The sequence below is a fragment of the Lysinibacillus sp. NPDC097195 genome, assembly GCF_044762075.1.
Classification (GTDB): domain Bacteria; phylum Bacillota; class Bacilli; order Bacillales_A; family Planococcaceae; genus Lysinibacillus.
This window is the reverse complement of record NZ_JBIWDP010000001.1, coordinates 461,373-576,715: the sequence shown is the minus strand read 5'-3', so window position 1 is coordinate 576,715 and position 115,343 is coordinate 461,373. Positions and strand designations below refer to the sequence as shown.

Annotated in this window: 117 protein-coding genes and 2 pseudogenes (2 of these 119 cut by a window edge); 25 read left to right on the top strand and 94 right to left on the bottom strand. The window is 37.7% G+C overall.

What is annotated here, in order from left to right; translation table 11 throughout:
* On the top strand, nt 1-326 hold the 3' portion of the coding sequence (locus ACIQXI_RS02875) for a hypothetical protein (protein ID WP_402921482.1). It extends 13 nt beyond the left edge of the window; 326 of the gene's 339 nt are visible here — the last part of the coding sequence; its start codon lies off the left edge, out of view; its stop codon occupies nt 324-326.
* A gap of 87 nt (nt 327-413) precedes the next feature.
* Here ACIQXI_RS02875 and ACIQXI_RS02870 read toward each other — a convergent pair whose 3' ends face one another.
* From ACIQXI_RS02870 to ACIQXI_RS02860, 3 genes are read right to left on the bottom strand one after another with little or no spacing between them, the layout of a single operon-like run.
* Complete coding sequence (locus ACIQXI_RS02870) at nt 414-830, bottom strand: Fur family transcriptional regulator (protein WP_402921480.1); 417 nt, start codon at nt 828-830, stop codon at nt 414-416.
* Nucleotides 827-1,690 carry a metal ABC transporter permease gene (locus ACIQXI_RS02865; protein WP_402921478.1) on the bottom strand — a complete coding sequence of 288 codons (864 nt, stop codon included), beginning with the start codon at nt 1,688-1,690 and terminating at the stop codon, nt 827-829. The genes ACIQXI_RS02870 and ACIQXI_RS02865 overlap by 4 nt, the downstream gene beginning before the upstream one ends.
* A 14-nt stretch (nt 1,691-1,704) precedes the next feature.
* Nucleotides 1,705-2,451 (bottom strand): metal ABC transporter ATP-binding protein, encoded by a 747-nt coding sequence (locus tag ACIQXI_RS02860; protein WP_402921477.1) that lies wholly within the window; start codon nt 2,449-2,451, stop codon nt 1,705-1,707.
* 108 nt (nt 2,452-2,559) lie between these two features.
* Between ACIQXI_RS02860 and ACIQXI_RS02855 the strand changes: the two genes are divergently transcribed.
* The 7 genes from ACIQXI_RS02855 (at nt 2,560) to ACIQXI_RS02825 (ending at nt 7,064) form a co-directional block, all read left to right on the top strand.
* Nucleotides 2,560-2,796 carry an endonuclease IV gene (locus ACIQXI_RS02855; protein ID WP_402921475.1) on the top strand — a complete coding sequence of 79 codons (237 nt, stop codon included), beginning with the start codon at nt 2,560-2,562 and terminating at the stop codon, nt 2,794-2,796.
* Nucleotides 2,797-3,079: 283 nt separating this feature from the next.
* Complete coding sequence (locus ACIQXI_RS02850; protein ID WP_402921473.1) at nt 3,080-3,472, top strand: hypothetical protein; 393 nt, start codon at nt 3,080-3,082, stop codon at nt 3,470-3,472.
* Nucleotides 3,473-3,602: 130 nt separating this feature from the next.
* On the top strand, nt 3,603-3,995 hold the full coding sequence (locus ACIQXI_RS02845) for a hypothetical protein (protein WP_402921471.1): 393 nt from the start codon (nt 3,603-3,605) through the stop codon (nt 3,993-3,995).
* Nucleotides 3,996-4,106: 111 nt separating this feature from the next.
* Nucleotides 4,107-5,000 carry an NADH dehydrogenase FAD-containing subunit gene (locus tag ACIQXI_RS02840; protein ID WP_402921469.1) on the top strand — a complete coding sequence of 298 codons (894 nt, stop codon included), beginning with the start codon at nt 4,107-4,109 and terminating at the stop codon, nt 4,998-5,000.
* The gene (locus tag ACIQXI_RS02835) at nt 4,984-5,721 is read left to right on the top strand and encodes a hypothetical protein (protein ID WP_402921467.1); all 738 of its coding nucleotides are present in this window, start codon (nt 4,984-4,986) and stop codon (nt 5,719-5,721) included. Before ACIQXI_RS02840 ends, ACIQXI_RS02835 begins: the two co-directional genes overlap by 17 nt.
* The gene (locus ACIQXI_RS02830; RefSeq protein ID WP_402921465.1) at nt 5,718-6,416 is read left to right on the top strand and encodes a hypothetical protein; all 699 of its coding nucleotides are present in this window, start codon (nt 5,718-5,720) and stop codon (nt 6,414-6,416) included. Before ACIQXI_RS02835 ends, ACIQXI_RS02830 begins: the two co-directional genes overlap by 4 nt.
* Nucleotides 6,417-6,428: 12 nt before the next feature.
* A complete protein-coding gene (locus tag ACIQXI_RS02825; protein ID WP_402921463.1) occupies nt 6,429-7,064 on the top strand; it encodes an ABC transporter ATP-binding protein in 636 nt (211 codons plus the stop codon).
* Nucleotides 7,065-7,129: 65 nt separating this feature from the next.
* Here ACIQXI_RS02825 and ACIQXI_RS02820 read toward each other — a convergent pair whose 3' ends face one another.
* From ACIQXI_RS02820 to ACIQXI_RS02795, 6 genes are all read right to left on the bottom strand, one after another.
* Nucleotides 7,130-7,324, bottom strand: coding sequence for a helix-turn-helix transcriptional regulator (locus ACIQXI_RS02820; protein ID WP_402921461.1), 195 nt, complete (start codon nt 7,322-7,324; stop codon nt 7,130-7,132).
* A gap of 15 nt (nt 7,325-7,339) precedes the next feature.
* Nucleotides 7,340-7,843: a DUF6773 family protein gene (locus ACIQXI_RS02815; RefSeq protein ID WP_402921459.1), complete on the bottom strand. Its 504-nt coding sequence runs from the start codon at nt 7,841-7,843 to the stop codon at nt 7,340-7,342.
* A 352-nt stretch (nt 7,844-8,195) separates the two neighbouring features.
* Nucleotides 8,196-8,546: a VOC family protein gene (locus tag ACIQXI_RS02810; protein ID WP_402921457.1), complete on the bottom strand. Its 351-nt coding sequence runs from the start codon at nt 8,544-8,546 to the stop codon at nt 8,196-8,198.
* A gap of 67 nt (nt 8,547-8,613) precedes the next feature.
* Nucleotides 8,614-9,402 carry a lipid II flippase Amj family protein gene (locus ACIQXI_RS02805; RefSeq protein WP_402925633.1) on the bottom strand — a complete coding sequence of 263 codons (789 nt, stop codon included), beginning with the start codon at nt 9,400-9,402 and terminating at the stop codon, nt 8,614-8,616.
* A 190-nt stretch (nt 9,403-9,592) separates the two neighbouring features.
* Nucleotides 9,593-10,489, bottom strand: coding sequence for a deoxyribonuclease IV (locus ACIQXI_RS02800; protein WP_402921455.1), 897 nt, complete (start codon nt 10,487-10,489; stop codon nt 9,593-9,595).
* A 12-nt stretch (nt 10,490-10,501) separates the two neighbouring features.
* Nucleotides 10,502-11,803, bottom strand: a complete 1,302-nt coding sequence (locus tag ACIQXI_RS02795; protein ID WP_402921453.1) for a DEAD/DEAH box helicase — start codon at nt 11,801-11,803, stop codon at nt 10,502-10,504.
* 411 nt (nt 11,804-12,214) lie between these two features.
* Between ACIQXI_RS02795 and vrrA the strand changes: the two genes are divergently transcribed.
* Both vrrA and ACIQXI_RS02785 read left to right on the top strand, forming a co-directional pair.
* Entirely contained in the window at nt 12,215-12,763 is a 549-nt protein-coding gene (gene vrrA / locus ACIQXI_RS02790) for a VrrA/YqfQ family protein (RefSeq protein WP_402921451.1), read from the top strand.
* Between the two features lie 69 nt (nt 12,764-12,832).
* Nucleotides 12,833-13,801: a 4-hydroxy-3-methylbut-2-enyl diphosphate reductase gene (locus ACIQXI_RS02785; RefSeq protein WP_402921449.1), complete on the top strand. Its 969-nt coding sequence runs from the start codon at nt 12,833-12,835 to the stop codon at nt 13,799-13,801.
* Between the two features lie 136 nt (nt 13,802-13,937).
* On the opposite strand, the gene ACIQXI_RS02780 is transcribed toward ACIQXI_RS02785, so the two are convergent.
* Complete coding sequence (locus ACIQXI_RS02780; protein ID WP_402921447.1) at nt 13,938-14,639, bottom strand: response regulator; 702 nt, start codon at nt 14,637-14,639, stop codon at nt 13,938-13,940.
* Nucleotides 14,640-14,678: 39 nt separating this feature from the next.
* Nucleotides 14,679-16,286, bottom strand: a complete 1,608-nt coding sequence (locus ACIQXI_RS02775) for an ATP-binding protein (RefSeq protein ID WP_483869710.1) — start codon at nt 16,284-16,286, stop codon at nt 14,679-14,681.
* A gap of 85 nt (nt 16,287-16,371) precedes the next feature.
* Between ACIQXI_RS02775 and ACIQXI_RS02770 the strand changes: the two genes are divergently transcribed.
* The 4 genes from ACIQXI_RS02770 to ACIQXI_RS02755 all read left to right on the top strand — a co-directional run bounded on the left by ACIQXI_RS02770 (nt 16,372) and on the right by ACIQXI_RS02755 (nt 20,249).
* Nucleotides 16,372-17,418, top strand: a complete 1,047-nt coding sequence (locus tag ACIQXI_RS02770) for a TRAP transporter substrate-binding protein (protein ID WP_402921445.1) — start codon at nt 16,372-16,374, stop codon at nt 17,416-17,418.
* Nucleotides 17,419-17,677: 259 nt separating this feature from the next.
* Nucleotides 17,678-18,940 (top strand): dicarboxylate/amino acid:cation symporter, encoded by a 1,263-nt coding sequence (locus ACIQXI_RS02765; protein ID WP_402921443.1) that lies wholly within the window; start codon nt 17,678-17,680, stop codon nt 18,938-18,940.
* A 524-nt stretch (nt 18,941-19,464) separates the two neighbouring features.
* The gene (locus tag ACIQXI_RS02760; protein ID WP_402921442.1) at nt 19,465-20,001 is read left to right on the top strand and encodes a tubby C-terminal domain-like protein; all 537 of its coding nucleotides are present in this window, start codon (nt 19,465-19,467) and stop codon (nt 19,999-20,001) included.
* Between the two features lie 50 nt (nt 20,002-20,051).
* A complete protein-coding gene (locus ACIQXI_RS02755) occupies nt 20,052-20,249 on the top strand; it encodes a YwbE family protein (protein ID WP_402921440.1) in 198 nt (65 codons plus the stop codon).
* Nucleotides 20,250-20,381: 132 nt separating this feature from the next.
* Here ACIQXI_RS02755 and ACIQXI_RS02750 read toward each other — a convergent pair whose 3' ends face one another.
* The 6 genes from ACIQXI_RS02750 to ACIQXI_RS02725 form a co-directional block, all read right to left on the bottom strand.
* Nucleotides 20,382-21,272, bottom strand: coding sequence for a PhzF family phenazine biosynthesis isomerase (locus ACIQXI_RS02750; RefSeq protein WP_402921438.1), 891 nt, complete (start codon nt 21,270-21,272; stop codon nt 20,382-20,384).
* Nucleotides 21,273-21,486: 214 nt separating this feature from the next.
* On the bottom strand, nt 21,487-22,023 hold the full coding sequence (locus ACIQXI_RS02745; RefSeq protein ID WP_402921437.1) for an NADPH-dependent FMN reductase: 537 nt from the start codon (nt 22,021-22,023) through the stop codon (nt 21,487-21,489).
* A 303-nt stretch (nt 22,024-22,326) separates the two neighbouring features.
* Nucleotides 22,327-22,575, bottom strand: a complete 249-nt coding sequence (locus ACIQXI_RS02740) for a DUF2164 domain-containing protein (RefSeq protein ID WP_402921435.1) — start codon at nt 22,573-22,575, stop codon at nt 22,327-22,329.
* A gap of 106 nt (nt 22,576-22,681) precedes the next feature.
* Nucleotides 22,682-23,326, bottom strand: a complete 645-nt coding sequence (locus ACIQXI_RS02735; RefSeq protein WP_402921434.1) for an ABC transporter ATP-binding protein — start codon at nt 23,324-23,326, stop codon at nt 22,682-22,684.
* Between the two features lie 21 nt (nt 23,327-23,347).
* The gene (locus tag ACIQXI_RS02730) at nt 23,348-25,360 is read right to left on the bottom strand and encodes a hypothetical protein (protein ID WP_402921432.1); all 2,013 of its coding nucleotides are present in this window, start codon (nt 25,358-25,360) and stop codon (nt 23,348-23,350) included.
* Between the two features lie 82 nt (nt 25,361-25,442).
* Complete coding sequence (locus tag ACIQXI_RS02725; RefSeq protein ID WP_402921430.1) at nt 25,443-25,865, bottom strand: lactococcin 972 family bacteriocin; 423 nt, start codon at nt 25,863-25,865, stop codon at nt 25,443-25,445.
* A 270-nt stretch (nt 25,866-26,135) separates the two neighbouring features.
* Between ACIQXI_RS02725 and ACIQXI_RS02720 the strand changes: the two genes are divergently transcribed.
* Nucleotides 26,136-26,651: a DUF4871 domain-containing protein gene (locus ACIQXI_RS02720; protein ID WP_402921428.1), complete on the top strand. Its 516-nt coding sequence runs from the start codon at nt 26,136-26,138 to the stop codon at nt 26,649-26,651.
* Nucleotides 26,652-26,749: 98 nt separating this feature from the next.
* Here ACIQXI_RS02720 and ACIQXI_RS02715 read toward each other — a convergent pair whose 3' ends face one another.
* The 9 genes from ACIQXI_RS02715 to ccpN form a co-directional block, all read right to left on the bottom strand.
* Nucleotides 26,750-26,980, bottom strand: coding sequence for a hypothetical protein (locus ACIQXI_RS02715; RefSeq protein WP_402921427.1), 231 nt, complete (start codon nt 26,978-26,980; stop codon nt 26,750-26,752).
* A gap of 9 nt (nt 26,981-26,989) precedes the next feature.
* Nucleotides 26,990-28,111, bottom strand: a complete 1,122-nt coding sequence (locus tag ACIQXI_RS02710) for a Nif3-like dinuclear metal center hexameric protein (protein ID WP_402921425.1) — start codon at nt 28,109-28,111, stop codon at nt 26,990-26,992.
* Nucleotide 28,112: 1 nt separating this feature from the next.
* The gene (locus ACIQXI_RS02705) at nt 28,113-28,805 is read right to left on the bottom strand and encodes a tRNA (adenine(22)-N(1))-methyltransferase (RefSeq protein ID WP_402921424.1); all 693 of its coding nucleotides are present in this window, start codon (nt 28,803-28,805) and stop codon (nt 28,113-28,115) included.
* Nucleotides 28,806-28,960: 155 nt separating this feature from the next.
* On the bottom strand, nt 28,961-29,311 hold the full coding sequence (cccA, locus tag ACIQXI_RS02700) for a cytochrome c550 (RefSeq protein WP_402921422.1): 351 nt from the start codon (nt 29,309-29,311) through the stop codon (nt 28,961-28,963).
* 488 nt (nt 29,312-29,799) lie between these two features.
* The gene (locus ACIQXI_RS02695; protein ID WP_402921420.1) at nt 29,800-30,363 is read right to left on the bottom strand and encodes a hypothetical protein; all 564 of its coding nucleotides are present in this window, start codon (nt 30,361-30,363) and stop codon (nt 29,800-29,802) included.
* A gap of 244 nt (nt 30,364-30,607) precedes the next feature.
* Nucleotides 30,608-31,735: an RNA polymerase sigma factor RpoD gene (gene rpoD / locus ACIQXI_RS02690; RefSeq protein WP_172772072.1), complete on the bottom strand. Its 1,128-nt coding sequence runs from the start codon at nt 31,733-31,735 to the stop codon at nt 30,608-30,610.
* A gap of 32 nt (nt 31,736-31,767) precedes the next feature.
* Nucleotides 31,768-33,603, bottom strand: coding sequence for a DNA primase (dnaG, locus tag ACIQXI_RS02685; RefSeq protein WP_402921419.1), 1,836 nt, complete (start codon nt 33,601-33,603; stop codon nt 31,768-31,770).
* A gap of 212 nt (nt 33,604-33,815) precedes the next feature.
* On the bottom strand, nt 33,816-34,622 hold the full coding sequence (locus ACIQXI_RS02680) for a pyruvate, water dikinase regulatory protein (protein ID WP_402921417.1): 807 nt from the start codon (nt 34,620-34,622) through the stop codon (nt 33,816-33,818).
* An 18-nt stretch (nt 34,623-34,640) separates the two neighbouring features.
* Nucleotides 34,641-35,273 carry a transcriptional regulator CcpN gene (gene ccpN / locus ACIQXI_RS02675; RefSeq protein WP_024363022.1) on the bottom strand — a complete coding sequence of 211 codons (633 nt, stop codon included), beginning with the start codon at nt 35,271-35,273 and terminating at the stop codon, nt 34,641-34,643.
* 472 nt (nt 35,274-35,745) lie between these two features.
* On the opposite strand from ccpN, the gene ACIQXI_RS02670 reads away from it, so the two are divergent.
* Nucleotides 35,746-37,131, top strand: coding sequence for a glycine--tRNA ligase (locus ACIQXI_RS02670; protein ID WP_402921416.1), 1,386 nt, complete (start codon nt 35,746-35,748; stop codon nt 37,129-37,131).
* Nucleotides 37,132-37,287: 156 nt separating this feature from the next.
* On the opposite strand, the gene ACIQXI_RS02665 is transcribed toward ACIQXI_RS02670, so the two are convergent.
* Nucleotides 37,288-38,076, bottom strand: a complete 789-nt coding sequence (locus ACIQXI_RS02665) for a GNAT family N-acetyltransferase (RefSeq protein WP_402921414.1) — start codon at nt 38,074-38,076, stop codon at nt 37,288-37,290.
* A 110-nt stretch (nt 38,077-38,186) separates the two neighbouring features.
* On the bottom strand, nt 38,187-39,905 hold the full coding sequence (locus ACIQXI_RS02660; RefSeq protein WP_402921413.1) for an HD-GYP domain-containing protein: 1,719 nt from the start codon (nt 39,903-39,905) through the stop codon (nt 38,187-38,189).
* Between the two features lie 750 nt (nt 39,906-40,655).
* Between ACIQXI_RS02660 and ACIQXI_RS02655 the strand changes: the two genes are divergently transcribed.
* Nucleotides 40,656-42,083, top strand: a complete 1,428-nt coding sequence (locus ACIQXI_RS02655; RefSeq protein ID WP_402921411.1) for an S-layer homology domain-containing protein — start codon at nt 40,656-40,658, stop codon at nt 42,081-42,083.
* A gap of 30 nt (nt 42,084-42,113) precedes the next feature.
* Here the strand turns inward: ACIQXI_RS02655 and recO are convergent, their stop codons facing one another.
* The 25 genes from recO to hemW form a co-directional block, all read right to left on the bottom strand.
* Complete coding sequence (recO, locus tag ACIQXI_RS02650; protein ID WP_402921409.1) at nt 42,114-42,908, bottom strand: DNA repair protein RecO; 795 nt, start codon at nt 42,906-42,908, stop codon at nt 42,114-42,116.
* Between the two features lie 227 nt (nt 42,909-43,135).
* A complete protein-coding gene (gene era / locus ACIQXI_RS02645) occupies nt 43,136-44,053 on the bottom strand; it encodes a GTPase Era (protein ID WP_402921407.1) in 918 nt (305 codons plus the stop codon).
* Complete coding sequence (locus tag ACIQXI_RS02640) at nt 44,040-44,453, bottom strand: cytidine deaminase (protein WP_402921405.1); 414 nt, start codon at nt 44,451-44,453, stop codon at nt 44,040-44,042. The genes era and ACIQXI_RS02640 overlap by 14 nt, the downstream gene beginning before the upstream one ends.
* Before the next feature lie 250 nt (nt 44,454-44,703).
* Nucleotides 44,704-45,054, bottom strand: coding sequence for a diacylglycerol kinase family protein (locus ACIQXI_RS02635; protein WP_402921403.1), 351 nt, complete (start codon nt 45,052-45,054; stop codon nt 44,704-44,706).
* On the bottom strand, nt 45,055-45,528 hold the full coding sequence (gene ybeY, locus ACIQXI_RS02630) for an rRNA maturation RNase YbeY (RefSeq protein ID WP_402921401.1): 474 nt from the start codon (nt 45,526-45,528) through the stop codon (nt 45,055-45,057).
* Between the two features lie 9 nt (nt 45,529-45,537).
* Nucleotides 45,538-47,658, bottom strand: coding sequence for an HD family phosphohydrolase (locus ACIQXI_RS02625; protein ID WP_402921398.1), 2,121 nt, complete (start codon nt 47,656-47,658; stop codon nt 45,538-45,540).
* 293 nt (nt 47,659-47,951) lie between these two features.
* Nucleotides 47,952-48,908: a PhoH family protein gene (locus tag ACIQXI_RS02620; RefSeq protein WP_402921395.1), complete on the bottom strand. Its 957-nt coding sequence runs from the start codon at nt 48,906-48,908 to the stop codon at nt 47,952-47,954.
* A gap of 2 nt (nt 48,909-48,910) precedes the next feature.
* Nucleotides 48,911-50,023, bottom strand: coding sequence for a sporulation protein YqfD (locus ACIQXI_RS02615; RefSeq protein ID WP_402921392.1), 1,113 nt, complete (start codon nt 50,021-50,023; stop codon nt 48,911-48,913).
* On the bottom strand, nt 50,023-50,274 hold the full coding sequence (locus ACIQXI_RS02610) for a hypothetical protein (protein WP_402921387.1): 252 nt from the start codon (nt 50,272-50,274) through the stop codon (nt 50,023-50,025). The genes ACIQXI_RS02615 and ACIQXI_RS02610 overlap by 1 nt, the downstream gene beginning before the upstream one ends.
* A 55-nt stretch (nt 50,275-50,329) precedes the next feature.
* The gene (locus tag ACIQXI_RS02605; protein ID WP_402921385.1) at nt 50,330-50,812 is read right to left on the bottom strand and encodes a hypothetical protein; all 483 of its coding nucleotides are present in this window, start codon (nt 50,810-50,812) and stop codon (nt 50,330-50,332) included.
* Nucleotides 50,813-50,839: 27 nt separating this feature from the next.
* Nucleotides 50,840-51,823 (bottom strand): flotillin-like protein FloA, encoded by a 984-nt coding sequence (gene floA, locus ACIQXI_RS02600; RefSeq protein ID WP_402925628.1) that lies wholly within the window; start codon nt 51,821-51,823, stop codon nt 50,840-50,842.
* A 25-nt stretch (nt 51,824-51,848) separates the two neighbouring features.
* Nucleotides 51,849-53,177 (bottom strand): NfeD family protein, encoded by a 1,329-nt coding sequence (locus ACIQXI_RS02595; RefSeq protein ID WP_402921382.1) that lies wholly within the window; start codon nt 53,175-53,177, stop codon nt 51,849-51,851.
* A gap of 350 nt (nt 53,178-53,527) precedes the next feature.
* A complete protein-coding gene (gene rpsU, locus ACIQXI_RS02590; RefSeq protein WP_004227078.1) occupies nt 53,528-53,701 on the bottom strand; it encodes a 30S ribosomal protein S21 in 174 nt (57 codons plus the stop codon).
* A 351-nt stretch (nt 53,702-54,052) separates the two neighbouring features.
* Entirely contained in the window at nt 54,053-54,622 is a 570-nt protein-coding gene (locus ACIQXI_RS02585) for a manganese catalase family protein (RefSeq protein WP_402921379.1), read from the bottom strand.
* 40 nt (nt 54,623-54,662) lie between these two features.
* Nucleotides 54,663-54,926: a spore coat protein CotJB gene (locus ACIQXI_RS02580; RefSeq protein WP_402921376.1), complete on the bottom strand. Its 264-nt coding sequence runs from the start codon at nt 54,924-54,926 to the stop codon at nt 54,663-54,665.
* Complete coding sequence (locus ACIQXI_RS02575; protein WP_402921374.1) at nt 54,919-55,146, bottom strand: spore coat associated protein CotJA; 228 nt, start codon at nt 55,144-55,146, stop codon at nt 54,919-54,921. Before ACIQXI_RS02575 ends, ACIQXI_RS02580 begins: the two co-directional genes overlap by 8 nt.
* 193 nt (nt 55,147-55,339) lie before the next feature.
* Nucleotides 55,340-56,011, bottom strand: a complete 672-nt coding sequence (deoC, locus tag ACIQXI_RS02570; protein ID WP_402921371.1) for a deoxyribose-phosphate aldolase — start codon at nt 56,009-56,011, stop codon at nt 55,340-55,342.
* Nucleotides 56,012-56,205: 194 nt separating this feature from the next.
* Nucleotides 56,206-57,540 (bottom strand): tRNA (N(6)-L-threonylcarbamoyladenosine(37)-C(2))-methylthiotransferase MtaB, encoded by a 1,335-nt coding sequence (gene mtaB / locus ACIQXI_RS02565; protein WP_402921368.1) that lies wholly within the window; start codon nt 57,538-57,540, stop codon nt 56,206-56,208.
* Nucleotides 57,541-57,555: 15 nt separating this feature from the next.
* Nucleotides 57,556-58,293, bottom strand: coding sequence for a 16S rRNA (uracil(1498)-N(3))-methyltransferase (locus ACIQXI_RS02560; protein ID WP_402921365.1), 738 nt, complete (start codon nt 58,291-58,293; stop codon nt 57,556-57,558).
* Nucleotides 58,294-58,369: 76 nt separating this feature from the next.
* Nucleotides 58,370-59,311, bottom strand: a complete 942-nt coding sequence (gene prmA, locus ACIQXI_RS02555; protein WP_402921363.1) for a 50S ribosomal protein L11 methyltransferase — start codon at nt 59,309-59,311, stop codon at nt 58,370-58,372.
* Nucleotides 59,312-59,332: 21 nt separating this feature from the next.
* Nucleotides 59,333-60,454 (bottom strand): molecular chaperone DnaJ, encoded by a 1,122-nt coding sequence (gene dnaJ / locus ACIQXI_RS02550; RefSeq protein ID WP_402921360.1) that lies wholly within the window; start codon nt 60,452-60,454, stop codon nt 59,333-59,335.
* 244 nt (nt 60,455-60,698) lie between these two features.
* On the bottom strand, nt 60,699-62,540 hold the full coding sequence (gene dnaK / locus ACIQXI_RS02545) for a molecular chaperone DnaK (protein ID WP_402921358.1): 1,842 nt from the start codon (nt 62,538-62,540) through the stop codon (nt 60,699-60,701).
* A gap of 72 nt (nt 62,541-62,612) precedes the next feature.
* The gene (gene grpE, locus ACIQXI_RS02540; protein ID WP_402921355.1) at nt 62,613-63,167 is read right to left on the bottom strand and encodes a nucleotide exchange factor GrpE; all 555 of its coding nucleotides are present in this window, start codon (nt 63,165-63,167) and stop codon (nt 62,613-62,615) included.
* Nucleotides 63,168-63,184: 17 nt separating this feature from the next.
* Entirely contained in the window at nt 63,185-64,213 is a 1,029-nt protein-coding gene (gene hrcA / locus ACIQXI_RS02535; RefSeq protein ID WP_402921352.1) for a heat-inducible transcriptional repressor HrcA, read from the bottom strand.
* Nucleotides 64,214-64,302: 89 nt separating this feature from the next.
* Nucleotides 64,303-65,448: a radical SAM family heme chaperone HemW gene (gene hemW / locus ACIQXI_RS02530; protein ID WP_402921349.1), complete on the bottom strand. Its 1,146-nt coding sequence runs from the start codon at nt 65,446-65,448 to the stop codon at nt 64,303-64,305.
* Nucleotides 65,449-66,072: 624 nt separating this feature from the next.
* Between hemW and ACIQXI_RS02525 the strand changes: the two genes are divergently transcribed.
* Both ACIQXI_RS02525 and rpoN read left to right on the top strand, forming a co-directional pair.
* Nucleotides 66,073-66,723, top strand: a complete 651-nt coding sequence (locus tag ACIQXI_RS02525; protein ID WP_402921346.1) for a hypothetical protein — start codon at nt 66,073-66,075, stop codon at nt 66,721-66,723.
* A 150-nt stretch (nt 66,724-66,873) separates the two neighbouring features.
* A complete protein-coding gene (gene rpoN, locus ACIQXI_RS02520) occupies nt 66,874-68,133 on the top strand; it encodes an RNA polymerase factor sigma-54 (RefSeq protein WP_402921343.1) in 1,260 nt (419 codons plus the stop codon).
* Between the two features lie 126 nt (nt 68,134-68,259).
* On the opposite strand, the gene hutH is transcribed toward rpoN, so the two are convergent.
* The 8 genes and pseudogenes from hutH to hutU form a co-directional block, all read right to left on the bottom strand.
* Nucleotides 68,260-69,765, bottom strand: a complete 1,506-nt coding sequence (gene hutH / locus ACIQXI_RS02515) for a histidine ammonia-lyase (RefSeq protein ID WP_402921340.1) — start codon at nt 69,763-69,765, stop codon at nt 68,260-68,262.
* 35 nt (nt 69,766-69,800) lie between these two features.
* A pseudogene (locus ACIQXI_RS02510) lies at nt 69,801-71,117 on the bottom strand (Na+/H+ antiporter family protein).
* A 20-nt stretch (nt 71,118-71,137) separates the two neighbouring features.
* Nucleotides 71,138-72,307 carry a hypothetical protein gene (locus tag ACIQXI_RS02505; RefSeq protein ID WP_402921337.1) on the bottom strand — a complete coding sequence of 390 codons (1,170 nt, stop codon included), beginning with the start codon at nt 72,305-72,307 and terminating at the stop codon, nt 71,138-71,140.
* A gap of 12 nt (nt 72,308-72,319) precedes the next feature.
* Nucleotides 72,320-73,498: a M20 metallopeptidase family protein gene (locus ACIQXI_RS02500; protein WP_402921334.1), complete on the bottom strand. Its 1,179-nt coding sequence runs from the start codon at nt 73,496-73,498 to the stop codon at nt 72,320-72,322.
* A gap of 16 nt (nt 73,499-73,514) precedes the next feature.
* Complete coding sequence (locus ACIQXI_RS02495; RefSeq protein WP_402921332.1) at nt 73,515-74,678, bottom strand: M20/M25/M40 family metallo-hydrolase; 1,164 nt, start codon at nt 74,676-74,678, stop codon at nt 73,515-73,517.
* 15 nt (nt 74,679-74,693) lie between these two features.
* On the bottom strand, nt 74,694-75,959 hold the full coding sequence (gene hutI / locus ACIQXI_RS02490; protein WP_402921329.1) for an imidazolonepropionase: 1,266 nt from the start codon (nt 75,957-75,959) through the stop codon (nt 74,694-74,696).
* 12 nt (nt 75,960-75,971) lie between these two features.
* Nucleotides 75,972-77,324, bottom strand: a complete 1,353-nt coding sequence (locus ACIQXI_RS02485) for a YjiH family protein (protein ID WP_402921326.1) — start codon at nt 77,322-77,324, stop codon at nt 75,972-75,974.
* A gap of 77 nt (nt 77,325-77,401) precedes the next feature.
* On the bottom strand, nt 77,402-79,117 hold the full coding sequence (gene hutU, locus ACIQXI_RS02480; protein WP_402921324.1) for a urocanate hydratase: 1,716 nt from the start codon (nt 79,115-79,117) through the stop codon (nt 77,402-77,404).
* A 289-nt stretch (nt 79,118-79,406) separates the two neighbouring features.
* Between hutU and ACIQXI_RS02475 the strand changes: the two genes are divergently transcribed.
* The gene (locus ACIQXI_RS02475) at nt 79,407-81,089 is read left to right on the top strand and encodes a sigma-54 interaction domain-containing protein (protein WP_402921321.1); all 1,683 of its coding nucleotides are present in this window, start codon (nt 79,407-79,409) and stop codon (nt 81,087-81,089) included.
* A gap of 169 nt (nt 81,090-81,258) precedes the next feature.
* Here ACIQXI_RS02475 and chrA read toward each other — a convergent pair whose 3' ends face one another.
* Together chrA and ACIQXI_RS02465 are read right to left on the bottom strand one after the other, a co-directional pair.
* Nucleotides 81,259-82,419: a chromate efflux transporter gene (chrA, locus tag ACIQXI_RS02470; RefSeq protein WP_402921319.1), complete on the bottom strand. Its 1,161-nt coding sequence runs from the start codon at nt 82,417-82,419 to the stop codon at nt 81,259-81,261.
* A gap of 90 nt (nt 82,420-82,509) precedes the next feature.
* Nucleotides 82,510-83,355 (bottom strand): DUF5643 domain-containing protein, encoded by an 846-nt coding sequence (locus tag ACIQXI_RS02465; protein WP_402921316.1) that lies wholly within the window; start codon nt 83,353-83,355, stop codon nt 82,510-82,512.
* A gap of 500 nt (nt 83,356-83,855) precedes the next feature.
* On the opposite strand from ACIQXI_RS02465, the gene ACIQXI_RS02460 reads away from it, so the two are divergent.
* On the top strand, nt 83,856-85,499 hold the full coding sequence (locus ACIQXI_RS02460) for a pyridoxal phosphate-dependent decarboxylase family protein (RefSeq protein ID WP_402921314.1): 1,644 nt from the start codon (nt 83,856-83,858) through the stop codon (nt 85,497-85,499).
* Entirely contained in the window at nt 85,483-87,180 is a 1,698-nt protein-coding gene (locus ACIQXI_RS02455; protein WP_402921312.1) for a methyl-accepting chemotaxis protein, read from the top strand. The genes ACIQXI_RS02460 and ACIQXI_RS02455 overlap by 17 nt, the downstream gene beginning before the upstream one ends.
* A 114-nt stretch (nt 87,181-87,294) precedes the next feature.
* Here the strand turns inward: ACIQXI_RS02455 and ACIQXI_RS02450 are convergent, their stop codons facing one another.
* From ACIQXI_RS02450 to ACIQXI_RS02385, 14 genes are all read right to left on the bottom strand, one after another.
* Nucleotides 87,295-87,720 (bottom strand): GatB/YqeY domain-containing protein, encoded by a 426-nt coding sequence (locus ACIQXI_RS02450; RefSeq protein ID WP_402921309.1) that lies wholly within the window; start codon nt 87,718-87,720, stop codon nt 87,295-87,297.
* A 69-nt stretch (nt 87,721-87,789) separates the two neighbouring features.
* Entirely contained in the window at nt 87,790-88,134 is a 345-nt protein-coding gene (locus ACIQXI_RS02445) for a hypothetical protein (protein ID WP_402921306.1), read from the bottom strand.
* Nucleotides 88,135-88,264: 130 nt separating this feature from the next.
* Entirely contained in the window at nt 88,265-89,290 is a 1,026-nt protein-coding gene (locus tag ACIQXI_RS02440) for a DUF1835 domain-containing protein (protein WP_402921303.1), read from the bottom strand.
* Nucleotides 89,291-89,292: 2 nt separating this feature from the next.
* Entirely contained in the window at nt 89,293-90,063 is a 771-nt protein-coding gene (locus ACIQXI_RS02435; RefSeq protein WP_402921301.1) for a formate/nitrite transporter family protein, read from the bottom strand.
* 228 nt (nt 90,064-90,291) lie between these two features.
* Entirely contained in the window at nt 90,292-90,705 is a 414-nt protein-coding gene (locus tag ACIQXI_RS02430; RefSeq protein ID WP_402921298.1) for a GNAT family N-acetyltransferase, read from the bottom strand.
* Between the two features lie 82 nt (nt 90,706-90,787).
* A complete protein-coding gene (locus tag ACIQXI_RS02425; RefSeq protein WP_402921295.1) occupies nt 90,788-91,471 on the bottom strand; it encodes a VOC family protein in 684 nt (227 codons plus the stop codon).
* 106 nt (nt 91,472-91,577) lie between these two features.
* Entirely contained in the window at nt 91,578-91,916 is a 339-nt protein-coding gene (locus ACIQXI_RS02420; protein ID WP_402921292.1) for a cupin domain-containing protein, read from the bottom strand.
* A gap of 37 nt (nt 91,917-91,953) precedes the next feature.
* Complete coding sequence (locus ACIQXI_RS02415; protein ID WP_402921289.1) at nt 91,954-92,163, bottom strand: hypothetical protein; 210 nt, start codon at nt 92,161-92,163, stop codon at nt 91,954-91,956.
* Nucleotides 92,164-92,173: 10 nt separating this feature from the next.
* Nucleotides 92,174-92,662, bottom strand: a complete 489-nt coding sequence (locus ACIQXI_RS02410; RefSeq protein WP_402921286.1) for a tetratricopeptide repeat protein — start codon at nt 92,660-92,662, stop codon at nt 92,174-92,176.
* A 29-nt stretch (nt 92,663-92,691) separates the two neighbouring features.
* Nucleotides 92,692-93,345, bottom strand: coding sequence for an SMI1/KNR4 family protein (locus ACIQXI_RS02405; protein ID WP_402921284.1), 654 nt, complete (start codon nt 93,343-93,345; stop codon nt 92,692-92,694).
* A 136-nt stretch (nt 93,346-93,481) separates the two neighbouring features.
* A complete protein-coding gene (locus ACIQXI_RS02400; protein ID WP_402921281.1) occupies nt 93,482-93,667 on the bottom strand; it encodes a hypothetical protein in 186 nt (61 codons plus the stop codon).
* 306 nt (nt 93,668-93,973) lie between these two features.
* On the bottom strand, nt 93,974-94,207 hold the full coding sequence (locus ACIQXI_RS02395; protein ID WP_483869715.1) for a S8 family serine peptidase: 234 nt from the start codon (nt 94,205-94,207) through the stop codon (nt 93,974-93,976).
* Between the two features lie 321 nt (nt 94,208-94,528).
* Nucleotides 94,529-95,167, bottom strand: a complete 639-nt coding sequence (locus ACIQXI_RS02390) for a DUF2306 domain-containing protein (protein ID WP_402921278.1) — start codon at nt 95,165-95,167, stop codon at nt 94,529-94,531.
* Nucleotides 95,168-95,323: 156 nt separating this feature from the next.
* Entirely contained in the window at nt 95,324-95,716 is a 393-nt protein-coding gene (locus ACIQXI_RS02385) for a VOC family protein (protein ID WP_402921275.1), read from the bottom strand.
* Between the two features lie 254 nt (nt 95,717-95,970).
* Between ACIQXI_RS02385 and ACIQXI_RS02380 the strand changes: the two genes are divergently transcribed.
* Entirely contained in the window at nt 95,971-96,135 is a 165-nt protein-coding gene (locus ACIQXI_RS02380) for a hypothetical protein (protein ID WP_402921272.1), read from the top strand.
* Nucleotides 96,136-97,333: 1,198 nt separating this feature from the next.
* On the opposite strand, the gene lepA is transcribed toward ACIQXI_RS02380, so the two are convergent.
* From lepA to gpr, 5 genes and pseudogenes are all read right to left on the bottom strand, one after another.
* Entirely contained in the window at nt 97,334-99,160 is a 1,827-nt protein-coding gene (gene lepA, locus ACIQXI_RS02375; RefSeq protein WP_402921269.1) for a translation elongation factor 4, read from the bottom strand.
* A 247-nt stretch (nt 99,161-99,407) separates the two neighbouring features.
* Nucleotides 99,408-99,524, bottom strand: a pseudogene (locus ACIQXI_RS02370) (excalibur calcium-binding domain-containing protein); the annotation flags it as partial.
* Nucleotides 99,525-100,500: 976 nt separating this feature from the next.
* The gene (locus ACIQXI_RS02365) at nt 100,501-102,366 is read right to left on the bottom strand and encodes an acyltransferase family protein (RefSeq protein WP_402921266.1); all 1,866 of its coding nucleotides are present in this window, start codon (nt 102,364-102,366) and stop codon (nt 100,501-100,503) included.
* 592 nt (nt 102,367-102,958) lie between these two features.
* Nucleotides 102,959-103,822, bottom strand: coding sequence for a stage II sporulation protein P (gene spoIIP, locus ACIQXI_RS02360; protein ID WP_402921263.1), 864 nt, complete (start codon nt 103,820-103,822; stop codon nt 102,959-102,961).
* A 51-nt stretch (nt 103,823-103,873) separates the two neighbouring features.
* A complete protein-coding gene (gpr, locus tag ACIQXI_RS02355; RefSeq protein WP_402921260.1) occupies nt 103,874-104,890 on the bottom strand; it encodes a GPR endopeptidase in 1,017 nt (338 codons plus the stop codon).
* 163 nt (nt 104,891-105,053) lie between these two features.
* On the opposite strand from gpr, the gene rpsT reads away from it, so the two are divergent.
* The gene (gene rpsT / locus ACIQXI_RS02350; protein WP_402921258.1) at nt 105,054-105,302 is read left to right on the top strand and encodes a 30S ribosomal protein S20; all 249 of its coding nucleotides are present in this window, start codon (nt 105,054-105,056) and stop codon (nt 105,300-105,302) included.
* A gap of 287 nt (nt 105,303-105,589) precedes the next feature.
* Here rpsT and ACIQXI_RS02345 read toward each other — a convergent pair whose 3' ends face one another.
* Nucleotides 105,590-106,624, bottom strand: a complete 1,035-nt coding sequence (locus ACIQXI_RS02345; protein WP_402921255.1) for an acyltransferase — start codon at nt 106,622-106,624, stop codon at nt 105,590-105,592.
* Nucleotides 106,625-106,681: 57 nt separating this feature from the next.
* Nucleotides 106,682-107,692, bottom strand: coding sequence for a DNA polymerase III subunit delta (gene holA / locus ACIQXI_RS02340; protein ID WP_402921253.1), 1,011 nt, complete (start codon nt 107,690-107,692; stop codon nt 106,682-106,684).
* Nucleotides 107,693-107,860: 168 nt separating this feature from the next.
* On the opposite strand from holA, the gene ACIQXI_RS02335 reads away from it, so the two are divergent.
* Nucleotides 107,861-107,998, top strand: a complete 138-nt coding sequence (locus tag ACIQXI_RS02335) for a YqzM family protein (protein ID WP_402921250.1) — start codon at nt 107,861-107,863, stop codon at nt 107,996-107,998.
* 32 nt (nt 107,999-108,030) lie between these two features.
* Here the strand turns inward: ACIQXI_RS02335 and ACIQXI_RS02330 are convergent, their stop codons facing one another.
* From ACIQXI_RS02330 to aroE, 10 genes are all read right to left on the bottom strand, one after another.
* Nucleotides 108,031-110,310, bottom strand: a complete 2,280-nt coding sequence (locus ACIQXI_RS02330) for a DNA internalization-related competence protein ComEC/Rec2 (protein WP_402921247.1) — start codon at nt 110,308-110,310, stop codon at nt 108,031-108,033.
* Between the two features lie 8 nt (nt 110,311-110,318).
* A complete protein-coding gene (locus tag ACIQXI_RS02325; RefSeq protein WP_402921245.1) occupies nt 110,319-110,888 on the bottom strand; it encodes a ComE operon protein 2 in 570 nt (189 codons plus the stop codon).
* 116 nt (nt 110,889-111,004) lie between these two features.
* Nucleotides 111,005-111,646, bottom strand: a complete 642-nt coding sequence (locus tag ACIQXI_RS02320; RefSeq protein ID WP_402921242.1) for a helix-hairpin-helix domain-containing protein — start codon at nt 111,644-111,646, stop codon at nt 111,005-111,007.
* A 120-nt stretch (nt 111,647-111,766) separates the two neighbouring features.
* Nucleotides 111,767-112,291 carry a GNAT family N-acetyltransferase gene (locus ACIQXI_RS02315; protein ID WP_402921239.1) on the bottom strand — a complete coding sequence of 175 codons (525 nt, stop codon included), beginning with the start codon at nt 112,289-112,291 and terminating at the stop codon, nt 111,767-111,769.
* A 184-nt stretch (nt 112,292-112,475) separates the two neighbouring features.
* Nucleotides 112,476-113,216, bottom strand: coding sequence for a class I SAM-dependent DNA methyltransferase (locus tag ACIQXI_RS02310; RefSeq protein WP_402921236.1), 741 nt, complete (start codon nt 113,214-113,216; stop codon nt 112,476-112,478).
* 1 nt (nt 113,217) lies between these two features.
* Complete coding sequence (gene rsfS, locus ACIQXI_RS02305) at nt 113,218-113,562, bottom strand: ribosome silencing factor (protein WP_340823538.1); 345 nt, start codon at nt 113,560-113,562, stop codon at nt 113,218-113,220.
* Complete coding sequence (yqeK, locus tag ACIQXI_RS02300) at nt 113,559-114,131, bottom strand: bis(5'-nucleosyl)-tetraphosphatase (symmetrical) YqeK (protein WP_402921233.1); 573 nt, start codon at nt 114,129-114,131, stop codon at nt 113,559-113,561. The genes rsfS and yqeK overlap by 4 nt, the downstream gene beginning before the upstream one ends.
* Nucleotides 114,100-114,690: a nicotinate-nucleotide adenylyltransferase gene (locus ACIQXI_RS02295; RefSeq protein ID WP_402921230.1), complete on the bottom strand. Its 591-nt coding sequence runs from the start codon at nt 114,688-114,690 to the stop codon at nt 114,100-114,102. Before ACIQXI_RS02295 ends, yqeK begins: the two co-directional genes overlap by 32 nt.
* 9 nt (nt 114,691-114,699) lie before the next feature.
* Nucleotides 114,700-115,002 carry a ribosome assembly RNA-binding protein YhbY gene (yhbY, locus tag ACIQXI_RS02290; protein ID WP_402921227.1) on the bottom strand — a complete coding sequence of 101 codons (303 nt, stop codon included), beginning with the start codon at nt 115,000-115,002 and terminating at the stop codon, nt 114,700-114,702.
* 5 nt (nt 115,003-115,007) lie between these two features.
* Nucleotides 115,008-115,343, bottom strand: partial view of a shikimate dehydrogenase gene (aroE, locus tag ACIQXI_RS02285; RefSeq protein WP_402921224.1) — the final stretch only. The gene runs 495 nt beyond the window's last position; only the last 336 of its 831 coding nucleotides appear in the window; the start codon falls outside the window, past its right edge; the stop codon is at nt 115,008-115,010.

Sequence of the window (115,343 nt, the reverse complement as noted above, 5' to 3'; positions counted from 1 at the left end):
GATATGTTACACACATGAATTGGGCTCCTTGTAAATGCCAAAAACCTTGCAGCTGTCAGCAAAAGAAACAACATGAGTGTAAAGAAGAAAAAGCTCATAAAGCAGTGAATAACTGCCGAAGCTGTATCTGTGAGCAATTAAGATGTTTAGAAATTGGCACTGTAGTTGATGTTTTCTTAACTGGCGGTCTTAGTTTCCTTGGTTTAACATTTGTGAGCTTTAATGCTCGGAATTGCTGTGCTTATTTCTTAGAAGCTGGTTCAACATCACCACTAATTATCGACTGTAAAAAGATAGATGCTATCCGAATTGTAAGAAGAGTTTAGTAGTCTTCTTATGCCCTTTCCTTCTAACATTACTCCTTCATATATAAGGAAAACCCTGTCAAATATTAATTTGACAGGGTTTCGTGTTTACATTTGTTTACATTCAGGACATTTACCGTATATTTCAAATTTATGATTTTCGATTTCGTAATCAGGAAGCTTTTCGCCAAGCATTTCCATCGGACAAAGATTCAACTCTTTCACATTACCACAATCCATACAAATGAAATGATGGTGATGATGCTCAGACTCACAATGCATGCGAAAATTCCGTTCACTAGATAGCTCCGTTTCTTCTAATATACCAAGTTTAACGAACGTTGAAAGATTACGATAAATCGTATCGAAGCTCATACCGGGAAAATCTTTTTTCAGCACATCTAATAAATCTCGAGCGGTTAAATATTTATCCGTTTCCGCAAACATATTTAAAATTAACTCACGTTTATCTGTTTTTTTATAGCCGTTTTCTTTTAAAATTTCCCACGCTCTTGAAATATTCACTGTGCTGCCTCCCCTTGTTTTGCTGATAGTTTTAACATCGTTTTCTTGCCTATGATGACCAGTAATAGGATAAGTATGGATGTCACGACAATGGTTCCACCTGGTGCTAGATCTAAATAAAATGCACTGACTAAGCCAATTAATACAGCGACTTCTCCAAAAACAATCGCATAGATGATCGTTTGCTTAAAGCCTTTTGCCAGACGCATTGCTGCTGCAACCGGCAATGTCATTAATGATGAAACAAGTAAAATACCTACGATACGCATACTTGCTGCAATCACAAGCGCTGTTACAATCATAAATAACAGATGAACCCAACGTGCTGGTAATCCACTTGCTTTCGCATATTCTTCGTCAAAAGATAACACAAATAATTCCTTAAAGAAGAAAAACAAAAAGACAATCACGACGATTGCGATACCAACAACCACCCATAAATCTTGTCTCGAAACAGCCGATACTGAGCCAAATAAATAACTCATTAAATCCGTGCTAAAGCCACTTGCTAGTGAAATAAAAATCGCGCTAATGCCAATTCCCCCGGACATAATAATCGGGATGGCAAGCTCTTCATAGTGCTTATAAAGCCGACGTAAACGTTCAATAAGAATAGAGCCACTAACAGATGCCAAAATACCAAGGTATATTGGGTTAAGCATTGCCAATGCAGCAAAAGATTGACTTACATATAAACTACCAGCAATACCTGCAAGTGTCACATGCGATAATGCATCTGCTATTAATGAAAGCCTGCGAACGACGATAAAAACACCTAGTAATGGTGCGATGATGCCAATTAATAAGCCAGAGAAAAAGGCATTTTGTAAAAACTCATAGTGAAAAATTGCTTCAATCATTGTGCCTTCTCCTTCTAGTGAATCTTTCTCACGGAATGGCCGTACCAAGCGTCCAGCGCATCCTGAGAAATAGAGTCAAATTCGTCTTTGTAGCCATGGAAATGAATCGTTTGGTTGAGGCAAGCAACGTGGCTAATGCGGTTTGATACCGTATCAACATCATGTGTAACAAGAATCATCGTAATTCCCTGTTCCCTATTCAAATTCGCCAGCATATCATAAAAGGACTGCACATTCTCGTGATCGATGCCGACTGTTGGTTCATCTAGAATTAGCAATTTCGGCTCGCTAACTAAAGCACGTGCAATAAACACTCGCTGTTGTTGTCCACCAGACAGCTCGCCAATATTTCGATTCATAAAGGCGTCCATTCCTACTGCCTTTAATGCATCATATACTTTGCTTTTAGCATCCTTCGTAGGTCGATGAAAAAGGCCTAATTTTTTGGTTAATCCACTGATGACTACTTCTTGTACAGTTGCAGGAAAACCGGAATTAAAGGCATTGGATTTTTGAGAAACGTAGCCTATCCATTCACGATGCTTAAACGTTGCACTTGGCTCTCCAAACAGCTTAATGTCACCAGACATCGGTTTTAATAACCCTAAAATAATTTTCAGTAACGTTGATTTCCCTGAGCCGTTAGGACCTAGGAGCGCTAAAAAATCTCCTTCTTCCACACGAAAGGAAATATTTTTCAATACTTGTGTATAGTCATATTGAAATGACACATTCTCAATGTCAATTAATGCTTGTTTCATGCATGATCGCTTCTTTCTAATTCAAAATCATTACGATTTACAAGTTGTAAGTATAAATGAAAGTTTACTATTTGTAAAGAAAACAAAACTTAAAAGGAGGGATTGGTTGTGAGTATTCAATTTTTACAGCAATTATCTCAAAGTAGTGATAAAGAAGTTGTTGCCATTGCCCGTGCCGAAGGCTTTGAAATTAGCACTTCTGAGGTAAAAAAACTTCGCCCTTACCTCGAGCAATTTTCTTTTTCTTGGCTCTTTTTAGGTATTCCAAAAGATGTTTTAAGTGAAGTCGAAGCTGTACTCGGACGAAAACGCTCTCGCCAGCTTATTACACTTTTTACTAAATAATATAGGAAGCCCTAAAGTCAGTAGTTGACTTTAGGGCTTTTTTATATATTAGATAAAATTGTTACCTTTTATCCTTACATTGACAAGTATCCCCCAAAATCTACCTATATATTTAATTTTTTTTGAACTTTTAAAATAAATTATTGAAATTTAAAATTTTGGAATTTTATAATAATTGATAATTAGAGATCGAAACTCTTCTTTCTCTATGTTTTTTGTTGCTTAGTTGTTTTGTTGCTTTTGGTTTATTCTCATCAAAATACAAAGAAGGAGTTGGATTGACATGAAGAAAAGACTAGCAACAACAGTTTGTGCTTTAGGATTATTGGTTAGTGCCGGGGTGGCAAGTGCAGGGACTGATGCTATCACCTATGCGAAGGAACTGCCTGGGTTTAAAAGGAACATATATTTAGCGACGGGAACAAAAGACAATAACAGTGACTCAAAAGTTGAAAACTCTATAGTTGGTCAAAATTACGAGGCAACTATGTGGATTGTGGATGCTAAGAGAAAAAAGGTTTCTAATACTGCTAAAGATGTGACTGATAACGATACACGTTTCTTTACAGTAGATGATAGTGCAGTCGGCGGCAATGTAACTCTTGTAGCAGAAAATGATAAAATAACACGTGTAAGTGTGGAAATTTCCGGGAGATTTTATCCAGATACAAAATAAAATAAATGAATTTAAGTATATATAGACGGTTGTCATATCGAATTTCCGTAAAGATAATCTTTTTGTTGCAATGTTGTTGTGTTGCTTTCAGTTTATTTTAAGCAAAATACAATGAAGGAGTTGGATTTTCATGAAGAAAATACTAGCAACATCAGCTTGTGCTTTAGGTTTATTGGTTAGTTCAGGTATAGCAAGTGCAGGGACGAATGCTATCACCTATGCGAAGGAACTGCCGAGATTTTCAGGTGATATTAGTTTAGCAACCGGAACAAAAGACAATAATAGTCAATCAAAAGTAGAAAACGCTATAGTTGATAAAAATTACACTGCAAATATGTGGATTGTGGATGCTAAAGGAGCAAAAGTATCTCCAACAACTACAAGAGTAACGGATAATGATACACGGCTCTTCACAGTAGATCAAAGTGCTGTTGGCGGCAATGTAACTCTTGTAGCAGAAAATTCAAGATTTGCCCTTATTGAAGTAAGTATTTCAGGAAGTTTTTATCCAGACACACGATAATATAACATGCAAAATTTATAATATAACAACATTGATAGTGATTCTTTTATCAGCATTATTGATAGGGTTGTCTATCCTGGACGGCCCTTTTCTTTGAATAGGAGGATTTCAATGCTACTTGAATATAAAAAGCTATTTAATAATAAAAACTTCTATCTTAGTATTTGTGCCTTAGTATTGCTTGTTGTCATTGCTGTATGGCTAGGCGTTAAAGAACATAATGAAGAATATTTATTAACAGAGAGACTTTTTAATCAACGATATGAAAAACCTATTGTTGATGATGTGCTCAATTTCGTATCTCCGCATAAACAATGGCTTGGTTTCACCAATAATTTTCCATCTGATTTGTATTATTTTCTTTTTCCATTGTTGATTTCAATTGCACTCGTGGATTCAATTTATCGTGAAAGAAAAAGCGGCTATCAACATTTTATTTTTATGCGCATGGATAGACAAAAATATTACACTGCAAAGTTTGCTACTACTTTTCTAACTGCCTTTTTTATGTTCGTACTGCCTCTATATCTAGGTGTAGTGCTTGTTAATCTATTTACGAATCATTGGGACTATACAGCCTATGCCAATATTTATAAAGGGTTTGTAGAAGGGACTTTGGCAATACCAGATAATGCTATAAGTGTTTTTAAAGGCGATATTCAACCTCTTTTTTCGGATTTACTAAGCATTTCTCCATATGCATATGTTGCTGTATTTTATATTATCGGAGGATTGTTTGCTAGTGCGTATGTTTGTATGGGACTAGCACTATCTATGTTTATTAAAAATTATTACTTATTAATTTTTATGCCGCAAATTATTTATACTAGCCTTTGGTTTTTAGCAGCCAATAACCCAAAATGGGCTCCATTTTACTTTTTAGCTCCGGAAGGTATACATGGAGACAACTCCATTTCCATTATGGTTATCGAATATGTTTTACAAATTTCTCTTACATTTATCATTTACGTCATTGGGATGAGGAAATATGAAGATGTTTTATAAATACTTGACCTATTGCCTGCAGGATATTCGCTTTAAAAAAATACTGTTTTGGGTTGTCGCATGTTTTATGGTAACACTACAGTTGCTTGCAGTACTCCCAATTATGTCAGCGGCAACAAGATGGCATACGGTAAAAGACTTTATAGTAGCCTCTCAGTATGAATATTTTTATATACCAATTTTTTTAATACTTTTAGCTCCCTTTTCATCTAAAGACAATGAATGGCAATTGCTAAGAAGGTATCGACACCGACAACAAATTGCCACGTATAAAGTTTGCTTCGTTTTGATGGTGACTGCCTTTTTTACAGTGATTGTTTTCGGAAGTAGTATGTTTAGCACATCGCTAGCGAAGTGGCTTTTTTCACCTTATATCACAAATTACAGTGCCCTATTATTATATGTACCTGAGCCTAAAGAACACGGTTCATTGCTTTACTTTATCTATATGTTTTATTGTGTCACGGCTATTTTCGGGTTGCTTTATATCGTGTTCCAACAACTTTTCAAAAATAACTTCATTAGTGCGATTATAGTTATGATTCTTGGCATGCTGGATCGATATATAAAGCACTTTGTGTATATCGCCTTTAATATAAGTGAATTTACGTCACCTATTAGTACATTCTTGATATTAATTGCCGTTATGGTATTGCTAATCAACGCCATTTATTATTTAGTCAATAAACTAGACTTTTACGTGCGAGATGATGATTCATGACAACATTTTCGTTAGAGTGGAAACTACTGCGAGAAGATGTCCTAAAAATTAGTTGTATTTGTATTGCCTATCCATTGTTAACTACTTTATTGCTACTCCATATGACATCACTTTTTGATGGCATGACATTGCGCCAAGCATTTACTGCCCTTTTGGGACAAGTGGAGGAACTTACTTGGATGTACTGGACTTTGCTATGGTTTGGTTATGTGCTTTTAATTCAAATTATTTGGAAGCCTCGCTCCACTTCTTTTTCATACAACATGCTATTACGCTATCCGACAAAAAGCTGGTTTTGGCTTAATCGGCTGCTAATCCTACTTATATTCACTGCATGCTATGTCGCAATCACTTATATCATGAGCTTTTTGCTTTTTTTAAAAGCTCAAGTGACGCTACAATTTGATATTTTGATTGTGCTACAGGCATTAATGCTATGTATCAATATGTACTGTCATGCATTGCTATGGAAAATAATCGAATTATTGCTGTCAGGTAAAATTGCGTCTGTGCTACTGATTGTTCTATTTTTTGCAGGTATAAAGCAATCAGCCCCTTATATTCCCTTCTATTATGGGCTAATGGGAAATTTTGAGGCAAACATGTCCGCTGTCATTTTAATGATGGAAGGGCTGTTTATTTGTGTTATGAGTTTAATTATTGTTCGAATCGGCTTAAAAAATGATTACTTATAGGGAGGTCGTGCTATGTCCATTGAAGTATTAAACGTTTCCAAAGTAATAAAAAAACGCACGGTGCTACAAAATATTAATTTCCAGCTAGAGCGTGGGAAAATTTATGGCTTTGTCGGTCATAACGGGTCGGGGAAATCGATGCTATTTCGCGTGATTTGTGGTTTAGTCAAACCGACTGTCGGAACTGTAAAATTATTCGGGGATGTGTTACATCAAGATATTTCGTTTCCTAAAAGTGCAAGTGTTATCCTTGAAAAACCTGGATTTTTAGAGCATTATTCAGGGTTTTCCAACTTAAGTTTTTTAGCATCGATACGTAAGCAAATTACAGACCAGGATATAAAAGCTGCGCTATCAAAAGTAGGTTTAGATCCCGAAGATAAACGGCCTGTTAAAGCATACTCTCTTGGCATGAAGCAAAAATTAGCAATCGCTCAAAGTATTATGGAAAGTCCAGAATTAATTTTACTAGATGAGCCAATGAATGCTTTGGACGAAGATTCTGTCCAAAATGTTTATAACATTATTAACGCTGAAAAACAGCGAGGTGCCACTATTTTATTAACATCTCATAATAAAATTGATATTGAATCATTATGTGATCAAGTGTATAGGTTACGTGAAGGTGTGTTAATAGATTCCCCTTGAGCCATCTTTAACACACGTACAAAACCTCCACGTTGACAATGTTCAAAATGGAGGTTTTCATTCAATTACTCTTCCCAAAACAAGTCATCTAATGTTTTATTTAGCGTTTTACAAATCGCAATACATAAATTTAACGTCGGATTATATTTCCCCACTTCAATTAAACCAATTGTTTGTCGAGTAACCCCTACTTTTTGCGCTAAATCTTCTTGTGACAGATCATGTTCTATGCGAGCCATTTTTAATCGGATGTTTTTCATGCTTTTCACCACTTGTTAATCTTCTAAATTTTTTTGTACGACTTGGTCACTTTTCTTTTTGGCAGCCTTATAAGTTAAGGCCATAACCCCTACAAAAAGAGGCACATAGATCATGAGCGATACTAAAAATACAACGAAGAAATATTCGATTGCTTGTTGTGTGCTGTCAGCATAGTTGAATGCACTGTTAAGACCGAAAATAATTGCAAATAATAAGCCAATCACTATGCCATAAATAATATTTTTCGTACTTAATTTTACTTTACTGTTACTATCATGAACCTCTATTTCATCTGTCAATATGCCAAGATAAGCCGTTCTCACATAATAATAAGCTGATGATACAAAGATAATCAACCATTCTGTTAATACGTTGTCCAAGGACACCCCTAATTGAAAGAATTTTATAAGGATAGATAGCGAACAGACAATCATAATCAATACATAAACTTCTTTGTATATTTTATTTTGTAAATTTTTCACACGTTCATCCACTTGCTTCTTCTGTCTCGCAGCCATAATTTGCCTCCATTCGTTTTATTACTTTTATTATATGTAGTGACATTTCTTTTTGCAACATATAAATTGCATTATGTTATTTATAATTTACAAAATGCAAATTGAGATGCTGTAAAGATATGAAAAGGCACATTTTCTCGTGGAAAATGTGCCTTTTTCATTGTGGTTTTTCAAAGTTATTCTCCTTTAACAAACCAACTTTTAATCTTTCATAGTAATGACTGATTGGTTCCGAATCAAATCTATTTATTTTAAACATTGAGCTCACTTCACATAAAAAAATCATGCTAGTTATTGGTCTTGAGTAGAGCAGAGAACCCAAATAAATGTTTCTCTGTTTTTTTATTTTCGATTACTTCTCCCAAAGCTCTATTCTTCTGCCCTCTGGATCTTCAATCCAAATAAATTTGCCAAAGTCACTCACTTCTTTTTCCTTGACAAGTGGAACACCCATTTTTTCTAAATGCTTCATACTGTCCTCAATATTTTCTACTTGAAAGTTTAGCATCACTTGTTGTTCTTGTGGAAAATAGCCGTCTTCTTGAGAAAAGAGTGAAAAAATCGTTTCACTGCCTTGTTGTGGCGTAATAATGGTACCATTCCATTCGTTAATATCCATATTGAGCACTTCACTGTACCATTTTTTTATGTCCTCTATACTTTTAGTTCTCCAAAAAATTCCGCCAAAGCCCTTTATATTCATAAAAGCCACCTTTCTATCATTCTTTATTGATTTAAATGCTCGTTATAATGCGATTTCCTTCTAGCAATTAATTAATAAGCTTTGCAAACCAAGCAACATAATGTGCTCCAGGTATAAATAACACTTGCGCCAAAATGGTTCCTAAAAATCTTGATGTTATCATCATAACAGATGCTTTTTTTAAATCTATATAGCTTCCTCGCTTATTGATGACATCATCCGCAAGTATTGATATTTTAGGGTCAATAAAAATAATTAACAGAATGGTCGCCATACCATTGATTAATCCAGAGGCCATAGCAGCAGTAGAACTTAAATCAGGTACTAGTAAAGCTGCATATAAGGCTGATAAAACACCAATCGTATAAATCGCAGTAATTAAAATATTTATGACAAATAATTTGACTGGAATATCTCGTAATCCCATGCCCTTTAAATAAGTAAAGCTGGGTTTATGAATATGTTTAATCCCACGTCTTACATAGTCAAACGTCAAACCTTTTTTCAATAAAGCTGGAATTGAACCTCTTTCCTCAGCCAAATGGATTATGCCTCGCGAAAAGATGGCTACGAACGTCGGCAATAATAATATGCCCAATAGTGTCCCTACGGATGCCGCTCCAATAATAACGCGATACTGATTTTCTACAAACGCTAACGCATTATCAGCAGGTGCTGCATCCACTAAACTCCCTGTAAACGGTTGTTGCATCATATTCGCTAGCCTTGAAACCATGACCATTATATTAAAAAGTGATAAAGCCGAAGCTAGTAACCTCACCCTTGCGCCTGATAAACGCACAGCATACGCAAGCGTTTCAATAGAATGAATGATGAGAATAAATAAAGCTATCATCATTAATTTTCCTGTTATAATTTCCACTCTCAATACCTACTCTTACTTTCCATTTATTTCACATTTAGACGTTTGAATACTAAATTAGTTCCGAAAAAACTTCAAATACGCGTGAATTATAGCCATTAAACCACAATATCAAAAAAAACGTAGCCAAACACAAATTTCTTTGCATTTGACTACGCTTCTTTTACTCACCTCGAAGGGCATCGATAAGTTCAGGCTTAAATTCACCACTACGTAGCATGTCAATTTCATATTTATATGGTGCTGTTTTTGATTTCGCATCACTATTTAACGCAACAAATGGTGTTTCCAAAATCTTCGGCACATCCATTAATTGAGGATGATGAACGACATATTTTAACGCATCAAATCCGATATGACCAAAACCGATATTTTCATGGCGGTCTTTCCCTGCGCCACGAACGTTTTTAGAATCATTAATATGAAGGACTTTAATGCGATCCACACCGATTAGCTTATCGAACTCGTTTAACACACCATCGAAATCTTCGACAATATTGTAGCCTGCATCATGCGTATGGCATGTATCAAAGCATACTGAAAGTCGTTCATTATGTGTTACACCGTCAATAATTTTTGCAAGTTCCTCAAAAGAACGGCCACATTCCGTCCCCTTCCCGGCCATTGTTTCTAATGCAATTTGCACGGGATAGTCTTGTGAAAGCACTTCATTTAAACCTTCAATAATTTTCGCAATACCAGCATCTGCTCCTGCGCCTACATGGGCACCCGGATGCAAAACAATTTGGGTTGCTTCTAATGCTGCCGTGCGTTCAATTTCTGATTGTAAGAAATCTACACCGAGACGGAAAGTTTCCGGTTTTTCAGTGTTTGCAATATTAATAATGTAAGGGGCATGGACAACAATATTTGTCATGCCATGCTCTTTCATGTGGAGTAACCCATTCATAATATTAAGATCTGCAATAGGTTTTCGACGCGTATTTTGTGGAGCACCCGTATAGATCATAAAGGTATTCGCACCATAAGAAAGAGCTTCTTTACTAGAGCCGAGCAGCATTTCTTTGCCGCTCATTGAAACGTGTGAGCCAAGTAACATCGTTACGCCTCCTTATTTTTTGCCGCGTGCTTTTATGCGACGTTCGCGTTTTTTAATTTTTTCCATTTCCCATTTCATATTACGTTTGTAGCCTGGTTTTACTTTTTTCGGCTTACGCACTAACGATTTTGCTTTCGCATCAATCTCATTTTCATGCTTTACGCGGTTTTTACGTGCATGACGTTCTTTTAGTTCAGACCACTCACCATCTTTAACATCCTTTTGGACAAATGGAATACCCATCTTCTCAACGCGTGCTAATGCGTCCTCATCTGAAGGTTCAAATAATGTTATAGCCGTTCCTTTATTGCCAGCACGTGCTGTTCGTCCAACACGGTGAATAAAGAATTCTAGGTCTTCTGGAATTTCATAGTTAATAACATGTGAAATTCCTTGAATATCGATACCGCGCGCAGCAAGGTCTGTTGCCACAATGTATTGATATTCTAAATCTCGTATTTGCTTCATCATTTTTTTACGATCACGCGGCGTTAAATCACCATGAATTTGACCACAGCGAATCCCTTGCTCGTTTAAATAGCCAGCAACTTGCTCTGCTGTTTTACGTGTATTCGTAAAAATAACTGCTAAAAACGGATTAATGCCTTCAATAACATCTAGTAAACGTCTGTTTCGTGATTTCGAACGAACTGGTACAAGGACAAAGTCAATTCCTTCCGCCACTGGACGTTTATCGTTCATATGCACGTGTACAGGTGCTTCCATATATTTTTTTAAGAAAGGCTGTAGACGTTCTGGAATTGTGGCAGAGAACACGAACATTTCAAGCTTTTCTGGCATTTGAGAAGCAAAGCCATCAATCTCTTCAATAAAGCCCATATCGAACGCTAAGTCCGCTTCGTCGACAACTAACATTGGTGCGGTATGCACAAATAACGCTTGAGCTGAAACTAGATCACGAATACGTCCTGGTGTCCCAACAACGATTTGTGGTTGCGTTTTTAACTTATCAATGGAGCGTTGTTTGTCCGTACCCCCAATAAATAATTTCGCTTGAATGTCTGTTCCTTCTATTAATTGATTTAACGCATCAAAAATTTGTTGCGCAAGCTCTCGTGTTGGCGAAGTAATAACAGCTTGTACCTCTTGCTTGTCAACTTGAATACGTTGCACGATTGGAATAAGGAAACTATGTGTTTTGCCTGTCCCTGTATGTGCTTGACCAATCGCACTTTTCCCTTTTAGGATGAGCGGAATGATTTCCTTTTGTATTGGTGTTGGTTCTGTGAAGCCTAATTTTGCAATTGCGTCCTGCAAAAATGGCTGAAAATTATAATCAGTATATTTTGACATAATTCGTTCCTCCTTACATCTTTCCCATTGTACCATGATTCGGCTTTTTAGGTATGTTTCCTTACTATTAACATAAGCATTTACAATATTCTCTTGTTTTTATCATCGTTGCAACGCTAACCCTTAACAAACTTACTTTAATTATGCGTTTTATGCAATGAAAAATGTAAAGTGTGAATAATGCAAAAAGATTTAATAGCCTTTTCGTATGTTATATGTATTTTTTTAACTTATTTTATCCAAAGATAGTGCACATATAAAATCAGAATAGCTGACATGCCTCCTAATCTAATACATGACTTTCCGTGACTTAAAACGATGTCTTTGTCGAACGCTAACCAAAGCGTCTGCATATCATATCTATAATCAGGTATGTCATCAATGAAAAGCATACAATGAAAGGAGATCATTATGGTATTTAGACCACCTTATCAATTCCCTATGTATCCCGGTGGCATGCAAATGCCTGCGCAAATGCCCATGCAAATGCGGATGCCAACACCTCAACAAATGCCACCGCAATCCTTTTATCCGCCTGGAGGCTTTCCTCAACCACGAATTCCAGGTAATTTTCAAATGCCCGGTGGAATGAGGGGGGCACTGGGAGGGCAAATGCCAACACCACCTGTACAGGAACCTTCAAAGATTGGTTCATTTTTACAGCAGGCAAATAGTTTATTTAATTCTGCCAAAACGTATACCCCTTATATACAACAAGCAATGCCGATGGTAAAAAATATTCCTTCACTTTTAAAACTGTATAAAGGGTTTTCTGGACTCCCTGCAGCCGGTGCGGCAGCTGGTGCTGCGGCTGGTACTGCCGCTGCTGCAAGTGAGGCTGCTGCAAATAAAGTAGCAGGCTCAACTAAAGGTAGACGAGGATCACAACAAAGTGCATCGACTACCCCAAAACAACCTATTCCATCCAAGCCCCGTATTTTCCAGCCACCGATGGAGTGAAGGTTTCTTTGTATTCGGGGGGGCTGTCCGTTATAATGTAGGTAGGTAAGCTTGAAAGGAGTCACAACCATGCAAGTATTAAAAATTAATCCACGTGGCTATTGCTACGGTGTTGTTGATGCGATGGTCATTGCACGTAACGCCGCACTCGATAAAACATTACCAAGACCTATCTACATTTTAGGGATGATTGTGCACAATAAACATGTTACAGATGCCTTTGAAGAGGATGGTATCATTACACTAGACGGTGATAATCGCTTAGAAATTATTGAACAGGTTGAAACTGGCACTGTTATTTTCACGGCGCATGGTGTTTCACCTGAAATTCGTGAAATTGCGAAACGCAAAGGCCTAGTATCCATTGATGCTACATGTCCTGACGTAACAGTTACTCACGATTTAATTCGTGAAAAATCAGCTGAAGGTTATGATATTATTTATATCGGTAAGAAGGGGCATCCAGAGCCGGAAGGAGCGATTGGTGTTGCTCCCGACCATGTGCATTTAGTACAATCTTCATCGGATATCGATGCGTTAAACTTAACGAATGATAAATTGCTTGTAACGAACCAAACAACGATGAGTCAATGGGACGTTGCACATTTAATGGATAGTTTAAAAGAAAAGTTTCCACATATTGAAGTTCATAAAGAAATATGTTTAGCGACACAAGTGCGTCAAGAAGCTGTTGCGAAGCAAGCTGGAGAAGCAGATTTATTAATTGTTGTGGGCGATCCAAAATCGAATAACTCCAACCGTCTAACACAAGTTTCTGTAGAAATTGCAGGTACACCATCATATCGTATTGCAGACGTTTCGGAGCTGAAAGTTGAGTGGTTAAAGGGCATTAAGACCGTCGCAGTCACTGCAGGTGCCTCAACGCCAACTCCTATTGTCAAAGAGGTTATTACTTTCCTTGAACAATTTGATGAAAATGACGAAACAACACATACAATCCAGCGCACAGTTACACTTGATAAAATTTTACCTAAAATTAAAACGCCTAAGCCTGTCGAAAAAATTATGCCCTACTAACGACTGATGTCGTTTGACAAAAGACAAAAAGTGTTAGATTGACTACTCATCAATCTAACACTTTTTTTTGCTGTGATCGTATATTCAGCTGACGTACAATATCTGTAACTCTCGCTAGCTTGCTGTTCGTTGTGTATTATTTACTAAAATAATAATTAATAGGTCGACCAATGCCACCGTAATGGACATCCATCGTAATTTCATGTTGCTTTTCCAAATAATCTAAATATCTCCTTGCAGTGACGCGTGCTATTCCCACGCCACTGGCGACATCTTCTGCTGATGCCCCATCTACCGATTGTAAGTAGTGCACTACTTTCTCTAGTGTCGCTCGATTAAAGCCTTTCGGTAAACTTTTTTCAGACTTTCCTTCACTCACTTGCTCCGTCTTCGCATCGTCATTATGATAATGGAATAACTGATCGAGCTCACCTTGTGTTAATCCCCGATCCGTTTGCATTTGTTGCTTAAAACGTTTGTAATTTTCAAGTGTTCCTTGCACTCGCTCAAATGAAAAGGGCTTCATAATATAATCAAAAACACCAAGATGTAATACTTGTTTTACAGTATCCATATCATTGGCTGCAGTTACGGTAATCACATCGACAGCTATGTTCAGTTCACGAATTTTCCGCAAACTTGTAATCCCATCTTGTTCGGGCATAAAAATATCCATAAATACTAAATCTGGTTGAAGCGTGCGAATTTTGTTTAGCCCATCCACGCCATTTGAGGCTTGACCAATTACCGCAAAGCCAGTAACTTTTTCGATAAATTGGCGGTTAACCTCTCGCACCATCGGATCATCCTCTATTAATAACACATTTATTTGCGTCACTGTCACGCCCTCCATACACTCAAATACTCCAACTGCACACTAAGAATGATAAAATGTTAATAAAAAGCTTGTCCCTTTATTCGGTTCACTATTTACTTCCATTTCACCCTGTCCTTTATGTACTATTTCCTTAATTAAATATAGTCCAATACCTCGACCTTTTTTTTCTTTTGTTGAAAAGCCATTATCAAAAATATGCGCCTGTACAGCTTCGGACATGCCAATGCCGTTATCTGTTACTAATATCGCTAAGACATCTTCATCTTCATCTACAGAAATATGCACAATCTTTTCGTCAGCAAGGCTATCTTTTAATGCATCGAAAGCATTTTCGATTAAATTGCCAAATAAAATCACAAAATCATGATGGTCTAAATTTTTTGGGAATGTCGTCAGCCGACTTGCTCGATCTATTTCTAATGTAATACCAAGTTCTTTTGCATGCGCAATTTTACTAAGCAATAAACCAGAAATATTTTCATTTTTAATGCGCTCATTTAAAAAATTCGTAATTTCATCATGCTCTTCTTTTACTTGCGTTAAGTAGGACAGTGCTTGGTCATGATGCCCAAGTTGTAAAAGACCCGCGATGGTATGCAACTTATTCTTATGCTCATGTGTCTGCACGCGTAATGCTTGGACAAATGCCTTTACGCCGGTTAATTCCTCCGCTAGTTTTTTCACTTCTGTTCGATCTTTAAACATTGCTACCGCACCAACCGTCTCGCCATTGACCTGTATTGGAATACGATTGCTCATAATACTATGGTCATTAATATACAGTTCACGATTATAAATAGGTCGATCAAGTGCTAAAATCTCGGGTAAACGTGTATCTGGTAACACCTCGTAAATTTTCTTGCCGATTAAAGCCGACGGTCGTTCTGTTACGCCTAGTATGTCACAAGCCTTTTCATTAAAAATCGTAATCGTTAAGTCATTATCAATGGCAATGATTCCTTCATGCATGGCGTTAAACGTTTCTGTACGCTCCACATACATTTTCGCAATTTCGTGTGGTTCTAACCCAAACATTTGCTTTTTCATATGACGCCCTAATGTGTGAGCACCCCATGCACTAAATAACAATGACAAGACGACCGTAATGATAAGTTCTTTTTGTATAGACATAAGCAGCTCGCTAACCGTTAAAACACTATAGCCTACGATAACAACACCAATTTGACTGCCACCATCACTCATAATGGGTACGAAAGCACGCACCATATCTCCATGTTCACCATGGGCAATCGACGTATAATAATGCTCAGAAAATGCAGCGTTAAGGTCACCTGATTGTGAAATAGTGCCGATTTCTTGTGCATTGGGGTGAGAATACTTACGCCGCTTCATATCGAGGACAACAATATATTGTGCTCCATTTATATCACGAATTTCTTCAACAACCGGATTAATATGTTGGGTTGCTTCGGCAAAATCACGATTGACAATCGCAGATTTTAATTCGGGTAATTGTGACACTGTTTTTGCAACAAGTGACGCCTGTTCTGCCAGCTTTGCTTTTTGCTCATTCATAACAAATCCAAGCAAAAATGTTCCACCAATACTAAATGACAGCATAAGGATAAAAAAAGTAAGAGACATGATTTTGCCCTTCATCGATAATTTATGAAATTTCAAGATCATTGCCTCCCTCTTACTATATTTTAGCTTACTTCTTATGTTAGAATAACAAAAACATATGTAAATACGAATTAATTGGGTGTATTATATGAAAAAATTTATTATCGGTACGGCCGCAACCGTTTTGATTTTAACCATTATATTTAGTATACAGCAAGGAATATTATTTTCGAAAACACTCCCCTATGACGATGAGCAATCAGGACTCGACACACAAATCACCATTCATTTGAGCCACGTTGTAGCGGAGAATACGCCGAAAGGGCAAGCTGCGATTAAATTTGCCGAACTTGTCGAGGAAAAAACAAAGGGCAAAGTCAAAGTGCATGTCTATCCAAATGCATCGCTATATAACGATGAAAATGAATTTAAAGCTTTACAAGATGGCAAAGTGGAGATGATTATCCCAACTTTTTCTAAAATGACTGCCTATGTACCAGATTGGCAAGTACTTGACCTCCCCTATCTTTTTCATACAGATGATGAAGTTCATGAGGTGTTAACAGGACCAATCGGTGAACAGTTACTTGATGAGCTTAAGCCTTTTAATGTACGGGGCCTTGGCTTTTGGCACAACGGTTTTAAGCAATTAACTGCTGAGCATCCCATTTATACATTTGAAGATTTGCAAGGATTGCGCATACGGACAATGCCAAGTAAAACGCTTGAAAGGCAGTTCAGCATAGTCGGTGCCACACCAGTACCGATATCCTTTAGCGAAGTATTTACAGACTTAGAATCACATGCAATCGATGCACAAGAAAATACAGCCTCAAATATTTATTCAAAAGGTTTTTATAAAGTACAAAAAAACATGACCGTAACCAACCATGGCATTTTAGGTTATTCGGTTTTAATGAATGAAAAGTTTTGGCAACAGCTACCACCAAAAGTTCAACAGCAACTGATGGAGGCGATGCAAGAAACAACTGAATGGCAATTTAAACAAGCTGTGCTAATAAACGCAGAGGATTTACGGAAACTGCAACAACAAAGTGATTTTGACATATATACAATGACTGATAACGAACGTCAACGCTGGCAAGAACAATTTGCTCCTGTTTATGACTACTACCGTACTAACGTTAAACAGCCACACATATTAGCTGAAATCCAGAAGATTATCTCTCCTTAACACTTTTGGTCATTTAAACTAAGTCCTCACTTTTTGTGAGGATTTTTTTCTTTGTATTATAATAGTTTGACGTTTTTCAAATCTACTATAAAACAGCCTTAAAGCATTGGTATCACTAACTTCTTAGCACCCCTAAAGGAAAATGAACAAAATGAACAATAGAAACTTTACGGTCATAAAAACGATTGTCGGAAAATTTCCGCTATGATGTTCACATGAAAGCGTTCACATAGTTCACATTTTTTTAGGGGGAAGTATTATGCGTATAAATTTTAAAAACTTAACGGTGCAAGTGCTCATTGCCATTTTACTTGGGATTATTGTCGGTGCTGCATTTCCAGAGTTCGGGGCTAGCTTAAAAATATTAGCAGATATTTTTATTAAATTAATTAAAATGTTAATTGCACCTATTATTTTCTTAACTGTCGTGATTGGCATTGGTAGCATGGGTGATGTCAAGAAGGTTGGCAAAATTGGTGGGAAGGCATTAATTTATTTTGAAATTGTTTCTACGTTTGCACTTGCGATTGGTTTATTAATTGTTAATATTATTCAGCCTGGTAAAGGTTTTAATACAGACGCTGCTAATGCGGCGGATGTCACACAATATACAGAGCAAGCTGCAGCTGCTGAGCACGGGATTGGCGCATTCATTATGCAAATTATCCCAGATAATGTTGTCGGTGCTCTTGCCAATGGCGAATTATTACCTGTTTTATTTTCTGCTGTATTATTTGGTTTAGCGGCAGCTTCAATCGGTGAACCCGCTAAACCTGTTATCAAATTTTTTGAGCAAGTAGCAGATATTTTCTTTAAAATTGTTAATATGGTGATGAAAATTTCCCCGATTGGTGCGTTTGGTGCCATGAGTTACACAATTGGGAACTTCGGTATTAAGTCACTCGGGAACTTAGGTTTCTTAATGTTGTCTGTATATATTACAATGTTTATCTTTATCGTTGTTATTATTGGTTTAATTACACGTTACTTTGGCTTTAGTATTTTTAAGTTTATTAAGTATATAAAAGATGAAATTTTTATTGTTATCGGTACATCTTCTTCTGAATCTGCGCTCCCTTCAATGATGCGTAAATTAGAAAATTACGGCTGTTCGAAACAAGTTGTCGGTCTTGTCATTCCGACAGGTTATTCCTTTAACTTAGACGGCACTTCCATCTACCTGTCAATGGCGGCTATTTTTATCGCACAAGCGTATGGGGTCGATTTAGATATTTGGCATCAACTTACATTACTTGCTATTTTAATGTTAACTTCGAAAGGAGCTGCTGGTGTAACAGGTTCTGGCTTTATTACACTTGCTGCCACACTAGCTGCATTCCCGATGATTCCTGTAGAAGGGATTGCCCTGTTAATTGGTGTCGATCGCTTCATGTCAGAAGCTCGTGCAGTTACGAACTTAATTGGTAATGGTGTAGCGACAGTAGTCGTATCAAAAATGGAAAAAGAATTTGATCCTGAACAAGAAAAACGTGCACTAGCAGGTAAAATGATGCACAACTAAAAATAACGAAACCTCCAAACTATTAGCTTGGAGGTTTCGCTATTGCAATAGAACTGTGCTATTTTCTAGTTTAATCGCTTAAAACGTACCAGCCTCAGTTTCTTCAACAAAAGGATTATGAAACCACTTACGATTGCAATTCCTAAAAAAGAGGTGCCCAAAATAATAACGGGTGAACCAATAAAAATAAACATCACATCGGTATGACTTTCCGCTATATATTCCCCTCCTCGTTTAATTTTTTCGAATCCCATTTTCATATTAGGCCATCCATAAATACTAAATACATAGACTATATGGATGCATAGCGAGCATAAAAAAGCCTGCTTGACCGTTCTCACAATAAACTCCTCTCTGTTAACTGATTGTCAGGAGGGATTGTACTCTCCAGTATGTATCAAATAACTATATTAACATGTATTGTTCATTCTTGTATGCACAAAAAACGTGCACTATTTACAACAAAAAATAGTGAAACCTCCTGTCGAACTTACTCGTATAGTAAGTAGATTGGAGGTTATTATATGGCAATATTTACACTTACATATCCAAAAGCAACTGAAAGACTTTCTACATACCCTATTGTCAATAGTGACAATGAAACTGTCTGTGTTCTTCAACAAGTTCAGCGTTCAAACATCGGAAAAATACTTAACGCAGCCGCTCTAGTAGCCGTCCAACAATCACTACCATACCGCTATGAAACAAGGACACCACAAGGGAAACTACTTTTTCAAGTGCATTCGACGCTACTGACAAAAGGTGTCAGTCATCAGATTATCATGCCTGATGGTAGTACGATCCCTATTCAACGAAAAACTGTGCAATTAATAGAGTCTTCTTATTCCTTTACGATGGATGGTCTTATTTTTCGCTTTGAGCAAGACTTTACTTCAACCGCTTATTTATATTGTCATGATGAAAAAATTGCGAGTGCCCATTTTGTAGATAATGGGATTATTCGAGAAGGAATCGTCTATAAGCTATTCCAGTCAGATGACCCTTTATTCGTTGCTTTACTTGCATCACTTTTTCAAACATTATTTCCACTACGTAACTAACAATGCTTATGCTATAATTTGAATCATTCTATATAAATGTGAGGTTGCTTATGAACGGTCAAAATCGAAAAGATATACGTGCTGGTTTAGAGGTTAACATTATTCTAAAAAAAGATCAGCGGACAGGTGTTAAAACGAGAGGCGTTGTAAAAGATATTTTAACTAATTCTTCACACCATCCACATGGGATAAAAGTTCGGCTTACGGATGGTCAAGTCGGCAGAGTGTGTGATATTTTACAAAAATAATGGTATAGCGTTTCGGTTGCTGACAAAGAACCTGGGCTAAAAGACAAAAAGTGTAAGATTCACTAGTGAATCTTACACTTTTTTCTATGCCACGTTTTAAATTGTGCGAGAATTGTTTGAGTGCCTGGCACTTTATATTTGGACGTATAAGTCTTTGACGTAGACAGCGGTTCCAGTAATGGAGATGTCCAGGTTATGGTCGATTTTCTTCACATGAACATGTACTCGGCCATCTTTTCCAAGCTCTTGTCCTTGTTCCACTAATAGTGTTTTAGGGTATGTCCCTTCACTGTCAATATATTTTGCATAATATGCCCCCATGACCCCTGAAGCTGTTCCTGTTACGATATCTTGAATCGTGCCAGAGTATGGTGAAGAAAAATGTCTTGCATGCATATCTGCTGTATTATCCAACGCTTGTAAACAAAATGGATGCAGTGACGCAGTTGGCATTTCTTTTAAGATAGACGGAAATATAGCCGTTTGAGGACTCATTTTTTCAAAAGAGGCTAAATGTTGGACTGGAATTAATAATGTCCATAGCCCTGTGCTACCATAGACAATAGGTAATTCTGAATGCAATTCTTCCTCGTTTAAGCCAATGGACTGCGCAAGTTCCGCTCTTGAGCCATTGAAATCTTCAAATTGTGGTGCAGCATGCTGCATTGTTATGTATAGCTTATCCTCTTTTTCTTCTAAACGAATGGGTAATATCCCCGCTTTCGTTTCAATCGTTATGCTTGTTTTATTGCCTAATAGTCCTTGGCTATGTAATGCATAAATCGTAGCCATTGTGGCATGTCCACATAAATCGACTTCGTGCCCCGGGGTAAAATAACGAATACGTATATCTGCTTTATCAGAGTCAATAGCAAAAGCAGTTTCATTGAAGCCGACCTTTTTGGCAATCTGTTGCATTTCATTTTCGCTATATTGATTACCTGATACTACAACGCCTGCAGGATTCCCCATATTTGGTACAGTACTAAACGCATCATAATGTTGAATCGTTATTGTTTTCATAACCTTCCCCGCTTTGTAATTTAATTGGAATCATTGATTTCACCGATGAATTAAACGATGTTACACTGCTATATTAGCATAACGTATTGACATAACCAACGGTAAATTTTCTTTTTTTCAAAATTGTTCGGGTGCCTGGCACTAAAAAACCAATAAGAAAAGCATACTGGCATGACGCCAGTATACTTTTAACATTCTATTATGAAGTTATTTTTTAGCGAAGTGTTTTTAATGCTGTTGCCCACGGGATAACTTGATCTAACATTTGATTTACTGAATCTGCTTGCACATCTTTTGGTTTAAAGACGTTGCCATTTTCAAAATCAGTAAATAACGATAGGGCAGGATGTACACGAACGTCAGCCACTAATAGTTCACCAAGAATCCCTCGTAAATGTTCAGCCGCACGTGCACCACCTACAGAACCGTATGACACAATACCAGCTGCTTTATGATTCCATTCCTTCTGTAAGTAATCTAAGGCGTTTTTTAAGGCTCCTGTAATGGAATGGTTGTATTCTGGCACTATGAAGACAAAACCATCACATGCAGCAATTCGTTGTGCCCACGCGGCAGCACCTGAAGCATCGCCACCTGGCTCTCCTAAAAGTGGTAGTTTAAATTCAGCAATATCAATAATTTCATATTCTGCATCACGGCGTTTTTCTGCTAATTCCTTCACCCATTGACCAACTTGTGGACTTACACGTCCTTCACGTGTACTACCTAAAATAATCCCGATTTTCAACATCACTATTCCTCCTTATGCTTCCCTAAAAATTAATTGCTGATTGCATCTTTCTTTGGAGATTATCATAAAACTACACTCTTACCCATGGTGTTCAAATAATCAGTACTCTATTCATCAAGCTGCTTTTTCATATTGAACTCAAGATAAAAAATCATGAATGATATGCGTGCATTTACTTTGGGATTATTTATCTTCAATTCGAGATAAAATTACCATAAATTACTTTTAATTGTCAAATAATTCAGCTTTATTTTTTAAATAAAAAGAGAAACAATTTTTTAGCAATTGTTTCTCACTTCGTTATTATTTATGTTTAATTGGACGCTCTAAAGCAACTAGCTCATCATCTATAGCGGAAAGTTGACTTTCCACAACATATTTCGCATCAGAAATCGCGGCATTATAAATATATGGTGCGATATTTTCTTTAATAAAATCAAACACTCTTTCCGCTTCAAATTCAGTAATATCTTCATCACGCTGATTATAGAAAAAGCGTTGAATATCAGCGATAATTAGCTCTTGTTGCTCTGTTGTTAATCGGATAAACATGTAGCCACTCCCTTTTTGCATTCCATTACATCAAGTATAGACTATGGTAGACTTTTGTATAGTGCTCATAGTAAATTTTTCATCTAAATAGTTACTTCTCCGATTACTAGCCATTTTCCCTCAATCGAGTATAATCAAGCAAATTGATACTTCTATCACAAACATTGACGAGCCGTTCATCGTGGGTCGCAATAATGACACTCGCACCGTTTTGACTACATGTTTTTAATAAATTAATAATCATTTCTCTGTTTGATTTATCTAGCGAGGCTGTTGGTTCATCCGCAAAGATAATCGTGGCTTTCTTATAAATTGCACGCGCTACGCCTAGTCGCTGTTTTTCTCCTCCCGATAAAACAGCTGCCATATCTTGCCCTCTTCCACCGAGTCCAACTGTATGTAGGATTTCGTCAACAACCTTTGTTTTTGCTTGTCGCTTATTTAATGTCACATTATAACTGACATTTTCATCTTCAATGATGCCATAGTCTTGATAAATAAATGCCGCTTTTTCTTTCCGAAAACTTGTTTTTTCTTTCTCCTTCCATTTACTAGCATTTTGATTTTCTATGAGGATATCCCCGCTATTGACTGTTTGAATAAGCCCTAGACAATTTAAAAGTGTTGTTTTGCCACTACCAGAAGGGCCAGTAATGGCAATCATTTCATTCGGATTAATCTCTAAGGAAATATTAGAAAAAATCGTTTTCCCACTAATTTCGATGCCAATATCCTTCGTTTGAATAATCATATCCATTACTCCTTTATTCATTTAATTGTACCGATGACTAGTTCGATAAAATGCTTGTTTTGCGGAATTTTTAAAGGAAATGTAACTACCTAACCAATATAAAATGCCGACAAACAAAGCAGATGAAAGTAATACGCTAAGTTGTACGTGGTGTACTAAATAACCAATGATAGAACCGACAATTGTTGTTAGAATGATTGTAAATAGTTGTGACTTTAAAGCAGGTCCAATAATCGATGTGTAAGTGTAGCCAAAGGAGTGCAAAGTGAAAATACGTTTGCCATTCGTGCCAGCCCATAGTCTGCCATTTAATACCGCAGTCAAAACCATTGTGACGAAAATAAGTATTCCCGCTACAATATAGTAAACGTATTGTTGTTTAAACCGTTGAGCCGTTTCCAAAGCAACGTCTGCTATCCCATTAATCGACGTGATAGAAGGTTTCATAACGGAGTTCGCTAAAGCGGCTTGTAAATGAACTTTATCAAAAAAAACGATATTACCACTAGAAGCTAAAGATATTAAGAACCCTTTCGTTTTTACAATGTCTGTTAGCTGACCATCTATCAGTATAACTAACGGATTTTCTGCTTGCACTGTTTCCCCTGCCAGACCAACATTTGGTGGTAATGCAAGAAATTTTGTTCCCACATATTCGTAAAAAGTTAAACCTTGCGCTGGATAGACTTCATTATGTTTCGTCCATAGCCGAATTTGACCTTCTAAAAACGAAGCCAATTCAACTGGTAAATCTTTAACATTTTTTGCAATGAGCTTCCCGCCCTTGCCTTCTGTTTCCACACCTATTTCTAGCAAATCAATCCAAGCACGATCTGTCATAATAATATGATCATAGCCACCCATTCGATGTGGCTCTAAAAAAATCGCTTTATCAATAACGTAAGAAAGACTTAAATTATTTGCCGCTTGCATTTTAGAAAAAAAAGCCTCTACCTCGGGAAGAGTCGACTCTTGTTCTAATGAATCCAAGTCAAACATTGATAGTCGAACGACATTGTGCATTTTGTCCCAAAGTGCATAGTCTTTTGACAATTGATTGGTTATTAGTAAAGATGTGATGATGGTCGGGATAACAATTAGTGATAAAATCATAACAAGCACTTGACTTTGCTTTCCCATGACGGAAAACCGCTTCAACGGTATTTGTCTATTGGCAATATGGGCAGCTTTTGGACTAGCAATAAGCGATAGCAAGGCTGTAATGATACCAACAACAATCAAAAATAGCACTAGACAAAGTAGTAGACGATTCAATACCAATGGAATTTGTCGAATGTCCTTTACGACACCTACATAGCCTAATGACATAAACAAACCTAACAAAAATCCGACAATGATAAAAGATACTATTGTCATTGTATCCTCCATATGTATTTTCCCTGCTTTCACACCGCCCAATAAGCGAATAGACCTTGCTTTTGCATGTTGAAATATCCAAGTAATAATGGTCGTTATTAATAACAGCAAGGAAGCAAGCACTGCATTTCCTATACCATTTTGAAATAAGTATGCATATAAAATTGTTAAATTAGATGGTTCTGGAACCCATAAAAGCCCAATTTGATGCTGTTGCGTCCAATGTTCAAGTGCTTCTCGGAAATCTTCCCCGGCGTTAAAAGCATAGGTGCCTGCTATCGAACGGGTGCCTATATCTGCAGTGGAAAGCAATTCACCTGTTAAAGAAGATTCGAACCACTTAATCGCATTGTGCTCTATAAGCAAGCCATGAAATGCTGGTTTAGCAGTCCCAAAATAAATAATATCTTTTTTGTTGTCATAGTTTTCAGGGTCAACAGAAGTTTTTACTACGATTGCATTATAATGATCTGTTAGTTGATTAAGGTCCGAAACCAATTGATCTTTTGCAATCGTAGTTTCAGCAAGATTTAAATCAAATTGATTGGTAGTGCCTAATGGCAGCCGCTGTTGGTCAAGTGACGTATATTGAAAAATAAGCAGAGACAGTATCATTACACAAATCATAGATGTCAGTTGCACTGCTCTTTTAAGCATGACCTCTCCTCCTTAATTGAGAAGCTTGGAATGCCTACTGCGAAAGACATTCCAAGCCTCTAAAGTATTGAAGTTCTAGTACTTAATTGCATACCCGATAGTAATAACGATCAACGTGGGTAGGGTACTGCACCGCCCAAAGTTCAGCAATGGAAGTTTTTCCGGCTACAGTATCAACAGATCTAGATTGATTACTATTTAACTCTACCGTGCTTCCATGACAGCGATCCACTGTGTAGTATGAACGAACTTTCGCATTCCAAAATCCATACTGCCAAGTGCCACCCTCATTTGGATATTGTTTGATTGGTCCTGGTGCTAGCCATTTACGGGAAACGTCCCCTCGGCTGAATTGATCACTTTGTGTTGCAACGGTTGATGTTGCAGCAATTAAAGGATCTTGAATAGTATCATGTGACACTGCCAAAGCCCCAGACGGCCATAACAATAATGCCACCACCGCTAACACGACTATTTTCACCCTCACAGTATTTTTGGCTAACATATCGATCACCTTCTTTCATTTAACTTCATCAATTAATTTATTTCAATTCCCATTATCAATGGATTCTCATTCATTTATTTTTTTATATAGCACAATAAAATGTAAAAATCAATATATTTTCAATAATCAGTTTTGTTATTTTCTCATAACAGTGACTCTCAATTAATTGAATAAAAGGTATATTTACAAAAATGTCTAATTAATATAATTAAGTAATTATTTAACTCATATTTACTAATAAGGAATAGCAATTTGATAAGGAGGTGACGTATGAGGAGTAAAACGATTCTATTAATATCTATGCTATTATTAATAACGCTTGTCGGTTGTACCAATATTGATAACAAAGAGACACGTGAGGTAAATTCTACTTTTTCATTGCCTATTACGTTGGGTGATGGGACAGAAGGCGAGTATTTGTTAATTGGCGAAGAAGAGAAAGTTGGTTTTTTAGTCGGTTCGGGAAAAAAAGGTGAGGTAGTAGAAGAAAAGATTATTGCTAATAAAGCAAATAAGTATATGTGGCATTTTTGGGGAGATCAAAATCGTATAAGTGGCGATTTTAAAGTAGTTGGGATAGACAAAAAAGGAAAAGCACATCCCGTGTTACTATCTGGCGATGCTACAGTATGGCAATATCCCAATACATCCATTAGCCCTAATAACGGTGCCGATTCCCACCTGCCTTCGAGTATGGTGTTCCCTACAAGTGGCTTATGGACTTTAGAAATATATTTTAATGAAAAATTATTTGGGGATATAGTTTTACATGTTGAGGACAGTTAAAACATCTAACAGCGTATTTATTCTTTTTGCTACAATAAAAAACGCAACCTTTTAAGAAACATCCTCAAAAGGTTGCGTTCATTCATACGCGTATTGTGTTATTTTTTACATTCAAATGCGTAGTTTGTTGATAAAAACTTCTTATCTTTCGAGACGATGGCTTTGCCTCCCTCGTCTTCACATTGCTTGGTCAGGGCATCTATCTTGTTCTCATTCATCGTATTCGTCATGAAGGTCATACCCAATCCGAACACAGCAATGAGTAAACCAATCATCATCCATAACTTGCCGGCATTATTGCCAGCCGGTCTTCCGTTTGCCACATCCATACCCCTTTCTTAAACAAATAAAAACGGCTCTGTATGTATCGCAGATTGAACAAATTCTACCTCATATTTTTTTGTCTCACACATTGCCGCCATTTTTTTTGCGACGCCAGCAATCATCACTTTTTCAACATGATGACCTGGATCTACAATTTGCAGACCAATTGCTTGTGCATCTTGGGCAGTATGGAAATACATATCGCCTGTTAAAAATACATCTGCTCCCGCACGTTTGGCCGTGTAAATATACTTATTGCCATCTCCACCAACTAGTGCAACCTTTCTTACTGTCGATTGTAAATCTCCCACCACTCGAACAGCTGGCACATCTAGTTGTTTCTTAACAAACGCTGCAAAGTCTTGTAACGTCATATCTTCTGGTAAATAACCAACACGGCCTAATCCCATACGATTCGTTTGCTGATCTAAACGAATAACATCATATGCCGGCTCCTCATATGGATGAACATTTAACATTGCCTTTAATACCCGATCTTTAATAGAAGCTGGGAATACAACTTCTACTTTCATTTCTTCCTCGACATGTAATTGTCCAACCGATCCAACGAAGGGATTAGCCCCTTCTAATGCGCGGAAACGACCTTCTCCAACTGTTGTATAGCTGCAGGCTTCATAAGAACCTATATGTCCAGCTCCCGCCTTTGCTAATGCTTCACGCAGCGCATCTGCATTGGCCGTTGGTACGAATACAGCTAGCTTAAGTACATCTTCAGCATATGTTTCTTCTAATATAGACCGCTCTTCTAACAGCAAAGCATCCGCCAATAAATCATTAACACCGCCTTCTGCCACATCTAAATTTGTATGTGCGGCATAGACAGCAATATCATGTTTAATAAGCTTTTCATATAATTGCCCTGCAGGATTGTCAGTTCGAATATTCGCTAAACGTCGGAAAATGGGTGGATGATGGGCTATAATTAGCTCGCAGCCCTGTGCAATCGCTTCATCTGCTACGGCATCATTGACATCCAATGTTACGAGAACTTTGTGAACTGGTTTATTTAATGTACCAATGGCAAGTCCAATTGGATCATTTTCCATACATGCTAGTTTTTTTGGTGACCATGTTTCAAATAATTGAATAATTTCCTGACCATTGACAGCTTTCATGCTATAAAACTCCTTCCACTAAAAGAATTAGCGCTTGTAATTCAGCACGTTTCTCCTCAATTTCAAGTGTTGGCTCCGCATCTTCAATAGATTGTAGTACGCGCTGCCAATTTTCTTTTTCGCGTTGCCACTTTTTCAAAAATGCTGGCGATTGACGTAGCAATAATTTAGGGCCAAATAAAATATCCGAAGTTGTAAGCTCCATTGGTCCTCTTTGTAAAACAAGAATTTCGTAAATCTTATCGTCCTCCTCTAAAATATCTTCATCAAGAATTGCCCAATTATTAGCTAATGCCCATTCGCGAATTACTTTTGCATGAATATTTGGCTGTAAAATCAGACGTGTGACACCTTGTAAGCTTTGCGGATGCTTCTCTAAAATTGACACAATAAGTGGACCACCCATACCGGCAATTGTTACTGTATCTACATGATCTGATGCTTCCACAGCAGCTAAACCGTCTGCCAGTCTCACTATAATTTTTTCTGTTAAGCCTTCTTTTTTCACTTGTCCTACTGCTGATTCAAAAGGACCTTTGACAACTTCTCCTGCTACTGCGCTAGTAGCAATCCCTTTGTGAATTAAATAGCATGGTAAATAGGCATGATCACTGCCAATATCCGCTACAACCGCACCTGTTGGAACAAATTTTGCTACTGTTTCTAATCTTTTTGATAATTTTTGTGCGTTCATGTTAAACCGCCTACCTTATATAGAGTCCATTCTAGTATGGATGAAGTTGCTCAAAAAAACAAATGGAGTTGTCTCAAATAGTGAGCAACTCCATTATCATAACAGAAGCTGTACTAAAAGCGTAAATACACTTTAAGTACAGCCACTTTTCAAAACTATTCTAAAGAAGAAATGTACTCAGCGATTGCTTTAGCTTCCGCTTCATTTTTCATTCCTGGTGTCATTGGTGTGCCTGGAATACCGTTTGTTAACACATCCACGATATGCGCTTCATCTAAACCGTGTAAGTTTGGACCAACGCCACCTGTTAAGTCACCACCGTGACAACCGATACAAGTTTGTACTAATGCAGAACCATCATCATTAGCTTCTGTAGTTTCGCCGCCACCCTCGTGTTCAGCAGCAATTTCTTTCTTGTTATCTGCGCCTTGTAAAGACATGAAGAAAATAAGACCAATACCAAATGCCAGAATCAAGATGTAAGGAACGACTGGATTGTTTTTCATAAGTTTCCCCTCCTCATTAATAAATCTACTTCTATTATAATATAGAATCAGTCAACATCTAATATTGTACTGCATTAAACAGGAAACGAAAAGCCCCATTCGCTAAGTTTTCCTTTGTTTGTAACAATTTCGACATTTCTGCAGAAATTGGATAAATCAAGTCTTGTTAAAACCAATATTTAGACTTAAAGAAAACCTTTTCCATAGATAAATTATTATACTTCATGCAACTATTTTGCCACCCCAAGACCATTCATATACGTAGAACGCTAAAAATAATTTCTTCTTGTTAAATGTGTAAACTTTATGTTCACTTGAGATGATAACAATTGTCTAAATAAGTTATACTGTTATTTAAATATAGTATCATTCTATGTTTTTTCAACAGATTCCTACAAAATATACTTTTCTAAAAAAGTCATACTGCTATATTAAAAAAATAAAATAGCCCCATATGAACAAGAATAATCATAGGTGGCTATTTTAATTTACATAAAATTATACAAATAATAACTAATTAATGCCAGCAATCCTAGCACACCGGATATAGTGAAATAAAGTAGTTTCATTTTTATACCTGATATTAGCCATACACAACAATTTGCTGCTATAAAGGCGAATAACGCCATATTATTGCCATTAAAATATGTAGTATACATGCGAATTGATAAACTAAATAACAAAATAGCAGCGATAATATGCAATATGGGTGCCAATAAGTTATTTTTGTTTGCAACTCGGAAAGCCATTATGAATAATATAATTGCAGTGATGGCCACAATGCCTGTTAAAAAAAGCAGTAAGGTCGTTACTGTAAAATAAAAATACAATAGCACCATTATACCCAAGCATAATCCCAATAAGAAAAGCATCATCTTTCTTTTTTCTAAAGGCAATACTGCCTGCTTATGAGTTGCTGACTCTAGTTCCTCTATATCATTTCCCTCTGCATAAAGAGTCGCTAAAAAGTCACAATAGTGCTCTGGTAAAAGCTTATTTTGCTTCCAAAACAATATCTCATTTAAAATAATTTTTTTCCGTGGATTTGTCATCGTATATTCTCCAAACATTGTTTAATAATGGTTGTAGTACAATTTTATCTCACTACGAATGAAAGAGCATCTGTAAAAAGTCGCAAAAACATAACTTTTAAACCTTTCAAATTATACATTTTTACTACAAGATTGAGTAAATGCCTTCAATTATTAATAGCAAATTATTATTTCAACTATAATTAAAAACCCCGCCAAATGATTTGACGGGGTTTTCTAGCGTAAGTGTATTCAGTTTATATTATTATTCTAAGAAATCTTTTAAACGCTTACTACGTGAAGGGTGGCGTAATTTACGAAGTGCTTTTGCTTCAATTTGGCGAATACGTTCACGTGTTACACCAAATACTTTACCCACTTCTTCTAATGTACGTGTACGACCATCATCTAAACCGAAACGTAAGCGAAGTACATTTTCTTCACGATCTGTTAATGTATCTAATACGTCTTCAAGCTGTTCTTTTAACAATTCATAGGCTGCATGATCAGAAGGAGATTGAGCCTCTGAGTCCTCAATGAAGTCCCCTAAGTGTGAATCGTCTTCTTCACCGATTGGCGTTTCAAGAGATACAGGTTCTTGCGCAATTTTTAAAATTTCACGGACTTTTTCAGGTGTTAAATCCATTTCCTCGCCAATTTCTTCTGGAGAAGGCTCACGACCTAAATCTTGTAGCAATTGACGTTGCACACGAATTAATTTATTAATGGTTTCTACCATGTGCACCGGGATACGAATTGTACGTGCTTGGTCGGCAATGGCACGTGTGATAGCTTGACGAATCCACCATGTAGCATAAGTTGAGAATTTAAAGCCTTTGCGGTAGTCGAATTTCTCAACTGCCTTAATCAGACCCATATTCCCCTCTTGAATTAAATCAAGGAATAGCATACCACGACCAACATAGCGTTTGGCAATCGATACTACAAGACGTAAATTCGCTTCTGCTAAACGTTTACGCGCTTCTTCATCACCTTGCTCGATGCGCTCCGCTAAAGCAATCTCTTGCTCCGCAGAAAGTAAGTCTACACGGCCAATTTCTTTTAAATACATGCGTACAGGGTCATTAATTTTCACGCCTGGTGGAACGCTTAAATCATTTAAATCGAACGTTTCTTCATTAGCTTCTTCTTTCATTAAGCTTTCTTCTTCAAACTCTTCTTTGCCGATAATTTGAATGTCTTTATTTTTTTCAAGATCTTCAGCGAAGTGGAAAACTTCTTCATTTTCCAATTCATAAGGCAATAATTTCTCTGAAATTTCTTTCATCGAAATTTCACCTTCTGTTTTCGCCTTTTCTTGTAGTAATTTTTTTGCTTCATCTAATGTAATTTCTACTTCTACCTCTTTTGAACGTTCAGACTTGTCCGCCATAAACCTTCCTCCTTCTAAACAACCGAATCGGGTTAAATCGCCGATAACGATTTTCTTAAATGAATAATCTGTTGGGCGATTTCAAGAGCACGTGCATACTCGTGCATCTTCTCCGCTTCCTTTGACTCATGCATCTTTTGATGAATTTCTTGTTCAATTCTATATTTTTGAAGCTGTCGGATAGAATCGGTAACTTCTGACTCAGCTTGGTCAGGGTCACGCTCCACTAAAGCAGCTTCCATCACAATTTTGCGTAATTCAGCATCATCTAGAATTTCTACAAAACGCTGATAATCTGGATGTCCATATTCTTCATAAAATCCTACCAATCGTACAAAAACAGCCATATAGGCATCTCGTACAAAAGGCTCTTTTTGTTCACTACGTAATACCCTGTCCACTACATCTATATTATGAAGCATATGAGCCAGTAATAAACGTTCGGCACGTTCGGCTGCGTCCATAGGCTTTTGTTGCTGTGTGACTGGCATCGAAATCGAAGGTGGTGTTGGCATGTCCACTTTCGCAGAACGTACTTGATTTGCTTCTAGTTTTCGGAATTGGGCATAGATTGCTTCTTCCGAGACCGCTGTTTCATTCGATAGCTGTCGGATATACAAATCTCGTTCAATCGGTGAGGAGCTACCCACTAATTGTTCAAGCACTTCTTGAATATATTGAAGCGTATCATTTTCAAACTGAAAATTCTTATTTCGTCTAGCATGCATCATCATAAAAGCAATATACGCATGTGGTTTTTCCAAAATTTGTTCCTTAAAAGCCTGTCCACCTAGACTTTGAATATACTCATCAGGATCTTGTTTATCTGGTATAACCGCAATATTTACTTTCATGCGCTCTGTTTGTAGTAACTGCGCCGCTCTTTTCGCTGCATCAAATCCAGCATTATCACCGTCATAGCAAATCGTAACTTGCTCTACTAAGCGTTTTAGCTTTGTGATATGCTGATTCGTCAGCGAGGTTCCCATTGTTGCAACGGCATTTGTTACGCCAACTGAAGTTGCAGCCAAAACATCCATAAAACCTTCCATCAACACTACTTGACGATTTTTTCTAATAGAGGTTCGTGCTTTGTCTAGGTTATAAAGTACTTCACTCTTTTGAAAAATTGGTGATTCTGGACTATTTAAATATTTTGCCTCTTCGCCGGTCGATGACAAGATTCGTCCTGAGAAAGCAATAATTTTACCGTTCTCATCACGAATAGGAAACATAATACGCCCTCGAAAACGATCAAAATAGCGTTCTTCCCCTTCACGTTTGATCACAAGACCACTATCAGCGATTTCTTGTAAGTTATAACCTTTTCTTTCAAGCAATATCGTTAGTGCATCAAAGCTTGGGAGAGACCATCCAATGCTATTAGATTCGATAAGTTCCCTTGTAAATCCTCTTTCTAGCAAATAATTTAAAGGCTCTTCCCCATCTTCCGTATTTAGCAGTAAATGATGAAAGAAATCTGCTGCAAAAGCATGCGCTTCTTTCATCCTTTCTTCCGCTTTTGAAATCTTGGTTGTTGCCTCTGGTAAACTCGGGCCTACATCTAGGTGCATACCAACACGTTCACCAAGTTTTATAACGGCATCCGGGAAAGAAATCCCTTCGATATCCATGACGAAAGTAATAGCATTACCACCTGCTCCACAACCAAAGCAGTGAAATATCTGTTTATCTGTAGACACAGAAAAAGATGGCGTTTGTTCTCCATGAAATGGACAGAGACCAAACCAATTGCGCCCACGCTTTGTCAGCTGCATATATTCGCTGATGACATCCACAATATCTGATTGTGTACGAATCTGCTCAATCACTTCTTCTGGTATTTTCCCTGCCAAATTCATCACCATCTTTAATTTTCGTTCTAGAACACAATTCGCTATCCGTTTTAAAAATCCTTTATTTCTCGACAAAAAAATAGGATTTTTCTCTTTATAAATATTTTTACCACAATTTTATTATTATAAAACAAATTTTAGTATTTATCTATACTATTTTCAAAAGCGACTCAAAAAAACCGCCTCTAATAACCCGAGGTGGTTTACTAAATTTGGTTACTTATTTACCTAGCAAGATATTCAACAATAACATTTGCTGTTTCTTCAACCGCTTTATTCGTCACATCAATAACTTTGCAACCGATTTTTTCAACAACTTTTTCAAAATGTTGTATTTCATCTAAAATGCGTGCATGTTGTGCATAAATGGCATCGTCATTTAATCCTAAAGTCATTAATCTTTCTTTTCGTATCGAGTTTAATTTATCAGGTGAAATGACCAAGCCAAAACATTTTTTGGGATCAATTTTTAATAATTCTTCCGGCGGCTCTACCTCTGGAACTAATGGGACATTTGCCACCTTATAACGTTTATGTGCTAAATACTGTGAAAGAGGCGTTTTAGATGTACGTGAAACACCAACAAGAACAATATCCGCTTGCAATAAGCCTCGTGGATCTCTACCATCATCGTATTTTACTGCGAATTCTATCGCCTCTATTTTTTTAAAGTAATCATCATCTAGTTGGTGCACAATGCCTGGTGTCTCTAATGGTATTTCTTCCATAAAAGTTGCCATCGTCTTCAACGCTGGTCCTAATATATCTACAGCATGAACTTTTTCTTTTTCGCATAGGTCATGCACCAATGCTCGCATATCTTGGCGAACAAGTGTATACACAATAAATGCCTTTTGTTTGGCAGCGAGGCTGATAATTTTTTGAACAAGTTCCTCTGTTTGAATATGTGGAAAACGCCGAATAATTGTATTTTCCAAGCCCGGTCGGAACTGGCTTATAACCGCTTTGGCTACTTGATCACCAGTTTCGCCGACTGAATCAGATACAACAAAAACACGTAGTCTTTTCATGCTGTTCTCCTTCTACGTTTAGACATTTTGCGCAAGCGATAAGAAGGCGCGTGTAATGGTCGTTTTCGTTAAACGGCCTACAATCGTCAAGCCACCCTCTTGAGGTTCAATTACCGGCAAGGAATCTACTTCTCGTTCTATTAGCTTATTGGCCGCTACAACTAAAGAATCTGATCTTTCACAGTACGAAATATTTGGCATGCGTGTCATAATAATATGTACAGGAATTTTATTTAAATCCTGGGTGCCAATACTTGTACGCAGTAAATCTTTTCGAGATAGAACCCCTGTCAAAAATTCGTTCTTATCGACAACAAATAAGGTTCCAACATCCTCTGAAAACATGAAACAAATGGCATCATATACCGTCATTGTTTCTGGAACCACAACTGGTCCTGAGTGAAAATCTTTTACTTTTAAATTATTAATGCTATCCGTTAATGTTACGGAAGTTTTTTTCCCAGAATAAAAATAGCCAACTCGTGGTCTAGCATCTAAAAAGCCAGCCATTGTCAAAATTGCTAAATCTGGTCTTAAAGTCGCTCTTGTCAGATTGAGACGTTCTGCAATATGCTCCCCTGTTATTGGGCCGTTCTCTTTCACAATTTGTAAAATGTCTTCCTGACGTTTGTTGAGTTCGATTGGACTCACCGCCTCAAATCTAATAGTGTTATACTTATGCTCAATTATTATATACTATTTTAATGGTTATTGCGAAGAAAAGAATGACATGCTACAATATTGACACATACGCTTGCTCTAAATGTATTTTCGAGCAATCTTGCGTTATACAGGCGATGATAGGAAAAAAGTATCTGTTCAACATTTAGCGAGTAGAAGATGGTGAAAGTCTACGCAGTAGCAGAGAAAAGGCACTCCTTGAGCTAACTTTTTGAAAAGAGGTTTTAAACATCCGTTTAAAACAATCAGGGTGGAACCGCGGGTATTAGCACTCGTCCCTGGGCATTATTTGTGCCCGGAGACGGGTGCTATTTTTTATTTAGCTCATGCTAAATGAAAAAACTGCAACAACGCATATGACGCTCTTGCTAATGCAATTCGTCATATCAACACTTTTACTTTTCATTACTATGCAAGGAAAATTACAAAGGAGGCTATTTTTATGGCTAACAAATCAATGGAAACAATTGTATCTTTAGCGAAGCATCGAGGCTTTGTCTTCCCAGGTTCTGAAATCTACGGAGGCTTAGCAAACACTTGGGATTATGGTCCACTTGGTGTTGAGTTAAAAAATAATGTGAAAAAAGCTTGGTGGCAAAAGTTTGTCCAAGAATCAGAACATAACGTTGGGATTGATGCGGCAATTCTTATGAACCCAAAAGCATGGGTAGCATCTGGTCACGTTGGTAACTTCAACGACCCAATGGTAGACTGTAAAGCTTGTAAAGCTCGTCATCGTGCAGATAAAATCATCGAAGATGCGGCATTAGCCAAAGGTGATGAAATCATCGTCGATGGTATGACATTTGAGCAAATGAAAGAAACAATGGTGAAATACGATGTCGTTTGTCCTGATTGTGGCAAAGCGGATTTCACTGATATTCGTCAATTCAATTTAATGTTTAAAACGTTCCAAGGTGTAACAGAATCTTCTACAAACGAAATTTACCTTCGTCCAGAAACAGCACAAGGTATTTTCGTTAACTTTAAAAACGTACAACGCTCTATGCGTAAACGTACACCGTTTGGTATTGCCCAAATCGGTAAGTCTTTCCGTAACGAAATTACACCAGGTAACTTCACATTCCGTACACGTGAATTTGAACAAATGGAGCTTGAATTCTTCTGTAAGCCAGGTGAAGATCTTGAATGGCATGCATATTGGAAAGAATTTTGTAAAAACTGGTTACTAAACTTAGGCATGAAAGAAGATTCTATGCGTCTACGCGACCACGAGGACGATGAATTATCACATTACTCTAACGCTACAACAGATATCGAATTTAAATTCCCATTCGGTTGGGGCGAACTATGGGGTGTAGCTGACCGTACAGACTACGACTTAAAACAACATATGGAACATTCAGGTGAAGATTTCACTTATATTGATCCTGTGACTAACGAACGCTATGTACCATATTGTATCGAGCCATCTTTAGGTGCTGACCGTGTAACATTAGCATTTTTATGTGATGCCTATGATGAAGAAGCGTTAGAGGGCGATGACAAACGTACAGTATTACGTTTCCACCCTGCTTTAGCACCATTTAAAGCAGCCGTTCTTCCACTTTCTAAAAAGTTATCAGATGAAGCGGCAGATGTATGGTCAGAACTACGCAAATCATTCCCGGTTGATTTTGACGAATCCCAATCAATTGGTAAACGCTACCGCCGTCAAGATGAAATCGGTACACCATTCTGTATCACATACGATTTTGATTCAAAAGAAGATGGTCAAGTAACTGTCCGTCACCGTGATTCAATGGAACAAGTTCGTATGCCAATCGCTGATGTAAAAGCGTATATCGAAAAGCATCTTCAATTTTAATTAAATATTTTTGTCAAAAGCTAAGCGGCAAGAGAAAAAGTGTTAGATTGAACGCAATCAATCTAACACTTTTTTCAATGTCGTTAATGACTGCTACTGGGTTGCTTTCAGCTACATATGTCAGCCGTAACATTTGGCTAGCACGTTTGTTACGGCTCACCGCTCGCTATTATTACAACAATTAATTGTATGTAACGCTTTTAAACGCTTTATCGCCGAATGGACTGTTAATCTATGGAAGGATAGTAATGTGCCTTTATAGACGACTCCATAAATTCCATAAGGAGTAGGAGAATATGTTAAAACTTCTTCTCTATTTTGCAAATCTATTATATTAGCTTGAATGCCCAGTTTATTTGCACCTTCTACAACATTGTCCGTTGCAATATCTACAAATGGGCATTGCGGTGTACGAAATATCGTTAACGCTTGAAATGAAGACAGACGCTCCTGCCAATCATTCGGAAAATAGGGATCTGGTGCATTTCCAAATTTATTGACAAGCAATTCAAATCCGTAAGGTGCGTGCGCTATCTCTTTAAAATGATGCTTTAAAAAAATCTCCTTATTTGGGACCCATGATGTATCTGGGTTTGTAATAACAATGACCCCTACCTTCTCTTGTTCCTTTGCATCTTGTAGACACCTATTGATTAATTTAGAGGCATAGCCCTTGTTCGTCATACTGACCCATAAACAATGTATTACCATATAGTTTTCCCCAAAAACAACTCGTGAAGAATATTCAATTGGTATATATTCAATAAACCCTGCTTCCTTATGACCTTCCATTATTTTCACATATTTTAAACCTTCTTGAAATCTTTGATGGAGCCAGTTATGTTTATTGATGTATCCTGGCGCATTGACATTACTACGGAGACAAAAACATCCACTTTGAGAAATATTATCGTCGCTTAATTCAACAATTGTTTCAGTTAGCATTCTTACTCCCCCCTTTAAAGACTAGCTTTTCATCCATTACCATATTTTTTAAATAATTCCTTATATAATAGCATAAAAACCAAATCAAATTTTGATTTGGTTTTATGGCTCTAGGCTTTTAATGATACAAATAAACGCTCCTGCATTTTTTCTTCAAATAAAAACTTTTTCATATTCATGCCAACTAAGCTTACTAATAATTCTTCGATGTCACTTAAGGAGTAATAGAGAAATGTGCCTTCACGCATTGGGCGAACTCGTTTTTCTGTCATTAATTCTTCCTCAATAAAATAAGCCGTATTGACCCCGCAATGGCCCATCAATTGTGTAATATGATGCTCATTGCCTGGATTGATAAAGCACGGCACAATCTTATCGATATACAAAATACTCTGAACAAGTTTAATAAAAAAATTCTCGCGCAAAGAGGTTTCGACTACTAAAATTGTTGTTTGCTCATGCTGATAATCCATATACAGAACATTTAATTGCTCTTCTAAAAGCTTCTTTAAAATATGAATGGAATTTTTATATTTCTTCATATCGGTTTGAATTTCTCGTGTTAGTAGCCGTAAAATACGATAGGCTGGTAGGAAGATTTTTAAAACAATTTCTTTTGGATGTAAATGGTCAATTAATCGATTAAAATAGATTTTTAATGTCTTTTCATCATTACGTATTAACTGTTCGATAAATAAATTAAAGATTTCCTCAAAGCTATTGGCGCGATAATCGATCATTTTGACAATTTTTACACTATAATTTAGAGGTAAATTCATGGACGTTTGTTCATCTAATAACTTTACTTTCGGTAATGTTGGAAATAAATCATAAACAAGCTCTACTTGTGCACTACGAAGATCAGATAATAATACAATTGAGTTAACAGGATAGATTCCAAGGCATTCAACAAATTTATGCATAAACTGTTCATTATATAAATGCCGATCGCGATATAATACTGCTAAAGCATCTGTTGCATTATACCCAGAATGATAAACCCTCTTTGAAGTCATTGCCGAATAAACATCAATAATTTGTAGAAGCTGGACACCATCACTCATATCATCTGCGCAAAGTTTGTTCGGATATCCTTTTCCTGCAAAACGTTCATGATGATCACGCGCTAAATAAGCAATATCCGCTTCACCATTTTCCACGAGGAGCTCATAGCCTTTTGTTGTATGGGTTTTAACAAGTTCAAATTCTTCTTCGGACAGCTTTCTTTTTAAGGTTAATATTTCTTGCGGAATATATAATTTGCCGATATCGTGAAATAAATAACCGCGTGCCAGCAACTCAATATTTGTTAAACCTAAATGACGTGCAAAAATTGTGCCAAGTACAAACACATCAAACGAATGAACAAAAGAATACTCATCCCAATCTCTTAAACGGATGAGCAAATCGTAGCGATGTTTCTCTTCTAAAATTCGTTGAAAAACCCCTTTGACAAATGCCGTGTCCTGCATGCTTTTTAAAATTTGACCATACCGTAATTCATGTACAACATTTTCTAATGTTGTCATAAACAAATGATTGATTGCTTCTTTATATTCATCTACTTGTTCTTGTTGCTCCAAGAGAGGCGCAAATACATCTTCAAATTCCTGTGCGCGTTGAACACTTAAATCATGAACAATCCTTACTGAATCTGTTGATATATAAACTGATAATTCCTCTACTTTTCTCAATTTCAGTAATGCTATAATTCTTTCAGTTAAAACTAAGTCTTTTTTAGCTAATAAGCGATACTCGAAAAAAATATCTTCTGCTACTATATCATTGGCTTCTATTTCTTCAATACTTAATGTCACTTTTTTTAGCATTTTTTCAGCCACACACGCCTGATTACTGCATCATGTGACCTCCCTCCCTTTTCATAGGACTGCATTAATCTCATAACGTACTATGTTTACGTTTAGCTGAATAGAGGCTTGGCTATTATAAATATGGTTTAAATTATTAATAAAAATTGTATTTTCTCTACCTTCATTTTGTATATTTATACAAACATAGCAATTTATATTTTTTCTGTATCTTTACAATATCATAGGTTAAAATGCCTTTTCAACTAGTATATGGGATTGGAATGATTAGTTAATACTATGAATATATTATAAACTATTTTAATAATGAGCCCTTTGAATCATTAACTTATTTATAAACATATTGATCGTACATAACGAATTAATTCTTTTATACTATTTCTGTAAATTTCAAACTCTATTTTTACAAAAAAATAGTTATAATTCCGCCGTTATACCTTATGGTGAAAAAAATAAAAAAATTCTTACTTATTCCTTCATTAGTCATTATTCTACTCATTTTTTCCTAGTTAAAATACTTTTTCCAAATTATAGTGGTTAAAATTCCCTCTATTCTCAGCTACAACAATTTGATATAAATAAATTATTATAGTTAATCTTTTATGTTAAATTGCATTTTTTTAACATTACATAGTAATACCAACCCATTCGCAATCAATCGTCCGGAAGCTTGAAACTGTACATAGGAAGGATTCTTTACTAAAAAAAGCAAGCTATAAAAATGTATATCTATTCTTTGGAGGAAACAACTTGAAATCACATCGTTTTTATCAAATGGTTCTGGCTGCAACACTTGCAACGAGTGCTATTGTCATCGCACCACCAGCCCATGCAGCAACTTCATTCCCCGATGTTAATCCATCTACAGAGGAAGGAAAAGCAATTATTAACCTAGCAGAGCGTGGGATTATTTCTGGCTACCCAGATGGCACGTTCAAGCCCGCTAATTTTATTACCCGTACACAGGCAGCAAAAATTTTAGCAGGCATTTTGCATCTTGATACGGTTCATGTAAAAAACCCACACTTCAAAGATATTACGCCGAATAGTGAAAACTATGGTGCAATTGCTGCACTAGCTGAAGCAGGTATTATCCGAGGATCAAATGGTTATTTCAATCCAACAAAACAAATTACACGTGGACAACTATCTAAAATGATTGTTAAAGGATTTGATTTAACAATTACTGATGATGTAGAGATTCCTTTTACTGATGTAGTAGCAGGTAGTGAATATGAGCCCTATATTCAAACATTGTTTGCTAATAACATTACAAAAGGTACAACACCTACTACCTTTGGACCACAAAGCTATGTGAAACGTTCACAACTTGCCTCTTTTGTAGTGCGTGCTGAAAACACTCAAAATAACGTAACTATCTCTGCTAATCGTTATAACCAAGACTATATTTTTGCTTCATATGGTGGAATAGAACCAGCAGAGGATATTTTCACTTGGGATGACGAAATGGACTTGACTGATTCAGTTACCATTAAGCCTTTAAAAGAAGGTACAGGTAAATTAGTCATTACTGGTTTTAGCGAAGAGACGGAAGAGTTTACGGATATCTTTTTCTTAGTTCATGTAAAATCTGTAGATGGCAAATTACAAACAACACTTGAAGAAGTGAATGAAGCAGATTATGTAGAAAACCTTCCGCTTAACTTAAGCGAAACGGATTTAACATTTACACCAACTGAAGTAAGTATTCAAACTGAAGATGGTTCAGCATTATCTTCTAACGACTATGCATTTGAATCAACTGATAATGCGGCTACATTATCGATTTTTAAAGAAGGACAATACTTATTAACATTTACGAATGGTACACAACAACAAGTAATGGCAGCTGATGTCTATACGTATGACTTTGTACGTAGTATCGACCTTTACGAAATTACTGATCAACTAACATTTACAAGTGATTATTTATCATTTGAACCAGTTCAAGTTGCATTAGAAAACTTAGACGATAGCTCTGATCCTACACACAAAGTACCGGTCAAAGCAGTAATCGAAGGTAATAAATTAAACGTAACACCTTTAGCTGAAGGCAATGCCGTATTACACGTAACTGGCAAAAATGGACAAACAACTTATTTATATGTTGAATTTATGAAAATTGCCGGTAAGTGGGCTACTTATTACGATTTATATGATGATATGGATGCAAATTAATTACTAATAGAAAATGCCAGCGGACTAACATTAGTTGTCCTCTGGCATTTCTGTTTTGTCTGGATTAGCTCTTAATTGTAACTCTGGTGTTCTTTCTAATTGCTCTATAAATTTTTTTGTTTTAAAACGAATACCCGTTTGTTCTTCATAAATGGTTGTAATAATTTTTTTGATAAAATATTTTGTTTCTTTTTTCAATTCTAGTTTACCAATTTGATCGATTGGTACAGTATAAAACATGCGAATTAACTTTAGCTGTGTTGGTGTTAAGCGAATAATATATGGGTCGTGCTGATAGCAACGGTGGCATAAGAAACCTCCTTGTGCAAAGGAAAAGGCAAATTCACCATCTACCGCTCCACATACAGCACATGCATGCAGTATCGGTTGTACACCTGTATAGGGAAGCATTTTCCACTCTACAAAAAGTGTTATCGCTTCCGGATCATAGCCATCTTCTATCGCCTGTAGTGCTTGTAGTAGAACTTCGAATGCAAAAGGCTCTGCTTTGCCCTCTTCCACTACACGTTCGATTAGTTCCATAATATAGCTTGCATAGGCTGTCGCGTTAATATCCTCGCGTATATGACGCATGGAGTTTAGATGCTCTCCTTGTTGCAAAGTACCCATACCAGTATGATGCTGTACCATAAACATGCCATATGTAAAGGGCTGTGTCACCGCAGATAATCTACTCGAAGGCTTTTTCGCCCCTCGTGCCATTGTTGCTACCTTACCAGCCTCTCTTGTTAGCAATGTGACAATTTTATTCGATTCTCCGTACGCACGAACTTTTAATACTATGCCTTCCCACTTATAAAGCATTCATTCCCCCTCCTTTTCTGCACGTTTTCCAAGAAAATAGAGCTCCCCAAATAGCATTTGGACAGCTCCTTTTTGACTATTTCACATTGAATGATAATCATAATGAATGACTGCTCGTCGTCGCCCTTGCATCCAACTTTCCGATGCTACATAAAAAATGTATGACAGACGACGGGTCATTCTTTGATTCTGCTAATGTTTACATGTTTTTTGAATAGAAGTGTCTATTAATATTCATCATCGCGGAAACCGAAATCACGAAGATGTGTCGATTTATTACGCCAATCTTTTTGCACTTTTACCCATAGTTCTAAATAAACTTTAGAACCAAGTAGCATTTCGATATCTTTACGTGCACGAATGCCTACTTCTTTCAGTAGTGCTCCTCGTTTGCCTATGACGATACCTTTTTGCGAATCACGTTCCACAATAATTGTTGCCGCTACACGGATTTTACCTTCATTTTCTTCATCACGACGAATTTTATCAATCACTACAGCGATCGAATGCGGTATTTCCTCACGCGTTAAATGTAACACTTTTTCACGAATTAACTCTGAAATAATAAAACGTTCGGGGTGGTCTGTTACTTGATCGGCAGGATAATATTGTGGACCTTCAGGTAAATATTTAGATAATGTTGCCAGTAAGTTTTCAACATTATTCCCTTGAAGTGCTGAAATCGGCACAATTTCTGCAAAGTCATAACGTTCCTTATAACTCTCAATAATACCCATCAATTCATCTGGATGCACTTGGTCGATTTTATTAATGACTAAAAATACAGGTGTCGTGTTGCCTTCGAGCAATTCCAAAATAAACTCGTCGCCTTTTCCAAGCTTTTGCTCAGCGTTCACCATAAACATAATAACGTCCACTTCACGTAATGTATTTTTCGATACTTTTAACATGAAATCGCCTAGTTTATGTTTTGGTTTATGGATACCTGGTGTATCAATAAAAATCATTTGGCTATCATCTGTTGTTAGTACGCCTTGTACTTTGTTTCGTGTTGTTTGTGGCTTATCGCTCATTATGGCTATTTTTTGACCAATGACCCTGTTTAAAAATGTCGACTTCCCGACATTTGGTCGTCCAATAATTGAGATAAAGCCTGACTTATAGCCAGTATTATTTTCCAGCATTCTCTAAATCCTCCGTCGTAAATGCAAACGGTAGTAACTCGCCAACTGACGTTACCGTGACATCACCTTTTAAATTTGTTAAATAGACCGGCATAGATGGTGCACAAAATTCTACCATCACTTGACGACAAGCACCACAAGGCGCACAAGGACCGTCCGTATCGGCTACAATGGCAATTGCCTCAAAATCATAGACACCTTCTGATACTGCTTTAAAAAACGCCGTACGCTCTGCACAATTAGTCATACTATAGCCCGCATTTTCAATATTACAGCCGTGGATAACTTCTCCACCTTTTGTTAAAAGTGCCGCCCCCACTTTAAATTTTGAATAAGGAACATATGCCTTTTCACGTGCTTTTTTTGACTCTTCTAGTAATGCTTGCATATCTATTTTCATCTATGCCAATTCTCCTCTTCATATAATTCAGTCATACCCGATTTATAGGGTACTAAATCAATTACGCCTTGGCCTCATTGTGCCCAGACTTTTTCGAGCTTGCTATAAAAATGTTGCTCTTTAAAAATCTATGACATCCGCTGGTGGCATTTCTTGATTTAGCCAATGTTTGAAGCCTTACTGCATGTTAAGTGCATAGTTGGCTGTCAACCACACATAATGTAGTAAAGAATTTCTGCTAAAAATCAAGTTAAAACCATTTTGGTATAAAGATTAGTAAACCGATTATAGCACTGAATACCGCAAATACAAGCACCGCGCCCGCTGCTATATCTTTTGCTTGCTTTGCGAGCGGATGAAGTTCTGTTGACGCTAAGTCAACAACTCGTTCGATTGCGGTATTCACCATTTCAAGCGCAAACATCAGTGCTATTAATAATAGCACAATAAACCATTCAACTCGCGATAAACCTGTGAAAAAACCAGCAATTAAAACGATAATCGCACTAATTAAGTGGGATCGAAAGTTTTGTTCTTTCCATGCTGTTAATATCCCTTCAAAAGCATATCCAAACGAACGTAAATATTTGCGTAAATCCATTTAGTCACGTCCTAAGCCGTAAGATTGTAAAATCTCCTCTTGCTTGCCGAACATCACCTTTTCATCTTCTGGTACCATATGGTCATAACCTAGTAAATGCAAGAAGCCATGGACAGCTAAAAAGCCTAATTCACGCTCAAAAGAATGTCCATATTCCTCAGCTTGTTCCTTTGTACGATCCGTTGAAATAATAATATCTCCTAAAATACGTGGCATTCCTTCAAACGTAACTTCCATTTCTCCTTCGCCTAATTCCTCTAAAGCAAATGAAATCACATCTGTTGGTTGGTCTTTTCCGCGATAGTCTCGGTTAATTTCTCGGATAGCTTCGTTGGTCACAAAGGTTACGGATACTTCCGTTTCCGGTTCAATGTTCTCCACTTTAGCAGCATGTTGTAAAAGCTTTTCTACAAGCTCCGTATGCTGTGCTGTTACTTCATTTGTTTCATCTGTAAAATCAATCGTTAAAATCATTAGTGCCTCCTACTTATCTGCCTTTGGATATTCTATACGTGAATGGAAAATCCCATTCAACGTCTCACAAAGTACTTGCTCTATACATTTTAACTCTTTTATCGAAATATCGCATTCATCAAACTGATGGTCTTGTACACGATCGTCAATAATTGCACGCACAAGCTTGTGTATTTTCTCAGCATTTGGTTCTTTCATCGAACGAACAGCTGCTTCCACACTGTCGGCTACACTTATGACCGCCGCTTCTTTCGTTTGTGGCTTCGGCCCTGGATAACGGAACTTCACCTCATCAATCACTTTGCCCTCTTCCTTTGCTTTGTAAAGGAAAAATTTCAAGAGACTTGTTCCATGATGTTGTAACGCTATATCAATGATTTCTTGTGGCATTTTATAACGTCTAAGCATTTCTGCTCCATCCGTAGTATGTGCAATAATAATTTCTGCACTAGTCTCTGGAGGCATTGAATCATGTGGGTTCATACCGGCCATTTGATTTTCAATAAAGAATGCTGGTCGCTTCGTTTTGCCAATATCATGATAATAACAGCCAACTCGCGCGAGCAAACCATCTGCACCAATTGCTTCACATGCGGCTTCGGCTAAATTTGCCACCATGACACTATGATGGTATGTTCCAGGTGTTTCCATTAGGAGCTTTTTCAATAACGGATGATTTGGATTGGACAGCTCGATTAAACGTAATGTCGATAATAAACTAAAGGCTGACTCAAAAAATGGTAATAATCCCATTGTCAGAGCTCCTGATAATAGTGCCGATAAAAGCGCGGCAATAAAATAAAACAAGAGCTCAGACAATCCATACGATGATTGTGTCATCAATAAGTAAAATGCGATAAAGCACATATTTACAAGGGAAATTACTGCTACTGCCTGCATAATATGTGAACGCTTTTCTACGCTACGCATAAAGAATAGACTCGCAAAGCCACCAAAGATGATGTACAAAGTAATTTCCATTTGCATAACCGATGAATAACCTTCTTGGAAAATAACACCTGCTGAAGCCGCTGTCATTACTGTAATAAGTACTGCCGCCCGGTCATCCGCAAGCAGGCGTACGAGCATGGTAGCTAAAGCAGTTGGGAATAAGAAAGCCACCGTCACATCAAAACCATCTGCTACTAAGCTGATAATCTTCATTAGTAGGATAGAAAAACTATAAACAATTACTGTTACGAGTAATGCATTGCGTTTTTTCCGAGCTTCTACTTCCCAGCGATCAAATAAAATATACATAAAGATCATTTGAAGGAACGTTAAAATAATTAGCCCTGCTATTGGCTTCATCGATGCTTTATTGCTCACCATGCCTAGTAACTCTAGCTGTCGATAAGCCTCATTATCAATAATTTGACCTTCCTGTACAATGATTTGGCCTTGAAGTATTCGCGTTGCTTCAACGCTTTCCTTTGCTTGCTCTATTCTAACTTTCGTTTGTTCCTCATTAATTGTTTCGTTTTCAACAATACTCGCACGTCCAATTAATACGACTGTGCTTAAAATCTTATCGGGATAACCGCGTTGACCTCGAATTTTCGTTTCAAAATCATTTTGAGCAGCTAACACATTTTCTTTGCGAATTGATTTTTGTAAATATTCTTGGACAAGTTTTGATAGTTGCACACTTGTTCTCTTTAAATCTGCTTCACTTTGTTGTAATAAGCCTTCAAGCTGAGCATCTGTAAAGACGACAGGCATTTGATCCACATCAATAGATTCTAATTTTTTCCGGAGCTTTGCCACTTGATCGATAGGTGCATCAGGATCTTTATTACTTTCAACATCCTTTTTCACTTCAAGCACATAATCAAATAAAGACGTCACGATTGCTACACGTTGTTTGGCAACGTCTTCTGAAAATTGATAGACAGGCGTCACTGCGTTAGCAGCTTTTTCTCGTTCTTGTTGAGTCTTCACTGTATCTTCGATTGTTTTCGTTGACCGTACTGTTTCTGATGCAAGTTGTAATGGTTTAAAATCATATGTAACACCCTTAACATTGCCATACATAAATGTAAACTGTAATGCGCCTGTTAGGATGAGAACGACAATCAAAAAGTAGCGAAACCCAATAAGCTCCGTAATTTTCTGAAGTTGTTTCTCCATATGGCACCTCCTCTATCTATCTCCTATCATACCAATTCAAAAAACATTTTTCCCGAAAAATGTATAAAGAAAGCAAAAAAACAGCTATACGCATTCGTATAGCCGTCATATTTTTAGTTATTTATCACTTTATACCTACATAAACCGCTGAATCTGTCGCTTCGCTTTCGGTACAGACTTTTCTTTTTCGTTGTACCTGTCGCTTCGCTTTCGGTACAGACTTTTCTTTTTCGTTGTACCTGTCGCTTCGCTTTCGGTACAGACTTTAAAATAACCGCCTTAAGGCGGTTATTTTAAAGTTGTTGCTCCTCGTATGCTTTGATGATTTTAGCTACGACTGGATGGCGCACTACATCACCTTGCTCTAAAATTTGGAAGTGGATTGAATTGACATATTTCAATGTACGTTCAGCAACAATCAAGCCAGATTCTGTATTTTTCGGAAGATCAATTTGCGTTTTATCACCCGTAATCACCATTTTTGAGCCAAATCCTAAACGGGTTAAAAACATTTTCATTTGCATATGCGTTGTATTCTGTGCTTCATCTAAAATAACAAAGGCATCATCCAATGTACGTCCACGCATATAGGCTAATGGTGCGATTTCAATTGTTCCTCGCTCAATAAGACGTTGCGTTTGTTCTGCCCCATAAATATCGTTTAACGCGTCGTAGAGCGGGCGTAAATACGGATCTACCTTTTCCTTTAAATCACCCGGCAGGAAGCCAAGCGACTCTCCTGCTTCAACAGCAGGGCGTGTTAAAATGATTCGCTTCACATGCCCATTTTTAAGCGCTTGCGTAGCCATTACTACCGCTAAATACGTTTTTCCGGTACCTGCTGGACCAATACCAAAAACAACGTCTTTGTGACGAATCGCTTGTATGTATTCTCGTTGACCTATTGTTTTTGCACGAATCGGCTTGCCTTTTGTCGTGCGTGCAACTTCTTCATCGTAAAGTTCTGCAAAGTATTCAACTGTCCCTTTTTGTGTCATTTCAATTGCCGTTGCTACATCACGCTGATCAATATTAATGCCTTTGCGAATCACTTTTAATAATGCATGCAAAAGATATGTCGCTTGTTCTTTCGCATCTTCTTCGCCAGCAAGTTGAATTTGCTCACCGCGTGTAATGATATGGACATGGAGTGCCTCTTCAATTAATTTCATATTCGCATCGGAAATACCTAGTAGCATGACCGCTTCATTTGGATTATCCACTTGTAATACAGTTAAATGTTCTGACATAATCATTCTCCTTGTGGCCCTTGTATTGGACTTGCAATGTTTTCATTGACTAAAAATAGAACTTTCCCTTCAACTGTACCATTCCCCCACTTCGCCTGTAAAAGGTTTTCTTTCTTTATTACTGTTTTGGCAGGGAGCGATTGTAACATCTTTTCGTGGAGTAGCGGCATTAATAGTGTGTCTATTTTTGATTCATCTAATGTAATTTCCATCGTTTTTGTTTGCTGCTCTTCTACAATTGATACATAAGAATCGAGCCAACTTGGCAACTCTTTCTTTTGCACATAATCAACCGCTTCCTTATGAATCCCCTTCACTACGACACGCCACTGTTTTTGTTGCAAAGATTCAATGGTTAGTTTTGTTGGAATTTTAAATGTGCACTCTAGCCAGTAGTCTGCAAATACCTCTCCCTTTGCTCCAACAAAAACATGGTCATCTCCACTTTCAATCACACCACTAACAAGTACATCATCCTCGTATGCTGTATCATTGACTGAAATTTTTCGCTCGCCGTGTTGAATATTAAAATTTGTAATGACACCACTTTTCGTCGCAACTAAATGCGTTGCCAGTTTTTCATTCGTCAATTCTGTTTTCTTCGGCGATTCTTGTGGTCTGAGAATAATCCGACCACCATGTTTTTCAATATGCACCCATGAGAGGTCTCGATGTTTTTCTAACAGACTCTGCCGAATTACCGCATCGGATGGGATGACCTTTTTCGTCATCGGCGTTTCTAGCTTAAACGTTTCTTGAAAGGTTTTCTCAATTTGTTGTTGCAACTCTGGTGTAGCGGCTTCAATATCAACTCGCCATACGACTTGTGCACATAATAATGGGATTAAGACCATAATAAAAAGACCGAGTAATGTCCACAATTGCGCCCGAAAAACTTGCAGTTCATCTGCATAATGAACCGTCATTTTAAGCCGATAGCGACTACGTATACGGCGAATTTTTGATAAATACCCCATATTTGTTTCAAATGTAACCTCTTGCTCCCGAAATACAACACGCTTTAAAGGTACTTGCTGTGCATGCAATGCTTGAATAAAAGGATGAACATTTTCATGACGCTTTATACGTATAATGATCGGTCGATTATTCCACATTATTTGCTCACACCCATATCTTTAGTCATTTTCACATGTAACTCTTGCAAGTCCTCTACTGATAAATGAAGCATGTCTTCTTTAATTGCATTTATAACGACGGAGTTTCCCCGCACGATAATATGATAATCAGCATAAATAAATGAACACGATGTTGCATCCGCATGTAAAAAGCGATAAGGGCCGATAATTTTTAATGTTTCATACTGTGATAATTCAAGTAGTGGCGTTAATTGAAATAATTTTTTCATAAAAAAATGCCTCCTTCTTCGGCAATATATGCGCAAAAAAAGGAGGACATGCTAGTTATTTTCGTTTTGCTTTGGGAGGACCTAAAATTTCAGCCATTACTACTGCTTGCACCAAAGCTTTTTTTGAAGTTGGTACTTGAAATCCATTGCTTGCCACTGCTGCTGGACGATCATTTTTTCCTGCAGCCAAACGCCCAAGACTAGGTCGATCGGTTTTACGACTAGATGGCTCTGTTGGAGTAAGGGGTGGGGCTACATAGCTCGGAATATGCTCCTGGACTTGTTGTGGCACTGGTTCCACACGCTTTTCCTGAACCTCTGTTGTCGTCATGTCCCCTAAAAATTCACGTGCAAAATCTTCAAAGCTTTGCTTTTTAGCAGTTCGACGATGTTGCACCGGCTCATCCACTTCCATATTGGCAGAAGGTTGAGCAGATTTATTGAAAGGGGGCATTGGTTTTTGTTCTTTATTATTTTTTAATTTACCGAAAAGAGAGGTGACTATGGCAATAATTGCGAATAATATGAGCTGTTCCATTTGTTAGCACTCGCTCCTTTCCGTAAGTTATGCTTTCGGTTCAGTAGGGTCTGCCTTATCTGTACTTACTTTTGAAATGGAGTCACGCATAGCTGTATCCGCTTGGATATTGCGGTAATTCATGTAATCCATAATACCGAGATTACCAGAGCGTAAAGCTTCCGCCATTGCTTGTGGTACTTCTGCTTCCGCCTCTACTACTTTCGCTTTCATTTCTTGTACGCGGGCAATCATTTCTTGCTCGTTGGCTACGGCCATCGCACGACGTTCTTCCGCTTTTGCTTGGGCAATATTTTTATCTGCTTGCGCTTGTTCAATTTGTAGTTCTGCACCAATATTTTTGCCGATATCAACATCCGCAATATCAATCGATAAGATTTCGAATGCTGTACCAGAGTCTAAGCCTTTAGATAATACTGTTTGAGAAATCATATCTGGGTTTTCAAGCACTGTTGTATGACTTGATGCACTACCGATTGTAGAAACAATCCCTTCACCTACACGGGCAATAACTGTTTCCTCACCGGCACCACCGACTAAACGTTCGATGTTTGCACGTACGGTAATACGTGCTTTCGCCTTTACTTCAATCCCGTTCATTGCAACACCAGCAATAAATGGTGTTTCAATTACTTTTGGGTTAACCGACATTTGTACCGCTTCTAATACATCACGTCCAGCAAGGTCAATCGCAGCACAACGTTCAAATGATAGTTCAATATTGGCACGGTGAGCAGCAATTAATGCATTGACAACACGGTCTACATTACCACCTGCTAAATAGTGACTTTCTAACTGATTAATCGTTACTGGTAAGCCAGCTTTATGTGCTTTAATTAACGGATTGACGATACGCGATGGAATTACACGACGTAAGCGCATCCCGATTAATGTAAAAATACTAACGCGGACACCTGCTGCAAGTGCAGAAATCCATAGCGCAACTGGTACAAAAGTAAAAAATACTGCGACGACAATAAATAATAGAACTAGCCCGACGATTGGGCCCATAAGCGCTAAATCAAATCCCATATTGTTATTCCTCCATCTCTTTTTCTGTTTGTCTCACAACAATGCGTGAGCCTTCTACTTTTATTACTTCTACATTTTTACCGACATCAACGTAGCCACCTTCTGATACTACGTCAATTCGTTCACTCACAATTCGCATTGTGCCAGCTGGACGAAGCGGTGTAAGCGTCACACCTACTTTTCCTAACAATTCTGTGCGATTAATGTTCGATACATACCCTTCTTCCGTCGTCGTTGCATCCATCAACACTAACTTGTTTAAGACATGCATTTTTTTACCGAAAAATTTCATCAGGATCACCATTCCTATTATGGCTACTACAAGTGCAATAAATATCGCCACGATCATCTGTGTCATGTTTGCACCTGCCAGCAGCAAGCTAATTAATATAAGCACGCCACCTAAAATTCCAACAATGCCTCCGGGGACAAAAAATTCAGCAATGACCAACGCTAACCCTGCTATGAAAATTAACAATGTTTCATAACCAGCAAAGCCTGCCACCATATGACCGAAGAAAAATAATCCGAGGGCTGATAACCCCATTGTACCCGGTACACCAAAGCCAGGCGAATATAGCTCCATAACAAGCCCTAAACTCGCAACCGATAATAAAATGGGTACAATAAGCGGGTTGGTAATAAATCGAGCTACTTTTTCAGCAAAGGTTGGCTCGATTGGAACAATATCACTGCCCTTTAAACCTGTTTTTTCTAACAGCTTTTGAAAATTAGCAACAGTTCCTTCAGAATAACGGACCTCTTCAGCCTCTGAAGCCGATAAAGTTAATAAATTTTCGCCTCCAGCTCGATATTGTGGCAATTTAATTGTAGAATCTGCCATGGCCAAAGCATATTTCGGGTCCCGTCCGGAAGTTTCTGCAGCTGCCTTCATTTGAGCAAGCCATGCACTATGTGCCTTATTGTCCGCCGCATTGCCTGCCGAATCAATTACTGCCGCTGCGCCAATCGTGCCATTAGGAACCATATAAATTTCATCCGCATGTAAGGCTAAAAATGCACCAGCTGAATGAGCATCTTTATTAATGAAGGCAATGGTGCGTATCGTAGAGGCATCCATTAACATCGCAATATCACTAGCTGCATTGACGAATCCACCTGGCGTATGTATATCCAGTATGATCGCTTCTGCATAGTTTTCTTGTGCCTCTTTAAAAGCTCGTTCTAAAAATGCGTGAAGTCCACGTTCCACTTCATCATGAATCGGGACGTGATAAACCTTGCTACTTGCAAAAGCAGTAGTCAATGGAAACGCTATCAAAACCGTTAACCAGACGACAATAATATAGCTAAGGATTCTCCTTTTCCGCATCTTTTTCCCTCCCTTCTAACATGCTTCTCTACTGTATTTACGACTGACCTTGTAAAAAGTTTCACAAAATCATATTTATTTTTATTATACAGTGAATTTAAATTATATGGAGGATTTTTGCCTGCAAGTCATGGAATTTGTGCATGCTACTTTGTTCTAAAAGAAAAACCGAATGAAATCTGAACAGACTTCATTCGGTCTTTTTAAAAAATATGTACCGCAAAAAGGAGCATCATGCAAAATACCCGGAATTAATTGCAAGTGCAATTAATTCCAGGTATATCATTGTCTGCTCAGTGAATCATACAATTGCGTGTTTTGAACGTAGGGATTTTTAATGGGAAATTAAATTACCACTTACGTTTACGTGCAGCTTCTGATTTCTTTTTACGTTTTACGCTAGGTTTTTCGTAGAACTCGCGCTTTCTAACTTCTTGAATTGTACCACTTTTTGATACAGTACGTTTGAAGCGGCGAAGAGCATCTTCAAGCGATTCGTTTTTGCGAACGACAGTTTTTGACATCTCTCTTTCCCTCCCTCCGAACACACGTCAATACACAATGCATGTAGGCTAATAACCTACTGTTGTGTACTAAAAAATTATACCGTATTGTCTTTTAACGGTCAATAGAAAGTATTCAAAATAGCGTAGAGAATTTTTAACATGCTCTCCATTTGAATTAAAAGCGACTTTTCAGTCCACAATATTGTAAAAATATTTGTGCATAGGTTCAACCGGTACATCAAAGATTATGGCTAATGCATAACTGTACGTCTTACGGGTTACCCATCCATCATCAGCATAGCAAAAAAAGTGTTGGATTGAAAGAAATCAATCGAACACTTTTCCCCTTTTGTTTACGAGACTCTTCTGTTAAAAAATTTTCTTCGTGTTGCCATCGTCTTTTAGAATTTCTACTGCTTCTCTAAAACGTTGCGAATGAATGATTTCTCTTTCTCTCAAGAAAATTAAACTATCATTCAGATCTGGGTCATCTGATAAATCAATAATCCATTGATATGTGGCACGCGCTTTTTCTTCTGCCGCAATATCTTCATAAAGGTCAGCAATTGGATCCCCTTTTGCTTGAATATAACTTGCGGTAAACGGCACACCTGCTGCATTTTGATAAAACAATGCCTTATCATGGTTGACATAATAGTCTCCAATACCCGCTTCTTCTAATTGCTGTGGTGTGGCATCTTTCGTTAGTTTATAGATCATTGTTGCAATCATTTCGAGATGTGAAAACTCTTCCGTTGCGATATCCGTTAACAAACCTACTACTTTATCAGGTAGCGTATATCGTTGGTTCATATAACGTAATGCCGCGGCCAATTCCCCATCAGCGCCACCATACTGCTCTATTAAAAACTTTGCTAGCATCGGGTTACATGTACTTACCTTTACTGGATATTGGAGCTTTTTCTCATAATACCACAAACTTTTTCCCCCTAATCCAAATGTTATTCATCACTTAGGTTTAAACTTGCCAAGGCCACGGTGTATCAACCCAATTAAATGGATAATTCGAATAGCTTCTGCCAAAATTCATTAGCGGTCCAAATTTTTGTTCAAAATCTACTTTTAAGCGCATACTCTTTTCAGCATTCTCATTAAATTGTGTAATTGCTGCATAATCATGGGGATGTGTATCTAAATAAAGGTTTAATTCAACTAACACAAAATCAATGGCTTGAATTTCCTCGAGAAGCGTATAAAACTCCGGTGGCATTTTTTTACTCACCTTTTATCCCACCTCTCTCCGGATTCGGATAAGGGCTAAAAAATTGGGGCCATAACGTCCCAAACTTCAGCGCTTCTCTAGCCGTTTGAAATTGTGGGAGTCCAGGTGGTTGAAAACCTATATACAATTGCGGAGGTGTTGCATAACTTTTAACTTCTATTGGCTTACAGGGGTCAAACGGACTGATATAAGGACGCCAATATTTATATTGCGTAAACAAAATAAAATTCCTCCTTTCTAAAGGCAATACATCATTCGAGTATATGTGAAGGAAAAACGTATTATTCTACAGATGTATTGCGTAATGAGGCTGTTAATGTACTACTGTAAAACTTCGCGATTCATAAAAAAATAGCATACTAGGGAAAATCCCCAGTACACTATTTTTCAAAGTTCCAACTAATTGTTAAAAATTAATAATTTGAATCAGCTATTAAGCCTTTCATAATTGCAACGCCAGAACTAGCACCTATGCGAGTGGCACCTGCTTCCACCATTTTCTGCATATCTTCTAAGCTTCGAACGCCACCTGAAGCTTTCACACCTAGCTCTGGGCCAACTGTTTTACGCATTAAGGCGATGTCCTCTGCAGTTGCTCCGCCAGTAGAGAAACCTGTTGATGTTTTCACAAAGTCAGCTCCAGCAGCCACTGACAATTCACATGCTTTTATTTTTTCTGCTTCAGTTAATAGGCAAGTTTCGATAATTACTTTAACAATTGCGCTACCCTTAGCTGCTTCTACTACTGCCGCAATATCCGCTTGTACTTGTTCGTAGTTTTGATCTTTTAATGCGCCAATATTGATGACCATGTCCACTTCTTGCGCGCCATTGGCAATTGCATCTTTGGCCTCAAATGCTTTTACAGCTGGCGTATTAGCGCCTAACGGGAAACCAATAACCGTACAAACTAAAACGTCTGAGTTTTGTAATAGCTCGCTGCAATATTTTACCCAAGTTGGATTAACACAAACAGACGCAAAGCCAAATTCTTTTGCTTCCGCACATAACTTTTCAATTTGTTCTTTCGTAGCCTCAGCTTTTAATAATGTGTGATCAATCATACTTGCGTAATTTGTTTTCATTTAACAAGCGCTCCTTCTAACTTAAGTTGTCCGTACCTCTCTGGAATAATAACATGTTTTTATGTTTCCGTCTAATATTCATTATCTACTTATCGTTTGGACAGAGTAGTTAAATTTTATAATGCCCGTTTCAGCTTCATAATATCAATAAAAAAAATTGCCTATCATCAACAGATAGGCAATTTTTTTCTTCATTATTTTACAGTTTCTAACAAGCGAACAAATTGCCCTTTTGAATGCGGGTAACCTGCTTGCGTAATTTTGACCTTCACTAGTTGGCCGATTAAGTTTTCAGGCCCTTCAAACACTACTTTTAAGTAATTGTCAGTATAACCTGTTAATAAACCTGCTTCTTCACTACCATCATGAACAAATTCCTCTGGAATGACCTCTAACACTTCATTTTCAAAACGAGATGCATATTCCTTGGCAAGTTGGTCATTTAGGGCGATTAAGCGGTGAACGCGCTCATTTTTAATGTCTTCGTCGATTTGATCTTCCATACGTGCTGCTGGTGTGCCTGTACGTGGAGAGAATGGGAAGACATGTAATTCTGAAAATTTATGATCACGAATAAAGTTATACGTTTCCATAAATTCTTCCTCAGTCTCCCCTGGGAAACCAACGATGACGTCAGAAGTAACCGCTAAATCAGGTAATGCTTCATGCAATTTTGTTAGGCGTTCGCCGAAAAATTCCATAGTGTATTTACGTCGCATACGTTTTAATACGGTATCTGATCCTGATTGAATCGGAATGTGTAAATGATTTACCACAATGTTCGATTGTCGTAATACATCAATCACTTCGTCTGTTAGTTGACTTGCTTCAATAGAAGAAATACGTAAACGTTTTAATCCTTTTACATTGGCTTCTAGATCACGCAACAACTGCGCAAGGTTATAATCTTTTAAGTCTTGTCCATAACCACCAGTATGAATGCCTGTTAAAACGATTTCAAGGTAACCGGCAGCTACTAATTGTTGTGCTTGGTTTAATACTTCTTGCGGATCACGAGAACGCATTAAGCCACGCGCCCAAGGAATAATACAAAACGTACAGAAATTATTACAGCCTTCTTGAATTTTTAACGATGCACGTGTGCGGTCAGTAAATGCCGGCACGTCTAATTCTTCGTATACACGGTTTTTCATAATATTGCGTACAGCATTAATCGGCTGACGCTCGTTACGATATTGTTCAATATAGCCAAGTAATTTTGTACGATCCTGTGTCCCGACAACAATATCAACACCAGGTATTGCCATAATTTCCGCTGGTGACGTTTGCGCATAACAGCCTGTTACACAAATCACAGCATCTGGATTTTGACGTACAGCTCGACGAATCACTTGACGTGATTTTTTATCGCCTGTATTTGTAACTGTACATGTATTAATGACATAAACGTCTGCTTGATGATCAAACTCCGTACGTTCATAGCCGTCTTCTTTAAACAGCTGCCAAATAGCCTCTGTTTCATAATGATTTACTTTACAGCCAAGTGTGTGAAAAGCCACTTTTGACAAGGCTAAACACCTCTTTCATTCAAATTCATAGGATATTGCAGAAAGCGCATAAAGTGGCGCAGTTTCTGCACGTAAAATTCTTGGACCAAGAGACATTGTTTGCGCGCCTGCTGCCAATAACATATCCGCTTCCTTACGCGCAATTCCACCTTCTGGACCAAAGATAATAAGGATTGATTTCGACTTCTTATCATACACGTTTTTCAGCTTATCCGCAAACCTTGTGCGTTTTTCTGTCTTTGCATCTTCTTCATCTGCAATAAAGACAGCATCATATTCACCTATACGCGCTACAAGCTGTTTAAATTGAATTGGTTCATATATTACTGGAATATGCGTACGATGTGATTGCTCAGCGGCCTCTTTTGCAATTTTTTGCAAGCGCTCCTGTTTTTTCGCGCCCTTTTTCACATCCCATTTTACAATCGATCGTTCTGCTTCAAACGGCAATAAGGCATACATGCCTAACTCCGTTGCCTTTTGCGTGATTAGCTCTAGCTTATCGCCTTTAGGCAACCCACATGCCACTGTTACACGTACCGGTAATTCTGGAGATGGAATCGTTTGTCCCGTTGCTTGCACGAGAACATCCTCATCTTCGAAAGCAGTAATCGTACAAATATAGGCTGTGTCTTGTGCCACAACGATAATTTCTCCACCTTCTTTCATGCGCATAACACGTGTAATATGACGCGCATCTTCACCGGAAATACGTGCTGAATCAATTGCTGTGTCTATGAAATAACGTTGCATCGTGATTACTCCTCACTATAGAGAAAACGCCAAACCGTCAGCACTCGGCTCACGATTTGGCGCTTCTTTGGTCAATTTATTGTGGACGTCGGGCAATAATCGCTACCCAATCTTCCATTAATAATACTTCTTCAATAACAAAACCAGAAGCTTCTAGCGCTGCTTTCACATCATCACGTTTTGCTCCAATGATGCCTGAAGTGACATATAATCCACCCGGTTTAACAATTGTAAATGCATCATCAGTAAAGGACATAATGATTTCCGCTAAAATATTGGCAACGACAACATCGGCTGGCTCTTTCACAGTATCCAATAAGTTACCGTGGAAAACTTCAACCGTATCGCTTACTTTGTTTAACGCAACATTTTCTTGAGCTGAACGCACAGCTACCTCGTCTAAATCTAGCGCATGTACGCTTTTCGCTCCAAGCATTGCTGCACCAATCGAAAGAACCCCTGAACCTGTGCCAATGTCGATAACTGTGTCGCCTGCTTTTACGACCTTCTCCAGCCCTTGTAAGCACATTACCGTTGTTGGGTGTGTTCCTGTACCAAACGCCATCCCTGGATCAAGCTCAATAATTAACTCATCCGTTGAAACTGGTGTATAGTCCTCCCATGTCGGGACAATTGTAAAACGTTCAGAAATTTTAACAGGGTGATAATATTGTTTCCACGCTGTCGCCCAATCTTCCTCGTTCACTTCTACAATCGAAACAACGTTTTCTCCGATATCAATGTTGAATTTCGTTAAATTTGTTATCGCGGCCTTAATTTCTTCGACTGTTTCATTTAAAAAGCTAGACTCTGCTAAGTAAGCTTTAACGATAACACCCTCTTTTGGGAAATCTTCTTCATTTAGCGCATAAATTTCTCCATACTGATCTTCACGTGGCTTTGCATATTCAGCTGAATCCTCAATAACAACACCACTAGCCCCTGCTTCATGCAAAATATTTGAAATTGCTTCCACCGCTTCATTTTTTGTATGAATGGATAATTCTGACCACTTCACGTAGCTCTTCAGCTCCTCTAATTATTCACCTTGGAATTTTTTCTTGATTTTATCGAATAGTGAGCTTCCTTGTTCTTCTGGAATATCGCCACTAATTTCCGCAAATTCACGGAGTAATTGTTTTTGTTTTTCCGTTAATTTTTCTGGCGTGATGACTCTAACTGTTACATATTGGTTACCAGTGCCATAACCATGGACATTTTTTACACCTTTATCTTTCAAGCGGAATTGAGCACCTGATTGAGTACCTGCTGGAATACGTAATTTTACTTTACCATGCACAGTTGGTACTTCAATTTCATCCCCTAGTGCCGCTTGAGGGAAGGTTAATTTTAATTCGTAGTAAATGTCATCTCCATCGCGCTCAAATTCTTTGTGACCTTGTACGCGGAACATGATATATAAGTCACCAGCTGGACCACCGTTAATACCTGGTTCACCTTGACCTGTTACACGAATTTGTTGTCCATCATCAACGCCTGCAGGAATTGATACTTTAATTTTTTTACGCTTTTGAACTTTGCCTTCACCACGGCAAGTTGAACATTTTTCTTTAATGATTTTACCTGTTCCATGACAAGTCGTACAAGTACGACGATTCATCATGCGGCCAAACGGTGTATCAACAGCCTGGTTAATTTGCCCGGCACCTTTACATGTCGAACATGTTTCAGGAGATGTCCCTGGTTTTGCACCTGAGCCATGACATGTTTCACATGTTTCGTCTTTCGGAATTTCGATTTCTGTTTCTTTCCCAAAAATCGCTTCCTCAAATTTAATATTCATGCGGTATTGCAAATCGTCACCTTTACGTGGTGCATTCGGGTCTTGTCGACGTCCACCACCACCAAAGAATGAACTGAAAATATCTTCGAAACCGCCAAAGCCGCCGCCTCCGAAGCCACCGCCGCCAAAGCCAGCATTCGGATCTTCGTGACCAAATTGGTCATAGCGAGCCTTTTTCTGATCGTCACTTAGCACTTCATATGCTTCGGCAATTTCTTTAAATTTTTCATCGGCACCTGGGTCTTTATTTAAGTCCGGATGGTATTGCTTTGATAATTTACGGTATGCTTTTTTAATGTCATCTTTTGAAGCCGATTTCGTTAAACCAAGCACCTCGTAGTAATCGCGTTTCTCCATGATTCACACTCCGCTCTTTTTGCATAAAATCTATTGTAACATGCAGTGTAAAAAACTGCTTCTTTTTTCGCCATAATTTTCTCTTTTTCATCATTTATTAAAATGGACCGTATTCAAATGAAATTTTCCGTAGCAATTTCATGTAATCTAATAGAACATCGCTTTTACAAGTGAATAGAAAGAGAAAAGCCAAAGCCGCAAGCGGTCTTTGGCTTCTTCACTTTACTGTGCTGTTAAGACTATCTTATTTGTCGTCTTTTACTTCTTCAAAGTCAGCGTCTACGATACCATCGTCTTTTTTATCAGCACCAGCATCTGGACCTGCCTCGCCACCTTGAGCCGCTTGTGCAGCTGCTGCAGCTTGCTCATAAACTTTCATTACTAAAGGCTGTAAAACGCCTTCTAATTTTTCTTTTGCTGATTTAATACCTTCTAATTCACCAGCTTCAAGTGCTTTTTTAAGTTCATCGCGAGCATCTTCTACAGATTTTTTCTCTTCTTCTGTAATTTGCTCACCTAAATCAGCAATTGTTTTGTCAACTTGGAAAACTAATTGGTCTGCTTCGTTGCGAAGGTCAGCTTCTTCTTTACGTTTTGCATCCGCTTCAGCATTTGCTTCAGCATCTTTTACCATGCGTTCGATTTCTTCATCTGATAAACCAGAATCTGATTGAATTACGATAGTTTGTTCTTTATTTGTACCTAAATCTTTCGCTTTAACCGAAACGATACCATTTTTATCGATATCAAATGTTACTTCGATTTGTGGGATACCACGTGGAGCTGGTGGGATATCCGCTAGTTGGAAGCGACCTAATGTTTTGTTATCCGCTGCCATTGAACGTTCACCTTGTAACACGTGAATATCTACTGCTGGTTGGTTATCAGCCGCAGTTGAGAACACTTGTGATTTAGATGTTGGAATTGTTGTGTTACGATCGATTAATTTTGTAAACACGCCACCCATTGTTTCGATACCTAAAGAAAGTGGTGTTACGTCTAGAAGAACTACGTCTTTCACATCACCAGTTAATACGCCACCTTGTACCGCTGCACCCATTGCTACTACTTCGTCAGGGTTAACACCACGGTGAGGCTCTTTACCAGTTTCTTTACGAACAGCTTCTTGTACTGCAGGAATACGTGTAGAACCACCAACTAAAATAACTTGGTCAATTTCTGATGTTGATAAACCTGCATCAGATAATGCTTGACGTACTGGTCCTACTGTACGGTTTACTAATGGTAATGTAATTTCATCAAATTTTGCACGTGTTAAAGAGATTTCTAAGTGTAATGGACCTGCTTCACCAGCCGTAATGAATGGTAAAGAAATTTGTGTAGACGTTACACCTGATAAATCTTTTTTCGCTTTTTCAGCAGCATCTTTTAGACGTTGCATAGCCATTTTGTCTTTTGAAAGGTCAATGCCGTTTTCTTTTTTGAATTCAGCAACTAGATATTCGATTACAGCGTCATCGAAATCGTCCCCACCAAGTTTGTTATCACCAGCTGTTGCTAATACTTCGAATACACCGTCACCTAATTCAAGGATCGATACGTCGAATGTACCACCACCAAGGTCAAATACTAATACTTTTTGGTCTACATCTTGTTTGTCTAAACCATAAGCAAGTGCAGCAGCTGTTGGTTCGTTAATAATACGTTCTACTTCAAGACCAGCGATTTTACCAGCGTCTTTTGTCGCTTGACGTTGCGCATCGTTAAAGTATGCAGGAACAGTAATAACTGCTTTTGTTACTTTTTCACCTAAGTAGTCTTCTGCATAGCCTTTTAAATATTGAAGAATCATTGCAGAAACTTCTTGTGGTGTGTAATCTTTATCTTCCACTGTTACTTTTTCAGCAGTACCCATTTTTGATTTGATTGAAATAATTGTGTTTGGATTTGTTACTGATTGACGTTTTGCCACTTCACCAACTTGTTTTTCACCATTTTTGAAAGCTACTACAGATGGTGTTGTACGGTTTCCTTCTGGATTTGGAATAACTTTTGGCTCTCCGCCTTCAAGTACAGATACACAAGAGTTTGTTGTTCCTAAGTCAATACCGATAATTTTGCTCATAGTAAAATTTCCTCCTATTATTAAAACGCAATTGCGTTAATTAACTAAAATATTTTCCAAATAGTACAATGACTATTCGTTAACAGATACCATTGTTGGGCGCAGTACGCGATCTTTTAAAATATACCCTTTTTGAAGTTCACGTAACACTACACCTTGTTCTTTTTCACTATCTTGTTCTTGCATAACCGCTTGGTGAACGTTTGGATCAAACTGTTCCCCTTCAGCTTTAATCACTTGTAAGCCTTCTTTTTCAGTAGCTTCGATTAGTGAACGATAAACCATTTCGATGCCTTTGACGATTGATACAGCTTCTTCCGAAGTTGGTTCAATTTGTAAAGCTCGCTCGAAATTATCTAATACCGGCAATAAATCAGATAATAATTTTTGTGCACGGTATTTCTCTGCAGCTTCACGATCAAGCTGTGTACGACGACGTAAATTATCGAAGTCTGCTCGCAGGCGCAGGTGACGATTTTCCTCATCATCTAGCTTTGCTTGTAATTCAGCTAATTTCGCTTCGTACTGTTCTTCCACTGTTAGTTCTACTTCTTGCGTTGCTGTCTGCTCTTCAGTTGACTCATTGTCAGCTTGTACAAGGTCTTTGTTTTCAGTTGTTTCAGTCACTTAAATCCTCCTCATTATCAATCACTACGATTCTTCGTAAAGGCTTGAGATAAATCCATGCGCATTACTTCAAGTAAAGCAACGACACGCTTGTAATCCATGCGTGTTGGGCCAATAATTGCAATGGCACCTTGTTGATCTTCACCTATTGAATAAGTCGTTGTTATGACGCTACAGTTTTCCATTTCTAACTGCTTATTTTCCGAGCCAATTCGAATATGAATACCTGATTCGTTCGGATGGAAAAGCGACTGCACTTGGCTAGTCGTTTCCATTAAGTCCAGAATCATCCGAACTTTATTTAAATCGTGGAATTCAGGCTGGTTGAACATATTTGTTTTACCACCATAAAAAATTTTACTTTCCGAATTTTGCATTGTAGCCGATACAAGCGAATGGATAAAATCATCCGCTGATCGCACATGTTGCTGTAGGATAGCCAGTATTTCAATTTCTAGCTTTTTATGGATTTCATCTAACGAAACACCTACTAAGCGTTCATTTAAAATGTTCACCATTTTTTCTAGTTCAGCAGCATTAAAATTTGGTGGTAAACTAAACATGCGATTCTCAACGTGCCCGTTATTCGTTACGATAATCGCTACTGCTGCGTCGCTTGAAAGTGGCACAACCGAAAAACGTTTTACTCGATGTCTTTGGACATCAGGCCCTAAGAGAATCGAAGTATACGATGTCAATTCGGATAATATATTCGCTGACTTGCGAATAATGTGCTCAACTTCTACTAGACGTTCATTGAAAATCGATTGAATTTGCTGAATATCCCGTGAATTAATGCCCTGTGGACTCAACAAATGATCTACATAAAATCTATACCCCTTTTCCGAAGGCACTCGACCAGAGGACGTATGTGTTTTTTCTAAAAACCCTAATTCCTCTAAATCCGCCATTTCGTTTCTAATAGTGGCTGGACTAAATGTAATCTCTTGTTTTTTTGAGATTTGGCGAGAACCTACCGGCTGTGCAGACATAATGAAATCGTCTACGATTACTTGCAAAATCTGTAATTGCCGATTTGTTAGCATGATTATCACCTCTGTTAGCACTCAACTAAGAGGAGTGCTAATACTATTATTAAGTTATCAAATCCCACATTTTCTGTCAACGATATCGCTCAATCTTCTAATAAAAATTGTTGAAAAACTTCATTTCCTACAAATCGTCCCTTGCGCGTAAGGCGAATACCAACTGCATCATGTTCTAAAAGACCTTCTGACACTAGGTTATCAATTACTTGTCCATAGTGGCTCATCATCGGTTCTTTAAATCTTTCTTCATATATAGCGTGTGCAATTCCATCCGTTTTACGCAGCCCTAAAAACATTTGCTCTTCTCGCTTTTCCGTTGCCGTTACAATATGTTCGTGCATAATAGGCAAGTCTCCAGCGTTGACAGCATCCATATATTTTTTTAAAGGTCCATGATTGGAATAACGTATACCATTTATATAGCCGTGTGCACCTGCGCCAAAACCAGCATACTCGTCATTGTCCCAATAAACTTTATTGTGCGTTGAACTAAAACCAGTTTTTGCAAAGTTGCTAATTTCATACTGCATAAGACCGTGCACTTGCATTTCTTGCATAAGGACATCATACATATCCGCTTCTAAATCTTCGGTTGGCAAGTTTAGCTTCCCTTTAGCATATTGATTATAAAAAATCGTTTTCGGCTCCACAATTAAGGAATAAGCTGAAATATGTGGTAAATCAAGGGCAAACGCTTTTTCAAGCGAATCTTTCCATTGATTCATCGTTTGTCTTGGCAAGCCGTACATTAAATCGATACTGATATTAGTAAAACCAACTTTTTTAGCGAGCGCAATGGTGTCATAAACGTGCGTATTACTATGAGTGCGACCTATTTTTTTCAGTAATTCTTGATCGAATGATTGCACGCCCATGCTTAAGCGATTGACGCCTCCTTCAAACAGAGCAATCATTTTTGCCTCAGATAACTCATCTGGATTGGCTTCTGATGTAAATTCTGTCACACTGTCCATTGGAATATACGTGCGAATCAGTGTAAGCAGTCTCGTCAATTGTGCTGGAGATAATGCAGTAGGTGTACCACCGCCTAAAAAAATCGTTTCAATACGTTGAAAACTATGTGGATATTTTTCCGTAGCAAGCGCCATCTCCTTGCCTAGCGTTTCTATATATTCATCTACAGGTTGATTTTTAAAGTAAAATTTATTGAAATCGCAATAATTGCAGATTTGATGACAAAAAGGAATATGAATGTAAACACCTCGTGCCATAGCTATCCCTTCTTTCTCGTTGAGTTTTTCCATTTCCTCATTATAAACAAACGTTCTAGAGAACGCTATGAATCCATCCAGATAGATGTATAATCTGTAACGATTGTAAGGAAATTTAGGCTTCTTTATAGAAAATATCTATTTATAATGAAAATAGTAATACATTTAACAATACAAGAATTGTCATACCCCGAACAGACTATATTTAGAAATTTCTTGCTATTGATAAAATGTTTATCATAATATAAAATATTTACAGATTTTTTCGCTTATTCTGACATTATAACAGGGTTGCAATAACTAAGTTCTGTTATATCCGGTGATTTTGTTGAAATGATGATGATTTAATCTTATTTTGTGTTTCTTAATTTTCATCAATTTACATTCTCCGAGATTCAATGACTTCTGCATCTTCAGAAATAAGTATGCCTTCTCTTGTCCAAGATTTATCACAACAAACGAACTTTGCCTTTTTGCGGTCTTAAACAATATATAGTTATTAGCCATTTTGGCTAATTGAATAACGCATATGCAACTCTATACACGAAGACCTAACTAAAATAAATAACCTCGTCACTATGTCAGCAAAAGCATTACAACAAACATAGGGAGGAATATTAAAGTATGAGAAGTATTATTTGTAGTATTATTGCTCTTGCATTTTTTTGTGTAGTTAAAGTATTTGTTCCATCAGCTTTCGCCGCAGAGCTCGTTTTATCAGAAGAACAGAAAGAAAAATACTATCAGCAATATCTAAATGATTTACAAGACTTACAAAGTCAGTATGTAGGACAAGAAGTCTTAAATGTCTCTGTTGCAAACTTTGCCTATTTTGAAGAAAACGGATGGGTGGAGCCTACACAATTCAAAACATTATTAAATGAAGTCATGACAAGTAAAATTGTTATGTCCGATGTACCTTCTTCAAAGCCTCGTGCGCGAAAAATTATTACAAGTATCACAAAATCATTTAATGTCATCAATACAACTGGGCACACAATAGGAACCATCAATGCAACTGTTTCCCCACGGTCAGCTTACCATAGTGGACGCGATGGAATGGTCTTTACTAGCCCAGGAACTATTACAACTGCTAAAGGTTCGGGGTCAGGTTCTTGGAGCGAAACACACGCAGGTGTATCGCATTGGCCACAGGTTCAACCCTATACTTACTTTGGCTATAGCATTGCTGGTAACTACACTTACCAAGGTGTTGTAATCCCAGTTTCGGCTAATTTCACGGTAAGCATCTCCAAGAATGGTGCATTATATTAAATAATACTCTTTAAATTGGACGGCATGATGCCGTTCTTTTTTTAGAGATTATCCTCCGAAAAGATAAATTAGTAGAAAGTTGATATTTATCTGAAAATTCACTCAGTTTTATGATATGCTATTAAAAAGTGATAGACAGGAGGATTCATAATGGAGCCAATTTTAAAGCTACAGCAGCAACAAAAAATGATGATGACACCTCAATTACAGCAGTCTATTGAAATACTACAATATAATACCCTTGAATTAGAGGAATTTTTATATGAGCAACAATTAGAAAATCCCTTAATTGAGTTACAAACCCCAGCTTTTCAGGAGCGAGTGTTTAGCAATCCCTCCAGCTCGATAATGCCGAGCGATTTGTATACAAAAATGGCAGAACCAAATTTTCGCGATGAATTATCCCAATTAGCTACAGTCACTTTCATCGGGGAAGATTTGCAAATTGTTCAAACTGTTATTCATTATTTAGACGGTAAAGGCTATTCGCCTACAAAGCTTATGCATATTTCTGCACAACAGCATGAGCGTGCTATTCAACTATTACAGCAAATTGGACCTGCGGGGATAGGTGCACGCAGTTTGCAAGAATGTCTCTTGTTGCAAATGAACGGCAATGACGATGCCTTGCAACAACTCATCCTCCACGGCCTACCGTTATTAGCAGAACGTAAATTCCATGAGCTACAGAAAGCTTTTCAATTGTCAAAGGAACAATTGGTAGATTGTATTCAGCGTTTACAACAACTAACACCTGTCCCATGTACGTTGAGCCAAGAGCATGATACATTGTATGTAACACCCGATATAATCGTCTATATAGAGGACGACACATTACAATTTAGCTTAAATGATGGCACTCTACCGACTGTTCATTTGCAAGATAGCTATCAAAACATCCATTCTCTTTTACCTAAATCGGAACGACAATATGTCAAACAGCATTTTAAGCAATTTAATTGGCTTATACATAGCTTACAACAACGACGACAAACCATTATTCAAATCATGTCCGTAGTTTTAGAGCATCAGCAAGCATTTTTCAGACACGGTCCCGCTCATTTGAAACCGCTTACTTTACAAGACGTCGCTACACAAATTGAGATGCATGTTTCAACTGTAAGCAGAGCTGTTCGCAATAAATACCTCCAAACGCCTGTTGGAACTTATCTATGGAAAGATTTATTTTCTTCTAAAATAGACAATATGGACGCGCAACATTCTCAAACGTCGATTTTAGAAATAATGAAAAAGATTATTACAGCCGAAAATAAGCAAAAGCCATTATCCGATCAAAAGATTGCTGAAATGTTAGCGAACACCCATCACATTCAAATTGCACGTCGGACGATTAGCAAATATCGCGAAGAACTAGGCATACAAGCAGCAAGCAAACGAAAGGAATTGTAAAGTGCCAGGCACTCACAATTATTTATAAAAACCTTTGAAAACGAAAAAGAGAGTACAAGAACGAAAAACGTTCCCGTACTCTCTTTTTCTTTAAAGTATCTAAAGTGCCAGGCACTCACACAATTTTTATCCAATTGCTAAAATATCATTACTAGTCAATAAATAGTTTGCTAGTGCTTCGGTTTCTTCACCAATCGCCTTATCCCCTTCTAATGGTGGGCAGAATGACCGTACAATGTCTAAAAATTTTCGTGTCGCAGGTGCTAATTGTTGCTCGGCTTGTTCCAAATAAATCGCTTGAGAAGCGGCGATTAACTCAATCGCCAGCACCCGTGCACTATTGTGGACTATCTGGCGTGCTTGCCTTGCCGCAGTTGTCCCCATACTGACATGGTCTTCCTGATTACCAGAGGTAGGAATGGAATCCACACTTGAAGGATGCGCAAGTACTTTGTTCTCTGAAACAAGTGATGCTGCAACGTATTGTACGACCATCAAGCCACATTCTAGACCTGGATCAGTTGCTAAAAATGGCGCTAGTCCACTTAATTGAGGATTGACTAAACGCTCCGTTCTACGCTCTGAAATATTGGCCCACTCGGCTACCCCTACCTTTAAAAAATCCATTGCCAGTGCAATTGGCTGACCATGGAAATGACCGCCTGATAACACTTCTCCATTTTCTAATACAATCGGGTTATCAGTTGTCGCATTAATCTCCGTTTGCAAGCGTTGTTGGACGTAATCAAAACATTGCCAAGATGCACCATGAACTTGCGGTACACAACGGATAGAATAGGCATCCTGCATACGGATAGCACCTTGCGTTGTGATTCGTTCACTGCCTTGCAGCCACTTGCGTATCCGAGTGCCGACCGCAGCAATTTCGGCATGAGGTCGCACTGCTAATAAATCCGCATCAAATGCGGAAATAATGCCCTGTAATGCTTCCATTGTCAGACATGCCGCCATATCCGCTACATAGCCAAGTCGTTCTGCTTCCTTAATCGTTATTACCCCTATACCCGTCATCGCCTGTGTGCCATTAATTAAAGCAAGTCCTTCTTTTGCTTGCAGTCGAACTGCTGTTAATCCAACTTTTGATAACGCTTCCTGCCCTGACATCACTTCCCCATTTAACTCTGCTTTGCCCTCTCCAATTAACACTAATGCAATATGTGACAGTGGTGCTAAATCACCACTTGCCCCTACAGAGCCTTGGGATGGTACAACTGGATGAACATGATGATTAATTAGCTCCACTAATAATTGCAATGTTTCTTGCCGAATGCCCGAGTATCCTTTCGCCAAAGCATTGGCCCGTAACACCATCATCGCTCGAACAATTTTCTTTTCTAAAGGCACACCCACGCCCACTGCATCAGCACGCAACAAATTCAATTGCAATAACTCATTATCTTCCTCGGCAATTTGAACATCACTTAACTTACCGAAGCCTGTATTGACTCCATAAATCGTATGTCCGTCCTTTAGTCTTTTTTCAATTCTTGCACGACTTGCTTGCACTCTTTCTAAAGCACTTGGTGCAATCGCTACTTGCGCAAGTCCGTTGGCTATTAGATCAATTTGTGTTGTCGTTAATGTATGTCCATCCAACTGAATAACTTCCATTTAAACTTCCACCCCTTTACTTGTTCCATATCTACCTATAAAATCATTGCTGCGATAATACCAAATATAAATAACGGGATATTATAATGTAGAAACGTTGGTACACAAGTATCCCAAATATGATTATGCTGTCCATCCGCATTTAACCCTGATGTCGGACCTAGTGTACTATCAGAAGCAGGCGAACCTGCATCTCCCAAAGCTCCCGCAGTTCCAATAAGGGCTGCAGTAGCAAGCGCACTAAAGCCAACTGCTGCACATAGCGGGACGAATACTACAGCTAAAATCGGGATTGTACCGAAGGACGTTCCAATGCCCATTGTGACAAGTAAACCGATAAATAATAACAGAATCGCTGTAATCACTTTACTTTGCCCCGTCATACCTGTCATCGCTTCCACAAGCTCTGTGATAGCATTTGTTTCTTTTAAAATCGTTGCATAGCCTGAGGCAATAAGCATAATAAAGGCAATTACCCCCATTAGTTTGACACCATTTTGAACCACTTCCTCACTATCTTTAATAAAGACCACACGGCCAACAAACATAATGATAATACCTGATAAGGCCCCCAGAACTAATGAGCTTAATGATAATTGAATGCCCAGTGCTGCAAAAATCGCCACGATGGCTACCCATCCTTTTGCATCCAATGTTGCCTTTTTATTGTCTTTCTTGGCTTGCTCATAATCTTTAATATCTTCTTCCAACTGTTGATATTGTCATGGCTTTCGATAGGAAATAAAGACAGCAATTGCTAATCCTATAAACATACCGATTGCTGGAATAGCCATCGCTTTCGGTATTTGACTTTGCATAATAGCCATGCCATTCGCTGTCATTTCATTGGCGATAATCCCCTGAAATATTAATCCGTAGCCAATAGGAATCCATAAGTAGGGCATTTTCAAGCCAAACGTTAGGGCTGATGCCAATGCACGTCGATCTATTTTTAATCGATTGAAGAAAAATAATAGCGGCGGTATCAGTATTGGAATAAAGGCAATATGTACGGGAATCAGTGTACCTGATAAACACGCAATAATTGCCAATGCAAAAATTAAAATGTATTTATTCGGTTTTTCGAGCGATAGTAATTTTTGAATCAAAATATTTGCTAAGCCTGAATATGCGATCAACGCCGCAAAAATCCCTAACAGTATATAACTTAATGCTGTTTCAGACTGTCCGCCCATACCACCAATAAAGATTGAAATTGTTTCAGCAAGCGATAAATCAGCAACAAGCCCTGCGACAATTGCTGCAATTAATAAAGCAAATAACACGTGTATGCCACATAAACTTAAAATGGATAACACAATGACTGAGATTAAAACAGGATTATCTAACATCTACATCCCCACTGTCTGTTTTATATTGTTTTAATCAAAATACTTGCAATAATGACACTACCCAAAGTTACCGTTGTAAACCCGCCTACTAGCATTGGGGTAATAATTTCATTAAAAATTCGTTGCTGTTCCTCTTCCGTTTTGCCAATACTCCTACTTACTTCCTCACAGACAATGTAGTCACCAGGAAAACCAAAAGTAGATGTTAATGCAACAGGAATCCCTAAAAATGGATTGACCTTTAATAACTTAGAACCTAATAATCCTCCCAACAAAATGCCAAGTACCCCAACAAAAAGAATCGTTAACACAGCAGGTAGCTTATCCATAAACATCTCAAATGTAATGTCATTCATCATCCCAATAATGATGAAGATAATGCCCGCCATCCCAACTGTAAAACTATTAGACTTTTCCATAACGCGTTCCGGATAAAATTTCACTAAGCGTCCTATAATGCCGATTGCCAACGCCCATAAGCTGTACGGAATGCCTGTATATTTGGCTAATACAACCGCAATCGCACCACCAATAAACAACATAAATAGAAGGACTAATGGCGTTTGATATTTTTTAGGTACTAATAATTTGTCATCATGTTCTTGATTAAACGCTGCATCACCTAAAGCAACAAAGGCACCGCTTGTCATTTGCTCGTTAATGGCAGTTGCATGTTTGCGTAGCAATAAATTAGCGAGCGGAATGCCAATTAACGACTGCAAAGCCATAATTAATGCTGGGATTGTGAGTAAACTGACAAACCCTAATTCTTTTATGCCCTCTGAGGTAATTAACACCGCAATAATGCCCCCATTTAAAGGTCCTGTTCCTGCAACCGCAGTTTGATAATCAAAAAGTAGTGTCACAATCGTTAAAATAAAAAGGGAAGCAAAGCACATGCCCATTATGGCAATTAATACTGCCCGCCATTGCGAGCGAATCATCCGTAACGGAATTAAGGTCCCCATATGCACTAAAATAGGAGCTGTTCCTAATAATGCGCCCACTGTTAAAAATGTCGAGTTTTCTAGCAAATCTTTCGGAAATATCCCTAGCCAAAGTAATACCAAATAACCCATCATGGCTACAAAAAGCATTGGTACTCTAGCTTTACTAATTACGGAAATGATTTCTCCTAGCGCAATAAGCCCTAAAATAATCATCGCTGCAACTACAGGTTCTTGGACCATTGTATCTCCCCTTTAACTATTGAATGTTAAAGCTGTATGAACAAAAAGTTTTAAGCCTATTGCTAAAGCATCTTCATTCACTGCAAATTTAGGGTGATGATGCGGGTAATTCAATGTTTCATCGTCAAAAGCTGCACCGATTCCGATAAATACCCCAGGCACTTTTGTTAAAAAAGCTGAGAAATCTTCTCCACCCATAAATGGCTCAATGTGTAAAATCGTATCTGGTTCAAAATGTTGTCGGATTATATCTTCCATTAATGCCGTTGTTTGCACATCATTAACAACAGACGAGTAACCATCGTTATATGACAACTTATAATCTGCACCATGTGCCGCAACAACGTGTTTCACTTGTTGTTCTATTTGTTGTGCAATCATCGCTCTCACTTGCTGCGAGAATGTTCGCACACTGCCCCCTATTGCTACACGCTCTGGAATAATATTTTTAGCACTGCCGGCATAAAACTCCGTAACCGCAAGTACTGCTCGCTCTTTTGCATCAACTTTCTGCGCTACAATTTGATGCAATACATTCGTAATTTGTGAACCTATTAAAATCGGATTAATCGAATCTTGTGGCTGTGAAGAATGCCCTCCTCTTCCGATAATTTCGACATCAAACGTATCTGAATTGGCTGTAAAAGGTCCTGCACAAATGGCGATTTTGCCTGTTGGAAGCATAGAAAATAAATGCAACCCAATAATCCGGTCTACACCGTCCACTACACCAGCCGCTACCATTTCTTTTGCGCCACCAGGAAAGAGTTCTTCTGCATGTTGAAAGATAAAGCGAATCTCACCTTTAATGGCATGCTGTAACGTCGATAAAATTTTTGCAGCACCTAATAACATCGCCGTATGCCCATCATGTCCACAAGCGTGCATAACACCAGCTACTTTAGAGGCGAACGGTAAATTTGTTTCTTCTTGAATTGGTAAAGCATCCATATCAGCTCTGAAAGCGAGACAATCCCCAGGTAAATGGCCTTTTAAAACAGCTAACACACTAGTCTTCGTCGGTCTCGTAACAATTAAATTGCCAAAAGAGATTAATTGATTGTATACGAAATCTGCTGTTGCCTTTTCCTCATACGACAGTTCCGGATTTTCATGTAAATACCTTCTCCACTGTAAAATTTGCGGTACCAATTGCTCGACTTCCTTCACTACATGTATAGTGCTTGTCATTTACCGCTCTCCCCCTTTATTTTTTATGACGCTCATACCATTGCTCAATTAAAGCTGCTGTTAATCTACCTGTATTCACCAAGTTTTCTATACTAATATTCTCTCTAAAAGAGTGAATATTCTGAAAACCATTACCAAGCGTAATACAAGTTAGACCATGTTCATTTAAAACATTAGTATCTGCACCACCTAAAGTTTTCGTTACATACGGCGTAACACAAATATTATTCGCTGCCTCCATTACTGTTTTTACAAGATTAGCATCGTCAGCAATATCAAAGCCAAGATATTTTTCTTCAATCCTTACCTCGACCGTTCCTTGAAATTTCTGTGCCGCTCTTTCCATCGCCAGTTGCATTTGTTGTAATTGGGCATCCAATTTCTCTTTAGAAAAGCTTCTTACTTCGCCACCGAGCGTCACAGTCCCTGGGATAATGGAAGTAAGCTCTCCGCCATTTATGATGCCTATATTGGCTAACGTTTCACGATCAATTTCTCCTAGCTCCATTGATAACAGTCCTTCAGCAGCAATAATAAATGCATTATTTCCTGCATCTGCATTGAGTGCGATATGGGCCGCATTACCTTTCACTGTAAACCAAATTCTACTACTATAGGGCCCCTGTATGATAATTTGCCCTACATCACCGCTACTATCGAATATATAACCGTTTTTACTTTTAATCTTGTTATAATCCATATATTTGGCACCAACTAAACCTGCTTGTTCATTAACAGTTAAAATTAATTCAATCGGTCCGTGTGGGACGTCACTTTCAATAATCGCACGCATCGCTTCGACATAAGCAGCCAGCGCTGCCCGATCATCCGCCCCTAATATCGTCGTCCCGTCTGAATAAATAATCCCGTCTTTAATAATAGGCTGAAGATTCTCAGTCGGTAATACGGTATCCATATGCGTAGAAAAGAATAAAGGTGGAATTGTCTCATCTGTACCCGGGTGCCATGCAATTAGATTACCAACTTCGCCATTAAAATGTTGATGCGCTTGATCAAATGTTAGTTGAAAACCAAGCTTCGGTAATACTTGCTCTAGATATGCCGCTACACGACTCTCCTTACTACTAGGACCATTAATTTTTGCCATTTCTAAAAACAATTGCACTAACTTTTCTTCATTTACATATGATGCCGCTTTCGACGCAAATTCTATTGTCATTGGGCTATCTCCCTTCTAACTAAATGTACTTTCTAAAGTGAACGTGCCTTTACTTATCACAACGCATCCTCTTTTAATAACCGTCTCTACAATATTTGTACCAAGTTCATATGCTACGTATTTATAATTTGGCACATTCCAAATTTGAATATCTGCTATTTTGCCAACTTCTAATGTTCCTCGATCAGTAAGATTTAGTGCCTTGGCAGCCATTTTTGTTGAAGCTTTTATCGCTTCCTCTACCGAAAATTGATAGAGTCGACAAGCTAAATTAATCACAAAGGACATAGAGGATGTATAACAAGCTGGGCACATGTCTGTTGCTAGCGCTATTTGCATCCCACTATCAAGCATTTTCCGTGCATCAAATGGTTTTTTATGAGCCACGGCAAAATCTAATGCCGGCATTAATACGCCAACAACGCCAGCTTCCGCTAATTGCGGCATTAACGCTTCAGGCGTGTAATTGAGATGATCAATGGAAACCATTTTCATACGGGCAGCCAAATCTGAACCACCGATATACGAATAGGCATCCGCATGAATTTTGGGTAATAATCCGTGTGCTAAGCCTGCTTGTAATATTCGCTCGGATTCAAGTTCCGTAAAATAGCCTTCATCACACCACACATCACAAAATTCTGCTAGTTGATGTTGCGCCACTTGCGGAATCATGACATCGACAATTTCATTGACATATTGTTCCTTCGTTAAATGATCTGGGATACCATGAGCACCTAAAAAAGTATTGACGACATCAAGCGGTGTATGGTCATTTAAAAGTCGACCAACACGTAATATTTTTAGTTCGCTTTCAGGTGTTAAACCGTAGCCACTTTTGCTCTCAACTGTTGTTGTACCATGCTTAAGCATCGTCAATATGCGTTTTTCTGCTTGCTTAAAAAGTGCTTCCTCGGATGTATCGCGCGTCAGTTCAATCGTACGATTTGGCCCTGTCGTTATCGCAAGCTTTTTTAAATTTTCTTCAATATTACCAGTGAGTTTCGCAGCATACTCCTCAACTCGATTGCCTTGAAATACGAGATGTGTATGCGCATCGATATAACCTGGAGCCACTACTTTACCCGTTGCATCAATAGTGTTATTGTCATCTGCTACATAGCGTTGTCCAAGTTGTTGATGACTGCAAATATCAATAATTTTTTGACCATCTATAACAATTGCATGATCCGTTAACACTTGAAAATCTTGCATCGTCTCACCTGTACAAGGCAATATTTGTGCTGCATTTTTTATAATAATGTCGGGTCTTTTTAACATACGACCACTCCTTTACAATAGTAAATAAGCGATTGGTGTGACGATAATTAATGTTAAAACTGTGCGCACAAACCACACCGCAATCATCTTGCCTAAAGAAATGGGAATTTCCGTTGATAAAATACAAGGAATTAATGCCGAGAAAAAGAGAATAGCAGAGATCGATAATGTACCTACAATAAATCGCGTTTCTATCGCACTATCTACAGCAACAAGGGAAGGTAAAAACATATCGATTAAATTAATGACAGCCGCTTTTGCCACAATCAATGGCTCTGCAATTTGTAATAAATACGTTAAAGGCACAAACACATAGGCCGCATAATCAAATACAGGCGTATGATTAACAAGCCATAAACCAATCAAACCGATTGACATTATCGTGGGCAAAATTCCCATCGCCATGACTAAGCCATCCTTGACATTATCTTTAACGCTTTGCCAAAGTTTTGGCGCATTTTCAGCCGTCTGTAATGCTTCTCTCCAAGCACATTGCAAGCGCTTTCCTTTGACAATCTTTTCCTCATCACCATCCATTTGCTTGTAATAGTCTGTACTCATATTACGGATTGGCCAAATCCGCACACTAATAGCTGTGACTAAAAATGTTACAAGAAAAGTTACCCAAAAATACAGATTCCAAATATCCATTAAACCAAGCGTTTTCGCAACCACAATCATAAACGTTACGGAAACGGTAGAAAAGCCAGTGGCGATAATGACCGCCTCTTTTGTTGTATATTTTCCTTCTTTATAGATGCGATTGGTAATTAACAACCCGATGGAATAGCTTCCGACAAAAGAAGCAACGGCATCTATCGCGGATCGACCTGGTGTTTTCCAAATAGGTCGCATAATTGGCTGCACTAAAATACCGATAAACTCCAGTAAGCCATAGCCGACCAACATAGCTAAAAATATGGCACCAATTGGAACCAACACTCCGATTGGCGTAAGTAGTGAGTTATACCAATAAGGTCCCATATCTGCAGCTAACAGCCAGCTCGGACCAATGTTAAAAACAACTAAAACAGAAGCCAATGCCCCAATTATTTTTAAAGAAGAAATAACCATTTCAACAAGCGAACGATTCCATATTTTTTTATAAAAAGGATAAATAGCACCCGCAACGACAACGATTAAAATATAGTAAACAATTATTGAAGAAAACTGTGTTCGGATATAAGTGACTAAATGATCTAGTGGTATGGTCTTCTTCCCGTTTAAAGTAATAGAGATAAAGAACATGAAAATACCCAACAAGCTAAAAGCAAAAAATTTGTAGATGGCTGACTTCTTAGAATGAGGTGCGACGTCAACGAGAAGATTGTCAAAATTCACAGGTGTCATATCTGCTTTTTTCATGTACATTCCTCCTTTTTAACGAACAAGAGGCCAGTATCACTTGCTGTTATGGCACCGGCCTCTTTTGTAAAAATCCATTACACTTTTTCTTTGATTAAATCTTTTGGACCAAATGTAGCTGTTGGTTCCCACCATAATGGAATTTGAATGCTTTCATCCGTTAATTTCCCTTTACCATTCGCTACATCTTTGGCTGTTTCATAGCCTGCTTGCGCATGACGGACAACCCCAATACCAGAATCGACTGTCATCGCTACTTCCAGACGCATATCAGACTCTTCTGTACCGTCAGCAATCATTGTCACCCCTGTATGCACCGCCTCACCCATTGAATAGTTTGCCTGGAGGGCAATTAAATCACACATACCAACGGCATTCAGTAAGCCATTTAAAACTGGCCAGTCTGAAATTAAATCGCCACCATCCTTCATATTTTCAGACTCAAATGTCGGATTAACAATGGAACCTGAATCTAAATTATCGCGGGAGAAGGCAACAGGTCCACTTAACTCCCCTCGACGAATCATATCATTTACTTCTAATGCGAACTTTTTACGCTGACCAAAGCCCATATAACAAATTCGAGCAGGTAACGCTTCAATCGGAATATGCTCCTTCGCTAGCTTAATCCAACGTGTAACAAGTAAATCATCGCTAAATTTCTCTAAAATCATATCGTCTATTTTACGTAAATCCTCTGCCTCACCTGACATACAAATCCAACGGAATGGCCCACGTCCTTCACAGAATAATGGACGAATATACTCTGCCACAAATCCTGGTAAACGCTTCGCTTCTTTTTCATCAAACCCCGCATCGATACATTCTTTACGAATACTTGTGCCATATTCAAAGGAATGTACGCCTTTATCAAGCAGGGCAATTAACGCCTTCAGCTCACGAATCATTGTGTGGCGCGCTTTTTCTAAGTATGCAAGACGATCTGTATCTCGCAAAGCATCCGCTTCTTCGACACTGTAGCCAGCTGGTAAATAGGCAATCGGGTCATGGGCTGGGGTCATAGAAGTGGCAATATCAGGTAAGAAGCCAATTTCTAATGTCTTTTCAAAAATATCTGCCGCATTCCCTACAACCGCGATGCCGAGCGCTTCTCCAGCAGCCGCTTTCGTTTTAGCTAGTGCAATTGCCTCCTCTAACGAATCAACCACAACATCAATAAAGCCCTTTTCAATACGGCGATTAATAATATCAATATTCGAATCACATAGAATAGCGACACCACCGTGCATAGTCATGGCTCTCGTTTGGTTCCCACCCATACCGCCTGCCCCTGCAGTCAACAAAATTTTCCCAACAAGTGAGTCATTATAATGCAGTCGGGCAATAGCCGAAAGCGTTTCAAATGTTCCTTGAATAACGCCTTGTGTACCAATATATTCCCAAGGTGCCGCTGTATAATTGGCATACATCGTTAAGTTTTTTTCTTGTAAATCATAAAATGTTGGCCAATCTGCCTTCATTATATTTGTCGTTGCCATCACTACAGTCGGTGCATATTTATGTGTTTTAAAAACAGCAACTGGCATCCCCGACTGTACAACGAGTGTTTCATCATCTTCTAAATTTTTTAAGGAATCAACAATAGCATGATAGGACTCCCAGTTGCGCGCCGCCTTACCGATTCCCCCGTAAATTACTAGCTCTTCGGGTTTTTCCGCATTTTCCATGTTATTTTCTAGCATTCTTAAAATAACTTCTTGGCGCCAGCCTTTGCATCGTAATGTATTCCCTCGTTGAGCCTTTACTGAATATAATATTTCTGGTTTTGTCATTGAAAATTCCTCCTTTTTGGTCACTACATACTTTAATAAAGCAAATAGCATGCCAACTTTTAAAATTGCTACAATATTTTTTTAAAACCTACTATTCTTGCCGTTTGACAATTGAAATACATAGCTAATAAGTTTTGTCATTGTTTTGTAGGCACACGAATATGCAGATAAAATTTGCACCTGACTAATTTTCTGTTAATTGTTTTTATTCAGAAAATAATTATGATACGATATAGGGCAAAGCAGATAAATTTTGCATGCAAAATAACAAGAGAAAGTAGGTTTTTGTATGAATGAGGAATTGCAGCGCTTTACAACGTTTTTAGGCGCCAATATCATAGCATTAGACAACGCATTCCGAGTGAAATGGTGGCATTTCGATGATAGTATTTCATTAAATCTTCAAGTTGAAATGCCAATAGCATCTATTGCTGAAATTGATGTGACCTGCTTACAGCAGCCACAGCAATTACAAATACAAGAACAGCTTCTATCTTTTACAATAGAACCTTTTTATTTTCCACACCAAATTTTCATTGTGCTAGTAGAAAATTTAGTAGATTTTCAGTATTCATTACAAAATAAAGTTTTTGTCCTTGAGGAGATTATTGAGCATCTAGATGAAGGCATTATTGTCAGCAATGGGGATGGGGACATTATTTATTACAACGAGGCGCTTGCTAAAATGGAGGAACATCACAAAGAGGACATGCTTGGCAAAAAGCTATGGGATGCTTATAACTACCAAGATCGTAGACTATCAGAGCATAATCATATATTAAAAACAGCAAAACCGATTTATACAAAATATCGAGCGCATGCCTACTCAGAAAATGAGCCAAAATTTGTAGGGTATAGTTCATTTCCTATTCAAAAGGATAATCAAACAATCGGGGTCTTTTCTATTACGCATACAGAAACAAGCCTACGCAATCAATTACAGCAAACACTAGATTCTAAGCGCGAAACAATGGAAGTACCCGAAGAAGTCAAACGTAATAACGGCACGATTTATACCTTCCAAGATATTAAAGGTAATAGTCAGGAGCTTTTGCAAACAATTGCGGAGGCGAAGAATATCGCCAATTATAATACAGATACCCTGATTGTTGGTGAAACGGGTACTGGTAAAGAATTATTTGCCCAAAGTATGCATAACTTAAGCCCACGCGTCACAAAGCCGTTCGTTGCGATAAATTGTGCAGCTATCCCTGCTACTCTGTTAGAGAGCACGCTTTTTGGCTCGGTTAAGGGGGCTTTTACTGGCGCAACAAATCAAGAAGGGCTTTTCGAATATGCAAAAGATGGCACACTTTTTCTAGACGAAATCAATTCTTTACCGATGGAGCTTCAACCGAAATTAATGCGCGTCTTGCAAGAACGTGCTGTTCGACGTGTTGGCAGCAATACGCTTATTCCTATTGATTGTACGGTATTTAGTGCCTCCAACGAAGATCCAGAGCTATTAACGGCTGGTGAACGCATGCGACTTGACTTATTTTATCGAATTGCCCATTCAAGTGTATATATTCCTCCTTTACGCGAACGGCCAGAAGATATACTATTCTTTATCCAGCATTTTTTACATAAAAATGTGCTGAAATATATGAAAGCAAATATCACTATTGAGCCTGAACTATATCAGCTACTTGTGAGTTACGATTGGCCAGGCAATGTCCGTGAACTGGAGCATTTAATTGAAAACCTTGTAATCCAAGTAAGCTCGGACAATATTATTACGGAAGATATGTTACCGCGTTATTTAAAAAATAAAATTTCTATAAAAAGTGCGCCGACGAACAAGCGTCCGTTTAAAGCACTGATGCATAGCAACGAGGAACAGTACATCCGCAAAGTATTGCAACAATGTCATGGCAATATTTCAGCAGCAGCTAAGCAATTAAATATTTCGCGCCAATCATTGCAATACCATATGAAAAAATTCGCCATTCAGAAAGAAGAGTTAATTTAATCAGCTACGCTAAAATGAAAAAGTGTTCGATTGTCTGCTATCAATCGAACACTTTTTACTATGCACATTATTGTCCGCTACAGCTGATACTTTCGGATGGTTTATTGGCTACTGAGGCCCTTTATCAGCGATTTATTTTGTGTTACCCGCGATTACAGCGCCGTTTAAGCTAATAACATAGAAAGCCAACAATAATCCCCATCACTACTAATAAATAAGGTGACCATGCTTGTCGAATAGACAGCCATAAAAAAATGGCCGCAATAAGAACATCGAATCCACTTTGTATTGTTTGCGACACAATTGGATGAATAAATGCGCTAGCTAATATACCTACAACGGCTGCATTTGCACCAGCCATCGCACCAGTCAATGCACTATAGCGACTTACGGAGAGCCAAAATGGCATGGCCCCCACAATTAATAAAAATGCCGGTAGAAAGATTGCCAGTGTTGCGATCACCGCACCTGGCACGCCAGCAATAACCATGCCAATATAGGAGACAAATGTAAATAGAGGTCCCGGCATAGCTTGCGCAAGCCCATACCCAGCTATAAAGTCAGTAGCGTTCATCAAGCCACTTTGCACAAACTGGGCTTCTAATAACGGTAACACAACATGTCCCCCACCAAATACTAATGCACCTGCCATGTAACATTTTTCTATCATCATCAGCCATTTGCTTTCAAAAATTGAAGTAGCTAGTGGAAAAACAAATAGTAACACAATAAATAGTGCTAGTAGGCATCCTCCAGTTGCTTTTGAAATGGCTAACGCTTGATTTGAAAAATCAGCAGTGCTATTTGATTGTTTCAATAAACGCGCACCTAATAAACCCGCCATAGTAATAACAATCACTTGAGCAAACGGATTTCCCCATAATAAAACCGTTATTAGCGATAAAATTGCAATGAGGAAGTGCATTTTACTTGGAATTAACTTTTTTGACATATCCCATATTGCCTGCGCAACAATCGCAACAGCTACTAATTTCAAGCCATGAATCCAGCCCATATTTAGTTCACTATGCATATAAAAATAAGCAAATAGTGTTAAAAGCACGACAGATGGCAATGTAAAACCAAGGAAAGATACAATACTTCCGAAAATTCCTCCTCGTAATAGTCCAATGCCCATTCCGACTTGACTGGATGCGGGACCAGGAAGAAATTGACTCAATGCAACTAAATTACTGTATTCTTTGTCCGTTAGCCATTTGCGCTTTTGCACATATTCATGTTGAAAAAAACCTAAATGCGCTGTTGGACCTCCAAAGGATGTACAACCTAACTTTAAGGAAACAATAAAGATTTCGTATAGCTTTGGCAAATTATTCACTACTTTCCATGTACTATACAACCATATTACATGGAGATTGCTTTATTAATAGTTAAATTATTGTAAAGTTTGACATTGAAATTATTTCCTACGAATTTGGATTGCTGGACCAAGTTGACTATCATCTGCTGATACTGGAATAAGTTTATAGGTTTTATCAGTTAAATATCTTGCGTCGTAGCGAATTCCCCACTTTGTATGTTGTTCATTTAATGTGTAAGAAGAGTCTTGGCGCCATGTTTTGCCTGCCGTACTGACTATCTTAAAGTTAATAGATTCATTTGCGTTTTCTAGAGTTTCATAATAAATTGTGGTCGATATTGGTGTCGTCACAACCTTCTCCACCTTTATCTTAGTATCGTTTTTTAGTTGAATTGTTTTATCGACAGTAATTACTTTTCGATCTTCTTGTAATTGCTTTTGAGAAGCTTCTATTTCAAAGGTCCAAGGCTCGTTTATTGGTTTATCCCAATTCCAATCATTATAAAGAATTTCAAGTTGCAGCTTATCATCTTGTGGTAAATCGCGCATTTTTACACTGCTATAGATTGTATAGGTTGATGCGCCTTGTTCAATGGTCTGGCCTCCATTTCGGACCATATAATTTTGACCGTTTACCAGTACTTGTGGAAAGAAAAAAATTTGATAGTTGAAGTTGACATCTTTCGCTGGCACAAACGTTGCATTCAGTAATAGCTGATTGTCATCGACCATTACTTCATTTAAAGTTAATTGCCCAAATTCATTTTCAGATGTTTGACCAACTAGTGTTTTATAAGCAGAAAAAGCAGCGTCATGATTTTTGTTTACAATAGTCGAGGCAATTACTACACAAGCAATTACAAAAACACCAAAAAAAACAAACACCCATTTTTTACGTTTCCTATTTTTAGTAGGCTGTTCTTCATAAACTACTTCAATTGACAAAGACACACCCCCATTTTTCTTAGAAAATCAATAAACGTTAGCTATCCCTAATTCATTGTAATAACAAGTGCAACATTATATAACTAGACAACGCCCATTACTAAAATTTCGGTCATCTCTACGTGGCACACAAAAATGCACGTCATTTCAAAAATAAGCAAAAAGTCGCATACCTTACAGCGCAATTTATTATGTTGTTTTTTCCAAATTTCAATATCCATATTATATTTAATTATATTAATAAAACATTATTTTTATATTTCCTTAGGGCTTTAATCCTGATTTTTTGTGCTGAAAATGAAAAATATCGAAAAATACCGTGATTTATTTCTTCTTCTAAAATAATGAAAAAATTTTCTAATTATTTCAAAGAGTAGAAATTTAATATCCTGCTCAAATATGAATATATTTTCCATAATAATGTGTTATTATGACCTTAGTAAATTGTACTATTATTGTATGAATAATGGTGAAATATGAACTAATAAAGGATGATGAATATGAAACAAATCCAACAACTATTTCAAAGTGAAGATGGCAATAGCCAACAAAGAGAAAACTTTCTATCACTACTAGAGCAAATTGTTACATCATTAGATCAATTAAAAGATCCAAATAAAACAATGCTTGGACCGATGAAAGAACGTTCTGCCACTTTCTATAAAGATCTAATGCAAGAAAATCAAGTGCCTACTACAGGAGTTGGCCTAGATCAAGTCGTACAAGATTTAACACAATTAATGCAAGGACATCCTTACCATACACGTAACTTTGTCACGAATGTTTTACCTATGGCTAGTATTCCAGGTGTTCTAGGTCAGTTTACCAATGCCCTACTGAACGGCAATAATTTGTGGGATGTTTATGGACCAGCTGCTGCTGAGTGTGAAGTTAAAGTTGTGGCGATGATGTCAAAATTAGTTGGCTATGATTTCACGGAAAGCTTTGGCTATACAACTTGGGGTGGACAAGGGGCTGTGTTTAGTGGTTTACGTCTTGCTATCGCAAAACAATTCCCTCACGCAAAAGAAGAAGGGGTACCAAACAACTTATATTGTTTCGCCTCAGAAAATGCGCACTACAGCTTATTAAAATCCATTGAAGCTGTTGGTATCGGTAGCAACCACTTAATTCGTGTAAAAGCAGGCGAAGACCAATCAATGGATGTAGAAGATTTACGAAAACGTATGACAGACGTTATTGAAAAAGGTGGTATCCCAGTTTATATCGTGGCTACTACTGGTGCAACAGATCAATTTGCCATTGATGATGTGCAGGCAATCAAAGAAGTGGCAACAACTCTTGAACAACAATACAAATTACAACCAATACATATCCATGCAGACTCTGCTTTAGGTGGTTTTTACGCATTTTTCAATGATTACGACTTTAAAGCAAATAAGCTTCACTTTGAGGAAGATGTATTACAAGGGCTAGCACATATTCATCAACGTATGCAGCACCTTGCTATTGCCGATAGTCTTTGCTTTGACTTCCAAAAACTCGGCCAAACACCATATTTAACGAGCTTATTCTTAATTAAAGAAGGTAAGCATTTGCAACTTCTAGATATCGATGACTTCGATACACCATATGTAGGCAATAGAGGCTATGGCTCCTATCATACAGGCTACACGTTAGAATGTTCTCGAATGGGTAGCTCGATTGCTATTTACGCAGCATTACAAGCATTTGGTAAAGAAGGGTATCAACAAATATTAGCTAACTATGTCCGCGTCAATTTAGCATTCCGCGCACAATTAGCTGACAAATTACCAATGTTACAAGTCGTAAATGAAGCAAACATCGGGCCAGTAACTGCGTTTAGACTTTTCCCAAAAGGCTTTAATTGGGCATCTGAACAAGCAGGACATTACACACAAGACCAAATCGAGTATACGAATGGTTTAAATGCTTCGTTCTTTGAAATTTTAGGTGAAGGCCGAGATGAAGTATTTTTCGGTGATACAACACGTGTCTGCACTGTAAGCGCGCGTGATACAAACCAACAACACCCTGTTGCAGCAGCTAAATTCTTCTCTATTTCACCTTATACAGAGAAAGAACATATTAGTGATATGATTCATTTCCTACAACAGAAAGTAGCTTTATTGGAGGATTTACAAGTTGAGACTGTTTACTAAACTCAAAAGCTCATTACTCTATAAATATATTGCTAGTCTAACGATTCCAATCGTTATTATTTCGCTTATTTTCAGTTTCTTGTTATTTTCAGTTTCCAATAAAATCATCGATAATTTTGTTATTAAACAATTTGAGTCATCGTTAGAAGCGATCTCCACAAATATCTTTGATGATATAGACAAAAATAAAGTAAAAGCTGCAGATAACGGCCTTAATAGCCAATACGACAAACTATTAAAACAGTTAAATGGCACAATCAAAAAATTTGACATTGAAAATGCTTATATTCTTTCACGCGCCAATGGCAAAGAACATATTGTGGCTCTAAGTAATAGTGATAGTTATCAAGCAGACTACGAATTCGATCCAAAAATGAATACGGCCTTAGATACCGGTCGTATGCAAATGAGTGATATTTATGAAGATGAATATGGTGTTCATAAATCGATTTTTATTCCCTTTAGCAATACCGATATACTGTTCGGTATAGATATGGATGCTTCATTTATATCCGTGTTACAAACACAAATTGTTTGGGTTTGTATCATTATGAGCATTATTTTTGTGTTATTTGGCGTTGTTATCGCTTATTTCATTAGCAAAAGTATTATTAAGCCAATCAAAAAGATGACAGCTTATGTAGATAAGGTTGCACAAGGTGATTTAGCCGTTGAGCCATTGGAAATCAAAGGTACGAATGAAATTGCGCAACTTTCAGATGGTATTCAAAATATGACGGCTGATTTACGCTCACTTATCCAGCAAATTGCTGAAAATGCTGAGCAAGTAGCTGCGATGTCAGAAGAATTAACGGCCAGCTCTGAGCAAACGAGCGCATCCATTCAACAAATTACATCTTCCATGCAAGAAGTGGCTGCAGGCTCAGAAAAACAAACTACTTCTATTGAAGAGGTGGAGAGCCACATTTCAATGATTTCTACGAAGATGTCGGATGTTGTGGATAGCGTCAATGATGTGACAACGAAAGCATTTAGTGCATCCACGATTGCTGAAAAAGGAAATACAACTATTCAAAGTGCGACGGAAAAAATGGCGATTACTTCCGAGGCTATCCATCACACAGCAGATGTTGTAAAACGCTTAAGCACCTATTCAAATGAAATTGGTGATATTGTGTCTTTAATTAATGAAATTACAGACCAAACAAATTTACTTGCTTTAAACGCCTCCATTGAAGCAGCACGTGCCGGTGAACATGGTAAAGGTTTCGCGGTTGTAGCAGAAGAGGTACGTAAATTAGCGGATCAATCACTTACGGCAACGAATAGTATTCGTACCCGAATTGAAACGATTAAAGAAGAATCATCTCAAGCGGTAAAATCGATGGCGATTAGCAGTAGTAACTTAGCTGAAAGTTCTACTACGTTTAACGCATCAGGTGAAGCATTTGGCGAAATCTATGCCCACATTACAGAACTAACGCAAGAAATGAATCATGTTAACAGCATTATTACAAACATGAATCAAGGGGTTAGCAGCATTGCTAATTCAGTAGAGCAAGTTGGTCATGTAGCCGTTCAAGCATCAGGAAATATCCAAAATGTCGCAGCGGCCTCTGAAGAACAATCTGCGAGCATTGAAGAAATTACAGCGTCTTCGAATAATTTAGCAGAAATGGCGCAACAACTACGTAACATCATCCAAAAATTTAATCTATGAGTGCCAGGCACCGAAACAATTCAGAAACAATTCTGAATTGTTTCTTGGTGCCCAGGAACAGTAAGTCATGAAATAAATAAAGGATAGCTGACATTTAAACGCCAGCTATCCTTTTTAAATTAAACTTTTTACAACTTTAGAAATCATGGCCCCTTCTGCTTGACCATTTAATAATGGTTTAGCAATTTTCATCGCTTCACCCATATTCATACCCTTCGTCACTCCTGCTGCCAGTAATTTATTCGCAATTTCCTCTTCGTTTAATTGTTTAGGCAAGAATGATTTTAAGAGTACTAATTTTGCTTCCTCTTTTTCGATTAAATCAGCTCGACCAGCATTTTGTGCACCTTCTAATGCTTGATTCGTTTGCTTCACTTCACGATTAATAATTGCAATTTCCTCATCAGGCGTCAAAGTGTCACCCTTTTCTTTCTCCGCTAAATCTAATGCAGATTTAACCAGTGTTAGCACACCTTTGGCTAACACATTCTTTTCCTTCATTGCTGTTTTCAGTTGTTCAAATACTTCTGCTTTTAACATCAAGCTCGCTCCTTTAATTTTGATCACTAATTGTCAATGATACTAGCACAACATGACTTCAGAAACCATTTATTTAGCTTTCTTTAACATTCTTACATCGGTCTTTGTTTCTAATATTTCAAGTGTTAACACTTCCATCTTTGTTTCCACTTTATCTATTTGGTCACAAAGATTTTTTTCAACTTCGGAGATTTGTCTTTGTAGTTTTTGCTCCACCGACTCAATTTTCTTTTCTATTCTTGTTTTAAGTGATTCTAGTTTTGTTTCAACTGAACCTTGTCTTGTTCCAAGTGATTTTAGTCTTGTTTCTATCGCCTCGATTTTTTGTAGAATCTCTGTTTTCACGCCTTGTACTTGTGTAGAAAGCTCCAAAATGGCTTGAAGAATCGCATTTTGATTGATATCAGGATTCACGGTCAACTTCCTTTCTTAAAAATAATTTATTTAGCCAATCTTTGTGTTCACTAATATGCTACTAAGCTTGTGGGAGTATCACAAACTCTTCCATACTATATTATCTAGCATTTTTTATGAAGTCAAAACATCAAAAACTTACATTTGTCAAGAAATCGTCTGCTAATTTCACTTCGTAAAAACGCATTGCCTTTACATCGCCTCGGTAGGAAAAAACACCTTGCTTAATAAGCGTTCTTAACCGATATTCAATCCATTCATCACCTGTATATTGTTGCATATGGCCGATCACTTCCCCTATTAATCGGGCTGACTTTTTATATTCCACCTTACCTTCTTCGTGATACATACGCTGGGCACATGTAATAATAAAGTCATCATCTCGGTTTTCGTGCGCGCTGTGCACTAGCTTATTACCCGTCCATGTGCGTAATATATGGTCATCGTCTGATAGCAAATAGCTCCCTTCTTGACTTAACACTTGTCTTGTTTCGTACGTTATCTGATTCATTCCATCCTGTTCATAAAAATAAAGGAGGTTTTCCGCATTTACTTCACCTGAAGTTCGTGGATAGTCTTCTAATTGTGGGTGCATATTTTGCTCATGAAAAGCCTGAAACGTATCGATTACTCGCACTGTATTGCCTTTGCCTTCTAGCAAAGCCAGCACAAGGCGCAACCCTGTTTGCTCAGGGGCATTTTGACAAGTCCAAATCACAATATGTTGCTGCGGTAAAAGATTGCTTATTTTTCCGATACCAGTTCGCATTTTTGTTACATAATGTTCTAGTCCATCATCATCTACATTATAGCGTTGTCGAAACCACTCAAGTCGCGCTTCAACACCGGATGCTGTTTGGATAGCTTGTAAGGGCCCAATGGACAAATTATGAGGCAACACAATGACATCTTCTGTCTTTCCATAATCCGTATCTTTAAATGCCGCTTTTAAACTACCAGCAGGTGAATCGCCAAAGACAATATGAACTGTTTTTGCATTAACAGTACTCATTTCATTCTCTGTTAATTGCAAAATAAGTTGTTGCATGTCTTCACTCGACTTACCATTCAATAATGCAAAAAATAGCATGGATTTTGCTTCCGCTTCACTCAGTTTATGTATTGCTCGTTTCAAACGATTGACATTTTCCAACATGCCTACTCCTCCTTTTCACCCTTTGCATTTAGCCAATAGATACTACCGATAATAGCTCCACCAATTATATTGCCAATTGTAACAGGCACTAAATTGGCTACTGCACCGGCTAACGTTACAAGCTCACCATGCGGAATAAAAAGCGCAAGGCTAAAAAGCGTCATATTGGCAACGCTATGCTCAAATCCTGACGTAATAAAAGGAAAGATACAACAGAAAATCATAACTAGTTTTGCAATTTCGGTTTTCAATTTATATGTACACCAGACAGCTAAACAAACAAGCAAATTACATAAAATGCCCCGACAAAGCAGCGCTACAAAGCCGGCAGACATTTTAGACGCCGCAATTTTTGCAATATATGTAGCGGTATCTCCAACAGCTAGTCCAGCATAGAAAAATAAAGCAGCTCCAAGTAAAGAACCTAAAAAATTACCGATATAGCTAAATGACCAAATCGAGACCATTTCCGCTGGAGACGATGTTTTCTCTAATGTACTTACTGTTAAAACAAAATTATCGCCTGTAAATAAATTGGCGCCAGCCATCATGACCATACTGAGTGCTACACCAAATGCTAACCCTTGTACAACTTTCATACTTGGGACACCAACAGGATCCAATAAGCCCCCAATTGTAACAATCAACAACATGCCAAAGCCAATAAAAAGCCCACCGGCAATGGCTTGCAATAAATAGTTTATAGGTCTGTTCTTCATCATCGATATTTTTGTATTAGCTGTCGTACATACGATAGCAATTGTCTCTTTCACTACGCTCATCTCCCAACTAAACATGTCTACTGTCATCATATCGCATTTTATAATTTTCCAAAATTATCAATGTGAACATTTCAGGTATATTACCGTATACAAACACTGGGGACATAATACAAAAAAGCGTTAGATTGACTGCCATCAATTTAACACTTTTGACTGTAAATGTTACTCATTGCTATCGGAAGGTTCTCCGGCGATTTGGCCGTTTCTATCAGCGAATGATTACTCATAAAATAACATCATCCCTGGCGCATCTGGATCTCGTTCTGTAAATCCAAGCTGTTGATAAAAAGACTGTTTGCCCTTTGCACAGGATAATTGAATCCATTTCAGATCGGTATTTTTACAATGGGTCAATAAAGCTTCCATCACAGTTGTGCCAATTCCTTGTCGTTGGTAATCGGGATGTACCATTACATCACAAATAAATGTTTGATAAATACCATCAGAAATAATTCTGCTATAGCCGATGAATTTTTCCTCATCATAAATTGAAATACTATACCAGCTACTACAAATGGCTTGATATAACTGGTCATACGTGTAAAGCTTCTTGGCATTCCAGCCAGTCGTTTGATGTAATGCTCGATAATCTTCAAAGGAAGGATGCTGTTCACTTAATGTATACACTATCATCACCTCATATTATTTTGAATTTTGAATAAATATACAATAAATAAATTATTTATTCAATATAAATTAAGGATAATGTGACGTTTCATTGTTGGGAAATAGCAAATTCGCCATTTACTTGAATGCATAGTTGCAACTGCTGATTCACTTCAATAACAATCGGGCTAACAATTGCTTTTTTAGTGGAGAAATACCAAATACGTTCACTCGGACCGATTAATATATGCACGCCGTCTTCCTCATTCCCCATAAACGTAAGCGCATCTATACGAATTTCTTCATCCTTTAATGGCGTAATATTATAGTCCTTTAAACAATCCGCCACTGACAGAATTGCATGCGTTGTTAAATTCATTTCGCCAATATTCAAGATATGGTCAATTGAAAATATATCGGTATTCACCTTTGGATTTATTCTCTGTCTTGCAATAAATTCTACTACATTGTCCTCTGGATCATAAAAATAGCAGGAATAGGCATCTAACGTTTTAAAATATATTTCATCCCGTTCTTCTAAACTTAATATTTCTACACGCTTTTGCACCCAATTTTTCGCTTGCTGAAATAAATTACTTGGTATATTGAACGCAAAATGATATTGCTTTTCAACGGAAGAATCAATACACTCGAAACGAATAACACTTTCCCCTGCAGCCATTTCAAAAAAATGCTCCGCTTCCGCTAATAATGTAAACCCTAGCGTGCCACAGTAAAATTCCTTCATTTTATGTATATCATGTGCGTAAAGCTTTACTTTCGATATTTGCATTTAAAAGTCATCCCCTTTGCCATTACCTTTACTGTACTAAATAAATACATCATGTACCTCGTGCAAAAGAATGAACATTTTGAAAATAGGGGATGCATATTGCTCTCTAGAAAGGTTGACGGTCTCCTCTACTATTTGGCTGTGAAATGACCAAAAACTCTACATCTTCCAGTGATTCATTGCGCATTTGATGCGGCTGCAGCGCTTGGACTTCAATGCCTTCATTCGCTTGTAGTACAATCCGTTGTCCATCTATGTCCATTGTCGCCGTACCTGATAGTACAAAAAAGAATTGCTGTGCTTGCTGATGATAATGACAAACCTCCGCTGTATTGGCTGGCATCCGTTCATGAATAACACTTAACTGTTTATTTTTAACTAAATGCCACCCATCACATTGATTTCCCCATTTATAATGTTCGGCATGTTCTTTACTAATTTTCAACTACAACACCTCATTCACAGCTATTTTATGTAAACCATCACTTCACTTTAATCTTTTCCACTGTCGCTATATACATCGCTTCATTATCCATTTTAATATATTGATTCTTCGTTTCCTTAAAATAACCTTCACTTTTCAAATACTCTTTTAGCTCAGATTTTTTCTCAAAGACTATATCTTCATTCATTTCGTCACAGTGGGAATCGTCTGTTTTTTTCGCAATCACCATCATATAAAATTTCGTCATCTAGATCCCCCTATTTCCATACTTTATCTAATTGCGTTGCATAGAAATGAATCGCCTTTTGATAACTAAGTATTTCAGCATCCGTAGTCGTATCTACTAGGCATTGCAACAACAGTTCCATCGCTTTATGATGTTCATGTAAATTATATAAAGTCATTGCATAGAACACTTGCAACGCTTTATTGCTTGGAAATAATGTAATTCCTTGCAATAATATTTTTTTTGATTTTTCATATTCACCTAACGTTCGATATGTACTGCCAAGGCCCAAGAATGCTCCTTCTAAATCGGCTCCTGATAACCCTTGCTTAATGGCCTTTTCATAGTAGGGAACTGCTTTTAATTCTTCTCCTAAAACATCAAAGCTCCATGCGCACTGGTAGTTAACGGCTGCATCATGAGGATATTCCATGACCATTTGTACAAGTAATTGATTGGATGCTTGCTTTTTGTTTTCTGTTCGTAATTGGATAGCCCTTGCTAATTGTTCTTCGTACAATATTAGTAGCTCCTTTTATGTGTTACATCTTAAATAGATAACTTTAAAAAACTTCTAAACGACTTTGCACACTGACTGTCTGGCATAAGACCACTTTGCGCATTTGCTGTGAATGCAAGCCACTGCCAATCTTCACCGCCGACAAACGCCATTCTTGACCATTTGTCCAATAAATCAATAAAGTTGTCTGCTAACTTATAGCCATGCCCTTGCCCATCATCATGACTTAAATAAATCACACATGCATCCGGACTGTTTTCAACAAGGTCAAATGCAATATAGTCTCCATTGCCAACCTCATAAAAGGCTAATGTACGATGCCAAACTTTGTCGTAGTCATTGTCTGGATCTGAAAAAACTTTTGTAATCCATACATTTTTATTATCATTAATCTCTTTTAATAAACCTAAATCCCAGTGAAGCATCCCGCTAAAGATTCCATCGAATTCACCATCTAATTGAAAATTATCAGGAAAAACCCAACGAAAGTACAATGCTGATGAAAATGCTACTAGTACTTGTTTAAAACTTTCAGGAAGCTTGCATCCTAATTTGTTTTCACATTGCGCAATTTGTTGTGGTGACGCAGCAGCCTCAATTTTCACTTGCGATACATGTCCATCGATTGCATGCATTCGTTCTGCTATATTTGTTATTCGATGCTCCAACATACGATAATCCACGCTCAATCCCCCTTTTCTTAAGAATACACTAGATGTAAGTTCTATATGTATAAATTTCCAATACCCCTGACTTTTCAGCAATAAAAATGACCAGCTACACACGATTTTGTGCAACCGGCCATTGTAATATGGTAGTTTAATATGCTTGACTAATCTGATAAACAACACCAAAAATCAAATTAAACAGAAAAAGTGGATTTAACGGATTGAGAAGTACGTCTTTTACTTCACTACCTAATGCCAACTGTAAAAAGCTCCATAAGATCCAAATAACGATTTGACTTATTATCATCGGTATACTAAAGATATCACGTAATTCCACTTGCCATCACTCCATTAATCAAAACAAAATGTAGCAGCGCCTGTCATTCCGCCTTTTGCGGAACCATGTTAATCATTTCACTATCCTTCTTACATATCAAGATTTAGACTCCTGGTCTAACTTCATGCATTCCTTGTAATCTTTATAGCTCAAAGGAATAGAAATAATGACTAGCAAAGCTGCAAGAAAATTAATGACAGTTTTAGTATTTGAAGATATAGCTAAATATCCTGCAAAACAGCTTATACTGACTGGTAATATTACTAAATAATGATATGGTCTTATTCGCATATCAACTAGCCCCCTTTAGAAAGAATCTATCTCCTTCATTGCTTGTAGATAGGTTAATTCTCGACTATTAATAGACTTTAGTAACGATATAATATTATTATTGGTCAACTCTTTATTTTTCGAAAGTGCATAGTCTTTTAACAGAGCAATATAGCCTGATATTAATGCGGTTGCTTGCGATGTACCACTCGTTTTAGTTAATATTTCACTGGTGTCAATTGTGGATATCTCGTGACCGGGTGCGTTAATCGTTGTTTTTGGAAGCCATCGAGTAAGTACTATCTTTTAACTTATTAATACGAACGTCATCCAATAGCTTAGCTAAACTTCATCGACTTTAACAATAATTTATCATTGAGAATATTTCTCATTCAATAGTAAAATCACTTTATTTTTTTATAAAATTTAGCCATTTTTTTAATAATAATTTTAGTATTACGTAAAAAATTATTATCAATTAACTTCTTCCTTTATATTTTTGCTACAAGACCATATAATAATGCACCTCAATTGTTAGATTGTGTCTAACAATTGGGGTGCATTTCAAAATAGAGTGGCCTTTATCCTAACTTATTTAACTAAGACGCCTCTTTCTTGTCGTGTTCGCCCAATTATCCATTGCGCTATAATGAGATTCGGTACCCAACAGAGCCAAGAAATGATCGGATAACTAATTATAAAATTGTCAAAGCCAAACGATACAGTAAATAGCAATAGCCAAATTCTCAATGTGACAGCAGCGAACGTTAAAGAATAATTACGTATCATCCATTTTTGATGTTCACCAATATGCCGAGCTTTTATATGAACAAGTGCTTGATAACCCGTTACCATCCACAATATAGCTAATGCACTAAAACCAAGTTGTGCTACAAGTCCCCCAGTTGCATAAAGGGCTAAATAAAGCCCAGACACACTGCCAAATAATATCCCTAACATATAGAGCTTCCCTAACATTCGATGCTGTTTTCTATTGTTTTCTCTAAACTTTGAGCTTAGTGTAAAGGGACCTATTACTAATGCCATTACACTAAAGACAATATGCATATAAAGCATCGCATACCAAAGCGAATTCAATGTATCGATAAACAGCAGTTTCAATTGAACAAAGCCTGCTTGATAAGCATCCATTATTAAATATTGAACAATCGCATAGCCAGCGATAGCCATCGCTAAGCAAGTAAATATAAGCCACGTTTTTTTATTCATGTCATGGTCCCCTAAAAATTATTACCCATTTTCCTTTGTTTTAACTGTACCATTCGATGTTAAACATTTGTTTTATTACTTTATAAGTGGTTAAAAAATGTCAATAAGAGGTGTTTTATCATTCATAACTTGCCTTGCATTCCTAGCAAATCGTTATTAAGCTTGCTCTTTACATATCATTAACAAATTACCGTCCAGATCTTTTATAACAAAGTAAAATTCATCTTCTATCTCTGTCACAAGTTCCACTTGATTATCAATCATAAATTGATAGGACGCATCAATATCGTTCGTTATAAACTGAATAAAAGGTGCTTGATAAGTTGGTATATCCTTATCTTCTTTTCGCCATTTTGGCATGGTATCTAATAGCAAACTTGCTGAGCCCTTCATCGGTGCTGTATAAATATGCCCAAAATATATTTCGCCATTTTCTAAACCGAGTATTTTATTGTACCATTGCCTTGCTTTTTCGAGATCACGTACAGGCACAAACACACCGCCAATTTGGTTTTTTATTGGTGTTTTTTTTATTGGTTGATTCGCCATTCTTTACCTCCTTATTTATTGATTACAAAATAATCATTTCGCCATTTTTTACTATTCCCCTCTTTTAAACACTAAGAAATTAAAAAGAGACATTAAAAGACAAGGCTCAAAGTGCTGAGTCCTATGCAATAGGAAGCTCTTATTTTTCTTATGATCAAGAGTTGAATAGAAAAAATTTTGTAAGGATGAAGTTGTTGAAATAATCTAGGATATTTTTTGGAATAAGTTAAATAATATCGTAAGGAGGTGTCGAAATGAAAAGAGATAAAAAAGAGACAGAATTTGCTACAGATATGCCAACAAAACAAACAAATAGTAAAAAAACAAAAGAGCGTGGCGGCCATACCGAAACCCCTCGCCCACACAATGAAGAAGACCTTATAATGAATGAGAAAAAAGGGAAGTCCACTTCATTATAAAATAACATTCGCTAAACCTCATAAATGCTTATATTGAACTGTACACAATACGAAGAAGAAACAGATAATGATACAAAGCTACCAAGCATCAAACTGGCATACTACTTAGTATTATCTTCAACTACGGAATTACAAGTTCATGCTGAAAGGTATAGCGATAACTTTTAAAGTCACTCAATTGAGTGGCTTTTTATGTAAATAAAATATAACAACAATAGGTTACGTATTAATAACACGTGTACATTAAGAGTCTTGAAAGGAGCTGAAAGAAATATCATCAAGAGAATTGATAAAGTTACTTAATACAGTTGGATGGTATTTATATAGGATTGTTGGAATAGAAGGTATTATATAGGTAGCTATTGGGAGCATTATCATAGTTATGCTTATAGTCGTGAAGAGTTGAAAATCCAATCGAAAAAAAAATTAAGAAGTATTAATTGCTCAATAAATGAAAATCGTCCTTTTTTATACTATTTCATTTTGGCTTGTATTGTAGTTTTAGGAGAACTTTGAGGACTCGATAGCAATACATAAATTTTGAAGAAATGAAGGTTGAACAACAAATAGTTGGTATTAAAGTTGAAAATGGGAAAGCATAATCGCAACCTAGATCATCTAAATCTAAAGCTGGATATCGAACAATTTCCAATAACACGCATACAACAATTACTAAAAGTAGTGAAAAAAAGAACCTTGAACATGAATGCCATTTCTCTTGTTCTAAAAAAAATAGTAATTAATTATTGATCCGATTATCAATATAATAATAAAAAATATGAAACCTTTAAAAGTAAAGCCATGAACCATATTTCTTTCAGGTATCCAATTATTGTCATCATTACGTGTGTTTCGTTTTTTTTGTTCATCCATCACTACTACACACCCCTTTACAAACTTGGCATTGCTTTTCATTACCCCTTAAGGCATCTCCATGCAACGATATTCATTGAAAGTGGACAATCAATACAAACAGTACAAAAAGATTAGGACATAGTCGAGCTGCCATTACAGAAGATCGCTATGTCCACCTCTCTGAGAAAATGGCCAGAGATGCTGCGAACATCTTTGATTCATTTGCTCAACATATATAAAAATTACTAACGTATTTTTTATAGTGGGGAATTGGTGGGGAGCCCCACCATTTAACCCTATAATACATGATTAAAATACTTTATAATCCCTTACCACTACTGAATTACTTCGAATCATCCATCTTCAGTACAGCCATGAACGCCTCTTGAGGAACTTCGACAGAGCCGACTTGTTTCATACGTTTTTTACCTTCTTTTTGTTTATCAAGAAGTTTACGTTTACGTGAAATATCTCCGCCGTAACATTTTGCTAATACGTTTTTACGCATCGCTTTAATCGTCGAACGTGCGACAATTTTTTGTCCAACTGCGGCTTGAATCGGTACTTCGAATTGTTGACGTGGAATTAATTCTTTTAGTTTTTCTACGATAATTTTGCCTCGTTCATAAGCGAAGTCGCGGTGAACGATAAAGCTTAGTGCATCGACTTGCTCAGCATTTAATAGGATATCCATCTTCACTAGTTTTGAAGGCTGGTAACCGATTAGCTCATAGTCAAATGATGCATAGCCTTTTGTATTCGATTTTAAATAATCGAAAAAGTCATAGACAATTTCAGCTAATGGCATTTCATAAACAATGCTGACACGTGATGTATCAATATAGTCCATTGTCATGAAATTACCACGTTTCATTTGGCAAAGTTCCATAACCGCCCCAACGTAATCATTCGGTACCATAATCGTAGCTTTCACATATGGCTCTTCAACACGATCAATCTTTTGTGGGTCTGGCATAAATGACGGGTTGTCAACTTTTATGGACGTACCATCTGTCATATGCACTTCGTAAATTACAGATGGTGCTGTTGTAATTAAATCGATGTTAAATTCACGTTCAATACGTTCTTGAATGATTTCCATATGAAGAAGTCCTAAGAAACCACAACGGAAACCGAATCCTAACGCTTGTGACGTTTCAGGCTCATACTGCAATGCTGAGTCATTCAACTCTAATTTTTCTAAGGCATCACGTAAGTCATTATACTTAGCTGTATCAATTGGATATAATCCACAGTACACCATTGGATTTAAACGACGATAACCCGCTAAAGGCTCAGCTGCTGGTCGACTTGCGAACGTTACCGTATCCCCCACACGCGTGTCACCTACGTTTTTAATTGACGCTGTTAAGTAGCCAACATCACCAACCGTTAATTCACTTTGCGGTACACTTTTCGGAGTATGTACGCCGACTTCAATAACATCAAATTCTGCACCTGTCGCCATCATGCGAATTTTATCGCCTGGTTTAACAGTACCATTCATAATACGAATAGAGATAATTACCCCTTTATAGGCATCGTATACAGAGTCAAAAATAAGTGCTTGTAATGGTGCATCCGGATCACCTGTTGGTGCAGGAACTTTTTCAACAATTTGCTCTAAAATATCTTCAATGCCGATTCCTGCTTTAGCAGACGCTAATACCGCTTCGGAAGCATCTAAACCGATAACATCTTCAACTTCTTGACGCACACGTTCTGGATCTGCTGCTGGTAAGTCAATTTTATTAATAACAGGCAGAATCTCTAGGTCGTTATCAAGTGCTAAGTAAACGTTAGCCAATGTTTGCGCTTCAATACCTTGTGCTGCATCCACAACTAAAATAGCGCCTTCACAAGCAGCTAAACTACGTGATACTTCATAGGTGAAATCGACATGTCCTGGTGTGTCGATTAAATGGAATGTATACACTTCGCCATCTTTAGCTTCATATTTTAATTGGACTGCATTTAACTTAATTGTTATGCCTCGCTCACGTTCTAAATCCATTGAGTCGAGTAGCTGTGCTTTCATTTCACGGGATGTCAGTGATTTCGTTTGCTCTAAAATACGGTCAGCAAGCGTTGATTTCCCGTGGTCAATATGTGCAATTATAGAGAAATTTCGTATATTCTCTTGTCTTTTCAATCGTGCTTCTCGGTTCATCTCTTCCACTCCTAATTAAACTATAATGAATTATACTATGAACCATATACAAACCACAACATTAGAACGGCATAAATGCTGTTAAATCAATGGTTACTCTTAATTATGTTTATGATCTTCTGCAAGACAATGCGAAAAAAAGCACCATTTCAAGGCAATGCAGCCTAAAACGGTACTTTTCTAGAAACCTATAAATTATGGCAAGTATGTGTACAATAATGCTCGTCACTTCCATAGATTAAACGGATTATCTTTCACATGCCCAGCCATCTTTGTCTCGATCATGTTTAGACTGATAGGCAGGGTGGTCAGATCCTACTCCATTTGGGTAATCTTTACGAAGTTCTGTACAATTTTTATAACTTTTATTCCCATTAGAATGATGAACGTTAGAAGAGCCACCTGGTTTATTAGTTGCCGTAGTTGAAGGATTTTTTAAGCTTAAATAGGCATCCACAACATAACCTTCATAAGCAGAAGTCGTCACGTATGACCAGCCTGCAATTGTAGAATGTACAGCTACTTCTTCATTTTTCGATAGCTCTCCTACTTGCATACCTGAAGGACTTGCGATGTTTCTCACAATAAGGCTAGTCGATACAACATATTTTGTGACAGGCTGAGATTTACTCATAAAATTAGTCGCTGCGTAACCAATGACATTGCCATATTGGACAAAAGACCAACCTTCTCTCGCTGTTCCAAAATCTTTTACGACCATTTTATGTTGTAATGTCGCGACAGTATTGCCTTTTAATGACGGCGTTTCTTTTACAACTAAGCCACTTTTTGAGCTAGCGATCTTAATGCTATACGGTGCATCATCGAGTACTGCATTCGAGATATAGCCATCCATCATTTTATCTTCGCTAGTTAAATAAGCAATCCGTGCAAAAGCGTTATGTTGGCTAATAACGATAACAAAAGATCCTTTTTCTATAGTTCCAAGCTCTTTTGCATAAGCATCTGGTTTTTCATATACTTTCGTTAAAGAGTCTGTAACCTTCACTTCTTTAAATGTGTTGGCATGCGCATTATCGAAATGGCATGTAAATGCTAGCAATAAAGTCAGCATCATGACGAATATTTTTATTTTCATTTGTATCTCTCCTTTCTTGTTTTTCATATGTAGCAAAAAAAATGTAACAATCCCTACCAATCAATATTATACATAAATGGTTTATAATTGATATAAATATATTTTATAACAATGGAATTATAAAAAAGAGACGAGCAACTCATTGGAGTTGCTCGTCTTTACGTATCTCAAAGGTTTGGTGGCAATTATACTGTGTTTCGTGGTGTTTAAGCAGCTTTTGGTGGCATTTGCACTTGATTATCTAACTTTGCGCTTCAATTGCTTGTTGAATAACATTAGTTAAAGCTTCAATCCCTTGTGGTTCTAAATGGACACCGTCCGGAGCAAAATACTCAGGGTGATTCAGGGCAGCAGTATGCCAATCAATTAACGTAATATTGGCATATTCCTGTGCTTTACTCGCTAATGCCGTATTTACTTTTGCTTCCCACGGACGTGGTACACGGGTATTTACTAAGTAAATGTCAGCTTGCGAAAAAGCCCCTAGGAGTTTGTCTATCTGCTCATTCGTAAAGTATCCATTTGTCCCTAGTTGAATAATAACTGCTTTATCTTCTTGATTAAAACGTGTATAACTTGGAATCAAGTCGACTGCTTGTGAAACTTGTCTACCGATTTTGCCATCAATTGTGATGTTAGGGTATAGCGTATGTAAACGCGTAGCAATATCAATCATTACAGAATCCCCGATTGCTAGTAGTTCTTTATACGGTTCTTTCAATGGCGTATCTTGCGGCTCGCCTTTAACTGTTTCATCTTTCTGTTCCTTAGATATTTCTACTTCTTTATCGTTGTGATTTTGGTGTTGCGCATTTTTTACTGTATCCTGTTGTGCACCAGTTATTTTAATATCAGTTGGATAATTTTCCTTTGAAGTTTGTTGTGCTTCGCCCACTATCCCTGTTATACCAGTAAAAAATACGAGTAAAAATAGAGCAAGCATAGCGTTTGCAATTTTTCTAGCTATCGAAAAGTTGCGCCATTTGTTAGGATTGATGACCAAATATTGTTTAAAATATGCTCGCAAACCTTGTTTACGTATCGGCATTTCAATCAAACGATAGGAAATCTCAGCAAGCAATACTATCAATATTAGTTGTAGAGCAACACGCCCATATGCAGGATTGCCGATTTCATATACAGGCGTACCGAGGACGATAATTGGGTAATGCCAAAGATAAATACCGTATGATCTTGAACCAATCCAGCACAATGGCTTCCAGGATAGTAATTTCCCTACATAACTAGCAGGATGACATACACAAGCAATTAAAAGAGCGGCATTAATACAAAATAGAAACATACCACCTCTATATAAAAATGCTTGGTATTCATCTACGAATAAAATACTTCCAATAAAAATAAGAAAGGTAATCACAGCTATGCTATTAAGTTCATAAACATGCTTTGTCGAGAGCTTGTTAGTCGACAGCCTTTTCATTGGCCACACGAAGGCAAGCCAACAACCGATTAATAATTCAAAAGACCGTGTATCTGTGCCGTAATAAATACGACTTGGATCTGAGCCAGGTTGATACAGCATCGCCATAAGCATTGCTGAACAAAGTGCGCCAATGAAAATCAGATTTGAAAATTTACTCTGTTTTCTAAAGATGGATAGTCCAATAATTAATACAAGTGGCCATACTACGTAAAATTGTTCCTCAATAGCTAAAGACCATAAATTTTTCAAAGGGGAAGGCGACCCGAAACTATCAAAATAGGATAGTTTGTGATAAATAAACCACCAATTACTAGAATAAAAAATGGAGGATAGGGCATCTCCTCGTAAAGTATTTAGTAGTTCTTTATGAAATAGCATGACCCATACGAAAGAGGTCATAATCATCACGTATGCAGCTGGAACTAGTCGTCGAAAACGGCCAATCCAAAATTTACGCAAATTGATTGTTACTTGTTCCCCTGGCAACGGTAAAATCGTTGAGGTGATTAAGTAACCTGATAAAACAAAAAAAATATCAACTCCGAGGAATCCTCCACTGGCCCATCGAAAGTTAAAATGATAAGCAATAACAGCTAACACTGCTAAAGCTCGAATCCCATCTAATCCAGGGATATAACGATGATTCAATGTCTTGCCTAACATGCTGTTTCCTCCAATAAAAATAAAGCCTTTTTAACATTGTTTAGTTATTAAAATTGTTCGTCTAACGCCTAGCCTCTGCCCCTTTTCTCCCTTATTCCATTACTTATACTTAAAGACGAATGAGCTAACTAAAAAGGTTAACCATTTTCTAAAGCAAAAAAATTTATTTTGGAGGAATTTATGCTCCTTGATACGCTTTAAAATTCTCTAATATCCTACAAATCATATGTATATAATATAATTTCACTGATAATTTAAAAATTTGCACTATTGTAGTCAACGAAAAAAAGCATCTGCCCATAATGGTAGATGCTTTTGAAGCGGTTTTTTTCATTGATGTACACAATCGAAAATCGCCCGATTCAATAAGGCGTATGAGCTGACTTGAAAAGTATAATGCAAGGTAAAAACAAATGAAAGACCTAGAAATAAAAAATTTCAGGTATTTTTATCAATTGCCCCCTCACTTACCATTCATTACCCTTTATTGACACTATCAAACTATTTTCGGTAGTGGACAACTACGAAGAAATCGCTTGGATAGAGCGATCTGATTTATTACCTTGTAAATCGACATACACTATCTTTACTATTAAGATGAAGCGACTTTAGATTCTGTCACAAAAGTTTTTGCAATCGCTTTGCCAATAACAGCAATTGTGCGATTTAATTCTTCTTCCGTATTATCGATTCCACCTAATTCAATTATAATCATTTCTTTTGCTAAATCTTGATTATAACGACCATCGACATTATCCCCACTTTTCGAAATAACCCCTCTTGAAACCTTAGGCACAATGTCATTCATAGCAGCAGACAGACTTTCTGCATAGGCAGTATTCCATCTGTAGTTTTTGTGTTCGGCTCCTACGACGATGGCAATACGTGCGTAAGATTCATTGTTGTGGGTAATCGTTGTCGCATCTCGCCTAGCCGAATCTCGGTGTAAATCGATGACTAAATTATACGATTGTTCTTGTAAACGTTTTTCTAAATAAGGGCGTACAGTGTTGTAGGCTTGCGGAAATGTTTTGCCTTCCGCTTTCATTACCTTCATCACATCGACATCTAATACATCTGTTTGAATACCGTTCATGCTAAAATGCTTGGATACTGCATCTTGTAAATTAAAAATATTTGTTTTGTCATCATAAACTTCTGCTTTCCCGCTAGCTGCTTTCACCATCGGCTGATAGGCTTCTTGTGAATGCGTAAATAACAATAAAACTTTAAATGGATCCTGCACGTTCGTCTGCTCATTCGTTTGCTCGTTCGTCAACTCTAATACTGTTTGTTCAGGCAAATTAGTAGCGGCATACACGACTGGTTTATCCTCTGGTTGTTTAATCGGAGTCGATGCTTGCTTGTTGAACGGAATTTGCCCAGCAATGACTGGTAATACGAAAAAGAACAATAATAGACCAATTGACCATTGTAGTTTTTTTAGCAAAGTCACACCCTCCTCCCCTTATCGTATGGAGGGGATGTGTCTTTTAGAACGATGAATTTATAGATCGTTTGCCCATTTTGTTAGCATAGTTGAAATGAGTGTTGCATACCTGTCTATCCAATAATCCGCTTCTTTTGGCGTGACCATTAACTGTGAATGGGAAGCGGCAAATGTCTCTTCAAAAAGCTGCTGACGTTCTTCTTTTGACCATGTTGCCCATTCACCAAAAATAGGTGTTACAAGGGACATATCAAGTTCTTTATTTATATCTGGTCGCCAAGAAGATAAGGATAATTTAGATGATGGCTTTCCTCGTTCTGCTACACGTGCAGCAATGGAGCGTAACATTACTTCTACTGCATCGGCAATTAAAACGGGTGCGTCAACAACAGTTGGAATACCGATAGCGGTAACAGGTATACCAAGCATTTCATACGAAATTTCTTTCCGCTGATTGCCGACACCTGAGCCCGGATGTATGCCAGTATCTGTAAGTTGAATAGTTTTACATAGGCGATCACTTGCTCTAGTCGCCAATGCGTCTACTACGATAATAAGTTTTGGTTGCAGACGTTCTGCTATTGCTGCAACAAATTCACCTGTTTCATAACCTGTTTGTCCTGTAACGCCAGGTGCATACATAACAAATTTATCATCGATTTGCTCTAAACTATGCAAATGATCGATCACATATGGTCCAATGGCATCGGGTGTAATCGTTCGATTGCCAAGACCTATAATTAAAATTTTATCATCTTCCTTCCAGGAAATTGATTCATGTAATGTTTTAAAGTTTGCCAACAACGCTTTTTCAAGTTGTTCAAATCCATCATGATCATCTATCGTAAGTGTTGGTATAGAAAGGGTTATATATTTCCCTTCCTTCTTGCCTATTTGCTCTTCACCTTCAGCATCTACTTGTACATCCGTTATTTTGACACGGCCAGCAGTGCGATCTTCGATTTGAATTCCACTCGATTGTTTCAGTGTGTCTTTTTGTTCTTTCGTTTGATGTAAAACGACTTCTTCCGATTCATCAATTAAATCAGTACGCTGCCAATTTAAGTTTTGCATTCAGTTCACCTCAAATTGTAGTTTGTTCAAACTGTCAAGTAAATATTCTTTGCATTTATCTATTGCAATTTAGCCTAGCCTTTGTTAAAATGATTTTTGTTGTATTGACACACGAAATCAATGAGAAGATATCATCTCGTACCTATTTTAGGAGGTGAAAGATATGCCAAACATTAAATCTGCGATTAAACGCGTAAAAGTTAACGAAAAAGCTAACATTGCTAACTCTCAAGCTAAATCTGCAATGCGTACTACAGTGAAAAAAGCTGAAAACGCTGTTGCTGCTAACGCTGAAAACGCACAAGAACTTTTACAAGCAGCTTACAAATCTTTAGATAAAGCAGCTTCAAAAGGACTTATCCACAAAAACGCGGCGGCTCGTAAAAAGTCTCGCCTAGCTAAAAAAGCGTAAGTGTTTATAAGATCAGTTTCTCTTCGGAGTAAACTGGTCTTTTTTCGTGTCTACCTAAAAAATCCACCTTGCCTATATCGGTAAATGTAAGGGCGACAACATCGTACATTACCTACTAATAGCAAAGTGGATTTTTTATTGTCCTGTTGTATCAAGTAGACGCTAAATTTCTAAATAAAAATTCAAGCATACTTCGATGTGAACAACTTAGGTTGCAGTTTAAAGTGAACCCGCGTTTTTCACGTCATAGAAAATGCTAATGAAAACAGAAGATACAATCTGTACTGCTAAATTAGCCGATTTAGGTATGGTATTTTTTGTATCAACCATACAATGATTGTTGAAATTACTAAGATTATTACTACTTGTAATGGAATGGCGAAAAGTGGCTTGACAAACAGCTCATTTCCTTCAAAAAAGTAAGGTCTGACTTTATCAAGAATCATGGCATGTACCAAGTAAACACCAAAGCTTGTTTGCCCAATTAGCTTGGTAATCTTAGTTGTTTGATAACTTCCACTAGCCACTTTACGATTAACCCAATATTTCACAAATACAAAAAGTGCGATGCTCATAATTATCACATTTGGACTAGAGTAAGAATAAGCATAGCCTGAAAATTGTCCTTGTTGCTCCGATAATGCCATTGTCCGCCAAATTGTTTCAACAGCCCCCACAATGCCTAATAAGTAAATACTGATACGCCATTTTGCTGATAGCTCAAATTTTGCTAAATAGTAGCCAAGTAAAAAGAAGCCGATATATTCACTTAGCGGGAAAAACAATGTAAATTCATTGCTCACAATATACGAATAATAGCGGAATATCCCATAAAACACTATCCATAGAACAACCACATAGCCTATCATTTGTTTCGAGGCATGATTAACGAAAATATTAAAAACAGGCGCTAGCAGATAAATACCTATAAGCGCATAAAAATACCACAAATGATAGTATATCTGATTATTAAAAAACATAATCAAAAACTCTTTCAAGGAATAGCCAGGATTCCACATATACGTTGCCCATGCATAATAAATAATGGACCATGCAATGAAAGGCAGTAAAATTTTATTGGCACGCTTTTTAAAAAAAGTACCCAATGGCTCTTCTTTGCGTCCAAGTAAAAGTGCTCCGCTAATCATTAAAAAAATGGGCACACACCATCGAGATAAGGCATTGTACACAATACCTGTTTGCCAATCAAAAACTGCTATTTTGTCATAAAGTACGACATAAGGAGTCGCAGCATGTAAAAGTAGTACGCCTAAAATGGCAATTGCTCGTAGGCTATCCATGTACTGAATTCGTGTTTGCACGTTCAAAAACCCCCCACGACATTATACATCCATTCATGCCCAACAAGTTAATATTTTTTACAATTGTCGTAGTAAAAATAGTTCTAAATAGCGCTCACGATTGCCTCCAGTTGTTTTTAACTGTAAATCTACTTCTGCCAATTGGTACAATGCCTTTAACAAACTCTCTTCAGATGGACGATTGCGCTGCTCTACCATTAGCTTGACACGATAAGGATGGATTTTTAAATTTTTGGCAATTTGCTGTGGGTGATAACCTTTTTTCAGTAAGTAAAACACATTTGACATCGTTCGTACATTCGAGGCGAGAAGCCCAACAAGCATGATTGGCTCTTGTTTTTGGCGCAATAAATCATGGTAAATCGACAATGCTGCTACAGGGTCATTGGCAAAATAGGCATTTAACATTTTAAAGGCATCTTGTTCGAGTGTTTTCGCCACTAAATCCTCAACTAACGTTGTTGTTATTTCTCCGCCGTCCCCTACGTATAAAGTTAATTTTTCAATTTCCATTTGTAGTTGTAACATGTTTGAACCAACCATTGAAACAAGTTGTTCAATAGCACTTTGCGTAATGGTATTGCCATGTGCGTTGACAAGCCCTTGAATCCATACTGCCAAATCTTGCTCTTTTGGCGTTTCTGCTTGGATGACAAAAGCATGCTCTTTCATCATTTTTGTTACTTTTTTACGTTCATCTAGTTTTTCATACGGTGCAATAAATACCGTTACCGAAAAATCTGAAGGGTTGGCTAGCCATGCCTCCAAACGTTTCACATCATGGTCGATTTTTTCCTTCCCTTTTTCAGTCGCTTTAAGAAACGATGCATTTTTCGCAATAACAAGCTTGCGCTCTGAAAAAAATGGAATAGTATCTGCTTCATCAAGTACGACATCCACTGGCATTTCTGCCAAATCAAAAGTGCTCATTTCGATTTCTTCTTCAGTGCCAAGTGCTTCTTTTAAACGCTTTACTGTTTCATCTATAAAATAGCTTTCCTCACCAATAATTAAATAAACTGGTGCCAGCTCACCTTTTTTTATTTTGTTCCAAACCGTTGAAATCATAATATTTTACCTCCATATAGCAATACTACTAGTATACATGATTTAGTTTGCAATGTGACGTTGAGCTAAATTGTGTCCATTCCTTGCCATAGTTGGGAATTCATCTTTTCGATATAGCTTTTATGAAAACGATGTCTTATAATAAATAACAGAATTGGAGGGATGACAATGAATCCATTTGAAGGTAATAATATACAATGCAAACGCAACGACGCTATCGATTCAGGCGTTGGTTTCGGCGTATCTTTTGGGGTCTTCACTGTTATGTTCATCATCGCAGTAATAGTAGACTTCGTCAGCATGTAAGCTACCTTTTATACCAATGAGAAAGACCTTGTTCACTGATGGACAAGGTCTTTTTCTGTCTGAGTATACCAATGATCACCATCAAACATTACTTCTATCGTTCCATCTATACCCGTGGTTTTCGTCGCTAATTGACGTTGCCTAAAACGTTCGACAACGACTTCATGCGGATGATTATAACGATTGTTACGTCCTGCACTGAAAATGGTTAATTTGGGTTGCAGGTGCTCTATAAATGGTTCACTGCTAGATGTTTTACTACCGTGATGCCCTGCCTTTAATAACGTAATATTGGCTAATTGCTTTCCATATCGTGTTAATAACTGTCGCTCGCCAGCTTCTTCTAAATCGCCTGTTAAAAGTGCACGGAACCTTCCTTGCTGCATAAATAATACAATGGAATCATTATTGCCCTCATAATGGGTATCTCGGGGGGATATATAGTGGAAATTTGCAGAGCCAACACGCCATGACGTCCCTTCCATTTTTTCCTTTACAGGTACTTTTTGTGTCATCGCTACCGCTAATAAATCTTGCATTGCTGGTGTATCCAGAGAGCCTGGCGTCACATGGATTTCACGCACTGTAATTTCCTCCAGCACTTCTTCTGCTCCCTCTACATGATCTGCATCTGGATGTGTGAGAATCAAAACATTTATTTGGCGAATGCCTTTTCCTTTTAAGAACGGGACCACAATCTGTCTACCGACCTCATAGGGCCGATTTGAGGCCTTCCAAGCCTCTTGCCTATGTCGCAATACACCGCCCGTATCCACCACGTATACAGCCCTTCTAAACGGTAATTCAATAACCGTACAATCGCCTTGACCTACATTTAAAAATGTCAGTCTCGTTTCGTTATTGATCATCGGGGCAAAATGAATGCAAAGGGCAGGTAGTATGAGCGCAATAGCTACTTTGCTGTACTGTCTAGCTTCTAAAAAATAGAAGCTCAGAAGTACGCTGATAAAAGCCACACAAACAAGCCATAATGTTGGTTTGCCAGGCGTCCATAGTTGCAACGGCAAAGCTTGTAAAAATAAAATTACCTCCGTTAGCCAACTTCGCATTGGTTCATATACTTCAAATAAAAGTTGTGCTAAAGTTTTTGAGAAAATTGTCATTATCAGTAAAAGCATATTCATTGGTAGAACGACAAAAGAAAATAACGGCACAAAGATAATATTTGCAAAAAATGCTGCAATGGATAGTTCGTAAAAATAATATAAGAGTAGCGGATAAACAAGTAGTTGGCATACACAAGTTATGAAAAATGATTTTTTTAACCAATGTCGATCTTGCAAAATTACATTTGAATATATAAGACTAGCGGTTGCCAAATAGGATAGCTGGAAGCCAATCTGAAAAATAACACTTGGCTCGAGTAAGACAAAGCCAATAAAGCTAATTGCGAGTGCATCATCTACCGGCATCTGCCATCTTGTAAAGCGTATTAGCAACACTAGTTCCACAACAGAGACAGCACGAACTACCGATGGTGCTCCGCCCGCTAGTACACCATACATAGGTAACACAATGAGTAAGACTATTGTGGCCATCTCTTTTCGAATACCCAAACGTAATAAACTTTCATGAAACAACCAAGACACGATGGCTACATGTAAGCCAGAAATCGCAAATAAATGCGTGATGCCAAGCTTTTGATATGCCCGCTGAAGCTCTTCATCTACATGATCCCGTAAACCAATAAGCAACGCCTGTGCCTCTGCTACAAGGGATGGTGGAAACGTAGTCTCAATATGGTTTTTTAAGTGCCATCTATAATGGGCAAGAATGATGGCTAGTGATTTTTCTTTCGACACCAACGACCAGTTCTTCACTTCATAAATACCCCTTGCACCTTTACTCTCCAAATATTTTTCAAAGGAAAAGGCATATGGATGTGCAGGCGGATTAGGAGCAATTAGTTCACCTTGTACACGATAGGTAAACCCTGTAATCGATGTATTTTCATAATAATATTTTTCTTGCTCTGAAGACAATGTATACATAACATAGAGTTTTTCACCTGACTCAGTTTTTGCAAATCCACTAAGTCGCTGACCATTTATCTTATAATCGCTTGTCCAAGTTAATTGAAAAGTTGACGGTAAAGAGGATGGTTCCGTCAATCGAATGGAAGTAATAAAGAAGAAAGTAAGAAGTCCAACACTTACAACGAGTGCTGAAATAAACATGGTCTCACCTTTTAAAGTAAGCCATAACACTAACAACAGCATACAAGCTAATAGCCAAGCTGTCTTGTGTGCCGCTAAGGAGGCAACAAGAACAGCTAGTGCTATATATATCATTTTATGCTTTATTGTATTTTGCCAAATAATGCACTCACCTTCTGTTCATAAGGGAGCAATTTTTCAGCCGGCATGCCACTTTCACGTAACGCATTTAGCATGTCTATGTACAAATCTAATTTTTCATTTCTTAAAAAGTCAATTTTTCGCTCCTCAAACGGAACATGTAATACCTCTACGCCTGCTTTTTTAAATAATTCTTGAGCATATGGATTATTTTTATAATCTGTTGCATAATAAACCCGTTCAATTCCAGCCTGAATAATTGATTTTGTACATGGTAGACAAGGAAAATGTGTTACATACAGGTCCGCCCCTTTTGTTGGCGTACCGTACTTGGCGCATTGTAGAAGAGCATTCATTTCTGCATGTATCGTACGCACACAATGATTGTCAACAACATAACAACCCTCTTCAATACAATGTTCATCACCAGTAATTGAGCCGTTATATCCTCCTGCTATAATACGTTTATCACGTACAACCGTCGCACCGACTGCTAGTCTTGTACAAGTACTACGTAACGCGAGTAAATGGCTTTGTGCCATAAAAAATTGATCCCAAGTAATACGCTCCATATGACTACCTCCAAAATTGATTACAAAATTTTAACAAACTGTGCATCACTGCAGCAGTCACTTTTCTACTATAGTGTAGCCCTTTAGGAAAAGGGTCGTCAACCACACAGGCTAATTTAGTTGACTGTGATTGAATCCTTCAGTTTTTCAAATGTTTTTTCGCCAATTCCTGTCACTTTTTTGACATCCTCTATCGTGTGAAAGTGACCATTTTCCTCACGATACGCAATAATACTTTGCGCTTTAGATGGGCCAATACCTGCTAAAGTTGTCAGTTCCTTATCATCAGCTTTATTGACATTGACCTTATTGTGCGTTGTTGTCGTCTGGCTTTCGCTAAAATTAGCATAATGAATACTAGCTAATGCTTCATCGAGCTTTTCACCTTTTACAGGTATATAAATCACCATTTCATCTTGCACTTTTTGGGCATGGTTAATAAGACGTGGATCAGCATCCTCGCTATAGCCACCTGCAAGCTGAACTGCATCAATAATTCGTTGTTCAGGCATAAGTTCATAGACGCCTGGATGCAATACTGCACCCTTTATATCAATTAGTACCCGCTGTACGACCGCTTCTTCTTCGGCAGGTTCTGTTAACGCTAGTTGTTCTGTAGGTTGGATTGTTTCGATGAGCTCTTCTTGGGGAGGTGAAGAGTCAATACTCGAAAAATAGAAGTAACAAAGTCCACTGATGCCAAGTATGCTAGGGAGCAGCACACTTTTTCTATACTTTTGCCATAAAGATTGGAACATTGTACCATCCTTTCGTTGCAAAAGGTAATCATATGGAGTTAACTTTATGATATACTATCACGCATTTATTGAAAAGATATATGATGTCATGAGCTAAAAAATCCTTCCTACAAGGAAATTTTAGAACGCAAAATCATTCAGTTTAATAGCCGTTATAGTATTGTTTTGCCAATCCGACTGAATAGCACTATAAAGAATACCATCTGTAACGCTACCATCTGCATTTTCCCACGCACTTCTTAAGTATCCTTCTTTTACAAAACCCGCTTTCGTAAAACATTTCCGCATGCTTAAGTTATCCACTCTTGTATAACCCTCTATCCGGATTTTATCCTTTTCTCCAAAAAGATAATTTTGCAGCCAACGGAGCGCATGATGGCCATAGCCTTGTCCCCTATATGTTGCATCTAACCTTATATCGAATGTTACGATGGAATCTTCTATATCTTCAATACAAATAAAGCCTATTTTTTTATCGTGGTCAATCATCCAATATGATTCTCTTCCGTTTTGATAATACCCGTCGTCAACCATTTGTTGTATCGTTTCCTCTTTAATTTTTCTATGAATATGATAATCCCAACTATTCGTTAACATAAATGTTTTCAAATCTTCAATTTCATTTGAAAAAAGTTTATATTCCATTTCCTCGCCCCGTTTGTTATTTTACTTTTTATGGAACTTCATCTTTATAGTACGACTAAATACTTGTTATAACAATGCTAAATTATAATTTAAAGCATAAAAAAAGTCCGGCACAATGCCGAACTTCCATTTACATCAATCCTGAGGCAAACAGCTTGTTTGCTTTCAAGTTTCATATTATTTTTTATTTCACTGCACGTATAAAAATACGTTCACTGTCATACTCAGGGGCTTCTTCTGTAAAGTCAGCTGTAACTTCTACATCTGTAAAGCCAATGTCACGAAGCCATGTCATGTATTGCTCAATAGGAAAAGTACGTTGGTTATGTTCCTCATCAAAACGTTCATACAAATTGCTTGCAGCATCTCGCACATAAAACGTCATTTGATGAACCACTGAATGTTCATATTCCCCTTGCTCTGTATGCCATACGTAGCTAATATCTCCATCATCATACGTAAATGGCCCGTCTAAAAAAATGTCATCCATTTTATATAAAGAATGGACATCGAAGAACAGTTGACCACCTTGACGCAAAGATTGAAAAATTCGTTCTAACGTTGTATAAACAGCAGTTTCTTCCATCACATAATTGAGTGAATCAATGGCAATCGTTACAACATCCAGAGCCTCAAAGCCATCCAATTCATGCATCGACATGCAAAATAACGGTACTTGTAAACCTGCCTCTGTCAATCGCTCAGCCGCAATTGCAAGCATATCTTCCGACAAGTCAATGCCACTCACTTTATAGCCGGCATTTGCTAGTAGAAGACCAAGCACACCAGTGCCACAGCCAATATCCAAAAGCTTTGGAAAATGTTCGCTTGGCGCATGTTGTTTAATCCATTCCACATAAAGATTATATGGAATATCCGTTTGCAGCTCATCGTAAACATGCGCAAAACGCTCATAGCTACTCAACTTACGCCTCTGGTACGTCTAATTGTGGTGCATCGCCCCATAGACGCTCTAAGTTATAATAAGCACGCTCATCCTTGTGGAATACGTGTGCAACAACATCGCCAAGGTCTACTAAAATCCAGCGTGCGCCATCGAAGCCTTCAACACGACGAATTTCATGCCCCTCTTTCACTGCTACATCTTGTAATTCACGTGCAATCGCTTGTACTTGGCGATCTGAATTTCCGTGTGCAATGATAAAGTAATCTGCTAAAAGTGAAATACCTTGCATATTTAAAACGACAATATCCTCACCATGTTTGTCGTCGATTGCTTTGTAAGCTGCTTGTAATAAAGTTGAAGTCATCCTTCACTGTCCTCTCTTTTCATCATATCGTTGTAACATGCTATAGATAGCGGATAGATAGCCTGCTTTGTATCAATTAAAAACGCTAAAGTATGACGTATGCAGGCACTCATTGCCTTATCTAAATTTTTTTGTGCTTTTTTGCGCAGATGTTCTACACCTTCGAATTTTCGATTCGGTTCAATCATATCTGCGACAAAAAGGATTTTTTCTAGTCGACTCATTGCTACACGTCCAGTCGTATGGAAACGGATGGCATTTAAAATATCTTCATCCGTAATGCCAAATTCACTTTCAGCAATAAACGCGCCAACTGGTCCATGTAGTAATTCGCTGCCCCAGCCAATCAGCTGTTGATCTAATTTTTCACGTCGAACGATTTGCTCCATCCAGTCGATATCAGCATACTTGGCAATATCATGGAGAATAGCTGCTGTTTCAGCCTTTTTTTCGTCCTCACCATAGATGTTCGCTAATGCAATGGCTGTTTCCATTACACCCATTGTATGAATATAACGTTTCTCAGGCATGCGAGGTTTAATCGCTGCTAGATACTGTTCGCGTTCCATAAAGACCTTCCTCTCGTATAAACGTCTCTACCGCTTCTGGCAGTAAAAACGTTACCGTTCTACCAGTAGCAAGGCGGTCACGAATCAGTGTAGACGATAAATCGATTTGGGGTACTTCCACCATTAATACCGGGTACTCCGTACGGGCTTCTGTTCTTGGACGCTTCACGCCAACAAATTGCACAAGCTTCACCAGCTCGTCAATTCGATACCACGTATGAAGTGAATCAATCATATCCCCACCAATGATAAAGTAAAACTGAACAGTAGGCTCCCTTTCACATAATGCAGCAAGTGTGTTATATGAATAGGATACGCCTCCCTTATCAACCTCATACGGCTCTACACGAAATTGCGCATATGGTTGAATGGCACGTTCTACCATTTCTAACCGCTTCGCATCACTCGCATCATGGGGAGCTTGTTTATGAGGTGGAAGTGCATTTGGCAAAAAACGTACTTCATCTAATCCTAATGCATGAAATACTTCGTTTGCCATCATTAGGTGCCCAATATGTGGTGGATTAAACGTACCGCCAAGTAAACCGACCTTCTTCATCGTTTCACCTTATTTCGCTGCTTTTGGTAACACAATTTTTTTGTTGTTACGTGATTCTTTATATAAAACAACTGTTAAACCAATTAATTGAACTAGCTCAGCATGTGCACCTTTCGCAAGCGCCTCTGCCACTTCATGTTTATCATCTTCACAGTTATCTAAAATACGCACTTTAATAAGCTCACGTACTTCTAATGCTTCACGAATTTGCTTTGTCATTTCGTCATTCACGCCGCCTTTTCCTACTTGGAAAATCGGTGTTAAATGATGTGCTTCTGCACGTAAAAAACGCTTTTGTTTACCTGTTAACATAAAAATTATTGTCCTCCTAATTGCGCTTTTAATTGCACAATCATTGAATTTGTATTTGGATATTCATCGAGCCAGTAATGGAACGCAATCGCACCTTGATGGACGAACATACCAAGACCTGTTACTACAGTCGCTCCTTTTTCCACAGCCGCTTGTAAAAAAGGCGTCATTAATGGATTATACACAATATCTGCAACAATTGCGCCTTTTGTTAGTCGATTCAATGAAAACGGCATTGAAAAATCACCTGTCACTAAGCCAGCTGACGTCATTTGGACTAAAATACCAAAATCAGCTAACGATTCCTCCGCTTGCGCTAAAGAAATTGCACGCCCTGTTCC

Excerpts from the sequence above, each read along its gene's own strand:
- ACIQXI_RS02745 (WP_402921437.1), bottom strand. The coding sequence starts at position 22,023 with ATGTTGAAAATCGGGATTATTTTAGGTAGTACACGTGAAGGACGTGTA.
- ACIQXI_RS02750 (WP_402921438.1), bottom strand. The coding sequence starts at position 21,272 with ATGAAAACAATAACGATTCAACATTATGATGCGTTTAGTACTGTACCA.
- ACIQXI_RS02440 (WP_402921303.1), bottom strand. The coding sequence starts at position 89,290 with ATGTTGGAAAATGTCAATCGTTTGAAACGAGCAATACATAAACTGAGT.
- vrrA (WP_402921451.1), top strand. The coding sequence starts at position 12,215 with ATGGTATTTAGACCACCTTATCAATTCCCTATGTATCCCGGTGGCATG.
- yqeK (WP_402921233.1), bottom strand. The coding sequence starts at position 114,131 with ATGGAACGCGAACAGTATCTAGCAGCGATTAAACCTCGCATGCCTGAG.
- ACIQXI_RS02495 (WP_402921332.1), bottom strand. The coding sequence starts at position 74,678 with ATGACAATAGAATTTGCGTCGAAAGCGGCATCATATGTAAATGAAGAA.
- ACIQXI_RS02640 (WP_402921405.1), bottom strand. The coding sequence starts at position 44,453 with ATGAAAATAGATATGCAAGCATTACTAGAAGAGTCAAAAAAAGCACGT.
- deoC (WP_402921371.1), bottom strand. The coding sequence starts at position 56,011 with ATGAAAACAAATTACGCAAGTATGATTGATCACACATTATTAAAAGCT.
- ACIQXI_RS02775 (WP_483869710.1), bottom strand. The coding sequence starts at position 16,286 with ATGATCTTGAAATTTCATAAATTATCGATGAAGGGCAAAATCATGTCT.
- ACIQXI_RS02665 (WP_402921414.1), bottom strand. The coding sequence starts at position 38,076 with ATGCTAACTGAAACAATTGTTGAATTAAGCGACGATAATATTTCTCAA.
- ACIQXI_RS02670 (WP_402921416.1), top strand. The coding sequence starts at position 35,746 with ATGGCTAACAAATCAATGGAAACAATTGTATCTTTAGCGAAGCATCGA.
- ybeY (WP_402921401.1), bottom strand. The coding sequence starts at position 45,528 with ATGATTTTAACGATTGATTTTACAGATGAAACAAATGAAGTAACAGCA.
- ACIQXI_RS02365 (WP_402921266.1), bottom strand. The coding sequence starts at position 102,366 with ATGTTAGGCAAGACATTGAATCATCGTTATATCCCTGGATTAGATGGG.
- hutH (WP_402921340.1), bottom strand. The coding sequence starts at position 69,765 with ATGGAAGTTATTCAGTTGGATGGACATACATTAACGACAACACAAATT.
- ACIQXI_RS02770 (WP_402921445.1), top strand. The coding sequence starts at position 16,372 with ATGAAAAAATTTATTATCGGTACGGCCGCAACCGTTTTGATTTTAACC.
- hemW (WP_402921349.1), bottom strand. The coding sequence starts at position 65,448 with ATGGCACGAGGTGTTTACATTCATATTCCTTTTTGTCATCAAATCTGC.
- ACIQXI_RS02825 (WP_402921463.1), top strand. The coding sequence starts at position 6,429 with ATGTCCATTGAAGTATTAAACGTTTCCAAAGTAATAAAAAAACGCACG.
- ACIQXI_RS02460 (WP_402921314.1), top strand. The coding sequence starts at position 83,856 with ATGAAACAAATCCAACAACTATTTCAAAGTGAAGATGGCAATAGCCAA.
- ACIQXI_RS02725 (WP_402921430.1), bottom strand. The coding sequence starts at position 25,865 with ATGTTAGCCAAAAATACTGTGAGGGTGAAAATAGTCGTGTTAGCGGTG.
- rpoN (WP_402921343.1), top strand. The coding sequence starts at position 66,874 with ATGGAGCCAATTTTAAAGCTACAGCAGCAACAAAAAATGATGATGACA.
- ACIQXI_RS02715 (WP_402921427.1), bottom strand. The coding sequence starts at position 26,980 with ATGGATGTGGCAAACGGAAGACCGGCTGGCAATAATGCCGGCAAGTTA.
- ACIQXI_RS02595 (WP_402921382.1), bottom strand. The coding sequence starts at position 53,177 with ATGCGGAAAAGGAGAATCCTTAGCTATATTATTGTCGTCTGGTTAACG.
- rpoD (WP_172772072.1), bottom strand. The coding sequence starts at position 31,735 with ATGGCGGACAAGTCTGAACGTTCAAAAGAGGTAGAAGTAGAAATTACA.
- holA (WP_402921253.1), bottom strand. The coding sequence starts at position 107,692 with ATGATTTCAACGGTTTGGAACAAAATAAAAAAAGGTGAGCTGGCACCA.
- ACIQXI_RS02660 (WP_402921413.1), bottom strand. The coding sequence starts at position 39,905 with ATGCTAAAAAAAGTGACATTAAGTATTGAAGAAATAGAAGCCAATGAT.
- hutU (WP_402921324.1), bottom strand. The coding sequence starts at position 79,117 with ATGACAAAACCAGAAATATTATATTCAGTAAAGGCTCAACGAGGGAAT.
- ACIQXI_RS02505 (WP_402921337.1), bottom strand. The coding sequence starts at position 72,307 with ATGGTCCAAGAACCTGTAGTTGCAGCGATGATTATTTTAGGGCTTATT.
- ACIQXI_RS02485 (WP_402921326.1), bottom strand. The coding sequence starts at position 77,324 with ATGAAAAAAGCAGATATGACACCTGTGAATTTTGACAATCTTCTCGTT.
- ACIQXI_RS02475 (WP_402921321.1), top strand. The coding sequence starts at position 79,407 with ATGAATGAGGAATTGCAGCGCTTTACAACGTTTTTAGGCGCCAATATC.
- ACIQXI_RS02615 (WP_402921392.1), bottom strand. The coding sequence starts at position 50,023 with ATGTGGAATAATCGACCGATCATTATACGTATAAAGCGTCATGAAAAT.
- ACIQXI_RS02800 (WP_402921455.1), bottom strand. The coding sequence starts at position 10,489 with ATGTTACTTGGCTCACACGTTTCAATGAGCGGCAAAGAAATGCTGCTC.
- ACIQXI_RS02430 (WP_402921298.1), bottom strand. The coding sequence starts at position 90,705 with ATGATAGTGTATACATTAAGTGAACAGCATCCTTCCTTTGAAGATTAT.
- ACIQXI_RS02390 (WP_402921278.1), bottom strand. The coding sequence starts at position 95,167 with ATGAATAAAAAAACGTGGCTTATATTTACTTGCTTAGCGATGGCTATC.
- gpr (WP_402921260.1), bottom strand. The coding sequence starts at position 104,890 with ATGCAAAACTTAAATTGGCAGCGTACTGATTTAATTGATGAATCGGAA.
- floA (WP_402925628.1), bottom strand. The coding sequence starts at position 51,823 with ATGGGCCCAATCGTCGGGCTAGTTCTATTATTTATTGTCGTCGCAGTA.
- ACIQXI_RS02695 (WP_402921420.1), bottom strand. The coding sequence starts at position 30,363 with ATGACAAATCCACGGAAAAAAATTATTTTAAATGAGATATTGTTTTGG.
- ACIQXI_RS02415 (WP_402921289.1), bottom strand. The coding sequence starts at position 92,163 with ATGACGAAATTTTATATGATGGTGATTGCGAAAAAAACAGACGATTCC.
- dnaK (WP_402921358.1), bottom strand. The coding sequence starts at position 62,540 with ATGAGCAAAATTATCGGTATTGACTTAGGAACAACAAACTCTTGTGTA.
- ACIQXI_RS02295 (WP_402921230.1), bottom strand. The coding sequence starts at position 114,690 with ATGAAGAAGGTCGGTTTACTTGGCGGTACGTTTAATCCACCACATATT.
- ACIQXI_RS02740 (WP_402921435.1), bottom strand. The coding sequence starts at position 22,575 with ATGTTTATCCGATTAACAACAGAGCAACAAGAGCTAATTATCGCTGAT.
- ACIQXI_RS02710 (WP_402921425.1), bottom strand. The coding sequence starts at position 28,111 with ATGAAAGCTGTCAATGGTCAGGAAATTATTCAATTATTTGAAACATGG.
- ACIQXI_RS02835 (WP_402921467.1), top strand. The coding sequence starts at position 4,984 with ATGAAGATGTTTTATAAATACTTGACCTATTGCCTGCAGGATATTCGC.
- ACIQXI_RS02325 (WP_402921245.1), bottom strand. The coding sequence starts at position 110,888 with ATGGAGCGTATTACTTGGGATCAATTTTTTATGGCACAAAGCCATTTA.
- lepA (WP_402921269.1), bottom strand. The coding sequence starts at position 99,160 with ATGAACCGAGAAGCACGATTGAAAAGACAAGAGAATATACGAAATTTC.
- ACIQXI_RS02320 (WP_402921242.1), bottom strand. The coding sequence starts at position 111,646 with ATGTTCCAATCTTTATGGCAAAAGTATAGAAAAAGTGTGCTGCTCCCT.
- ACIQXI_RS02840 (WP_402921469.1), top strand. The coding sequence starts at position 4,107 with ATGCTACTTGAATATAAAAAGCTATTTAATAATAAAAACTTCTATCTT.
- ACIQXI_RS02755 (WP_402921440.1), top strand. The coding sequence starts at position 20,052 with ATGAACGGTCAAAATCGAAAAGATATACGTGCTGGTTTAGAGGTTAAC.
- ACIQXI_RS02785 (WP_402921449.1), top strand. The coding sequence starts at position 12,833 with ATGCAAGTATTAAAAATTAATCCACGTGGCTATTGCTACGGTGTTGTT.
- ACIQXI_RS02765 (WP_402921443.1), top strand. The coding sequence starts at position 17,678 with ATGCGTATAAATTTTAAAAACTTAACGGTGCAAGTGCTCATTGCCATT.
- dnaG (WP_402921419.1), bottom strand. The coding sequence starts at position 33,603 with ATGGTGATGAATTTGGCAGGGAAAATACCAGAAGAAGTGATTGAGCAG.
- rsfS (WP_340823538.1), bottom strand. The coding sequence starts at position 113,562 with ATGACTTCAACTTTATTACAAGCAGCTTACAAAGCAATCGACGACAAA.
- ACIQXI_RS02730 (WP_402921432.1), bottom strand. The coding sequence starts at position 25,360 with ATGCTTAAAAGAGCAGTGCAACTGACATCTATGATTTGTGTAATGATA.
- ACIQXI_RS02850 (WP_402921473.1), top strand. The coding sequence starts at position 3,080 with ATGAAGAAAAGACTAGCAACAACAGTTTGTGCTTTAGGATTATTGGTT.
- ACIQXI_RS02735 (WP_402921434.1), bottom strand. The coding sequence starts at position 23,326 with ATGATTATTCAAACGAAGGATATTGGCATCGAAATTAGTGGGAAAACG.
- rpsT (WP_402921258.1), top strand. The coding sequence starts at position 105,054 with ATGCCAAACATTAAATCTGCGATTAAACGCGTAAAAGTTAACGAAAAA.
- ACIQXI_RS02330 (WP_402921247.1), bottom strand. The coding sequence starts at position 110,310 with ATGATATATATAGCACTAGCTGTTCTTGTTGCCTCCTTAGCGGCACAC.
- ACIQXI_RS02620 (WP_402921395.1), bottom strand. The coding sequence starts at position 48,908 with ATGTCAGAACATTTAACTGTATTACAAGTGGATAATCCAAATGAAGCG.
- ACIQXI_RS02385 (WP_402921275.1), bottom strand. The coding sequence starts at position 95,716 with ATGGCGAATCAACCAATAAAAAAAACACCAATAAAAAACCAAATTGGC.
- ACIQXI_RS02810 (WP_402921457.1), bottom strand. The coding sequence starts at position 8,546 with ATGAATATAAAGGGCTTTGGCGGAATTTTTTGGAGAACTAAAAGTATA.
- ACIQXI_RS02865 (WP_402921478.1), bottom strand. The coding sequence starts at position 1,690 with ATGATTGAAGCAATTTTTCACTATGAGTTTTTACAAAATGCCTTTTTC.
- recO (WP_402921409.1), bottom strand. The coding sequence starts at position 42,908 with ATGCTTTATAAGTGGGAAGGCATAGTATTAAAAGTTCGTGCGTACGGA.
- ACIQXI_RS02805 (WP_402925633.1), bottom strand. The coding sequence starts at position 9,402 with ATGATAGCTTTATTTATTCTCATCATTCATTCTATTGAAACGCTTGCG.
- ACIQXI_RS02335 (WP_402921250.1), top strand. The coding sequence starts at position 107,861 with ATGAATCCATTTGAAGGTAATAATATACAATGCAAACGCAACGACGCT.
- rpsU (WP_004227078.1), bottom strand. The coding sequence starts at position 53,701 with ATGTCAAAAACTGTCGTTCGCAAAAACGAATCGCTTGAAGATGCTCTT.
- ACIQXI_RS02680 (WP_402921417.1), bottom strand. The coding sequence starts at position 34,622 with ATGAAAAGACTACGTGTTTTTGTTGTATCTGATTCAGTCGGCGAAACT.
- ACIQXI_RS02525 (WP_402921346.1), top strand. The coding sequence starts at position 66,073 with ATGAGAAGTATTATTTGTAGTATTATTGCTCTTGCATTTTTTTGTGTA.
- ACIQXI_RS02760 (WP_402921442.1), top strand. The coding sequence starts at position 19,465 with ATGGCAATATTTACACTTACATATCCAAAAGCAACTGAAAGACTTTCT.
- dnaJ (WP_402921360.1), bottom strand. The coding sequence starts at position 60,454 with ATGGAGAAACGCGATTACTACGAGGTGCTTGGTTTAACGAAATCGGCT.
- ACIQXI_RS02635 (WP_402921403.1), bottom strand. The coding sequence starts at position 45,054 with ATGGATTTACGCAAATATTTACGTTCGTTTGGATATGCTTTTGAAGGG.
- ACIQXI_RS02380 (WP_402921272.1), top strand. The coding sequence starts at position 95,971 with ATGAAAAGAGATAAAAAAGAGACAGAATTTGCTACAGATATGCCAACA.
- ACIQXI_RS02500 (WP_402921334.1), bottom strand. The coding sequence starts at position 73,498 with ATGACAAGCACTATACATGTAGTGAAGGAAGTCGAGCAATTGGTACCG.
- yhbY (WP_402921227.1), bottom strand. The coding sequence starts at position 115,002 with ATGTTAACAGGTAAACAAAAGCGTTTTTTACGTGCAGAAGCACATCAT.
- ACIQXI_RS02425 (WP_402921295.1), bottom strand. The coding sequence starts at position 91,471 with ATGCAAATATCGAAAGTAAAGCTTTACGCACATGATATACATAAAATG.
- ACIQXI_RS02625 (WP_402921398.1), bottom strand. The coding sequence starts at position 47,658 with ATGGAGAAACAACTTCAGAAAATTACGGAGCTTATTGGGTTTCGCTAC.
- ACIQXI_RS02560 (WP_402921365.1), bottom strand. The coding sequence starts at position 58,293 with ATGCAACGTTATTTCATAGACACAGCAATTGATTCAGCACGTATTTCC.
- hutI (WP_402921329.1), bottom strand. The coding sequence starts at position 75,959 with ATGTTAAAAAGACCCGACATTATTATAAAAAATGCAGCACAAATATTG.
- ACIQXI_RS02610 (WP_402921387.1), bottom strand. The coding sequence starts at position 50,274 with ATGAAAAAATTATTTCAATTAACGCCACTACTTGAATTATCACAGTAT.
- ACIQXI_RS02815 (WP_402921459.1), bottom strand. The coding sequence starts at position 7,843 with ATGGCTGCGAGACAGAAGAAGCAAGTGGATGAACGTGTGAAAAATTTA.
- era (WP_402921407.1), bottom strand. The coding sequence starts at position 44,053 with ATGCTGGAAAATAATACTGGCTATAAGTCAGGCTTTATCTCAATTATT.
- ACIQXI_RS02450 (WP_402921309.1), bottom strand. The coding sequence starts at position 87,720 with ATGTTAAAAGCAGAAGTATTTGAACAACTGAAAACAGCAATGAAGGAA.
- ACIQXI_RS02605 (WP_402921385.1), bottom strand. The coding sequence starts at position 50,812 with ATGGAACAGCTCATATTATTCGCAATTATTGCCATAGTCACCTCTCTT.
- ACIQXI_RS02845 (WP_402921471.1), top strand. The coding sequence starts at position 3,603 with ATGAAGAAAATACTAGCAACATCAGCTTGTGCTTTAGGTTTATTGGTT.
- ACIQXI_RS02860 (WP_402921477.1), bottom strand. The coding sequence starts at position 2,451 with ATGAAACAAGCATTAATTGACATTGAGAATGTGTCATTTCAATATGAC.
- ACIQXI_RS02705 (WP_402921424.1), bottom strand. The coding sequence starts at position 28,805 with ATGAACGCACAAAAATTATCAAAAAGATTAGAAACAGTAGCAAAATTT.
- hrcA (WP_402921352.1), bottom strand. The coding sequence starts at position 64,213 with ATGCTAACAAATCGGCAATTACAGATTTTGCAAGTAATCGTAGACGAT.
- ACIQXI_RS02315 (WP_402921239.1), bottom strand. The coding sequence starts at position 112,291 with ATGGAATATAAACTTTTTTCAAATGAAATTGAAGATTTGAAAACATTT.
- cccA (WP_402921422.1), bottom strand. The coding sequence starts at position 29,311 with ATGAAAAACAATCCAGTCGTTCCTTACATCTTGATTCTGGCATTTGGT.
- ACIQXI_RS02830 (WP_402921465.1), top strand. The coding sequence starts at position 5,718 with ATGACAACATTTTCGTTAGAGTGGAAACTACTGCGAGAAGATGTCCTA.
- ACIQXI_RS02820 (WP_402921461.1), bottom strand. The coding sequence starts at position 7,324 with ATGAAAAACATCCGATTAAAAATGGCTCGCATAGAACATGATCTGTCA.
- ACIQXI_RS02720 (WP_402921428.1), top strand. The coding sequence starts at position 26,136 with ATGAGGAGTAAAACGATTCTATTAATATCTATGCTATTATTAATAACG.
- ACIQXI_RS02795 (WP_402921453.1), bottom strand. The coding sequence starts at position 11,803 with ATGTCAAAATATACTGATTATAATTTTCAGCCATTTTTGCAGGACGCA.